The sequence below is a fragment of the Lysobacter arenosi genome (genome assembly GCF_016613475.2).
Classification (GTDB): Bacteria; Pseudomonadota; Gammaproteobacteria; order Xanthomonadales; family Xanthomonadaceae; genus Lysobacter_J; species Lysobacter_J arenosi.
Map to the genome: position 1 here is coordinate 2212155 of NZ_CP071517.1, position 110953 is coordinate 2323107.

A 110953-nucleotide genomic window follows, 5' to 3' on the forward strand; every position below is an offset into this window, starting at 1 on the left:
CTCGTTTTGCACTCAGGATGTCCGCGACGAATTCCTTGTAGCTGCCTACGGAAACGATGCCGCCGCTGCGAACCGAACCGGAGAGCATCAGAGTGATCAAGGTGAGCGCCCCCGTCTGCAGGAACACCAGCAACAGGATGCCGGTGACGAGCGAGAACCAGCCTGGCGTAGCGAATCCCAGAGCCTTCAGGACCAGGGCCAGGACACCGCCGAGCACCGAGAGCAGTGCGACCAGCGTGCAGACGATGCCTACGCGAACCAGCACGTCTTCGGCGAAGACCATGAGCGCGCGGAAACCATGCAGGGCCAGGCCTACGAAGTTCATCTTGCTGCGACCCGCGTAACGGGGGCCGCGATCCAGGGCACAGGTGGCCACCCGGAGCTTCGAGTTCAAGACGCAAGCAGCCACATGGGTCCACAACTCCTGCATAGCCGCCAAACGGCGCACAGCCGGCATCTTCAGGGCCATGAAGTTGCCGAAACTGATGCGCCTGCCGCTGAGGAATGAAAAGAGCCATTTGTAGACGACATAGAAGGCGCGAAACCGAAGCGTTTCCACGCGACTCTTCCGCGTAGCCACCACCACGTCCGTACCCTCCTGTTGGAGCCCGCCCAGCAACTCGCCGATCGACTCCGGAGTGTCCTCGCCATCAGAGTCCATGACGACAACTTGCTGCTGCCCATCGAATTTCTCGGCAACGTAACTCAGGCCGATTGCGATGGCCCGCTGGTGCCCGACGTTGCGACGCAGACGAATAACGACACCTTCCAGGCCTGCTTTCGAGATGGCAGCCGGGTCGACTGGCTGCTTGACCGAACCGTCGTCCACGGCCACGACGAACGTGTCCAGCCCGCGCCTCGATGCGAGCTCATGGAACAGTCGACTCGACGCCTCCACGTCCTCGAACACTGGCATTACGACTACCAGGGTGGCACTGGAATGACTCATTGCGCGAGCCGCCAGCGGAAGTAGTTGATGGTCTCCTTGAGTCCATCCTCAAGCGCGACCTTGGGCTGCCAATCCAGCTCCTTGCTGGCCAGCGAGATATCCGGCTGCCGCTGCTTCGGGTCATCCGACGGCAGCGGCTGGAACACCAGCTTGGAGCTCCCGCCCACCAGCCTGAGCACGGTCTCAGCCAACTGGAGCATGGTGAACTCCCCCGGATTACCGATATTGACGGGACCGGTCAGATCTTCGCGGCTCTCCATCAAGCGGATCATCCCTTCGATCAGATCATCGACATAACAGAAGCTCCGCGTCTGGCTGCCATCGCCATAGATCGTGATGGGTTCCCCACGCAACGCCTGCACGATGAAATTGCTGACCACGCGACCATCGTTGGGATGCATGCGCGGGCCGTACGTGTTGAAAATGCGCATCACCTTGATCTGGAGCTTGTGCTGGCGCCAGTAATCGAAGAACAGCGTTTCCGCGCAGCGCTTCCCTTCGTCGTAGCAGCTGCGGATTCCGATCGGATTGACGCGACCCCAGTAGCCTTCCACCTGCGGGTGAATCTCCGGGTCGCCGTAGACCTCGCTCGTGCTGGCCTGCAGGATGCGCGCGCGCACGCGCTTGGCCAGACCGAGCATGTTGATGGCGCCGTGGACGCTGGTCTTCGTGGTCTGCACCGGATCGAACTGGTAGTGCACGGGGGACGCCGGGCAGGCCAGGTTGTAGATCTTGTCGACTTCCACGTAGAGCGGGAACGTCACGTCGTGACGCATCAACTCGAAGCGCGGGTGGCCCAGCAGGCCCTGTACGTTCGCCCGGGTTCCGGTGAAAAAATTGTCGACGCACAGAACATCGTGCCCCGCGCCGACCAAACGGTCGCACAGATGGGACCCCAAGAAGCCCGCGCCTCCCGTTACCAGCACCCTACTGTCGATCACGGACATAACTTTCCCCAAAATTGATTTCCACGCCTCATGCGGCGGGATAGAAAATGCTTCGCAACCCTTTGCGCACTACTGCCGGAACACGGCGACCGCGAGGCCTCAGTTGGCCGAAAGCATCCACTCCAGCGTCTCGCGCAGGGGCGGACAGCTCCAATCGCCAACCAGGCGACGCAGAATGTCGTTCTCGCCACGCAGCATCCTGACTTCGCTCGCCCTTACGAACGCGGGGTTCACATCGACGCGGATCGAATGGCCGGTCAGCGTTTCGCACAGTGAGATCACTTCGCGCAGGGAGTGGGCCGTTCCGGAGCAGACGTTCACCACCTGCCCGATGGCGTCCGGCGCCTGGATGAGCCTGGCGTAAGCTCCTGCCACTGCCCTGACGTCGCTGAAGTCCCGCCATACGTCCAAGTTGCCCAACTCGACGCTCGGCGCGCGGCGACGGAAATGCGCCACGATCTTGGGGATCACGAACTGCTCTGACTGACCCACGCCGGTGTAGTTGAACGGGCGGGCCAGTACGATCGGCAGGCGGTCGCTCCACAGGCGCGCCGCGTACTCCATCGCCAGCTTGCTGACGGCGTAGTCGTTGGCAGGCGCAGCGGGCGTGGTCTCGGCGAGGGCGCCTTCCGACGCGTTGCCGTAGACGTTCGCGCTGCTGGCCAGCAGGACGCACTCGGGCACCTGGCCGGCCGAGGAAATCGCCTCGAGCAGGTTGCGCGTGCCGATCAGATTGACGTTGTAGAAGTCGTTGGCGCTGCCGTGGCCGACGAAGGCCACTGCCGCCAGGTGGATCACGACCTGAGGCCGGACCTCGGCGAGCACGCGCTTCAAGTCGTCGGCATCCAGGAGGTCCACATGCAGCATGTCGGACAGCGGCGCGTTCGCCGCATCCTGATGCTCCAGGCCCTCGGGCGCACGCCCTCCGAGTCCGACGACCTGATAGCCGCGGCTTGCGAGTTCGACTGCCATGTAGCGTCCGGTGAAGCCGCTGGCCCCCGTTAGCAGCACGCGCTTGCCGACACTGCTCATTAGAACGAGAAGCCCTGTTCGTTACGGCGCAGATCCGCTTCGACCATCATGCGGCTCAGTTCCTCGAGCGTGGTCTTGGGCTTCCACCCAAGCTTCTCGGTGGCCTTGGCCGGATTGCCGATGAGCAGCTCCACTTCGGCCGGGCGATAGAACTTCGGGTTCACCGCCACGATGACCTTGCCGGTCTTTGCATCGAGGCCGCGCTCGTGCTCCGCCTCGCCCTGCCAGGCCATTTCGATGCCTGCGGCCTTGGCGGCCAGGTTGACGAAGTCGCGAACAGTCTCGGTGCGGTTGGTGGCGAGCACGAACGTATCCGGCGTGTCGACCTGCAGCATGCGCCACATGCCTTCGACGTACTCCTTGGCAAAGCCCCAGTCGCGCTTTGCGTCCATGTTGCCCAGCTCGAGCACATCCAGCTTGCCAAGCTTGATCTTGGCGATCGAGTCAGTGATCTTCCGGGTCACGAACTCGCGCGCGCGCAGCGGGGACTCGTGATTGAAGAGGATGCCGCTGGCGGCAAAGATGTCGTAGGACTCGCGGTAGTTCACCGTCATCCAGTGCGCGTAGAGCTTCGCCACGCCATAGGGACTGCGCGGATAGAACGGCGTCTCCTCGACCTGGGGAATCGCCTGCACCTTGCCGAACATCTCCGAAGTAGATGCCTGGTAGAAGCGCGCCTTGGGGTTGACGATGCGAATTGCTTCCAGCAGGTTGACCGCACCGATGCCGGTGATGTCCGCAGTGGTCAACGGCTGATCAAAGGAAACGCCAACGAAGCTTTGCGCTGCGAGGTTGTACACCTCGTCCGCCTGCGTGCTCTGCAGCAGTCGAATGCTCGAGGAAAGATCAGTCAGATCGTATTCCACCAGGTGCAGGTTGGGGTGCTGCTCGATCCCCAGCTCGCTGATCCGCCAGAAGTTCACCGAACTGGAGCGACGATAGGTTCCGTAAACCACGTAACCCTTCTCAAGGAGCAATTGCGCAAGGTACGCGCCGTCCTGACCCGTGATTCCAGTAATGATTGCGCTCTTGTTGCTCATTGTTCTCTCTTCGAGCCGATACATAAAATGACTACCGAACCGGACTGGCCGGTCGGCGTCCGGCGCAGGCGCCAGTGCCGCGAACGGCTGCTTGGTATGCAAAAAACGGGATTATATTGCATCCGGCGCGCCGGTATGCCCCCCGTCCGCCGCCCCGCCGCGTGCCGGCACGCCTCCCAACAGGGCCTGCGCCAGCATACCCGCGCTCTGCTGCCAGGTCAGCCAATGCAACCCGTCGGTACTGGGGTGCGCCCCTTGCCGATACAGCTCCACCCAGGACCTGACCGCCTGCTTGACGTCCTCGGGCTCCGTCCCGCTGAAATAGTAGGCATGGTCACCGGCGACCTCCTTGAAGACGGGGAGGTCCCGCGCCAGGACCGGCATGTGCCGGTGCGCAGCCTCGATCAGGGGGAGACCGAACCCCTCTCCCTCGGAGGCCGCCAGCAGGCAACTGCAGGCGGCGTAGATCTCATCCAGATAGTCGTCGCTGATGCCGGAGAGCCAGAACAGGCGGGAGTCGAGTTCTGGATGCTCACGAAGAGCGTCGCAGAGCTCATCGACCAGCCAACCCTGCTTGCCGACGATGACCAGAATCTGGTCGCCACCCTCCGCCCAAAGCTGCTCGAACGCCGCGAGCACCTGAGCGTGCCCCTTGCGTGGCTCCAACGTGCCCACCATCAGGAAACTCTCGGCCGTGCGCAGACGCTCGAGCAACTGGGGTCCGTGGTCCGGAACGCCCTTGGTCGGCGCACTCTGGTGAATATCCGCCCCCAGATGGAACCAGGAGATCTCCGGGCGGCGCTCAACTCCCTGCTCGTCGAGCCACTGCACCACGTCGTCGGCAACCGCCTTGGAGATGCAAAGCAGCTTGTCCGAAGCGCCTGCCACCGTACGCAACCATCGCTCATGGTGCCGCCCACCTTGTCCCGGCCACCACTCGGGGTGGCGAACCGGCAGGATGTCGTAGACGACGAATGCCACGGTGACGCCTGCGTTGTGGAAGTACTGGAACCACTCCGGTGCGAACGGAACACAATCACCCACCAGATCCAGGCCCAGGAAAACGTCTCCTGCGTGGCATACGAGGGGCGTGTCGGTCAGCTCTCCAGCGGCACCATGGGCGGAAGCATACTCATTGGCGCAGACGTACCTGCGCGATGCGCGGTCGATCCGGACGAGCTGGACCTGATAATCGCCGGGGGGGTTCACCATCCACTCCGAGACGATCGCCCGGGTGACGCGCTGGATCCCCGTCTTGTAGTCATGGGCTGCCAGCTCAGTCACATCGACCATGATCTTGCGCTTGGCCGGCGCAACCGACCTGTCGATTGAATCGGCCAACGCGGCCACTTCTGCGACGTCTTCAAATTCGCTATGCGCCAGAGCGCACACCAGCGCATCCACTGCATCGGGGCGATCGGCCGGGCGCTCAGCCGCAGCGTGCGTACGCTCGCACGCATCCAGGAAGCGATCGGCGACTGAGTCCCATGAGTAGTCCCTGGCGCGATCGATCGAATACCTCCGAAGCTTGTCGAGGTCGTCGTCACTATCGAGGAAATGCGCCATCCGCTCCCGAATCGAAGCGACGTCGAAGGGGTCGAACAGCGCAGCCCGCTCGTGCACGATCTCCTTGACGCTTGAGGCGTCGGCCGCCAGCACGGCGGCACCGCAGGACATGGCCTCAAGGACCGGCAGGCCGAACCCTTCATGCCATGACGGGAAAATGAAGAAACGGCAGAGGTTGTAGAGCGCAACCAGATGATGGTCTGACACGTAACCAGTGAAAATAAGCTCTTCCGGCGCGAGGCCTGCCGCCGCCGCGCGCGACTGGAGTTCCAGGATGTGCGGGTGATGCATCCGGCCTGCCAGTACGAGCTGACACTTTCCGCGCTGCCGAGGCTCCAGCTGGCCGTACGCGTCGACAAGGCGCTGCAGGTTCTTGCGCTCATCGGAACCACCGGTGTAGAGGATGAAATCGGTCCCCAGACCGTACTTCTCCTTCACCAGGCGCAGGGACGGCGCATTCTTCGGTAACTGGACGAAGTTCGAATCGCACGCGGCCGAGATGTTGAACACGCGAGCAGGATCGAAACCCAGCGCATTGGTCGCCTCGCCGGCCGAACTATCGGAGATCGCCAGCAACGCGTCCGCTCGCTTGAGGTGCTCGAGCTTTCCTTCGTAGTACGCCTTGTACTGAGGATCCGGGTTGAGGTACACCTCTGGATTCAGCAACGGAATCATGTCGTACAGAGTGACAATCGTCGGCACGTGGACCAATCGATTGACGCTTGTCACCGAGCTGTCCACATACCCTTCGAACAGACTGGAGACATGGATCAGATCAGGAGCCAAGGCAAGCATGCCGGCTTCCTTGATCAGTTCGGCATGGTTGATCCTGCGTGCATTCTCGCGATCCATCCCACGCACCGGCAACGGCACCTGCCAGACATGGATGTTCCCGGAAGGAACAAGTCCGCCAAGGGCCTGACGGACCGAAGCCAGCGTATCCTCGAATGCGCCATTGAGAGAAACGTGAATGTCGTGACCTCGATTTCGCCGGGCCACCGCTTGCGCCAACGAAAGCGTATAGCGTCCGATTCCGCGATAACGGCTCTCAGACTGCGCCCCCTGCAGGTCCATGACGATACGCATTACTGTCCCCTAGATTCCTGTTCCGCGACCAGGCGCGCAAACAACAAACGCGCTCTCGTCGACAAGTGCTTTGATGCGTCGGCTTCATTCATCCCGCCGAAATGCCCCACCTGGCTCGATGACCGTGGAGCTTCGACAACTGCCAGCTCTTTGAGATTCACCATGCCCCGGTACTGCGCCATGCGCCTGAGGCGCGCGTGCAGTGGTGGCACTCGCTTGACGGCCGCATTGACGAGCGGCCCAAGGCGGGGGTGACGCAAGACCGGTCGCATACTCGCCGCGACTGAATCGCTCAGCAGCTGCCTTGGAGAATGCCGCAGGCGCCTGAGCAGCCCGGTCCCTTTCCGTAACGGCGCCGTGATTCGCCACGAACGACTGTTCTCCATGGCAAGAACGGTTGTGCGATGCACATGAGCCTCATGCCGGAAATGATTCAACTCGGCGCGGCAAGCCTCCGTGACGGACTGTGCCTGGGCGTACTCGACCTTCAGCAGCTCCACCATCTGGTGTTCGGCCTGCAGTACCGCAATGCGCTCCTCGAGCTCAGCCCTGAGTGCCGAGACCATCGCCTGTTGGGCGCTCAGCTCGCCGACCCGCTCGTTCAGCTCACGATTCAGCGCTTCCACATTGACCTTTTGGGTCTTCAGGTCCGCGAGCCGTTCATCCGATTCAAGCTGGAGCGCGTGGACTACCTGCTGATGTTCGCTCTGGAGGTTGTTGATCTGCGCCGTCGACTGAACCCGGGCTGCAAGACAGAACGACGACTCCGGGCCGAACACGAACCCATCAAAGACGTTGGGAGCACACTCGAAGGAGGACAGGAGTTCAGGGTGGGCGTCACTGACGTAGAAGCGGTTCAAACCATCGAAGTAGGCGAACGTATACCCCTTCGCAAGCACGTCGGCGTCCCATTGATCGTGGGTTGGCTCCGTGCTCAGGGGACGCGTGCTTTCAATCACCACCACCCACGGCCGAACCTGGCTGGTCCAGCTATGGATCACCTTCGCCTCGGCACCCTCGACGTCGATCTTCAACCAATGCACTTCGCGACCAGCGACGCGGTCGAATACTTCGTCCAGCGTGATCGACGACACCTGGACTTCATTCACCGAAAAACCGGCGGTCCGATGCTCCTCGGCGATGGCCGCATCCGTCGTGCTCAAGCCAGTCTCGGTAATGTCGAAGAACTGGAGGATTCCGGGGTTATCGCTGACCGCCACCTGGATAACGAGCTCGTCGGGTCGGCGAGCGCGCAGCTTGGCTGCGTAAGCATCGACCGGCTCGACGTTGACGCCACGCCACCCATGCTCATAAAACATCCGACTCACCGAATCGAAATCGGGGTCCTGTGCTCCCACGTCGATATAGCAGCCCTGGTCGACATGCCGCAAAGCACGCCAGAGCATGACATCCTCGAAATTCTGTGCGTAAGAGATCAACATCTGTGACTCATTCCGTCGGCTTTTCGCCGGATGTGGAAGTGAAGGGCGGAGCCTCGTCACGCACTACGGCGAACGACGCATCCAACCAGTTGGAGCCGATGAATACAGGCTGCCCGGCATTCATGACCTCGAATACGATCAGGTTGTCGACCCACTCGAAGTTGTCGTTCAGATGGGTATCGCTGCTCACCAGTGCGGGCGAAACCGAGTAGGAACCCGGCCCCAGACGGCAGGTGAAGTCCAGCGTGTAGGTGACAACCTCTCCGGCCCGTACATCCTCCTGGATCTGGTCCGTGTGCCAGGTGTTGCTGCCCCAGATGACGTGACCTTGTTTGTCACGAAGCATGAACCCGAGCACGAGTTGCGGCAGATCGACGCAGACTTCGGCTTCGAGCACGAGGCGGAGTTTCTGCCCGACCATGGCGAGGGAAACGTTCTGGCCACTCGCGGCATCGACGAGCTTGATGCTGCGCACCCTGGCCTTGCCATTGCCGCTGCGGGTCATGACCCAGCCATCCTTGTCACGCCGCTGCTCGACCGATAGTTTCTCGTTCTCTTTTCGCGCGATGAGCGCGTTGTAGTAGTCGATGACTTCGTCAGGAGTGCCGTCCTTGAGGACTTCACCCTTGTCCAGCAGGATCACCCGATCACACAGGGTTTTCACGTCACCCAGGCTGTGCGAAACGAGCATGATCGACACGCCCTGGTCGCGGAACTTCCGCATCCGGTCGAAGCTCTTGTGCTGGAAGTAGCTGTCGCCGACGGACAGCGCCTCGTCAACGATCAACAGATCCGGCGTGAAGGCGGTTGCCACGGCGAACGCGACGCGGACTTGCATGCCGCTCGAATAGGTTCTGACCGGCTCATCAAAGTACTCGCCCACCTCGGCGAAGTCCTCGATGGACTGCATTGCCGCCTCGATCTGACTCTGGGTGTAGCCCATGAGCCCGGCGGAATGGAATGCGTTCTGGCGACCAGTCAGTTCCGGATTGAAGCCCATTCCCAGCTCCAGGATCGCGGCCACGCGGCCTGTCCTGGTCACTCGCCCCTCCGTAGGCTGCGCTGTGCCTGTGATCAGCTTCAGCAACGTGCTCTTTCCGGCGCCATTCTGCCCGATGACGCCAATGGCTTCGCCCGGCGCAATCGAAAAGGAAACGTCGCGCAGCACCCAGTGCTCCTCGCGCGGTTGCGCCGGCAATCCAAACCAGTTGGCTGCCCGCAACCACTCGCTGCTCCAGACGCGATAGGCCTTGCCAACACCTTCGACTCTCAGCTCACCACTCACAGGGCATCCACCATTTCAGGGCTGGCGCGACGAAACACCACCAGCGAAGCCACAACCAGGACGCCCGTACCCAGGGCAAGCCAAAGCAACTCACCCCATACCGGCGGCTTGTTGTAAAGCAGCACGTTCTGGTAGCTGGTAATCAACGGATAGAGCGGGTTGTACTTGAACCACTGGGTTGCCCGCTCCGGAAGAATATTGATGTTGTAGACGATGGGAGTCAGCCAGAACCAAGCCTGCATGATCACGGGGACAACCTGGCCGATATCGCGCATGAACACATTGAAGACGCCAAGCAACATGCCGATCGACATTGCCAGGCCCAGGGTCAACAGCATCAGGGCCGGCAACCAGATTACCTGGCCCTCCGGAAAGTGACCCATCGCGGCGAACACGATGAATATGGCCAGGAGCAGCAGGACACTGTTGACGAGCACGACGCCGCCAGCAATCAGCGGAAGGCAGATGCGCGGAAAGGCCATCTTCTTCATGAGGCCGCCGTTGTCGATGAACAGCGTCAGCGATCGGGTGATGGCATCGGAGAACAATGCCCAACCCAGGGTTCCTGACATCAGATACAAAGCGTAGGCGTACTTGTTGTCGATACCAGGCAGCTTCGCGGACAGAACTTCCGAGAGGATGGTGGCGAAGATCAGAACCTGCGCAAGCGGATGAATGATCATCCACAGGCCACCCAGCTTGCTCCGGATGAATCGGAGCCGCAGTTCATTCTTGATCGAGGAAATGACGAAATAGCGATATCGCCAAACAGCCAACAATAGATCTTTCATTGATATGTCCTTGGCGCAACCAACGAATGCACCGGTGCGCGTCCATGATACGAAGCAGGCTGCAGCGGCCACGCGGATTGAGTACGCATCATCCGGCGTCCAGGTTGGATCCGACCGCGACCAACAACTGATCGGCACTCTGCTCCCAGGTGATTGCGATATCGTCGCGCGGCATGGGCGCCTGGCCGGCGCGCATCAGCTCACGCCAGTGGCCGATGGCGGCCTGGATACCCTCTTCTGCCTGGCTGCGGAAGAAGTAGGCGCCGTCCCCCGCGACTTCGCGGAACTCAGGGAGATCACGCAGGATCAACGGCAGGCCGTGTTGCGCCGCTTCGACAATGGGCAGGCCGAATCCTTCGCCGTAGGAACAGAACAACAGCGCATCAGCTGTGTCGTAGCAAGCCTGGACGTCTTCATCGGTTGCACGCCTCAGCCAGAACAGCCTGCGCCCCATCTGCGGGTGCGACTCCAGTCTGGCGAGGAATTCCGGCAACCCCCAACCGTAGCGACCGACGATGGTCAGCGTGACGTCGGCACCTTCGGCCGTACTCCATATCCGTTCGAACGCGTTGAGGGCATCTACATAGCCCTTGCGTGGCTCAACCGTTCCGACCATCAGAAACGACGCGCCATCGAGCCTGCGCGCCCGCCTGCCCGCATTGACTGATGCAGGAGCCGGAGCCCCGAGCCGGAAACTCGAGATCGAGATGCCGGCCTTTCTGCCGTCGCGGGCAGATAGCCATGCAGCGAAACGCTGTGCCACGGCTTGCGAGATGCATGCCACGCCGTCAGCCAGGTCACCCACCGCCGCCAACCACTCCAGAAACGATTCGCTGATGTACCCGGGGACGCAATGCGGCAGGTCCACCGGTAGCAGGTCGTACACGACGATCTCCACATGGACCTGTTTCGACCGGAGCTTCTCCAGCGCGACACGAAAAGTGCCGGCATGATCTCGCAGCAGATCCAGGCCGAGGAATACATCGCCGCGCCCGACATCGATTTGCCGACCCGCATGCGGGTCGGCGAATGATCCGAACAGGTGCCGCAGATCGCCGGACGCCGAAACGTACGTGCCTTCGCGCGTCAACTGGACCGGCACGACTTGCCAGCCTGCAGGTGGCGACAGCAGCCATTCGGAGAGGATGCCCTTTACCGTGTGCTGTATTCCGCCCTGAAGATTCTCGATTGCAAGCTCAGTTACATCCACCAGCAGCAACCGATGTTGCTCAGGCCTCGGGCGAGCTTCGGCGAACTCGGTCACCGAGCGCAGGCGCGGCGGTCCCGCCTGCTGCACCGTGACGCCGGAGCGCAACCTCCGCAAACCGTCCAGACCATTCCGAAGAAACCGGGTCAAGCGCCAGGATCGGCTTTCTATCGTCCGATCGAGCTCTGCGCGAACCTGATGCAGCGTGTGCTGGGTTTCCGCCAGCTGGCACTGCAACGTCCAGTTTGCCCGTCGCCAATCCTGGTTGGGAGGCGAGTAGCGCGCATCTTCGGAGTCAACGACGTCGACGATGCCTGGAAGCCCATTGCTCCCCTTCGACGAGATCATTTCGAGTTTCCACTGAACTGGCTGGTCACTTCGCGTCTAGCGCCCGCTCAAGCTCGATCCGCAGATCGTCCAGATCTTCAACGCCGACGCTCAGGCGCACCAGATTGTCGGTAATCCCCAGTGCAGCCCGCCGCTCCGCCGGCACCGACGCATGCGTCATGATCGCCGGATGGTTGATCAGGCTTTCCACGCCGCCCAGTGACTCGGCGATGGCGAACAGCTCGCAGCGCTCCATCATGCGCCGCGCGGCCGCTTCGCCGCCCTTGACGTAGATGCTCACCATCCCGCCAAACCCATCCATCTGCCGCTTCGCCAGCTCGTGCTGCGGATGCGACTTCAGGCCCGGGTAAAGCACCTTCTCGATCGCCGGGTGACCCTCGAGCCACTCCGCCAGCGCCTGCGCATTCTCGCAATGCGCCTTCATGCGCAGGTGCAGCGTCTTCAAGCCACGCAACGCCAGGAAGCTGTCGAACGGACCCTGCACGCCGCCGATGGCATTCTGCAGGAAACCCATCTGCTCGGCGATTTCAGCATCGTCGCCGACCACGGCCATGCCGCCGACGATGTCGGAGTGACCATTGAGGTACTTGGTCGCCGAATGCATGACGATGTGCGCGCCCAGCTCGAGCGGGCGCTGCAGGATCGGCGAACTGAAAGTGTTGTCGACCACGACGATCAAACCGCGCTTGCGCGCGATCGCCGCGATCTGGGCGATGTCGACCAGCTTCAGCAGCGGGTTGGTCGGCGTCTCGATCCAGACCATCTTGGTTTCGGGGCGGATCGCCGCCTCGAAGGCTGCCGTGTCGCTCAGGTCGACCCAGCTGAAATCCAGTCCTGCCGAGCGGCGACGGACGCGCTCGAACAGGCGATAGGTGCCGCCATAGACGTCGTCCATGGCGATGACATGGCTGCCCGTGTCGAGCAGCTCCAGGATGGTCGAGGTCGCCGCCAGGCCCGAAGCGAACGCGAAGCCGCGGCTGCCGCCTTCCAGACCGGCCACGCAACGCTCGTAGGCGAAGCGGGTCGGGTTGTGGCTGCGCGAGTACTCAAAGCCCTGGTGCACGCCCGGGCTGGCCTGCGCATAGGTCGAGGTGGCATAGATCGGCGTCATCACCGCACCCGTGGTCGGGTCCGGCGATTGTCCGGCGTGGATCGCAAGCGTCCCCAAGCCGGGCTTGTGGGCCCCGCCTCCGGCGTGTCTATCGGTCATCAAGTCCTTCCAGTTCCGCTAGCATGGGCGGCCGCCGATTCTAACATCGCCCATGACTGCTCCCAGCCGTCTGCCAGGCGACTTCAGTCGCAATGCAGCCTATCCGCTGTTCGCCTTCGATCCGGTTCAGGCTCAGGCCTGGGTGCTGCACTTCGAGCCCGGGGACTACCAGCGGGCCAGCTTCCTCGACCGCCGGGCGATGCAGCACCGCGAGGTCTCCGGGTGGGTGCTGTCGCGGGCCGAGGTGGACGCTGCCGTGGCCGACAGGCCGGACGGGCTGCCGCTGCACTGGCTGTTCCACATCGGCCATTGCGGCTCCTCGCTGGTAAGCCGGCTGCTGGACCTGATCCCCGGCGTCCTCGGCCTGCGCGAGCCCCTGCCCTTGCTGACCCTGGCCCATGGCCGGGGAGACCCGGCTACCGACTCGTGGCGGGTCCCGGTGGTTTCCCTGCTGGCCCGCGGCTTTGCCGACACCGCCGCGATCGTGGTCAAGCCGACCAGCGTGGTCACGACCCTCGCGCCGACGCTGCTGGCCGAGGGCGGCCGGGCCTGCCTGCTGTGGGTGGATCTGCAGACCTGGCTGGCGACCATGCTCCGCGACGAGCAGCTCAAGGCCGGGGTGTTCGACACCGAGCCGCTGCGGCTGCAGTCACTCGATCTCGCCAGCGCAACCACCGATGGCGAGCGCCTGGCCCGGGCCTGGCTGGCCGAGCAACTGCGCTGGCAGCGCCTGGCCGGCGACCCGGCCATCGCTCCACGGCTGCTGGACCTCGACTTCGCCAGGGTCATCGCCGATCCGGCCGGCGCGACCGCACGGTTGGCTGCGCACTATGGCCTGGCGGTGCCCGCGGACTGGGTCCAGCGGATCGCCGGGTCCAGGCTGCTCAGTCGCTACGCCAAGGACGATGCGGTGCATTTCGATGCCGACGCTCGCCGCCGTGAGCTGGCCGCGGCGGCGACCCGGCACGCCGACGCCATCGCCGAAGGCCTGCAATGGGCTGAGCGTGCGATCGCGCAGACGGGCACGGCGGATCTGCTGGAGCGGCTGCGACCGCGAGGTTGAGCGTTCGCCCCGCATGGGGCGCGACATCACGCCAGGAACGTCGTCATCGCATAACGCGTGCCGCGCTCGACCGGCAGCACCTCGTGCAGCATCGAGCACGAAAACACCAGCGCGGCGCCGGTGACCGGCGAGAACCGGCTCAGGCCGAACTCCGGATAGCGGAATTCGCCGCCCTCGTAGTCGCCCTGGTTGAGGTTTACCGACAGCGCGAAGCGGCGATGCGCGACGTCGGGGGTCTCGTTGTCGCGGTGGGCGCGGAAGTAACCCGCGCCTTGCGGATAGGCCAGCAGCTTGAACGGGTCACGCCGGCGCACTTCGAAATTGAATACCCGCGCGATCTCCGGCAGCGCGCGTCGCATCAGCCGCTCGTGCATGCGCGCTTCGAGCGCCGGATCGCGCGGGATGACCTCGCGGCGCTGCTTGATCGACGGATCGACCTGCAGGCGTTGCTGGCCGTCCTCCAGCACCAGGACGGCCGAGACATCGCCACCGCCGCAATCGATCTCGAGGTGGCGGATCAGCGCCGCACACAGCTCCGGCTCGAACACATCGGGCACCTGCAGGATCGGCGCGATCAGGCCCGTCTGCGTCGGCGACAGCGCAGGTGCTGCCGCCGGCGGCATCGGCGCCACGGTCAACGGCAACGCGTGGCAAGCCTGCAAGCGCAGGTTTGCATCGGCTTGCCACAACAGTCCGCAGCCCAGTGCCGCGCACCAGCGCGTGTCGGCGGTAAAGGCCTGCCACGGCGCCGGTGGCGGGAGTGCAGCATCGGCACCGACGCAGAGCGCGACCACGCCGGCAGGCGGCGTCGGCAGCGCGCGGGCGGCCGCTTCATCGACCGGCGTCGCCAGCCACAGGGGCGCGCCGGCGAATTCGGCGTGCAGTGTCTGGCTGCTGCCGTCGTGCGCGCGCAGGCGCACGTCGGGCAGGCGGTCGCCCGGCAGCCAGCGCTCGCTCGCCGCCGCGGCGTTCATCACTGCACGCGCCGGCGCAGGAAGTTGAGCAGGTCGATGCGCGTGATCAGGCCGAGGAACTTGTCGTTGTCGACGACGATCGCGACATGGCCGCGATCGAACACCGGCAGCAGCGTCTCGATCGGCGAGCCGACGTCGATCTTGTCGAGCTTGCTGACCATCGCGGTGGACACCGGGTCGCGGAAGCGCGACTCGTCGCCGTACACGTGCAGCAGCACGTCGCTTTCATCGACGATGCCGACGATGTTGTCGCCATCCATCACCGGCAGCTGCGAGACGTCGTAGAGCTTCATGCGCTGGTAGGCCGTGACCAGCAGGTCGTTGGGTCCGACCACGACGGTGTCGCGCTGCGAATACGGGCGCAGGATGAGGTCGCGCAGGTCGCCGCTGGATTTGCGCTCCAGGAAGCCGTTGTCGAGCATCCAGTAGTCGTTGTACATCTTCGACAGGTACTTGTTGCCGGTGTCGCAGACGAACACCAGCACCTTCTTCGGCGTGGTCTGCTCGCGGCAGTACTTCAGCGCCGCGGCCAGCAGCGTGCCGGTCGATGAACCGCCGAGGATGCCTTCCTTTTCCAGCAGCTCGCGCGCGGTCAGGAAGCTTTCCTTGTCGGTGATCGCGTACGCCTTCTTCACACGGGTGAAGTCGGAGATCGGCGGCAGGAAATCCTCGCCGATGCCCTCGACCATCCAGCTGGCCGACTTCTCCGAGATCGTGCCGCGATTGATGTATTCCTCGAGGATCGAGCCGACCGGGTCGGCCAGCACCAGCTCGGTACCGGGCGACTTCTCGGCGAAGCACCGCGACAGGCCGGTCATCGTCCCCGAGCTGCCGCAGCCGAACACGACCGCGTCGACGCCGCCGACATCGGCCATCTGCCCGAGGATCTCCGGGCCGGTGCCGAACTCGTGCGCGGCCGGGTTGTCCGGGTTGCCGAACTGGTTGATGAAGTAGGCGCCCGGGGTTTCGCGGGCCAGGCGCTCGGCCAGGTTCTGGTAGTAGTCGGGATGGCCCTTGGCAACGTCCGAGCGGGTCAGCACGACCTGCGCGCCCATCGCCTTGAGGTTGAAGATCTTCTCCCGGCTCATCTTGTCCGGGACGACCAGGATCAGCTTGTAGCCCTTCTGCTGCGCCACCAGCGCCAGGCCGATGCCGGTATTGCCGGCGGTGCCTTCAACCAGGGTGTCGCCGGGCTTGATGCGGCCGGCCTTCTCCGCCGCCTCGATCATCGACAGGCCGATGCGGTCCTTGATCGAGCCGCCGGGGTTCTGTGACTCAAGCTTGAGGAAGAGCTCGCAGACGCCGGTGTCCAGGCGCTGAGCCTTGATGATCGGCGTGGCGCCGACCAGTTCGAGTACGGATTGATGGATTGTCATGCGGGGAGTTTAAGACTCCCCGCTTTCCTTCGCACCGGGGCGGCTGCCGTTGCCAGCAGCCGCCCCGGTTCCGGGAGACGCGGATGGAGAGACCGACGAGGAAGTCGCCATCCGCGGCGAGGAAGTGGGTGGGCTGAGGAAGCTCAGTGATGTTGAGTGTCGTACAGGCGGACCAGGCGGTCCTTCGCAGCCAGCTTTTCGCGCTTCATCTGCGCAAGTGTCATGTCATCGATAGGCAGTACGCCGAGTTCGGCGTCCATCACCTTCTTGTCGAGATCCTTGTGGCGCTGATAGAGCTGCTTGAATTCCGGGTTGCTCTTCATCAGCGCGTCGATCTCTGGCTGCGGTCGTTCTTCGAACATGTAAAGCCTCCTTCAGCGGTTTCGTGATCCCGCGGCCGGACGGCCGCGGACCATGCGGAAGGCCCCGCAAACGAAAACGCCCCGGTCGTGAGACCAGGGCGTAGCGGGGTCGTGGGGTACAACGAAATCGGTCGGGACCAGATCGCTCGGGAAAGGGCCGGCTTCGCACAGGCCGACCACCATGGAGCGTGGGGCCGCTGGATCCTGCGCAAGGGCTGTTGGCGTCATCGACCTGGCTCATCGCCAAGCGGAAAACAGGCCGCTTGGATAACCGACCCTACTCCTCCCATTTGCGGTCGGCAAGGCCTCCACGTGCCTGAATCTGGCGACTTCGCGCACCCTGTCGCAGTCAGCTTGGCGAGGGTCGCCGGGCGCCTGTGAATGGGCGCCCGGTAGTTGAATTTCCGTTAGTCCGCGCGCCCGTTTGCGGGGTTACTTCGACTGAACCACCACGTCGACACGATCACCCTTGCCGCTGCGACCGGAGGCTTGGACCTTGCCTGCCGGGACGCCGCCAGCGACCAGTGCATCGCGCACCGCTTCTGCCCGGCGCTGGGCCAGCTTGGCGTCACTGCCGGTGGCCTCGACCTTCACCGCCGGCGACGAGGACGCCTGTGCGTAGGCGGCCACGGTCTTGACCGTGGTGTCGCCGCCGCCGCTCAGAGCCGCCTTGCCCGAGCCAAAGCTGTCCTTCGGCAAGGCGAACACTTCCCCGCGGCTGTCGCGCTTGGCACTGGGCAGCTTGCCGCCGGTGGTGAGCTCGGCCTCTTCGCGAGCCAGCTTGGCCTGACGATCGCGGGCGGCATTGAGGCGCGCGGTCTGGGCACCGGCCACGCCCTTCAGCGCGGTCTCGACGTCCTGCAGCGACGCCGCATCGGCTTCGCTTTGCACGCGCAGGCGTTCGGCTTCCTCGGCCTGCATCTGCGCCTGGAGGCGCAGGCGCTCGGTCTCGGCACGGGCGCGGGCGGCGTCCTGGCGGCTGGCTTCAACCAGCAGTTCGCTGCGCTCGCGGTCGAGACGGTCGATCTCGCGCTGCATCGCATCGCTGCGGGCAATGGCTTCGGCCACCTGGACCCGGCGTTCAGCCACGTACAGGGCGGCCGCGCGATCGCGCTTGGCGGCCTGGTTCAAGGTGTCGACCGCCTGCCGCGCCGCCAGCCGCTCGTAGGCGGCGAACGGGTTGAGCTGGGGGTCGGCATCGAGCGCGGTCAGGCGCTGCGACAAACGGGCGGCATCGGGATTGTCGGCGGCGGCGGCCGGCGCCGTGGCGAGGGCGACCAGCAGGGCCAGGCCCAGTACGGACAGACGGTTCAAGGCTGCTCTCCCTGCAGGCGCTGGCGCAATTGGCTCACTTCTCCGCGGCGCTGGTTGACCTCGGCGGTGGCCAGGGCTTCCCGGCTCTTGGCCCAGGCCAAGTCGGCATCGGCGGCCGCGGCCAGGGCGAACCTGCGCGCCGCGTCCTCGTCGCCGGAGCTCATCGCCGCCTGGGCCTGGCTCAGGCCATTGCGGGCGACCCCCAGGTCCTGCGGCGCGTACTGGTCGGCGTCGGCGCCCTCGGCCCGGGTCACCGCCTGGCGGGCGGCAGCCAGCTCGCTGGTCGGTGGCGGCAGCGAAGCGCAGGCTGAGAGTGCGGAAGCGAGAACTGCTGCCAGCAGATGGAAACGGATTTGTGCGAAGCTTGGGCGCATTGGGGAGGCCGTGCCTTGTGGTTTGATGCCCGGCCATTGTCGGAAGCCGCTGGCGAGGTTGCAACGGTACACGTCGTTGCGGTCTGGCTGTAGGTCACAAAAGGGGTTGCAGTATGGACATCGGCTATTTCCTGAAGCTGATGACGGAAAAGAATGCGTCGGACATGTTCCTGACGACTGGCGCGCCGGTGTACATCAAGGTCGAAGGCCGGCTGTACCCCTTGGGCAATACGGGCCTGCCTCCGGGCATGGTCAAGAAGATCGCCTACTCGCTGATGGACGAAGGGCAGGTGCCGCTGTTCGAGCGCGATCTCGAACTGAACATGGCCCTGGCCCTGCCCGAAGCCGGCCGTTTCCGCATCAACGTGTTCAAGCAGCGCGGCGAAGTCGGCATGGTGATCCGTGCCATCCGCAGCGTGATTCCGTCGATCGAGGAACTGCAGCTGCCGCAGGTGCTCAAGGACATCATCATGGCCCCGCGTGGCCTGGTGCTGATCGTCGGCTCCACCGGCTCGGGCAAGTCGACCACGCTGGCGTCGATGATCGACTACCGCAACAGCAATATCTCGGGACACATCCTCACCATCGAGGATCCGATCGAGTACCTGCACAAGCACAAGAAGTCGATCGTCAATCAGCGCGAAGTCGGCCTCGACACGCACGCCTTCCACAACGCGCTGAAGAACGCGATGCGTGAAGCGCCGGACGTGATCCTGATCGGCGAAATCCTCGACGCGACCACGATGGAAGCGGCGATCGCCTTCGCCGAAACCGGTCACCTGTGCCTGGCGACGCTGCACTCCAACAACGCCGACCAGACGCTCGAGCGCATCCTCAACTTCTTCCCCGAGGCCGCGCACAAGAACGTGCTGATGAACCTGGCGCTGAACCTGCGCGCGGTGGTCAGCCAGCGACTGGTCGTCGGCAGCGACGGCCGCCGCCTGCCGGCGGCGGAAGTGCTGATCAACACCCCGCACGTGCGCGACCTGATGCGCCGTGGCCAGGTTCACGAGATCAAGCCGGCGATGGAAGCCTCGCTGGAAGAAGGCATGGAATCGTTCGACCAGTGCCTGTTCCGCCTGCACAAGGAAGGCCGGATCGACATGGAAGAAGCGCTCAAGGCCGCCGACTCGCGCGAAGGCCTGTCGCTGAAGTTCCGTCTCTCGGAAGGCTCCACCGGCGAGCACGATCCCTACGCCGAGGTCTACGACGCGGTTACGCAGTAACCGCTTCGTCTGCAGGAGCGGGCTTGCTCGCTCCTGCGTCATGGCAGGCCGTCAGGCCGCCACTTCCTCCGGCGCATCGGGCTGCCGCTCCGGACGTGCCGCATCAAATGCCGGCAGCGCCAGGCAGGCCTGCTCGATCCGCACGATCGTCGGATACTTCGCCAGGTCCACGCCGAAACGGCGCGCGTTGTACACCTGCGGCACCAGGCAGCAGTCGGCCAGGGTCGGCAGGTCGCCTTCGCAGAAGCGCCCGGTCGAAGGATGGTCGGCCAGCATCGCCTCCAGGGCGGTGAAGCCCTCTTCGATCCAGTGCAGCACCCAGTTGTCGCGCTCGGGTTGCGGCACGTGCCAGCTGCGGTCGAAGAAGCGCAGGACACGCAGGTTGTTGAGCGGATGGATGTCGCATGCAACCAGCTGCGACAGCGCGCGCACGCGCTGGCGATCGCGCGCCGAGGACGGCAGCAGCGGCGGCTGCGGCCAGGTCTCGTCGAGGTATTCCAGGATCGCCACCGATTGCCGCATCAGGCGATCGCCGTGCTGCAGCACCGGCACCAGTCCCTGCGGATTGGCCTCGCGGAACGCCGGCGTGTGCTGCTCGCCGCCCTCGCGCAACAGGTGCACGGGCACGGTGTCGTAGGCAAGGCCCTTGAGGTTCAGGCCAATGCGGACGCGATAGGCCGCGCTGGAGCGCCAGTACGAATACAGCCGCAGTTGCTCTGCCACGTCCCCTCTCCTCGCCGCATGCGGCGCTGGTCGACTTCGACGCAGCGGGATCGCCCGCTGCGCTTGCTGCAATTAATCAGCCGGCGCGTTCGATGCGCTGCTCGATTGCGCCGAACACGCTTTCGCCATCGCGCGACAGCATCTCGATGCGGACCACGTCGCCGAAGCTCATGAACGGCGTCAGCGGCTTGCCGTGCTCGAGCGTCTCGACAGTGCGCTTCTCGGCGAAGCACGAGGCACCCAGCGAGGTGTCCTCGTTGGCGACCGTGCCGGAGCCGACGATGGTGCCGGCCGAGAGCGGACGGGTCTTGGCCGCATGCGCCACCAGCTGGGCAAAACTGAACTGCATGTCCACGCCCGCTTCCGGCGCGCCGAACCATTCGCCATTGATGTGCGTGGTCAATGCCAGGTGCACCTTGCTGTCCTGCCAGGCATCGCCGAGCTCGTCAGGGGTGACGAACACCGGGCTCAGCGCCGAGCGCGGCTTGGACTGCAGGAAGCCGAAGCCCTTGGCCAGCTCGTTCGGGATCAGGTTGCGCAACGACACGTCGTTGACCAGGCCGACCAGCTGGATGTGCGCGGCCGCCTGCGCCGGCGTCGCCGCCATCGGCACGTCGTCGGTGACGATCACCACTTCGGCTTCCAGGTCGATGCCATAGTCCTCGCTCGGCACGCGCACCGGATCGCGCGGGCCATAGAAGCCGGCGCTGACCGCCTGGTACATCAGCGGGTCGCTGTAGAAACTCTCCGGCACTTCGGCGCCACGGGCGCGGCGGACGCGCTCGACGTGCGGCAGGTAGGCCGAGCCATCGACGAATTCGTAGGCGCGCGGCAACGGTGCAGCCATGGCGGCCAGGTCCACGTCGAAGGCACCGTCTGCGCTGCCCGCATTGAGCGCGTCGTACAGGGCGTTCAGGCGCGGAGCGGTGTTGGACCAGTCCTCGAGTGCACGCTGCATCGTTTCAGCGATGCCGGTGGCGCGCACGGCGCGCGACAGATCACGCGAAACCACGACCAGCGTGCCGTCACGACCACCTTCCTTCAGGGAACCAAGCTTCATCGAAACTCCAGATTCGAGCGCGAGGGCGCATTAGTTTCAATTGTAACCGCCTCGCGGCACACGAGGCGATGGGCTTTGCATTGTAGGAGCGGGCGTGCTCGCGATAGCGGTCGCGCGCAGGTCGCACCGGTCGCGAGCAAGCTCGCTCCTACCCACATTCAAGGCGTCCCCATTACCAGCCACAGTACGTAGCGCGGCCACCAGACCAGACACGCAGACAACAAAAAACCCGCCTTGCGGCGGGCTTCTTGTTTGATATGGCAGCCCCGGATGGATTCGAACCACCGAATGCCTGAGTCAGAGTCAGGTGCCTTACCGCTTGGCGACGGGGCTATGCAATCAATTTTAGCGCAGAAATTAGCGCTTGGAGAACTGGGTAGCGCGACGTGCCTTGTGCAGGCCGACCTTCTTACGCTCGACTTCACGGGCGTCGCGGGTCATGAAGCCAGCCTTGCGCAGCTCGGACTTCAGGGTTTCGTCGTACTCGACCAGCGCGCGGGCGATGCCCAGGCGGATCGCACCGGCCTGGCCGGTGATGCCGCCGCCGGCGACAGTGACCACGACGTCGAACTTGTCGGTCGACTGGGTCAGCTCGAGCGGCTGGCGCACGATCATGCGCGCGGTCTCGCGACCGAAGAACTCATCCAGCGGACGCTGGTTGACGACGATGTTGCCAGCGCCCTTGCGCAGGAACACGCGGGCGGTGGAGGACTTGCGGCGGCCGGTGCCGTAGTTCTGCTGGATTGCCATGTGATGTCTCTTAGATATCCAGCTGCTGCGGCTGCTGGGCGGCGTGCGGATGCTCGGAGCCCTTGTAGACCTTGAGCTTGCGGTACATGGCACGGCCGAGCGGATTCTTCGGCAGCATGCCCTTGACGGCGGTCTCGATGACGCGCTCGGGATGGCGCTCAAGCGCCTGGGCGAGGGTCTCGGTCTTCAGGTTGCCGATGTAGCCGGTGAAGCGGTGGTACTGCTTGTCGGCGAGCTTGTTGCCGGTGACGGCAATCTTTTCGGCGTTGATCACAATGAGGTAGTCACCCGTATCGACGTGCGGGGTGAAAACCGGCTTGTGCTTGCCGCGCAGGCGGCGGGCGAGTTCGGAGGCCAGGCGACCCAGGGTCTTGCCCTCGGCGTTGACCACGTACCAGTCACGCTGGACGGTCTCGTTTTTGGCGGTAAAAGTCTTCATGACGTGTCTGGTAGGTGCGTTGTCGGGCTGATTCCGCAGGCAATCCGGCTGGGCCGAACCGCAGAATTTCGCCACGCGCTGTGAAAGAAGCGGAATCATAGCGGGCCAGGCGGGGCCGCGCAACCCATTGGACTGAACACAAATAGCCGGGTGCTAGCATTTCTGCGATGCCAACCCCCGCCCCAGCCCCTGCCCCGCGCCAGCCCGACCCCCTGGTGGCATTGGCTGACCGCTGCGTGCAATGCGGCCTGTGCCTGCCGGCCTGTCCTACTTACGGGGCGGCCCGCGTCGAGAGCGAATCCCCGCGTGGCCGCATCGCCCTCGCCAAGGCCTGGGCCGTGGGGACCATCGAGCCGACCGCGGCCGGCGAGGCCCACCTGGACCACTGCCTTGGCTGCCGCAGCTGCGAATCGGTATGTCCGGCGGGCGTGCAGTATGGCGAATTGCTCACGACCGCGCGCGCAAGGCAACGGCAGCGACGCCTGCCTGGCTGGCAACAGCGCGGCATCGAGCGCCTGGTCCGGCGGCCCCGGCTGCTGGCTGGCCTGCTGGGGCTGTACCGCCTGCTCCGTCCCTGGCTGCCGGCTCGCTGGCGGCGCTTGCCTGCCCCGCCAGCCCCGGTCGCTGGCGCAACCGGATCGCGGACGGATTCCCGCATCGCGCTGTTTACCGGTTGCGTGGCCCGACCCTATGAGGCCGGACTGCGCAGAGGCCTGATCGACTGTTTGGCCGCCATGGGGATCGCCATCGCCGAACCGGCCGCGCAGAACTGCTGCGGCAGCGTGCATGCGCATGCCGGCAACGAGGACGCCGCCTCGGCATTGGCGCGGCAGAATCGCGACGCCTTCGCCGGCGCGCAGACGGTGCTGACGCTCGCCAGCGGTTGCCACGAATCGGTGGCCCGATCGCTGGATGGCGCGGCGCGCGTGACCGATGCGATCGAATTCCTCGAGGAACAGATGCTCGCCCGCGGCACCGCGCTGCGTTGGCGCCGCTGCGACGAACGCATTGCACTGCACCTGCCCTGCACGCAGCGCAATGTTGTGCGCTCGGTCGCTTCGCTGCGGCGGCTGCTATCCGCCGTTCCGGGCCTGCAGGTGATCGAGCTCGACCGGGGCCTGGGCTGCTGCGGCGCCGCCGGCGTGCAGATGCTGGCCGAACCGCAGCGCGCCGACGAGTTCCGCGCGCCGCTGCTGGAGCAGCTGCACGAATCCGGCGCCACGCGCCTGCTCAGCGCCAACATCGGTTGCCGCCTGCATCTGGCGGCGGGTACCGGGGTACTGGTGCAGCATCCGCTCGAGTTCCTTGCAGGGCTGGTCGAGGCGACCCCTTCATCGGCCCCTTCGGCCGTGTCCGGGTAAACTTCCGCCATGGACACGACACGCGAACTCACGCAACTCGACCGCTTCCTCACCGACACGCAACGTGCGCTGGACACCGTGTTCGGCGCCCCTGCCGCGATGCGCGCCAACCCTTCGTCCGATGTCGCGCAGATCGAACTCGACGACGACGAGCGCCAGCACTCGGCGGGCCTGATGCGCATCAACCATGTCGGCGAGGTCTGCGCGCAGGCGCTGTACTGCGGCCAGGCCGCGGTCGCGCGCGATCCGGCGACGCGCGAACACCTGCTCGAGGCGGCGCAGGAGGAAACCGACCACCTGGCCTGGTGCGCCGACCGCCTGCGCGAACTCGACAGCCGCCCGAGCCTGCTCAATCCGATCTGGTATGCCGGCAGTTTCGCCATCGGCGCACTCGCCGGCCTGCGCGGGGACGGCTGGAACCTGGGCTTCGTGGTCGAGACCGAACGCCAGGTCGAGGCGCATATCGACGAACACCTCGACTCCCTGCCCGCCGCCGACGCGCGCAGCCGCGCGATCCTGGAAGTGATGAAGGCCGACGAGGCGCGCCATGCCGACAACGCAGAAGCCGCCGGCGCGCGCATCCTGCCGATGCCGGTGCCGACGCTGATGGCGGCGGCGTCGAAGCTGATGAAGGCCGTGGCATACAGGCTGTGACCTGAGAACAACGTCCATGGGTTCCCGCCTTCGCGGGAGTGACGGGTAATGGCCGAAGTCCATGCAATCAATTGCCGAAGCGTCGTCCGCCGGGTCGGGGATTGCGCAGCAGTGGGCCATGGATGGCCCACGCCCCGCATCAGACAGGATGTCTGACTAAGGGGCGGAGCAATCCCCGGCCCGGCGGACGACGCCGCTCCGACGCCCTGGCCTTTCGCCTGCAGAAAAGAAAAAGGCCGGCATTGCCGGCCTTTTTCATTGCGCAACCGCTGACCTCAGTCGGCCAGGTTGCGGCCGTGGTAGAGCTCTTCGATCTCGCGCTTGAGGCGCGCCTCGATCTTCATGCGCTCCTTGAACGACAGGTTCTTGGCCTTCTCCTCGAACAGATAGTTGTCGAGGTCGAATTCCTTCAGGTGCATCTTCGTGTGGAAGATGTTTTCCTGGTAGACATTCACGTCGAGCATCTCGTAGCGCGACTTGATGTTCTTGGCCAGGTAGTCCTGGATCGAATTGATCTTGTGGTCGATGTAGTGCTTGCGGCCCTTGATGTCGCGCGTGAAGCCGCGCACCCGGTAGTCCATGATGACGATGTCGGACTCGAGGCTCTCGATCAGGTAGTTCAAGGCCTTCAGCGGCGAAATCACGCCGCAGGTCGCCACGTCGATGTCGGCGCGGAAGGTCGCGATGCCGTTGTCCGGATGCGTCTCCGGATAGGTGTGCACCGTGATGTGCGACTTGTCCATGTGCGCGACGACGGCGTCGGAAATGATTTCCTTGCCCGCGTCCTTCTTGTCGATCACCGGCTCCTCGGAAATGAGGATGGTCACCGACGCGCCCTGCGGATCGTAATCCTGGCGGGCGATGTTGAGGATGTTGGCGCCGATGATCTCCGCCACATCCGTCAGGATCTGCGTCAACCGGTCGGCGTTGTAGGCCTCGTCGATATACTCGATGTAACGACGGCGCTCGTCCTCGGATGCCGCGAAGCAGACATCGTAGATATTGAACGAGAGAGCCTTGGTGAGGTTGTTGAAACCCTGCAACCTCAGGCGAGGCAACGGCTTGACCACGGTGGGGGGTCCCGGTACGGCGGTGAGGGGCGAGATTATGAGGCAATTGTCGTTACGGGGGAACGCGCGCGTAGCGACGGGTCCACTGGGCCCGCCGAACCTGAACCGGCACTGCCGTCACAGGTTCAGCTTCCGCCGGGGTGACGCTCTGCGGCGGATATTTGCCCAAAGCGTTAGTTCGGCCTAAGCTCGACGCATCACAAAACCTTCACGCCCATGTCCGCCAATCCGGTTGTTACCTCGCCTGCCCTGCGCCGAACCAACAGCCCACTGCTGCCGGACGGCGCGACCATTGAGCGATTCCTTGCTCATTGCCACCGTCGTCGCTACCCGTCGCGCACCGACGTGTTCCGGCCCGGTGACCCGGCCAGCACGCTCTATTACATCGTCTCCGGCTCGGTCAGCATCATCACCGAGGAAGAGGACGGTCGCGAACTGGTGCTGGGCTACTTCGGCCCCGGCGAGTTCGTCGGCGAGCTGGGCTTGTTCATCGCCAGCGACCAGCGCGAGGTGATTCTGCGCACGCGCAGCACCTGCGAGCTGGCCGAGATCGGCCACGAGCGCCTCTACGACCTGTTCCTGACGCGCCTGTCGCTGGACGCCCCGAAGCTGCTCTACGCCATCGGCGCGCAGATCTCGCGGCGCCTGCTCGACACCAGCCGCAAGGCCGGCCGCCTGGCCTTCCTCGACGTCACCGACCGCATCGTCCGTGCCCTGCACGACCTGGCCAAGGAACCCGAGGCGATGAGCCACCCGCAGGGCACCCAGATCCGCGTCTCGCGCCAGGAGCTGTCGCGCCTGGTGGGTTGCTCGCGCGAAATGGCTGGTCGCGTGCTCAAGAAGCTGCAGGCTGACGAGAAGCTCCACGCCCGCGGCAAGACCGTCGTCCTCTTCGGCACCCGCTAGTGGGACGCGTCGCCGGTTCCGCCGACACCTCGATCCGGGTGCGGGCCGCGGAACTCGGCGACGCCAGCGACGTCGCGCGGCTGCTGGGCGAACTGGGCTACCCGTGCAAGCGCGACGAGGCCGCCGAACGCATTGCGGTGGTCCGCCACGACCCGCGCCAGCACCTGCTGCTGGCCGAGATCGACGGCGATACCTGCGGCCTGGTGTCGCTGTACACCCTCTACTCGGTGGTCCACGGCGACGAACTGGCGCGCATCACCGGACTGGTGGTGCAGGCCGGCTGCCAGGGCCGGGGCATCGGCCGGCGCCTGCTGCGCGAAGTCGAACTGATCTCCCGCCGCCTCGGCGTGCGTCGCATCGAAGTCACCAGCAACGCCCGCCGCGCCGAAGCCCATGCCTTCTATCGCCATTGCGGCTACGCTGACGGCTCGCTGCGCTTCATCAAGGCGCTCGGCGACTAGGCAGCCGCCAATACGCCAATAAACTTTCACCAACCCCAGCAAGGACCGCCGATGCAGTGCCCGAAGTGCAGTTCGCCGATGGAAACCATCGACCTTCTTTCTTCGCGCTCGCAGCGCTGCACGAATTGCAGCGGGCTGTGGTTCCTCATGGGCGAGGAGCGCCTCCTCAAGGCCCAGGCCGAGGTCGTGGACACCGGCGATGCCGCGGTCGGCGCGCAATACAACCACGTCGACCGGATCAAGTGCCCGAGCTGCGTCGACAGCCAGCTGGTGCGCATGGTCGACCCGCAGCAGCCGCACATCTGGTTCGAAAGCTGCAGCTTCTGCTTCGGACGCTTCTACGACGCCGGCGAGTTCCGCGACTTCGCCGAGCGCACGCTGCTGGAGTTCTTCCAGGACATGGACGCGCCCGAGCGCGTCTAGTCCTGGTCGCGACCGGGCGCGTCCAGCCCGCGACCGGGCGCGATCGGGCGATCACGAAACCCGGTCGCCGCCGCGCTGCTTGCAGCCCCAGTTGAGGATCGGCGTTCCCGGCGGCAGCACGCGGCGGAACATAGCCACCCGGCTGTGCTTGGGATTGACCACCACCGGCTTGCGCGCCGCCTGCAGCAACGGCAGGTCGGCGCTGCTGTCGGAATAGGCCACCGCGATCTGGTCGTAACCGGCGTCCCAGATCATCCGCATCTTGTTGCGGTGGTGGCAGTGCTCGACCGTGATCATGCCGCCCAGGAACGGCCCGCTGATGCTGCCGATCACCGGCAGGTCCTCGTGGGCGACGAAGTCGAGGATCGCGCGCGCCAGTTCCGGCGAGGCGCCGGTGGCGATGATCACGCGGTCACCCGCGTCGCGGTGGCGCTGCAGCACCTTGAGCGCCACCGGCAGCAGCCGCCCGCGGATCTGCCGCATGTGCGTGCGCACGTACTCGTCGATCAGATGGTCCATGTCGCCACGGCGGTGCGTGCCGACGGTGCCGATCCACAGGTACGCCGAGATCGCCCGTCGCCGCGTCGGCAGCCACGCGATCATCGGCAGCAGCAACGGCGAGAGCAGTACCGCAGCGGTGATCCGCGCCCAATGGCGCTGGATCAGCCACAGCACCAGGTGGCTGCCGGAATCGCCGTTGTACAACGTGTGGTCGAAGTCGAACACGACCAGCGGCGAGTACGGACGCCCGGGATCCATCTCCGTGCTCATGCCGCGAACAGCCTTTGCAGCGCGGCGCCGGGGTCGGTTTCGCGCATGAACGACTCGCCGATCAGGAACGTCTGCACGCCTGCCTCGCGCAACATCGCCACGTCGGCGCGGGTCGCGATGCCGCTTTCGGTCACCAGCGTACGGTCAAGCGGGACGGCGGTGCGCAGCGCCAGCGTGGTGTCGAGCGAGACCTCGAACGTGCGCAGGTTGCGGTTGTTGACGCCGATCAGCTCGCAATCGGTCTGCAGCGCGCGCTCGAGTTCGTCGATGTCGTGCACTTCGACCAGCACGTCCATGCCCAGCTCCATCGCCAGGTTGGCCATCTCCACCAGCGGACCGTCCTCGAGGGCGGCGACGATCAGCAGGATGCAATCGGCACCGATCGCGCGCGCTTCGTAGACCTGGTATGGGTCGATCGTGAAGTCCTTGCGCAGCACCGGCAGCGAACAGGCGCCGCGTGCCTCGCCCAGGAACAGGTTGCTGCCCTGGAAGAAATCGACGTCGGTCAGCACCGACAGGCATGCGGCACCGCCCGCTTCGTAGCTGCGGGCGATGTCGGCCGGATGGAAGTCCTTGCGGATCAGCCCCTTCGACGGGCTGGCCTTCTTCACCTCGGCGATCACCGCCGCCTCGCCGGCGGCGTGGCGCTTGCGGATGGCTTCGACGAAACCGCGCGTAGGCGGCTGCTGCAGGGCGCGGTCGCGCATCTCCGCGAGCGTTCGCACCCGGCTGCGTTGCTGGATCTCCTCCGCCTTGCGGGCGAGGATGGTGTTGAGGATGTCGCTCATGGGCTGTGGACCAGTGAAGAATGCGGAAGGGGAAATCGGGATTGACGCGACCTGGACTGGTTACTCGCTGCTGTCCACTCGGCCGTCCACCCGTTTTTCTGCCGCCTTGCCGTAGGCGCGCTCGACTTTCGCCACGCGCAGTTCGTAATGCTCGTACCAGTGCTGGCGCCCATAGGCGCGGGTCGCCGCATGTTCGGCGTGCTGGCGCCAGGCCGCGATGGCGGCCTCGCTTTCCCAGTACGACACGGTGATGCCGAAGCCATCGCCACCACGAGTGGATTCCACACCGAGGTAACCCGGCTGCTGCGCGGCCAGCTCGACCATGCGCTGCGCCGCTTCGGCATAGCCGGCATCGTCGTCGCCATTGCGCCGGGACGAGAAGATCACGGCGTAGTACGGCGGTTGCGGCAGGCGGGCGAAAGCGTCGTCCATCTCACGCCCCCACTGCGGGCTGGGACTGTTCGGCCAGCTCGCGCGTGGCGGCGACGAATTCCTCCAGCTTGGCGTGCGCCGCACCGGAGGCCAGCGCAGCGCGTGCGCGATCGATGCCCTCGGCGATGCTGTCGGCGACGCCGGCGACATAGATTGCCGCGCCGGCGTTGAGCGCGACGATCTCGCGCGGCAGGCCGCTTTCGTTGCGCAGCGCCTGCAACAGCAGCGCGCGCGACTCGTTGGCGTCGTTCACGCGCAGGTTGCGGCTGGCGGCCATGGCAATGCCGAAGTCCTCCGGATGCACCTCGTATTCGCGCACCACGCCGTCGCGCAGCTCGCCGACCAGGCTGCCGGCGCCGAGCGAGAGCTCGTCCATGCCGTCGCGGCCCCAGACCACCAGGGCGCGGCGGGCACCCATCTCCTGCAGCACGCGCACCTGGATACCGACCAGGTCGGGATGGAACACGCCCATCAGGATGCTCGGCGCGCCGGCCGGATTGGTCAGCGGGCCGAGGATGTTGAAGATCGTGCGCACCGCCATTTCACGGCGCACCGGCGCCACCACTTTCATCGCCGGGTGGTGGACCGGGGCGAACATGAAGCCGATGCCGCAGCGGTCGATGCAGCGGGCGACCTGGTCAGGCTGCAGCTCGATCGCCGCGCCCAGCGCCTCGAGCACGTCGGCGCTGCCGGACTTGGACGAGACGCTGCGGTTGCCGTGCTTGGCCACCTTGGCCCCGGCCGCGGCGACGACGAACATGCTGGCGGTGGAGATGTTGAAGGTGTGCGCACCATCGCCGCCGGTGCCGACGATGTCGACCAGCCCGGTGCGGTCAGCGACCTCGACCGGCCGCGCGAACTCGCGCAGCACGGTGGCGGCACCGGCGATCTCGCCGACCGTTTCCTTCTTCACCCGCAGGCCGGTGAGGATCGCCGCGGTCATGGTCGGCGAAACTTCGCCGCGCATGATCATGCGCATCAGCTCGACCATCTCGTCGTGGAAGATCTCGCGATGCTCGATCGTGCGCTGCAGGGCTTCTTGCGGGGTGATGGGCATGGGGGGCTGCCAGGTGCTCGGATTCGAAGGGCAATGGGAACGAAAGGGACCGGTTTCCCGGCGGTCAGCGCTCCAGGAAATTCTTGAGCAGCGCGTGGCCGTGCTCGGTCAGGATCGACTCGGGGTGGAACTGCACGCCTTCGACCGGGAATTGGCGATGGCGCAGGCCCATGATCTCGTCGAACTCGACGGCGCCGGTCGCGTCATCGGCGGTCTCGCTCCAGGCGGTGATTTCCAGGCACTCGGGCAGCGTCTCGCGCGAGACCACCAGCGAGTGGTAGCGGGTGGCCTCGTAACCGTCGGGCAAACCGGCGAACACGCCCTTGCCCTCGTGGCGGATGCGCGAGGTCTTGCCGTGCATGATGCGCTTGGCGCGGATGACGTCGCCGCCGTAGGCCTGGCCGAGGCTCTGGTGGCCCAGGCAGACGCCGAAGACCGGGATGCGCTGGCCGAGCTGGCGAATCACCTCCACCGATACGCCGGCCTCGTTGGGCGTGCACGGCCCCGGCGAGACGACGATCCGCTCCGGCTGCAGCGCCTCGATCTGGGCGACGCTGAGCTCGTCGTTGCGGACGACCTTCACTTCAGCCCCGAGCGTCTGCAGGTACTGCACGAGGTTGTAGGTGAAGCTGTCGTAGTTGTCGATCATTAGCAGCATGACGCGCTTTCCGCCTTGGTTCCGAGCACCCAGCCCTGAATGATAGCGGCAGCGACGCCGCGAGGCTGGCGCCGGGCAGGATCCGGCGCGCGCAGGGATTCCGGCCCGGGCTGCTGGCCGGGCCACGGACGTCCTGTTTGCCCTACTGGGCGGCCGCCCAGACCAGGTGAGCGACTTCGGGCCGGGCGATGTCGCTGTGCGCGCCCGAGGGCGGACTGCCTTCGCGGATCACCGTGCTGCACTCGACGTTGTAGATGCGCCGGGGCTGGAAACCATAGGCAGCGTCCTTGCCCTCGACGGTGAGGTCGGCGATATCGAGGCCACCGCCGCGCAGGCCGAACGTGCCGACGCCGCCGTACTTGGGCAGTTCACCGGGCGCGAACGCGACCTGTCGGGCGACGCCGGCCGCGGCCGGGTACAGGCTGCCCACGGCCATGTCGCGACTGGACTGGGTGGTGACGATCGGTCCTGCCACTGCCTGCCCGGAGACCAGTTTGCGGAAATAACCCGGCTTTCCGGGTGCCGAGGGGATGGCATCGCAGTACGACCACAGCGACAGCGCCCCCTGCACCAGCACCAGCGAATGCACCGGCCGCGGCAAGCGGCTGCCGGCCGGGCCGGCGACGCTGGCCGAGGCGGCGATGCAGCCAAAGCTGTGCCCCATCAGGTGGACGCGAACGTCGCGCCCTTCGCTGGCACGCATCAGCGCGGTGAGGAAGGCGAAGCCTCCGCGCTCGCCGAACTCGCGGGCGCGGTCTTTCATCTTCCAGAACGACAGTTGCACCAGCGGCGAGAGCAAGGCGTTGCGCACGCCACCGCCGCCGAAGCTGGCGGCTTCGTCGAGGGCGTCGGCGTAAGCGGCTTCGGCGTCGAACCGTTCGCGGTCGCCGCCGGGATCGCCGGCAACACCTTCGGCGCCCATGCCCGACTCGCGGTCGAGCGCGGCGTAGGCCTCGCGCACGTCGTCGGGCAGCGTCGCCGGTGCGAACTGCATCTGCGCGGCTTCGAAGATCGTGCGCAGTGCCGCGCGCGCGGCCGCAGTGTCGGCAATCTGCTCGGCGCAGCGCTCGATCTCCGCTTCCAGTGCGTCGGCCGCCCCGGGTGCAAACGAGGTTCCCGGCTCGAACGACTCCTCGCCGAACGGCAGGCTCGGCCAGTGCAGCCCGACCAGCAGCGGCTTGAATCCCGGCCGCTGTTGCCTGGCGCGTTGCAGGTCGGCATCGAGCGCCATCATCGCGCCCATCCACGCGCCGTACTGCTTGCGCGCGGCCGGGATGTCGCCCTTCCAGCCGTGGATGAAGACGAAGACATCGCTGGGCTGTTCGTCACGCAGCGCCTGCAGCACGCGCTCGCTCATGCGTCCGTCGGAGTCGTCGTCACGCTCGCGACCCTTGGCGTCGAAGGTGACCAGGTAATAGGGAATGGTGGTCCCGGGGACGGTTTCGATGGTCATGGCGGCAACTCCGTGCAGTGCATCAGGTGGCATCAGGGAATCTGGACGGCCGGGTCGCCGATGACGACATAGCTGCGCGCGTCGTTGTTGGCGGTCCACAGCCCGGCCAGGCTGCGATCGTCGGGGCGGGCGCCGAACTTGAGGTCTTCCAGCTCGCCATTGAGGCTGACGGCCAGATCGGCATGCTTCATCGAGAACGCGTCCATCGCTGCGCCGACGCGCGCGCCTTTCATCAGCTCGCCCAGGCAGCTCTCGAAGGTGTGCGTCTGCGCGCCGAGACCGGGCCAGGTGAACGAGTAGGTCCAGGCGCGCTCGACATGGCCGACCACGGCCAGCGTGCCGCCCTGCGCGCGTCCGAGCAGGCGACGCGGCAGGCTGGCCAGGAACGGCGCGGAGGCAATCTCGGCGCGCACGCCATCGGCATGGGCGTAGTCGTCCAGCTGTGGCGTACCGGCGCCGTAGCAGGCGAAATGGAACGCGATCGCCGGCGACGTCGAAGCACCGTCGGCGACATCGTCCGCCGAGAAATAGTGCTCGCCCGGAATCGCGCCGCGGTGCGCGCGCGGCCCCGGCCAGTCCTGGCACAGCAGCGCGCCCTGGTGCCGCAACTGCAGCGGATCGTCCTTGGGGAATCCCATGCCATGGCTGGCGGTGACCAGCAGTGCCGGCGCATCGTCGCCGTTGAGCTGGCCGGCAAGCGCGGCCTTGGTCGCCTCGGCTGCCATCAGCGTCTGCACCTGCCACGAGCGCGTTGTCGCCGGACCGGCCTGCAGCGCTGCCGCCAGTGGCGCCATCAGCAGGTCGCAGCTCATCTGCGTGGCGCGGTCGTCGTCGTTGCGCACGGCGAAGAAGCAGGCGCGGCGCGTGCTCGGCCGGCGTTGCTCGGCCGCCATCACGCTTTGCGCGTAGTGCCCGTACTCCTGCGCGCTGTCGAATGCGATGCGACCCACCGCGTAGTTCACGCCAAGCTCGTACTGGAAGCGGAACGGAATCGATTCGGGTCCGCCGACGATCAACAGGTAGTACGGCACGCGCTTGACCTGCGCCTCGCCGAGTTCGGCACCATTGCGTCCGAGCCAGGCGCGGGCCTTCTCACCGGGGCGGTAGGCGTTGGCATCGGCGAACGTCTTGAACAGGTCGCCGCTTTGCGCGCGGCGCAGGTCCAGCAGCGGCTTGAGCGCCTGCACCACCTCCGCGGCGACATCGTGGGCGAACACCACGCCCCATCCAACCTGCGCCAGATCCTGCGGATCGATGCCGAGCGGCGCGCCGAAGGTGAGATCGGTCGCCTCGTGGCGGACGCGCAGTTCGCTGCTGACGATCGCCTCGACCGGCTCGCCCCTGGCGATCCGCGCGATCTGGTCCAGGCTCAACGCCGACAGGTAGGAACCGGTGGCGCCATTGATGCCGTTGAGTACGGGTACGTCGTCGCGGTCGATCACGGCGTTCATGCAGGTCCTCGCAGGCTCACTTGCCGCGCGCCGCAGCGGTGGCCACGGCCCTGGCCGGGCGGCCGGTCAACGCACGCGCGGTGGCTTCGACGTTCGCCGGCGAGTAGTCCCATGCGAGCAGTTCCTCGCCGGCCGTCACCAGGAACGTTCCGTCCGCGCCCAGGGCGATCGCATTGACCGGCTTGCCCGAGCGCGGCGCGATATCGATCGTGGAGCCGGTGATCGATCCTTTCGACCATTCCACGACGTTGCCGTCGCGGTCGGCCGATACCAGCACCGCATCGGCACCGCGCGCCGGTGCGGAGTACGCCAGCGCGGTGACGGCGCGCTCGTGGTGCGGCACGGGATTCTTGATGCGGGTCAGCCCCGGCACGTTCCATTGCGCCAGCCAGCCGTCTTCGCCGCCGGAGACCACGACCTTGCCATCGGGTCGGAACGCCAGCGCCAGCACGTTCTTGCCGGCGTCGACCCAGCGCCGGTCGGTGCCGAAGGTGGGGTTGTCGCGCGCCTTCAGCCACAGCCGGATCAGTCCGGCTTCCGAACCGACCGCGAGGCGGTCGGAGCCGGGCCCGAACGCGAGGCTGGCGATGGGGTCCTCGTTCTTTCCCAGCGACGGATCCACCACCGGGCGCGTGAGCAGCTGCGTGGATTGCATCCGCCAGCTGTCGTCGCTGCCACGACGCCACAGGCTCAGGCTGGCACCGACGCTGGTCGCCAGGAACTGGCCGTCGTTGCTGACGGCCGGTGTCGCCGGCACGCACTTGGCATCGCCATGTCCCTCACCATCGCCGCCGGACAGCACCGCGCGTTGCGCCGCCGCGCCTTCGCGCAATGTCCAGCGCAGCACCTTGCCGTCGCAGTCGGTGCTGATCAGGTGCGTGCCACCGGGTTCGAGCACGAAAGCCGCGCGGCGGCCGGTGGACAGACTCCACTGCGGTTGCTGCTGCAAGCCGTTGCCGATCTTCTTCCAGAAATGGATGCGATCGTCCGGACCGGCTGCGGCGATCACGGATGAGGTGCGATCGAGCGACAGCGCACGCCACGCCACAGGCTCAATGCCGGCGAACGGCAACGGCTTTGCCAGAACCGAACCGTTGCCGCGCTTGAGGTCGACCAGCCAGATCGAACGCGTGCCACCGACGGCGATCACGTCGTCGCTGCCGGGTTGGTAGGTGGTGCTGTACAGACGCTCGCCGATTTCGCCGTAGCGCTTGGCCACGGTGCGCCTGTCGATGTCGCCTGGCCCGGTGGCATCGGCTGGCAGGCGCCAGCGGATCACGTAGCCATCGAGGCCAACGCTGACGAACTCGAGCGAGTTCGGCGCGAACGCAATGCCACGAACCTGGGCGTCGAGCTGGCCGCGGCCGTGGAAGGCGACCGTCAGGCGCGTGCCGCTGGTCGCAGCGTTTGCCGCGGCAAGGTCCCAGACGTGCAGGAAACCTTCCGAGTCGCCAGCGACGAAGTAGCGCCCCGACGGATCGGCAGCGGCGCTGAAGATGCCGACTTCGCGGGCGAGGTGGTCGCGGATGCTGAACTTGCGCCACAGCGCCGGCCGCCCACTCTGCCCCGGCGCGATGGTCCAGATGCGCACGTTGCCTTCCAAGTCGGTCGACGCCAGGCGCTCGTCGCCGCCACCGGCCGGTGGTGGCAGGAACAGGATCTTCTGGATCGGCGCGGCCGATTCGCCGAAGGCCGTCAATGCGCGCGGCGCGGCGGGGTCGGAGACATCCCACAACTCCACCATCTTGTCCCAGCCCGCCACCGCCAGCATGCGTCCATCGGCGCTGAAGGCCGCCGTGGTCATCTGCCTTCGCTGGCGCCCGGGCGTCGGATCGAGCAGGCCGATACGTTGCAGCCCGCCACCCTGCAGGCGCCAGAGCACGACGCGACCGTCGATGTAGGTGGAGGCCACGAGTTTCGTTGGTTCGTACATGACGACCTGGTACGTCTCGGCGCCCTGGTCGGGCGTCATGTAGGCCGGGCCCGTCGTCTGCGGTTCCTGCACCGAAATGCGACCGTCCCAGGACCCCGCCAGCAGTTGCCGGCCGTCACCGGTGAACACCAGCGACCACACCACGTGTCCGTGCGGATTGAGCCCGCGCACCACCGCCGCCGGCATGCCGCCGAGGCGTTCGCGCATCGCGCGGCCGATCCGCTGCGACAACGACTGGCCCTCCGGCAAGGCGTCGGCGCGCTCGCGCAGGCCTACCAGCATGTCCAGCGCCTGCACCGGCGGGTAGTCACCGGTGCTGCGGACCTCGCGCGAGATCTCCGATCGCTTCTCGCTGATCGCAAGTTCCTGCTGTTCCTTCCTCAGGTTGAAGAACCAGTAGCCAAGCAGGGCCACCACCGCCAGCACCGCGGTGCCGCCGAGGGCGAGGTAGCGGCGCCGCTCGCGAGTGGCACGTTTGTGCTCCTGCTCCGAGGCCTGCAGGAACTGCTCTTCGTTGCTGTTGAGGTAATCCGGATGCTGGCGGGCGAACTCGCGCGCTTCCTCCAGCTCGCTTCCGGTGATCAACCAGTTGCGGTCGTTGTGCGCGTCGGCCATCTGCCAGCGCTTGGCGCGCATCTGGAACGGCGTGAGGTGCGCGCTCTCCCACGCTTCGTTCGCGGCGTGGATCGGCGCCAGCAGGCGATCGTGCGACAGCTCCACCCATTCGCGGTCGTTGCGCACGTCCGAGCGCAGCAGGTGGGCGTCGATCAGGTGACCGACGGCCGCATCGATATCGCCCAGCGCCGTCGCGTCGCGCAACGCCTGGGTGCGCACGCCGCCTGCGGTGACCAGCTGCGAGCTGATCCATTCGCGCAACCTGCGTTCGGAAACGCCGGCGCTGGCGGCCGCAGCGTCCACTTCGCGGTCGAAGTAGGAGCGCAATGCCAGATCGACCTCGCTGGCCTCGCAGGTGGCGACGTCGCCGGCCTGGATGCTGCGCTTCTCGCCGACCACGATGCGTTCCCACAGATCGCGGCACACGACCTGCAGCTGTACCGGTTCGACGAAACGGCCCTGGCGCGGCGTCTCGACGCCGTCGGCATCGCGAACCACCACCGTGCACAGGTCCCGCACCAGCTGCTGGGCGGCATCGGCCGACATGCGGTCACCGGCAGGTTCGGCGATCGCCTCGCGCGCTGCATCCAGAGCCAGCGCGTCCATGCGATAGCGGTACGCCAACGCGGTCGGAATGAGGTCCACAGGTAGGGCTCGAGCTCGGCCACGCGGTCCTCGCGCATCGCGAACAGCGCCCAGATCGGCACCTGCGTGCCATCGTCGGCATCCAGCCCGGCCAGCAGCGCGCCGAGTTCGTCGAGGAAGGCGCGCTTGTCCTCCTCGTCGAGCGGATTGACCGTGAGCAGTTCCTCGAACTGGTCGATGATCAGCAGCCAGTAGCGAGACACCTCGCCCGGCGGCGTCGGCCCGAGACGCTGCTGGAAATAGCGCGCCAGCGAATACTCGGCCAGGGCCTGATCGGTGAGCTGCTCGGCCGCGGGCAGGCGCCGTTCCAGCGCGCGCAGCATCGCCAGCCGGTAGCGGTTGGTGATGGCCGCGGTGCCCCAGTCGGGGCAGAAGTAGCCCAGGCGGATGATCGGCAGCGGTTGCAGTTCGTAGAGCTCGCGCAGCGCCGGCGCCAGCGCGGCCTGGATCAGCGAGGTCTTGCCCGCGCCCGACGGCGACAGCAGCAGGACTACGCGCTTGCTGACGATCAGGTCGACCAGTTCGTCGGTCTCGCGCTCGCGTCCGTACAGCTTCTGCCCGTCCGACAGCGGCACCGGTCCCACGTACGGGTTCTCGCCGCGCACGTTGGCGTCCGGTCCTGGAGGCAGGGGCGCATCGATGGTCATGGCCTAGTCGGTCTCGTCCTCGAAGCGTTCGATCAGCTTGACCATGAACTCCTCCGGCGAGCCCCAGAACAGGTTGATGCGCGCGTTCTCGCGGAAGTAGTTGCGCAGGTACTGGTAGGTCTTGGACGGATCGGCCGACTGCGCCTCATCCGGACTCATCTGAATTGCAACGCGCGTGCGCATGCGCGACAGGTCGATGCCGGGCTGGCGCACGATGCTGCTGAACAGCACGCGGAAGTCCCAGGCATCCATCTGGAAGCCGAGCAGCATCAGGCCGGAACTGGCCAAGGCGCGGCTCACTTCCAGCGGAATGCTGAGGTTGCGCGCTTCGTTGCGCGTAACCGCGGTGAGGAAGTCGAAGTAGTCGTCTTCGGTCATCACCAGGCTTTCGGGGTACTGGAAGTTGCCGAAGACGTGGAAGATCAGCGGTTCCGCGGCGCTGGGCTTGTACTTCGGCTCCGGCACCGGTCCCTGCGGCAGCGAGCGGTCGCCGAGGCTGCGCCAGGTGCACAGCTGCACGTGCGGCTTGCGTCCGGCCTCGACCAGCGCGTCGTGCAGCATGTTGTCGCGGTTGGCATTGACGTAAATGGCAACGGGCAGCTTCGCCAGCAGCTTGTGGACTTCGCTCGGATTGCCGACGCGCTCGGCGGCACCGATGTGCGAGATCAGTTCGTCGACCAGGCCCTCGCGCACAGGTCCCTGCTTGAGGTCCGGCGGAAGGCGGTCGGGGAACTCGCGACGCAGGTAGCGCGTGAGGTAGCCGCGCAACTGCCGCAGCACGTAGGCGCGGCTCTGCTGGTATGCCAGGTATTGCGCCACCTGCGCCAGGTCGTCGCGATTGCGCGGCGCCAGCGGGAACTCGTAGCGCTCGGCCCACTCGCGCGCCATCGCGCGCGTCGAACCGAACACGCTCTCGACCAGGCCGGGGCCAAGCACCGGCACGCAGCGACCGTCCTCGAGATCGCCGACCACCGCGTCCCAACGGTCGAAGGATTCGGCATCGACGTTGCGCGCCGGCCACAGCGCGCCGCTGCGCGAATGCGTGTAGAGCGCCGGCATCCACCAGTCGCGCTGGTCGCCGATGTCGGCGCGGGCGGCGGCGACGGCGCGGTCGATCTGGCCGTCATCGACCAGTTCGCGGAACAGTCGCGGCATGAAGCGGGCGACCGAGGCCAGGGTGACATCGCCGCGCATCGCCAGCACGTTCGGCACACCAGCCTGTGCCAGCCGCGGCGCCAACGCGCCCAGCCCCTCGCCGTTCTTGCTGCCCGCGCTCTGGCACGAGGCCAGGATCACCAGCCGCGGCCGCTCATTCGCGGCGGCAATGCGCTCGACCAGTTGCTCGCCCTTGACCATCTCGCCCAGGCCGTCCTCGTCTTCGAGCAGCAGGCGCGGCTCGCCGTCGGCCGTCAACGTGCCGTGGCAGGCCAGGTAGACGACATCGGAATAGCTCTCGCGCATATCGCTGATGAGGTTGTAGACGGTGGCGTGCTTCTCCAGCCGGCGGATGGCGATGCGACGGACACCGGGCACCAGCTGCGAACGGATGGCCTGCGAGGCCGCCTCGAATTCGTGGTCGGCGTCGAGCGCGGGCTGGTTCCACTTCGTCGACAGGTCGCTCGGGTTGGCGACCACCACCAGCACCTGCACGCTGTCGGGATCCTGCAACGGATGCAGGCGCAGGTCGCCGGTGCTGAGGAAGCGCGAGAACCAGATCGTCGGGCTCGCCAGCAGCGACTTGCCGGTGCCGGGCTCGTGGATCAGTTCCCAGTGCAGCGCATGCAGTTCCGGCGCGCTGGCCTGCACATGCAGGCGGATGCGCAGGCCGTCGCGCGCGGCCGAAGCCACGCGCGCACGCAGGAACGCCTCGTGGATGGGGTCGCCGGGGTTGCCGAACAGCATCTGCGACAGCGCTGCACCGTAGGCATCGGGATCGAGCGCGAGATCGCGCAGCCTGGGCAGGTCGATGGCCACGCGCACCGGCTCGAGGATGTCGTTCTCGCGGTCCTGTTCGGTGTCGATGTACTTGCCGCCGACGAAGTAGACACCCCGATCCAGCCACTGGATGCGCAGTTCGAGTTCGCTGTACTGGGCGGCCATGGCGTCTGATCGTCCGCGCTCAGGGGTGGATCCAGAACGCGTTCTCGGCGAACGTTTCGCGGTTCCACCATCCCGGTTGCGCGGTGCCGTAGCGGAAATTGACCACGCCGGCCTGGCTCTGCAGCGGCGAGGTCACCTCGCCGGCGGCGTCGCGCTTTGCAACGTGGTCGTCGCGTTCGGGCACGACCATGACGATGTGGCCGGAGCGGCCGTCGTCGCGGCGCCGGGCGACGATCAGCGCCACCGCGCCCTGGTTGGCGGCAAGCTGCAACTTGGTGAGCGTGCCGGTGCGACGCCAGCCGAACATCGGCCCGAAGTCGCGCAGCCAGCGGAACAGGTCGTTGGCGCGCATCTCGCGCAGGGTGTCGCCGATCAACGAAGCCACGTCCTCGCCGCGCTGCAGCGCAAGCAAGGCCGGCGTCGACCACCACACGCGCGGCAGGTAGACGCCGGCCAGGTGGCAGTAGTCGTGGCAATAGATATTGCAGAAGGTCAGGCCGTCGCGCGGCCGGTAGCGCCGGTGCGTGTCCTTGTCGACGCCGAGCCAGTCGATGATGGCCGCCAGTTCCAGCCGCAGCGTATCGACGTCGGTGCCATGTCGCCCGGGTTGACCGTCTTCGTTGAGCGAATGCGCGCCGGCGGGATCGGCACGTCGCGTGACCAGGCCACGACGGCGTGGCATGACCGCTTTTGGCAGCGCCGGAACCGCCTCGGCGGTGGCGACCGGCGCCTCGTCGATGCTGCCGTCGGGGCGCAGGAACTGTGTCGATGCGAACCCGCGCAGCAGCGCGCCCGACAGGCTGATCTCCACCGCCATGAAACCGTTGATCGGCCGGCCGGTGATGGCGCGCACGCGCTGGCCATCGGGCAGCTCGCCGATCACGTTGGCGCGCAACGGCCTGGACTTGCGCGGCTGGCTGCGCAGGAACAGCGTCGACACCCGCGTGTCGACGCGCATCGCCGGCCCCGTGGCCTCGACCGGGCTGGGCGGCGGCACGATCGCCTCGCCGCGTCGCGGCGGTTCGATCAATGGCTCCTCGCCGGCGACAGCTACCGTCTCGGACAGGCGCAGGAAGTCGAGCACCGCTTCGCCATAGAACTTTCCACCTTCGGGGCGAAATCCCTGGCGCAGACCGCGCCGCGGATCGAAGTTGCCGGTGTTGTAGGCGATCGCCACGGCGACCTGCTCGAGGATGCTCAGCGTGTCACGACCGCCGAAGCCGATCCTTTGTTGCTTCGAATGCAGCTCGCGCAATGCATGTGCAAGGGTCTGGTCGAACCTGGCGTAGCGCTGCTCGAGGAAGTACGGCGCATCGACGCGGAAGAACTGCAGGTCGCGCTGGAACAGGCCGAAGCCGCGGCAGAACTTTTGCGGTTGCCGTGCCGCGCCGCGATAGCCGGGAATATGCACGGCCATCTCGACCAGCGCCTGTCGGGCAATGGCGAACATCGCCGCGCCGCCTTCGACCGACAGCAGCTGCGCCTTGTCGCGCGGAAAGGCCCGGCGGCCGCGACCATCGGGACGCGCGTCGATGGTGTCGCCGACACACAGCCGCAGCACTTCGGCTTCGCCCAGGCCCTGGCGGCGCAGCAACGGCCAGATCTCGCCGGTCTCCTGGCAGGCCAGCGCCACCATGAAATCGAGGCTGAAAGGCGTGCCCGCGATCGCGCGCCCGATGCGCGTGGCGAAACGCGTCTTGAACCATCGAATGTCTGCACGATCGGGCACGACGGCAGTCCTTTGCTGGGGGATCGCAAAGCGGGCACGCGTCTTCGCCCACGCCGCAGGCGTGTTGGCGAAATTCCAGGCAGTTCAATGAATTCAACGCAGCCACTCTAGCGTGGCGGCCAGAGCGGTCTCGCGCGAAAGCCGACGTTACCAGGCCGAATCAGTGTGAATGGGCGGCAGCAGCACCTGCACGCGCAGTCCGGGTGCCTGATCGAGCAGTACGATCCGACCGCCGTGCCGATGCACGATCGCCCGCACGAGGCTCAGGCCCAGGCCGCTGCCTGGAGAACCGCGGTGGCTCTCCAGGCGCTGGAAGCGATCGAACACGCGTTCGCGTTCGGCCGCGGGAATGCCGGGACCCTGGTCGTCGATCTGCAGCAGCGCGCCCTGCGGCGTCGCCTGCAGGCGGACGTCGACCGCGCTGTCCCCGGGTGCGTACTTGAGCGCGTTGTCGAGCAGGTTGACCAGCAGCTGGAACAACTGGTCGCGATCGCCGCGCACCTGCGTGGGCTGCAGGTCCGCATGCAGGCGGATGCCGCGTTCGCCGGCGCTGGGCGTATACAGCTCGACCGCGTCGGCCACCAGCGCCGCCAGTTCCAGCTGCGGTTCATCCTGCGCCGGTGCCTGTGCTTCGATGCGGGCCAGCCACAGCAACGAGGCGAAGGTGCGCAGCAGCTGGTCGGTTTCGGCCACCGCCGCGTCCAGCGCCGCATCGCGCCCGGGGTCGCCCGGCTGCCGGCGCAACTCTTCCAGGCCGTTGCGCAACCGGGTCAGCGGCGTGCGCAGGTCGTGGGCGATGTGGTCGGTGGCATGGCGCACGCCGCCGAGCAGGTCCTCGATGCGGTCGAGCATGCCGTTGAAGCGTCGCGCCAGTCGATCGAACGCGTCGTCGCTGCCGTCGAGGGGGACGCGCAGCGCAAGTTCGCCGCCACCGACCCGCTCGGCGGTCGCATCGAGGCTGCGCAGGCGCCCGGACACCCAGCGCGAGGTCAGCCAGCCGACCAGCGCGCCCAGGGTTGCGGCGACCAGTAATGCCGCCAGCGCGGTGCGCAGCATCAGGGCGAGGAAGCGGTCCTGCGAATGCAGCCGCAGGCCGACCAGCAGCGTGCTGCCGTCGGCCAGCGGTTGCAGGTGGGCGATGACGCGGCGGTGGCCGTCGGAGTCGCCGGCATCGGCGGCGTCGAAGGTGATCCAGCGCGCGGCGGTCGTCGCATGCGCCTGCATGCCGGTAGTCGCCACTACCGCGCGTCCGTCGCGATTGAACAGCGCGTAGACCGCATCGGGATCCTCAGGGGCGGCGATGCGGCCCTGCAATTCCTCGACGAGGGCAGCGCTACCGCTGTCGCGTTGAACCTCGGCAAGACCGGATGCATCGGTGCGCACCAGTTCGCGCGCATCCTGCAGCAGCAAGGTCGACACGGCCAGGTACACACCCGCGCCGAGCAGCACGAAGGCGATCAGGAACGAGGCCATCACCGCCAGCGCCAACCGCGCGCTGGTGGATCGCAGCCACGGCATCGCCATCGGCGTCACTCGCCCAGCCGGTAGCCGGCGCCACGCACGGTATGCAGCAGCGGCGAGTCGAAGCCGTGGTCGATCTTCTGCCGCAGCCGGCTGATGTGCACGTCGATGACGTTGGTCTGCGGGTCGAAGTGGTAGTCCCATACCGCTTCGAGCAGCATGGTGCGGGTGACGACGCGCCCGGCCTGGCGCATCAGGTATTCGAGCAGGCGGAACTCGCGCGGCTGCAGTTCGATGTGCTTGTCGCCGCGCTGCGCGCCGCGTCCGAGCAGGTCCAGTTCCAGGTCGGCCACGCGCAGGCGGGTGGGTTCGCGCTCCTGTCCGTCGCGGCCACGACGGACGATGCTGTCCAGGCGCGCGCTCAGTTCGGAATAGGCGAACGGTTTGACCAGGTAGTCGTCGGCGCCGGCGCGCAGGCCTTCGACGCGATGCTCGACTTCACCCAGTGCGGTGAGCAGGAGCAGTGGGGTCGGATTGCCGGCACCGCGCAGTGTCTGCAGCAGCACCAGGCCGTCGACCAGCGGCAGCATGCGGTCGAGCACGATCGCGTCGTATTTTTCGGTGGTGGCCAGGAACAGTCCCTGGCGTCCGTCGTTGGCGTGGTCGATGGCGTGTCCGTCCTCGCGCAGCCCCTTGGCGATGAAGGCGGCGGTGTGGGGATCGTCTTCGACCAGCAGGACTCGCATTCGGCTCGGCTCCGGCAACGCGAAAAAGGATACCCCGCCGAAGCACCTCGACGGGGTATCCGCCCGCTTGCACACGGGCTCCGGGGGGATCGTTGTTCGGTGGAAGGGGACGTCGCTGCCGGTCAGCTCTTCTTGCCGTCGCTGGCCTTCTGGGCGTTCTTGTCGATCTTGCTGTCGGCCTTGGCGTGCTTGTGCTTGCTGACGCTGGTCTTGGCCGGAGCCGCCGGGGTGGTGGCCGGGGTGGCGGCGAGCGCGGAACCTGCGAGTGCGGTCAGGGCGAGGGCGATCAGGGGCTTGCGGATGTTCATGGTGTCGTGACTCCTGGACTGGGTACGTTGACGAGGTACGTGGTGGGAATCTCTCTTGTCGGTGGGGTCACTCCCCATCGCAGGTACAGATTGCGCGCGCCCGCTTCTCCACGATCTTTCCGGAGCATGAACAATTGGTAATGTTTGGCCCGCCGCCCCATCGCCGGCGAACGCCGGGATTCATTTTGACGTTGACGTTGGCCGGGGGCTTCTGACTTCGGAGCGGCGTCGTCCGCAGGGGCGGGGAGTGCTCCGTCCCTTAGTCAGACATCCTGTCTGATGCGGGACGCGGGACATCCATGTCCCGCTGCTCCGCACTCCCCGCCCCTGCGGACAACGCTCTGGCGAGTGGCTGCACGGTCTTCGGGAGGAAACAAGCAACGACGCTGGGTTCCCGCCTGCGCGGGAATGACGGGCAGCTCAAAACTCGCCGTCATCCCCGCGCAGGCGGGGATCCAAGGACGTTGCTTTGGTAGACCGAGGCAGAGTCAAACTGGATCCCGGCGTTCGCCGGGACGACGGCGCGTGCGAATCAACCCACCCCACTGCCCCTGCGAATCGGAACCGGCGCCGTCGCAATGCGTCCCTTCAGATCCGTCATCGTCCCCGGCAACACCACCAGGTACGAGATCAATTGCTCCGCCAACTCCAGCAGCAGATCCGCACTGACCTTGTCGATCGTCGCCTCATCCTCGAACTGACGACCAAAGGTTCCGCTGGGCGCCAGCAACTGCGCGATGTCCTGCAACGGCCGCGACAGATCCATCTCCTTCGGCAGCGCCTCAAGGTTCTGGGTCAAGGACTGATCGCGCTTGTCCTCGCTGACCAGGCGCGCCGCCAGCCCGCCCAGCAGATGCCGCACTGTCAGCGCGGTCGCACCCCACTCGGCGCGGTTGTAGAGCTTCAACGCGGATTCGTAACTGCGTGCCAACGGCGCCGACAGGTTCTGCAGATGCTCCACGCCCGACATCGGCTCGCGGCCGGCCGGCCCCGGATAGCAGAACAATCCGCCTTCCTTGCGTGTGCTGTCAGCCTCCAGCAACTGCACGAACAGCACTTCTTCCTCGCAGCGCGCACAGGTCAGTTCGCTGGCGGCCAGTTGCCGCCCGTGCTCCTGCCATGTCTTGGCCTCGAAAACCGCCTCTTTCAGGCAGTTCGGGCAGATCATTTCCACCGTACGCGGGAACGTATTCGAAAACCGGGATTGAACGAGGTTGTCCTGGACGAGTTGCATCGCCGCCTCCTGCCCGTTGGCCTGCTCCCGTTGATGTGAGTCCCCGGGGACGCATCCCCAAGGCCTTGAACCCCACCGCTCATCACACGACCACTGAATACCGGTTCGTTTGTGAATAAAACGTTGTGATCGCGCCATCGAGGACAGCGCGAAGCGGGATTTTTCGAAGATGAATCGACTCAGGCCGAGCAGGCAGCGACGCGCGTCACAATCCCTTGGCCGCTTCCGCCACGGCGCGGAACAACGCGCGCCCCTTGTTCATCGTCTCCTCCCACTCCTTGGCGGGGTCGGAGTCGTAGACGATGCCGGCACCGGCCTGCACGTGCAGGCGTCCGTCCTGGATGACGGCGGTGCGGATGGCGATCGCGGTGTCGGCGTCGCCATTCCAGCCCAGGTAGCCGATCGAACCGGCGTAGACGTTGCGCTTGATCGGTTCGAGCTCGCGGATCACTTCCAGCGCGCGGATCTTGGGCGCGCCGCTGACCGTGCCGGCCGGGAAGGTCGCGCGCAGCACGTCGGCATAACTCAGGCCAGGTTTCAGCGTGCCGGTGACTTCGCTGACGATGTGCATGACGTGGCTGTAGCGCTCGATCACGAACTGCTCGCCGACCTGCACCGTACCCGGCTCCGACACCCGTCCGGCGTCGTTGCGGCCGAGGTCGATCAGCATCAGGTGCTCGGCGCGCTCCTTCGGGTCTGCCAACAGCTCGGCCTCGAGCGCGGCATCCTCTTCCGGCGTGGCGCCGCGCGGGCGCGTGCCGGCAATCGGACGCACGGTGATCTGGCCGTCCTGCAGGCGCACCAGGATCTCCGGCGAACTGCCGACCACCTGGGTGCCGCCGACATCGAGGAAGTACATGTACGGCGAGGGATTGAGCGCGCGCAGCGCGCGGTACACGTCCACCGGTCGCGCCAGGAACGGCACCGACAGGCGCTGGCTCAGCACCACCTGGAAGATGTCGCCGGCGCGGATGTATTCCTTCGATTTCTCGACCGCGGCGATGAAGCCCTCGCGGGTGAAGCCGGAAACGAAATCGGCCTCGTCCAGCGCGCGCCCTTCCAGCGTCTCCGGGTAGCCCGGGCCGCCCTGGCGCAAACGATGCACCAGTTCGTCGAGGCGACGGTTGGCGCGGGCCAGGGCGCGCGGCTCCTGCGGGTCGGCGTGGACGATCAGGTACAACCGCCCCTTGAGGTTGTCGAACACCGCCAGCTCGTCGCTCTGCATCAGCAGGATGTCGGGTGTGCCCAGTTCGTCGGGCTTGTGCGCGCCGTCTTTTTCCGGACCGGCCAGGCGCGGCTCGATGTACTGGATGCACTCGAAACCGAACCAGCCGACCAGGCCACCGGTGAAGCCGGGCAATCCCGGAATCTTCGGCACGCTGTGCTCCGCGCGCAGCCGTTCGACTTCGGCGAAGGGGTCGTCGACGACGCGGCTTTCGACCAGCTCGCCGTCTTCGGTCACGAACAGCGTGTGCCCGGCGAAGGCGTACACGCGCTGCGCCGGCAGGCCGATGATCGAATAACGGCCGAAGCGTTCGCCACCCTCGACCGATTCGAACAGGTAGGTGTGCGGGCCGTCGGCAAGCTTGAGGTAGACCGACAGCGGCGTATCGAGATCGCTCAGGACCTCGCGTACGACCGGAATGCGGGTGTGGCCGTCAGCGGCCTGCTGCTGGAACTGTTCGGGAGAGGTCACGCAGAGATTCCTTGGAACCGGTCATCCGGATGTCATCGTTGGTCCGGAACATGGGAGGCCATATCAGGGACGACGGGCGGAGGCGGGATTGCCTCCAATCTTCCGCGGCAAGCCAGCAATGGCTTGCCGCTTTTCATTTGCGCGCTCAGCGCAGGTCGGTATCGGCCACGACCACGCCATCCTCGTCCGCGCACAGCCAGTCGCCCGGACGGATCCGGATGCCGCCGAATTCCACGTCGACATCGCGCTCGCCCTCGCCCAGCTTGTCGGTCTTGCGCGGGCACACGCCCAGCGCCTTGACGCCCAGGTTGAGCCCGCCGATCGCGCCGCTGTCGCGGATCACGCCGAACACCACCACGCCGGCCCAGCCGTTCTCGGCGGCCTTGGCGGCGAGCAGGTCGCCGAGCATCGCGCGCCGGGTCGACCCGCCGGCGTCGACCACCAGCACCCTGCCCTGCCCCGGCTCGGCCACCGCTTCGCGCACGCGCGAGTTGTCCTCGTCGGCCCGGATCGTGCTGACCAGGCCGTTGAAAGCCAGGCGCCCGCCGAAGTCGCGCAGCGGCAGGTCGAGCACGCGCACCTGCGCGTCATGGAGATCGCACAGGTCGCAGGTGTTCATCCGGTCCTCACTCCTTTGACGGCCGCTTTCATCTTGCCGATCACGTCGGCGTAGTCGGGTGCATTGAAGATCGCCGAACCGGCGACGAAGGTATCGGCGCCCGCGGCGGCGATCTCGGCGATGTTGTCCGCCTTGACGCCGCCGTCGATTTCCAGCCGGATCGGCTTGCCGGTGCGGTCGATCATCTGGCGCACGCGGCGCAGCTTTTCCAGCGCCGACGGAATGAAGCTCTGCCCGCCGAAGCCCGGATTGACCGACATCAGCAGCACCATGTCGAGGTCCTCAAGCACCCAGTCCAGCACGTCGATGGGCGTGGCCGGGTTGAGCACCAGGCCAGCCTGGCAGCCATGCGACTTGATCAGCTGCACGGTGCGGTGCACGTGCGCGCTGGCTTCGGGGTGGAAGCTGATCATGCTGGCGCCGGCCTTGGCGAAATCCGGAACGATGCGATCGACCGGCTCGACCATCAGGTGCACGTCGATGGGAGCCGTCACGCCATGCTTGCGCAGCGCCTCGCAGACCAGCGGGCCGATGGTGAGGTTGGGCACGTAATGGTTGTCCATCACGTCGAAGTGGACCCAGTCGGCGCCGGCGGCGAGCACGTTGTCGACCTCCTCGCCGAGTCGGGCGAAGTTGGCCGAAAGGATGGACGGGGCGATGACGGTCGATTGCATGGGAGGTCCTGTTGCCTTGAGTCTGCCTGCTCCCCGGCGGTCGGGGGAAGGCTTGGGGACAGCTCGGGAAGGGCCAGTCGTTCTGCCCGCTCCCGCGAGCGGGAGGCTTACCTGCGCTGGCGCAGGGTCTTGATGCGGTCGTAGGCCTGGTTGATCTCGCGGGCCCGGGCCTCGGCCTGCTGGCGCAGCTCGGCGGCGGCGCCGGCCATCCGGTCGGGGTGGTATTGGGAGATCAGCCGCCGGTAGGCCTGGTCGACCTCGGCGTCGGAGGCGTCGGAGGTCAGGCCCAGGGCGGCATACGGGTTGTCCCGGCGCAGCCTGAACCAGTCGATGTCAAAGGCATGCCCGATCAGCAGCCCCACCAGGGCGCCGAACAGCGGGTTGGTGCGGAACAGGGCGGCTCCGGCGAAGAAGCCCAACAACTTGCCGTACCAGCGTTTCATCGTCCTCCCCGCGACCCCGCAGGCCGCCTTCCCGGACACCCGTCCAGACCGGGCGCCAGTGTACCTGCACGTCGTGCCAAGCCGGCGTACACTGGCCGGCCCTGTCGCGCGCATGCGCGGGCTCCTGGCAGAGTTCCAGGCTGAGGTGTGCGGCGGGGCCTGCGTGCGTATCCAGAGGGTTTTGCGTTGTCCACGACACTGCTGCAATCCGACCTGCCGGGCCTGAGCCTGCGCCACCGCGGCAAGGTCCGCGACGTGTTCGACCTGCCTGCCGAGCGGCTTCCCGCCGGTGCCGGCGAATGCCTGCTGATGGTCGCCACCGATCGCCTGTCCGCCTTCGACGTGGTCCTGCCCGACCCGATCCCGGGCAAGGGCGAGATGCTCTGCCAGATCAGCAACTTCTGGTTCGGCAAGACCGAACACATCATCCGCAACCACCTCACCGGCATTGATGTCGCGTCGGTGCTGCCGGCCGGTGTCGACACCGCGCTGTACGCCAGGCGCGCAGTGGTGACCCGTCGCCTGAAACCGGTGCCGATCGAGTGCATCGCGCGCGGTTACCTCATCGGCAGCGGCTGGAAGGACTACCAGCGCACCGGTCGCGTCAGCGGCATCGCCCTGCCCGACGGCCTGCGCCAGGCGGAGATGCTGCCCGAGCCGATCTTCACTCCGTCGACCAAGGCCGCCGTCGGCGACCACGACGAGAACATCGATTTCGACACGGCCGTGCGCACCGTCGGTGCCGACCTGGCCGAACAGGTGCGCGACGCGACGCTGCGCCTGTACAAGTACGCCCGCGACCACGCCGCGCAGCGCGGCATCATCCTCGCCGACACCAAGTTCGAGTTCGGCCTCGACGCGGACGGTCGCCTGTACGTGATGGACGAGATGCTCACGCCGGACTCGTCGCGCTACTGGCCGGCCGACCAGTACGAAGTCGGCACCAGCCCGCCGAGCTACGACAAGCAGTTCGTGCGCGACTATCTGGAAACGCTCGGCTGGGACAAGACCCCGCCCGGCCCGGCGCTGCCGGCGTCGGTAATCGAGCGCACCCGCGCCAAGTACGCCGAGGCGCTGCAGAAGCTGGCCGGCATCAGCATCGACGCTGCCGAACCAGCCAGCACGGTCGGCTGAGCCATGGCCTCCAAGGGCCTGCTCTACCTCGCCGGCGCGATTGCTGCCGAAGTGGTCGCGACCAGCGCGTTGAAGGCCTCGGAGGGGTTCACCCGAACGGGGCCGTCGATCGTGGTGGCCGTCGGCTACGGCATCGCCTTCTACCTGCTGTCGCTGACGCTGAAGACCATCCCGGTCGGGCTGGCCTATGCGATCTGGTCCGGGGTCGGGGTGGTGCTGATCGCCCTGATCGGCTGGCTGGTGCTGAAACAGCCGCTGGATGCCGCCGGCATGGTCGGCATCGGCCTGATCGTGGCCGGCGTGCTCGTGATCCAGCTATTCTCCCATTCGGCCCCGCATTGAGCGCCGGCCGAGCGCGCCTGGGAGGGACGCCATGAACACCGCAGCCGACTCGACGACCGGGTCATCGCAACGACAGATTGATCAATGGTTCGCCAACTACTCCGGCGACCATCGCAATGCCACCAACCAGCTCATCCACGTGATCTGCGTACCGGCGATCCTGTGGAGCGTGATCGCGCTGCTGTGGTGCATCCCCGCGCCGGGCACGCTGTTCCGCGCCGGCTTCTGGGCCGGGCTGGCGATGCTGGCCAGCGTGCTCTTCTACTACAAGGCTTCGCGTGCCCTCGGCCTGGGCATGGCCGCGGTCTACGTGGTGATGGGCCTGGCGACGCGCTGGATCCACGACAGCTATGGCACCACCACGCTGCTGTGGCTGGGCGTGGGCGTGTTCGTGGTCGCCTGGGTCGGCCAGTTCATCGGCCACAGCAAGCTGTTCGAGGGCAAGCGCCCGAGCTTCTTCACCGACCTGCGCTATCTGCTGATCGGTCCGGCCTGGGTGCTGGCGAAGCTGTACCGGAAGCTGGGCTGGTCGTACTAGCCCACCCCTTCAACGTCATCCCCGCGAAAGCGGGGATCCATGGAAAGACCGACGTCACGCGCGCGGCAATGATGGAACACGCATGACCCCGCGCGATCTCGTCCTCGTCCTGATCGTCGTCGTCGCCTGGGCGGTCAACTTCCTGACCTCCGCGCTGGCGATGCGCGAGATCCCGCCGTTCCTGTTCACGGCACTGCGCTTCGCCCTGCTGGCGCTGCCGCTGGTGTGGCTGCTCAAGCGGCCGGCGCCGGGCCAGTGGCCGCGCCTGGTCGCGGTATGCCTGTGCATCGGCGTGCTGCACTTCGGCCTGAGCTTCACCGCGCTGAAGCTCGCTGGCGACCTGTCGTCACCGGCGATCGTGATGCAGAGCTACGTGCCGATGACGACGCTGCTGGCGTGGTGGTGGCTGGGCGAACGCTTCGCCTGGCGCACCGGCCTGGCCATCGCTGTCAGCTTTGCCGGCGTGCTGGTGCTGGGCTTCGACCCGATCGTGCTCGACCGGCCAATGGCATTGGTGCTGATGTTGATCTCGGCCGCCTTCCTGGCCGTGGGCACGGTGCTGATGAAGGGGCTGCGCGGACTCGACGTGGTCAGCCAGCAGGGTTGGACAGCGGTGTTCAGCGTGGTGCCGCTGGTGGCGATCAGCGCCTGGCTGGAGCCGGGTTCCATTGCGCAGTTGCCCAATGTCAGCTGGGTCGGCTGGGCTGGCGCGGTCTACGCCGCCTTCGTGTCATCGCTGCTCGGCCACGGCCTGTACTACGTGCTCGTGCAGCGCTACCCGGTCGCGCAGGTGACGCCATGGCTGCTGCTGGTGCCGGTGCTCGCGATCGGCCTGGGCGTCGCCTACTGGGGCGATCGTCCGGGGCCGCGCCTGCTGTTCGGCGGCGCGATGGTGCTGGGCGGCGTGTTGCTGATCGCGCTGCGTGCGCTTCGAAAGGCGCGACCGGTCGCGAGGGCCGAGGAACTGTAGCCGCGAGCTTCGCGGGTTCAAGCCTCGTCGTCGCGCGGCTCGAACATGTCGGCTCGCGGATGGAACAGCCGCGGCGAATAACCGAAGTCGCGCTGTGCCGGCGCCATGTCGAACACCAGGTCGCTGCGCATGCGGCGCACCGCCGCCTCGCCCAGTCCGGTCGCGCGACCGGTCATCTCCGCCAGCAGCAGCGCCAGGCTGAACATCGGCGATGGCAGTTCGACCAGCGTCGGCGGCGGCTGCAGGCAAGCCAGCACGCGCGCGACCATGTCGCGGTAGCTCAGCGTTTCGCCGCCCGGCAATGCATAGGCGCGACCATGTGCAGCCGCCACGCCGTGGCATGCGAACGCGGCCGCGGCCAGGTCATCGACATGCACCGGCTGGCGCAGGCCGGTGGCACCACGTGGCAGTGGAAACCGACCCCAGCGCCGCGCGAGATGGGCGATGCGCGTCAACGTGGCATCGCGACCGACGCCGTACACCAGCGTCGGCCGCAACACGGTCGCGGCCGCGTCTCGCGAACCGGCCGTCGCGAACACGCGATCCTCGCCCTCGCGCAGACGCTGGGCGACATCGCGTTCGGCGGCGTCGGCCGAACCGCGCTTGACCTCGACGCTGGTCGACCCAAAGGCTACAACCCGTGCAGCCTCGATCGACGATGCGCCGTACCACTGCGCGAAGGAATCAAGCGGACCGCAGCTGAAAATGGCGTCGACACGGCCGGGCAGGCCATCGACATGGCCAAGGTCTCCGCGCAGCCAGTGCAGGCCGGGCTGGTCCGACTGCGGCGTGCGAGAGACCGCGATCACGCGCCAGCCATCGCCGTGCAGCCGTCCAAGCAATGGAAAGCCGATCTGCCCGCTCGCGCCGAATACCAGTGCCTGGCGCATCGCTCAACCGCCCGCCTGCGTGCGCACCGGCAGCGTGAAGCGCAGCCAGAAGTATCCGAGCAGCGCCGACACCAGCGAGGCGAGCAGCACGCCCAGCACCGCCTCTTCGTAGAGCACCGGATCGCGATAGGCCAGCGAGCCGATGAAAAGGCTCATGGTGAAGCCGATGCCGCACATCACGCCCAGGCCGAGCATCGCGCGCAGATCCATGCCATCCGGGAAGCGAGCCCAACCCAGCGCGCGCATCAGCAACGCGGCAGCCACGATGCCTACCGGCTTGCCGACGAACAGGCCGATCACCACGCCCATCGGCAACGGCGAGAGCATGTCGTCCATGCTCAGTCCACTCAGGACCAGGCCGGCGTTGACGAAGGCGAACAGCGGCAGGATCGCGTAGGCCACCCACGGATGCAGCGCATGTTCGAGCGACTCGAGCGGCGAATGCTCGACCTCGTCGTCGATGCCGTTGTCGCGGCCGACGTGCGGGATCATCAGGCCGGTGACGACGCCGGCAAGCGTGGCATGCACGCCGGACTTGAGCACGCACACCCACAGCACCACGCCCAGCAGCAGGTACGGGGCCAGGCGGCGCACGCCGCGGCGATTGAGCAGGAACATGCCGGCGATGGCCGCACCGGCCCAGGCCAGCGCCACCATCGACAGGCCGTGCGAATAGAACAGCGCGATGATGATGATCGCGATCAGGTCGTCGACCACCGCGATGGTGGACAGCAGCAGCTTCATGCCGCTGGGTACGCGCGAACCGAGCAGGGCCAGCACACCGAGGGCGAAGGCGATGTCGGTTGCCGTCGGCACGGCCCAGCCGCGCATGGCTTGCGCGTTGTCGTGGTTGAAGGCGGTGAACAGCAGCGCCGGCACGGCCACGCCGGCGAAGGCGCAGACCATCGGCAGGATCAGCTGGTCGCGGCTGGCAAGCTGGCCGCTCAGCGACTCGCGCTTGATTTCCAGCGCGACCAGCAGGAAGAAGATCGCCATCAACCCGTCGTTGATCCAAAGCAGCAACGGCTTGGCGATGTCGAGCTCGCCCACGCGCACCTGCACCGGCATGTCGCGGAATGCGTCGTAGGCCGCGGACAGCGGCGAATTGGCCGCGATCATCGCCAGCACCGCGGCACCGATCAGCATGATGCCGCCGGCCGCTTCGAGACGGAAGAATTCGCTCAGGGCGCGCAGTCCGCGCGGCGAGCTCGCGGGCCTGGCGTGGGTGTGGGCGTTTTCGTTCATCGCGGCAGTATAGCGACCGCGCGTGCGTGGCCCGTCAGGGCTGTTCCCTCGGGATCAGCCGCGCAAGACCAGCATCTCGAAGGCCACCCAGGCCAGGAAGGCGATCATCAGCGCCGCGCCTTCGTTCTTGCTCACGCGCAGGTCGCCACGCAGCATCGGATAGAGCATCAGCGCGAACACGCCGGAGGCCGGCAGTTCGAAGCGAACGAACGACTCCGGCAATGCCAGTGAACCGTCGATGACAGCCATGCCGCCAATCACGACAAGCAGGTTGAAAAGGCTGGCGCCGATCACGTGGCCGGCAACGATGTCGCCCTGGCCGCGTCGTGCCGCCGCGATCGCCGCGGCGACTTCAGGCAGTGCCGTGCCGATGGCCACCGGCAACAGGCCGGTCAGCAGCGCTGCCATGCCCAGGCCTTCGCCGATCGTCGGCGCACTGCCCACCACCAGCTTGGAACCGAAATACAGCAGCACTGCCGCGATCGCGAAGCGCAGCAGGTTCAGCCAAAGGTCGCTGCTGGTGCGCGCGAATGCGGCGATGGCATCCTGCAGCTCGGGCGCTTCGCGGCGCGTGCGCGCTGCGGCGAACGCCATCACCGCGACGAAGGCAAGGATCAGGATCAGGCCATCGGTACGCGACAGCACGCCGTCCAGGCCCATCAGCACGACGGCCAGCGTACCGGCGAGCAACATCAACAGCAGCGGCGCCAGCGCGCGCCAGCGCAGCACCACCGGTGCGATCAGCGCAGCGGCGCCGAGGGTGAGACCGAAGTTGGCGACGTTGCTGCCGACGGCATTGCCAAGCGCCAGCGCCGGTTGCCCGCGCAGGATCGCCTGCAGGTTCACCGCCAGCTCCGGCAACGAGGTGCCGAATGCGACCAGGACCAGGCCGGCGACGAATGGCGATGCGCCAATGCGCTGCGCCAGGCCGGAAGCGCCCTTGACGATCGAGTCGCCTCCCAGCGCCAGCAGCACCAGACCCAGTACGAACCAGCCCATGGCTTCAAACATCGCGTCCATCCCCCCGGTGTCAACACGACTCGACCGGCGATTCTATGCCTATACGGCCTGCTCGCGTCCAGCAACGCGTCTCAGGAACAGCCTTCCACGTAATCCACCTGCGGCGGGACACCGATACGCCACGAGCTGACCACACCCTTTGCATCGGTCTCGAAGAGCAGTACGCCCGGCCCACCGCCAGCATCGGCAATGCGCAGGTACTGGCCGCCGTCGACGTACTTGTGCGGTTGTTTGTTGATGCGACCGGCGTAGAGGCGGTCGATGTCCTGGGCGCTCATGCCGACCTTGCCACCGCCCGGCGCCTCGATGTCGACAGCATCGACATCCATGCGCGCGAACTTGTCCTGCTCGATCATGAAGCCCAACCGGTAACCGTTTGCACTGCGTGCTTGCGGCAACAGGTAATAACAGCCGCCCGGTTGCTCGGGCCTGGCGTCGCCCAAGTCGGAGCCCCATGCCATTCGCACCTGCTCGTCAGTGGCGCCGAACGGTGCCGGGCCAAATCCGGCAAAGCCAATCGTGCCTGGCGCCGGCATCGCCGCCCTGACGGGCGAGATGACTTCAGGCGTTGCCGCTGCCGTTGCCGTGGGCGCGACCGTTGCCGTTGGTGCTGCTGTTGCTGACGATGCAGGAGCATCGACCGCGCGTTCGCCGCATGCCGACAGGCCGAACACCAGCAGGGACAACAGCCATTTCACCAGCACTACTCCACAAGCTCACGAGGCAAGTGGGGCAGACTACGCCGCGGCCGTGAACGCAGCGCATAGATGCGCCGCGCCGGCGGGCGCGATCAGTCCGCGCTGAAGTGCTTCTTCAGGCCTGCCCAGCAGGCCTGGTAATCGCGCTGGCGGTGCGTGGCCTGCAATGCCTGCTGCGTCGGCCGGATCACCGCGCGGGTCTCGAACATGAACGCCATGGTGTCGGCGATCACATCCGGCTTGGCCAGGTCGGCGGCGCTGGCCTTCTCGAACGTCGCCGCGTCCGGTCCGTGCCCGCTCATCGAGTTGTGCAGCGAGGCACCACCCGGCGAGAAGCCTTCGGCCTTGGCGTCATAGGCGCCGTGCACCAGGCCCATGAACTCGCTGGCGATGTTGCGGTGGAACCACGGCGGACGGAACGTGTCCTGCGCCACCAGCCAGCGCGGCGGGAAGATCACGAAGTCCAGGTTGCTCGTCCCCGGCGTGTCGCTGGGCGAATGCAGCACCAGGAAGATGCTCGGATCGGGGTGGTCGTAACTGATCGAACCGATGGCGTTGAAGCGGCGCAGGTCGTACTGGCACGGTGCGTAGTTGCCGTGCCATGCCACCACGTCCAGCGGCGAATGGCCGACGTCGGCGCGCCACAGGTGCCCCTGGAACTTGGCGATCAGCTCGAACTCGCCGTCGACGTCCTCGTAGGCGGCGTTGGGCGTGAGGAAGTCGCGCGAGTTGGCCAGTCCGTTGCTGCCGATCGGACCCAGGTCCGGCAACTGCAGCATCGCGCCGAAGTTCTCGCAGACGTAGCCGCGCGCTTCTCCGTCGGGCAGCGACACGGTGAAGCGCACGCCGCGCGGGATCACCGCGATCTGCTGCGGCTCGATCTCGAGCACGCCCATCTCGGTGGCGATCTGCAGGCGTCCCTGCTGCGGCACGATCAGCAGCTCGCCGTCGGCGTCGTAGAAGTAGCGTCCCTGCATGTCGCGGTTGGCGGCGTACAGGTGGATGCCGACGCCATGCTGCCCGGCCGGCGAGCCGTTGCCGGCCATGGTGAACAGACCGTCGACGAAATCGACCGGCTGCTGCGGCATCGGCAGCGGACTCCAGCGCAACTGGTCCGGCGGCACCGGGCCATCGCCGAAGTCGTTGTGGAAGCGTGGCTGCTCGTATGCCGCGAACGTGCCGTGCATGGCCGCCGGGCGGATCCGGTACAGCCAGCTGCGGCGGTTGGCATGGCGCGGCGCGGTGAACGCCGTGCCCGACAGCTGCTCGGCATAGAGACCGTGCGCAACGCGCTGCGGCGAATTGCGCCCCTGCGGCAGCGCGCCGTCGACGGCCTCGCTGGCGAACTCGTTGCCGAAACCGGATTGGTAGCCGTTGCTGCGGATGGTCATGCAGGCGTCGCTTGGTTGAAGCCCCTCTCCCGCCGGAGGGAGAAGGGTTGGGTTGAGGGCGTGAAAAACCGAACCTTACAGCACGCCGCGACGCATCTGGTCGCGTTCGATGCTCTCGAACAGCGCCTGGAAGTTGCCTTCGCCGAAGCCTTCGTTGCCCTTGCGCTGGATGATCTCGAAGAAGATCGGACCGATCGCGTTCTGGGTGAAGATCTGCAGCAGCTTGCGCTGGTGGGTTTCCGGGTCGGCGTCGATCAGGATCTTGTTGCGCGCCAGGCGCGGCACGTCCTCACCGTGGTTGGGCACGCGCTGGTCGATCACGTCGAAGTAGGTCTCGGGCGTGTCGAGGAACTCGACGCCCTGCGCGCGCATCGCCTCGACCGTGTCGTAGATGTTGTCGGTGAAGCAGGCGATGTGCTGGATGCCCTCGCCCTTGTAGGCGTCGAGGTATTCGTTGATCTGCGACTTCGGATCCGACGACTCGTTGAGCGGGATTCGGACGATGCCGTCCGGCGCGGTCATCGCCTTCGACACCAGGCCGGTCTTGGCGCCCTTGATGTCGAAGTAGCGGATCTCGCGGAAGTTGAACAAGCGCTCGTAGTAATCCGACCACTGCTGCATGTTGCCGAAGTACAGGTTGTGGGTCAGGTGGTCGATGAAGGTCAGGCCGAAGCCCTTCGGGTCCTGGTCGGCACCCTGCACCGGCAGGTAGTCGTCTTCGTACATCGAACCGTTGCTGCCGTAGCGGTCGACCAGGTACAGCATGCAGTCGCCGATGCCCTTGACCACCGGCGCATCGACGGCGCGGCTGTCGGCCTTGTCGGTGATCGCTTCGCCGCCGTTGCCGACGACCGCGTTGAACACCTCGGCGCTCGGCTTCTTGAAGCGGATCGCGAAACCGCAGGCGCTGGGACCGTGCTTGGCGGCGAAGTCGGCCGCGAAGCTGTCCGGGTCCTCGTTGACCAGGAAGTTCACCCCGCCCTGGCGGTAGACGGTGATCGGACGGGTCTTGTGGTGCAGCACGGCGGTGAAGCCGAGCTTGCGGAAATAGTCGTGCAGCAGCTCGCCCTGGCCGGCCGGAGCGGCGAACTCGACGAACTCGAAGCCGTCGATGCCGAGCGGATTTTCGAACGTGGTGACTTGCATGCCGAGGTTGGGCTGCACATTCATGGCATTGTTCTCAGGTAGCGGCGACGCCCGCTTGGGGACGGCCTGGATCAGAAGAGGCCGTTATAGTTTCAATTGAAACCATAATCAAGGCCCATCGCAACAAATGAACGACCCCACACCCGTTCAGCGCCCTACCCGCCCCCTGGCGGGCCCCGACCATGCCCAGCTCGACCTGGAGCATTTCCTGCCGTACCGCCTGTCGGTACTGAGCAACCGCGTCAGCGGCACGATCGCGCGCATCTACACCGAGCGCTTCGCCCTGAGCATTACCGAGTGGCGGGTGATGGCCGTGCTCGGGCGCTATCCGGACCTGTCGGCCAACGAGGTTGCCCAGCGCACGGCGATGGACAAGGTCGCCGTCAGCCGCGCGGTCGCCCGCCTGCTCGAAGCCGGGCGCCTGCAGCGCGAGATCCACGGCGACGACCGTCGCCGCTCGGTGCTGCGACTGTCGGAAGCCGGCTACGGGATCTACGACGAGGTCGCGCCGCTGGCGCTCGAGTTCGAGCGCCGTCTGCTGCAGGGCATCGACGATGCCGAGCGGGCGCTGCTGTTCCGCCTGCTCGACCGGCTCGACGAGCTGGAGCTGCGCGCGGACGCGGAGCAGCCGGCACCCTAGGCCTCAGCCGTGCTCGATCGAAACCACCCGCCACGCAGGGAACTCGCTGCCGACGTCGGGCGTATCGATCCAGCCGCACGCCAGCAGCCCGTCGTCGCTGCCGGCCTCGCACAGATACACCGCGACCGCGCCGCGCTGCTGCTCGGTGCGCACGATCGCCCAGCCGGCCGGCAAGGTCCGCTTCTCGCGCCGATACTCGACGGCGAGGAACGGCGTCGCATCGGCTTCGAGGATTTCGCGACCCGCCGATGACTCGTGCGCGGTCACCGTGGCGATCTCGGCGTCGAGCTGCGGCGGCACCGGTGGCCGCTCGATCACCAGGCCATGCCCCTCCAGTCGCGCGGCGACCTCGCCCGGCAGCGCATACGCCAGCGGTCGGCGCACCGACTGCTCGGCGACGAAGCGGCCGATGTAGGGCACCTTCACACTGATCGGCTCGCCTTCGAGCATGTACGGCGCGCGCGTGAGCACTTCGACTTCCAGGTCCTCGAACGCTTCCAGGCGGTAGCGCACCGCAATCTCGTCCGGCGGCATCTCGCAGTTGTCGAGCAGCGCGACGATCTGCGCGCCGTTCGCGGCGACATAGGCCAGTGTTTCGCGGACGAACGCGTAAGTGGTCAGCACCCGCTGTTCGAAGCTGATGTAGGCGTAGGTTTCCAGCAACAGGTCCAGGCGGTTGCACAGGCCGCGGTAGTTGCCACCGAAACGCGGATGGTGGGTGTAGGTGATCCAGCCGCTGCCCTCGCCGCCTTCGTCGCGCAGGAAGTTGCCGTAGTAGAACGTGTCGCGGCCGTCGTTCTCCTTCACCGCCGCGGTCACCGCCGGCAGCAGGTGGTCGCGCATGAACTCGACCGGCTCGCTGCGGCCGCTCAGCGCGGTGTGCGGGATGTCGTAGGTCAGGTCGAAACGGTGGATCGAACCGTTGGTGGCGTGGCAGTCGATGCTCAGGTGCGGATTCCAGGTGTGCATCACCCGCGTCTGCAGCAGCCGCATCTCCGGTGCCTGCTGGCGCATGTAGTCGCGGTTGAGGTTGATGCCGGCGGCGTTCACGCGGGTGCCGACGCCGCTGTCCGGGCCCAGCTGGCCGGTGAAATGGGCGATGTCGAGGCGCCGGTTTTCCGGATCGATGCGCTCGTTGCCGTCGGCATTGAACAGAGGCACCAGGAGCAACGTGATGTGCTCCAGCAGATCGCCGTGCGCGCCGTCGAGCAGGTCACGCACGAACATCAGGCCGGCTTCCTTGCCCTCGACTTCGCCGGCATGGATGCCGCACATCACCAGCACCACGGGCAATCCCAGCTTGCGCGCCTGCTCGGGCTTGGTCACGCCAGTGGCCGAGAGCACCAGCAGCGGCAGCGTGCGGCCTTCCGGGGTCTGGCCGAAATCGGTGACGTGCAGGCGCGGGTCGTTTCGTGCCGCCAGTTCGTCGATGAACGCCATCACGTCGGCATGGCGCGAGGTGAAGGTGTAGTCGCTGCTTTCGGCGCGGGTCAGCGGGGACGGCTGCGGCATGTCGGAGTCCGGCGGAGCGAAGGCAGCTACCTTACGCGGGTGGACCTCAATGGGCCGTCATGGGGGCAAACGAAAACGGCGGCCCGAAGGCCGCCGCTGTCGTTCAAGGCAAGGTGGATCCCGGCTTTCGCCGGGATGACGATTTGGCAAAGCCGTGGCCGCGAGGCGGCCACGGGCCAAATCGTCACTTCACGCCGTGCATCAGCTTCTGCACCAGCGGTGCGATCAGGAACAGCAGCACGCCGGCGCCGACCAGGGCCCAGAAGCCGAAGGTGTAGCCGCTCAGCGCCGAGGCCGTGGTCATGCCGCCTTCGCCGCTGACGTGGCCGGCGAAGATGCCCGACAGGTTGTTGCCGATGCCGGTCGAGAGGAACCAGCCGCCCATGCCGAAGCCGACCAGGCGCAGCGGGGCCAGCTTGGTCACCATCGACAGGCCGATCGGCGACAGGCACAGCTCGCCCACCGACTGGATCCAGTAGACCGCGAACAGGGTCCAGAACGGGATCAGGCCAGCGGCCGTGACCAGCTTCGACAGCGCGAACATCAGCAGCAGGAACGCCAGGCCGTTGAAGATCAGGCCCAGGCCGAACTTGCGCGGGATCGACGGATTGGCGCGACCCAGCTTGACCCAGCCCCAGGCGATCAGCGGCGCCATGGTGATGATCGCCACCGAGTTGACGCTCTGGAACCAGGCAGTCGGGAACACGCGTTCGCCGCTGAGCGAGTAGACCAGGTTGGCCAAGCCGGGACCGAAGATGTCGCGGTCGACGATCTTGTCGGCCAGGAAGGTGAAGGAACTGCCGGCCTGCTCGAAGAACATCCAGAACAGGATGTTGAAGGTGAAGATGATCAGCATCGCGATGCAGCGGTCGCGCTGGACGGCGCCTTCACGGAAGGCCTCGACCAGCAACATGCCGCACAGCGCCAGGAACATCACCGTCAGCACGCCCTGCAGCGCACCGGCGCCCATGGCCAGCAGGAAGTACACGACCGGAATCGCGAACAGCGCGCCGATCAGCACGTACAGCACCTTGCGCTTGTCCGCGCCGTCCACCGGCGGGCGGCCGATGCCTTCCAGGCCGCGGCGGCCGAACCAGAACCACACCAGGCTGATCAGCATGCCGACGCCGGCGGCCATGAACACGACCTTGTAGGCCGGCATGGTGTCGGTGCCGAAGATCTTGCGTGCCAGGTACTGGGTCAGCAGCGGTGCGAGCATCGCGCCGAGGTTGATGCCCATGTAGAAGATGGTGAAGCCCGAGTCGCGACGTTCGTCACCGACGTTGTAGAGCTTGCCCACCATCGTCGAGATGTTCGGCTTGAACAGGCCGTTGCCGACCACGATCGTGGCCAGGCCGAGCTTGAAGATGGCCTCGTTGGGCAGCGCGATCATGAAAAGGCCGGCGGCCATGATCACCGCGCCGAGCAGGATCGACCGCTGGTAGCCCAGCACCCGGTCGGCTATGTAGCCGCCGAAGATCGCCGCGGCGTACACCAGCGCCAGGTAGGCGCCGTAGACGCGGTTGGCCGGGGCTTCGCCGGCGGCATCGCCACCGTAGAACTGGGCGACGATGTACAGCACCAGCGCCCAGCGGATTCCGTAGAACGCGAAGCGCTCCCAGAACTCCGTCATGAAGAGCATCCACAGCGGCTTGGGATGCCCCAGGGTCTGCTTGAAGTCTGGAATCGGCGCGGCCTGGCCGGGCGTAGGTATAGCGGTTCCGCTCATGCGGTATCCCCTGGAAATCGATACAAGTACTGAAAGGAAAAAACCCACGCCGGCTGGCACGGGACCGGGGAGATTTACCGGCTGAGGCCGGTCTCGTCAAACCCGCGTGAAGACCGGCCAGAATGTGCTGCGCTGCAGCATCAAAGCTGAATAGCGGTCGCACTTATGCACGAAGGGACTCAGCCTGATGGGGCAATTGATTCCGCCAAGTCAGGTCTAGGTCGGGGACAGGCGATTTCGGCCGGTTCGGGCGGGTGCTGCGCCGGGGCTGTCGCTTCAGCCGCCGCCCAGTGCCTGGGCCAGCAGGCGCGGGAAGTCCGGATGCGCGGCGGCCAGGCGCTGCTGCGCCTGCTCAAGGGTGCTCCAGGACAGGGCGGCATGCTCTTGCCGGTTCTGCGGCGTGCCCGTCCAGGCCTCGACTACGTACAGCCGTAGCCGCCACGGCTCCGGCGCGTCGCCGGCGATGGCATCGAGGTAGCGCATGCGTGTGGGGGCGATCCCCAACTCCTCGTCAAGCTCGCGTCGCAGCGCCTCATCAGCACTTTCGCCCGGCTCGATATGGCCACCGAACACGTCCCAGGCGCCGGCCAGCCAGTCGCAATCGTCGCTGCGCAGGCCGAGCAGCACCTCGCCATCTTTCACGATGAACGCGCCGACACAGTCGTGCACGCGCGCCGCCACGTGCTTACCCCGGCGTTGCGCCGTAGCTGCCGCCGGCACCTATCACCGTGCGCACGTCGAACAGCTCGGGGAAGAAGGTCAGCTCCAGCGCCTGCTTGAGGAAGCCCACGCCGCTGGATCCGCCGGTGCCGCGCTTGAAGCCGATGATGCGCATGACCGTGCGCATGTGGCGGAAACGCCACAGCTGGAACTGGCTTTCCAGGTCGACCAGGTCCTCGCACAGGTGGTAGGCCTGCCAGTGCGCGTCGGTGTCCTCGTAGATGCGCTCGAACACCGGCAGCAGGTCCGGGTCGGCGACATGCGCGTGCGACCAGTCGCGCTCGACGTGCCGTGCCGGCACCGCGTGGCCATGGCGGGCCAGGTAGCGCAGGGCCTCGTCGTACAGGCTCGGCGACTCGAGCACTTCGCGCAGGCTCGCCTCGGCCTTGGCGTCGTGGCCGAACACCTTGAGCATCGCCGCATTCTTGTTGCCGAGCAGGAATTCGATGGTGCGGTACTGCAGCGACTGGAACCCCGACGACGGCCCGAGGATCTCGCGGAACTCCATGTACTCCGACGGCGTCAGCGTCTCCAGCACCGACCACATCTCGGTCAGCTGGCGCAGGATGTTCTTGCAGCGCGCGAAGATCTTCTGGCACTCGCCCAGGCGATCGGCGCGCAGGTGCGCGATCGCCGACTTGAGCTCGTGGATCATCAGCTTCATCCACAGCTCCGAAACCTGGTGCTGGACGATGAACAGCAACTCGTCGTGGTGCGGCGGATTGGACAGGCGCTGTTGCGCCGACAGCAGGGTGTCCAGCTGCAGGTATCCCGAATAGGTCATCCGCCCCGACAGGTCGGTGTGGATGCTCGCTTCCAGTTCGCGCTCGTTCTTCTCGACCGTCATTGCAGGCTCGTTGTGGCCGGCAAAGACGCCGGCTGGGGGGCCAAAAGGGTACCGCATCGGCCCGTCACCCCCCTGCAATACCTTGTCCGGCACAATCCGCCCGCCTGCACGGGGGGCCATGGCAGGCCTACAACGGGGATTCTCATGGACAAGAGCACGGGCCGCGGTGCGGCCAGGACGCTTGCGTTGGCAGCACTGCTGGCCGTGGCCGGCGGCACCAATGCACAAGTAGTGATCAGCCAGGTTTACGGCGGCGGTGGCGGTGCCAGCCCGCCCTTCAGCAACGACTTCGTCGAACTGCACAACCGCGGCGCGAGCGCGGTGGCCCTGTCAGGGCTGTCGGTGCAGTACGCCAGCGCCACCGGCACCGGCAACTTCGCCGGCGTCACGGTGCTGCCGACCTTCTCGCTGCAACCGGGCCAGTACTTCCTGGTGCAGATGACCGGCGGAACCACTGGCGCGCCGTTGCCCACGCCAGACGCCGTGGGCGGGGCCACCATGTCGGCCAACGCCGGCAAGGTCGCGCTGGTGCAAGCCACCACCGCCCTCGCCTGCAACGGTGGCAGCACGCCGTGCACGCCGCAGCAGCGGGCGCTGATCGTCGACCTGGTCGGCTATGGCACCGCCAACTTCTTCGAAGGCAGCGCGCCGGCACCGGGACTGAGCGCGGCCACGGCGGCCCTGCGCAAGGACAACGGCGGGACCGACAGCGACGACAACGCCGCCGACTTCATTGCCGCCGCGCCGACACCGCGCAACAGCGGATCTGCGCCGCCGCAACCGGATCCGGCCCTGCCCCTGACGATTGCGCAGATCCAGGGCGCCGCCCTGCGTTCGGCGCACGTCGGCAAGCGCGTGGTGACCGAAGGCATCGTGACCGCACTGCGCTTCAACAACGGATTCTTCCTGCAGAGCAGCAGTGAAGACGGCAACCCGGACACGTCCGATGCCGTGTTCGTCTACACCAGCTCGGCACCGCCGGCCAGCGCCGCCGTCGGCAATCGCGTGCGGGTGACCGGCCTGGTCGAAGAGTTCGTGCCGTCCACCAACGTCAACCAGCTCAGCGTCACCGAGATCACCGGACCGACCGTCGAACTGCTGCAAAGCGCGGTCGCGCTGCCGGCAGCGATTGAGCTGACGGCCGCCGACCTCGCCACGACCGCGACGCCGGGCACGCTCGAACGGCTCGAAGCGATGCGTGTCAGCGTTGGCAGCACGGTGGTCGTTGGCCCGTCGGAAGGCCGCATCGACGAGGACGACGCGACCTCCAGCGGCGACGGCGTCTTCTACGTCACCCTACCCGGCATCGCGACGCCGTTCCGCGAACCCGGCATCGGCGCGATGGATGCGGCATTGGCCAGCCTGCCTGCGGGCAAGAACCCGCCGTTGTTCGACACCAACCAGGAACGACTGATGGTGCGCAGCCGCGGCCAGGTCGGCGCTTTCGCCCTGGATGTCGACACCGGCGCGCAGGTCAGCGCGATGGTCGGCGTGCTCGACTACTTCGCCGGCACCTGGGCATTGCTGCCCGACACGGCCAGCGCGCCGGTCGCCAGCGGCGGTCGCGCACCGGAGGCGGTGGCCGATCCGGCCTACGACGCGGTCACCGTCGGCGGCTTCAACCTGCTGCGCTTCTTCGACGAGATCGCCGACAGCAATGGCGCGTCGACGATCAAGCCAGAAGCCGTGGCCAAACGCCTGGCAAAGACCGCGTCGGCAATCTGCGACTACCTCAAGACGCCCGACATCCTTGGCGTGGTCGAAGTCGAGAACCTGCGCGTGCTCGGCCTGCTCGCCGATCGCATCAACAGCAGCTGCGCCCGCGCGCCGGGCTATGCACCGTACCTGGTGCAGGGCAACGACATCGGCGGCATCAACGTCGGCTTCCTCGTCGCCAGACGCGATAATGGTGCCGGTGTCGCCCGCGTCGAAGTGAACGAAGTGGTGCAGTACGGCAAGGATGCGACGCTGGCCAACCCGGACGGCAGCACGAGCCTGCTCAACGATCGCCCGCCGCTGCTGCTGCGTGCCCGCGTGCACCAGGACAACGGCGCCAGCTATCCGGTCACGGTGATCGTCAACCACCTGCGTTCGCTCAGCGACATCGATTCGGTCGAACCGGGCAGCAATGGCTGGAGCAGCAACGGTGCGCGTGTGCGTGGCAAGCGCGCGGCACAGGCGGCGTATCTGGCCGGTCTGGTCAACTCGATCCAGCAGACGCATCCGGACGAGAAGATCGTGCTGGTCGGCGACTTCAATGCATTCGAGTTCAACGACGGCTACGTCGACGTGCTCGGCGTGATCAAGGGCGAGGAAGCGGCCAGCGACCAGGTGCTGACCTGGGTCGGCAGCCCGCTGGCGACGCCCCTGGTCGACGGTTCGCAACTGATCACCGACCCGGCCGAGCGCTATTCGTACCTGTACCAGGGCAATGCGCAGACGCTCGACCATGTGCTGGTCAACGAAGCGCTGGTGGTGGGCGCGGCACGGGTTCGCGTCGACCATGCGCGCATCAACGCCGACTTCGGCGTCGACCACTTTGGCGACAGCGGCGTGCCGATGCGCGTGTCCGATCACGATCCGGTGCGCGTGAGCATCGAAGTGGCGCAGTTCCGCAGTGCCGACCTCGCGGTCACCGCGACCGGCTCGCCGCAATCGCTGCACCCGGGCGAGACCGCGACGTGGACCGCCACGATCGGCAACGCCGGCCCCAATGCCGCTGAATCGGCTGCGGTCGCCTTCGTGTTCGATGCGCAGTTGACCCCGTCGATCACGGCGCCGGCCGGCTGGACCTGCGCCGCTCCCGTACAGGAGGCCGCAACGACTACCGTCACGTGCACCGCGCCGAACCTGGCAACACAGGCCAGCGCCTCCTTCACGCTGACCACGGCGGTCCCGGCACTGGCCCATGGCACCGCGCTGCACATGGCCGTGGCCGCGCGTTCGCAGACCCGCGACCGGGCCAATGGCGACAACCAGGCGACCGCCGAGGTCACCGTGGTCGCCGCCGCGGACCTGTCGGTGCAGATTGCCGGCGGCGCGCTGCCGGTGCGCAAGGGCGCGATCGCGACCTTCCTGGTGCCGGTACGCAATGCCGGGCCGGACGCCGCCCAACAGGCGCGCCTGGTACTGGAAGGCAACGTCGCCGTCGGCGCCGCGGCCGTCGCCGCACCCAGCGGCTGGAGCTGCACGCGCGAGGCCAGCGATGCCGGCTTCCGCGCGCAATGCCAGCGCAGCGGTGCGATGGTCGCCGGGACGCAGTGGTTCGCCTTTGCGATCGTGGTGCCGGATCGCCCGCGCCGCGGCACCGAACTGGAGTTCAGTGCCGAGATCGCGGCGGCCACGCCGGATCCCCAGGGTGGCAACAACCGCGATGTGGTGCGGGTGCGCATCGGCCGCTGAGACCACGCACGACACCTGCAACGGGCAACACCGGCAAGGGCGCGGCGTTCACCGCGCCCTTGTCGTTTGCGGGCATCGGACCTGCCGCTGCGACCACGCTCCATACCCCGCCGTGCGGCCGGGTGCCGGGCGGACCTACCTTTTTTGCGGCAAAGATGCATGCCGCAGCGCGCAACGGCCCTTAACAAGCCTTTGGTTATGATCTTCGCGAAAGCGCGTCGGCCAGGCCTGTGTTCGGGGCTACCAGACGCCGCGGAGCCAGGTCCGGTGCGTCTTCCGGGCCCAGCCATCCGATGCGGTGATGCGCCGGCACTGGATCCGGAACGCGGCCGATTCGGACTCCCAGCCACACATCATCCAGGACTTCCGCGATGACGGTCGCCGCGACCTTCGAAATCGAATACCTGCAATACCTCGGCCCGGACGGCAAGCCGGTGGCGGAGCTTCCTGCCGCTTTCCGCGATCCCAAGGCACTGCTGCCGCTGTTCAAGGAAATGCTGTTCGTGCGCACCTTCGACAGCAAGGCGATCGCCTTGCAGCGCACCGGCAAGCTCGGCACCTACGCCAGCTGCCTGGGCCACGAGGCCACGCACATCGGCATCGGCGCTTCGATGCAGCCCGCCGACGTGTTCGCACCGAGCTACCGCGAGTACGGTGCGCAGTTCATGCGCGGCGTGAAGCCGCGCGAAGTGCTGCTGTACTGGGGCGGCGACGAACGCGGCAACGACTTCTCCGGACCCAAGCACGATTACGCCTGGTGCGTGCCGATCTCCACGCAGTGCCTGCATGCCGCCGGCGCCGCGCTGGCGTTCAAGCTGCGCAAGCAGAAGCAGCTGGCGGTTGCCTGCTGCGGCGACGGCGGTTCGTCCAAGACCGACTTCTACGCCGCGCTCAATTCCGCCGGCGCCTACAAGCTGCCGCTGGTGCTGTGCGTCATCAACAACGGCTGGGCGATCTCCGTTCCGCGCTCGGCGCAGACCGGCGCCAAGACGCTGGCGCAGAAGGGCCTGGCCGGCGGCCTGCACTGCCTGCAGGTCGACGGCAACGACCTGATCGCCGTGCTCGAGGGCATGCGCCGCGCCAGCGAGCGCGCCCGCAGCGGTGAAGGCGGCAGCGTGATCGAGTTCATGACCTATCGCCTGCACGACCACACCACCGCCGACGATGCCCGCCGCTATCGCGAGGACGACGAGGTCAAGTCGGCCTGGACGCGCGAGCCGATCACCCGCCTGCGCACGTACCTGACCGAACAGGGCGTGTGGAGCGAGGCCGAGGAGAAGGCCTGGGCCGAGGAATGCGGCAAGCGCGTCGACGTCGAGATCAACGCCTACCTGGAAACACCGGTGCAGCCGGTCGAGGCCATGTTCGATTACCTCTATGCCGACATGCCGCCGGACGTCGCCGCCCAGCGTGCCTACGTGCTGGCGCAGGAGGGTCGCTGATGAGCGTCGAGGATCCGATCAAGACCGCAGCAACCAAGGGTGCGACTGCCATGGCCACCGCTCCGGCAACGCCGACCGCGATCACGTTGATCGAGGCGATCACCCAGGCGCTCGCCTACGAGATGCGCGCCGACGACACCGTGCTGGTGCTCGGCGAGGACGTCGGCGTCAACGGCGGCGTGTTCCGCGCTACCGCCGGCCTGCAGCAGCAGTTCGGCCCCGAGCGCGTGCTCGACACGCCGCTGGATGAAACCACCATTGCCGGCCTCACCGTCGGCCTGGCCGCGCAGGGCATGAAGCCGGTCGCCGAGTCGCAGTTCGACGGCTTCGTCTACCCGATGGTCGACCACATCATCTGCCACGCCGCGCGTTTCCGTTACCGCACCCGCGGCCGCCTGACCTGCCCGATGGTGCTGCGCGTGCCTTGGGGCGGTGGCATCCGCGCGCCGGAGCACCACAGCGAAGCCAACGAATCGATCTTCACCAACGTGCCCGGCCTGCGCGTGGTCATGCCGTCGTCGCCGGCGCGTGCCTACGGCCTGCTGCTGGCCGCGATCCGCGAACCGGATCCGGTCATCTTCATGGAGCCCAAGCGCATCTACCGCCAGTACAAGGAAGTGGTGCCCGACGACGGCGAAGCCCTGCCGCTGGACGTGTGCTACGTGCTGCGCGACGGCACCGACGTGACCCTGGTGACCTGGGGCGCGCAGGTGAAGGAAACGCTCGAGGCCGCCGAGAAGCTCGCCGCGCAGGGCATCAGTGCCGAAGTGATCGACGTGGCGACGCTGCGTCCGCTCGACTTCGCCACGATCGCTGAATCGGTCAGCCGTACCGGTCGCTGCGTGATCGTGCATGAAGCGCCCAAGACCGCCGGCTTCGGCGCCGAGATCGCCGCGCGCCTGGCTGAGGAGTCGATGTTCGACCTGGTCGCACCGGTCGAGCGCGTCACCGGCTACGACACGCACATCCCGCTGTTCCGCCTGGAGATGAAGTACCTGCCCAGCGTGGAACGCATCGTCACCGCGGCCAAGCGGACCCTGGCAGCGAGCTGAGGACACAACCACGCATGCGCCACGCCCGCGTCGTAGTCGCCCACCGCGCACCGGATCGCCCGGCGATCCGGATCGCACGCGGCGAAGACGTGACGCTGGGAGAGCGTGACCGCGACTGGCCGCAGTTCGTCTGGACAACCATCGCCGAGGGGCATGGCGGATGGGTTCCGGCGGCCCTGTTCGACAGCGAGCAGGGCTCGGCCAAGGCGCTGTCGGACTACGACACGCGCGAACTCGATGCCCGCGCCGACGAGATCGTCACCCTGCACTACGAGCTGGCGCAGTGGTGGTGGGCAGAGAATGCGCTGGGCATGCAGGGCTGGATCCCGGCGCGTGCGCTGGAGATCCTCGACGACGACGAGGGCGAGGACGCATGAACGACGCTTCGGCGCAGGCAAAGTCGAAGGCCATCAACCTGGCGGCCAAGCTGGCGCAGTTCGGGCAGCACTGGTCGCCGCGGGTGGTCGCGCAGATGAATGACGTGCAGTTCAAGCTGGTGAAGATGCAGGGCGAGTTCGTCTGGCATTCGCACGAGGACACCGACGAGGTGTTCATCGTCGTCAAGGGACGGATGGAGATCGGCTACCGCGACCACGACGTGGTGCTGGGCGAAGGCGAGATGTGTGTCATTCCGCGCGGCGTCGAGCACATCACCCGTGCCAGCGAGGAATGCCACGCACTGATCATCGAGCCGGCCGGCGTGGTCAACACCGGCGATGCCGGCGGCGAGCTGACCGCGCGCAACGATGTGTGGATTTGAGAATTTGACACCCAAGCGACGCAACCCTAGGGACGACACCGCATGAGCAACAAGACCTTCTTCCTCCCCGACCTCGGCGAGGGCCTGCCCGACGCAACCATCGTCGAGTGGTTCGTGAAGGAAGGCGACACCATCCGCCTCGACGACAACCTGGTGTCGATGGAAACCGCCAAGGCCGTGGTCGAGGTGCCTTCGCCGGTGTCCGGCAAGGTGATCCGCCTCGCCGGTGCGCCGGGCGACGTGATCATCACCGGCAAGATGCTGGCCGAGTTCGAGATCGATCCGTCGATGCCGCAGCGCGCCGAGGGCCAGGACACCGGTCACCACCATGGCGCCGGCAGCCACGCGCCCGAGGACGGCGACAAGGTCATCGCCTCCGACGACGGCGGCACGATCAGCGCCGGCGACCAGGCCGCCGCGCCGAAGGCAGAGGCCAAGCGCGACGACGCCGGCACGGTGGTCGGCGCGATGCAGAGTTCCGATGCGGTGCGCAGCGAGCAGGCGGTCGCGGTCGGCGGCGTCAAGGCGATGCCGGCCGTGCGCGCACTGGCGCGCAAGCTCGGTGTCGACCTGACGCGCGTGCGCGCTACCGGCGCCGACAGCGTGGTGACGATGGACGACGTCAAGCGCGCGGCCGCTGATGGGTCGGCCAAGGCTGGCGCGGCTCCAGTGGCGGCGGCGGCAGCCCCGGCGCCTGCCCGTGCCAGCGCCCCCGAAGCCCCCGCTGCCCGCAGCACGCTCTCGCAGGCCGGCAAGCCGGTCCGCACGCAGCCGCCGGGCGTCAGCGCCAGCGGCCAGCCGGAGCAGCTCAAGGGCGTGCGCCGCAACATGGCACGCGTGATGGCCGATGCTCACGCCAAGGTTGTCCCGACCACGCTGTGCGACGACGCCGACCTGCACGCCTGGGTCGGCAAGCAGGACATCACCGCGCGCCTGGTGCGCGCGATAGTCACTGCCTGCAAGGCGGTGCCGGCGCTCAATGCCTGGTTCGACGGCGACAACCTCAGCCGCACCCTGCACCCGCAGGTCGACATCGGCATCGCGGTCGACACCGACGACGGCCTGTTCGTGCCGGCGCTGCGCAATGCCGACATGCTCGATGGCGCCGGCGTGCGCACCGCGATCCAGCGCCTGCGCGCGCAGGTCGAGGATCGTTCGATCCCGGCAAGCGAGCTGAGCGGCTACACGATCTCGCTGTCCAACTTCGGCATGTTCGCCGGCCGCTATGCGACGCCGGTGGTGGTGCCGCCGTGCGTGGCGATCATCGGCGCGGGCAAGCTCAGCCACGACGTGGTTGCCGTGATCGGTGGCATCGAAGTGCATCGCCGCATGCCGATCTCGCTGACCTTCGACCATCGCGCCTGCACGGGCGGCGAAGCGGCGCGTTTCCTCAAGGCGCTGCTGGACGATATGTCTTTGCCGACGTAATCCATGCCTTGCATGGATTACCCCAAAGTTTGTACTTGCAAACTTCGGGCCCCGCCATGCGCTGCCATACCCCCGATTCGCGCACGCGCGAATCGCCCCCCTAACTAAGGGGGGCTGGTGCCCCCAGTAACGCCGAGGACGATCAATGAGCCATCGCAGTCGCCTTGCCGGTTTCATCATCGATTGCCAGACCGACGACCTCGCCCCCGCGGCGAGGTTCTGGAGCCAGGCGCTCGGAGCCAGCATTGCCGATCCCGATGCCGGCGATGTTCCCGGCACCTACGTGCAGTTCGGCGATACCCGCGACGGGCTGCACATCGAGGTGCAGAAGGTCGACCACGCATCGCGCGTGCACCTGGACATCGAGTCCGACGACATCGACGCCGAAGCGGCACGGCTGGAGAAGCTCGGCGCGAAGAAGATCGCGTTCGTCAAACGCTGGTGGGTGATGGAAGCGCCGACAGGTCAGCGCTTCTGCGTGGTGAAGATGCATCACCCGGAACTGGGCACGCCGCCGACCACGTGGGATTGAAGCAGGGATCAGCCGCCGTGCAGCGGCGTGTCGTCGGCTACCACGCAATTGCGGCCGCGCGCCTTGGCGCGGTAGAGCGCCTGGTCGGCGCGGTCGAATACCTGCTCGGACCAGTCGCGCGTCGGCTCGCCGGCGGCCAGGCCAATCGATACGGTCAGATCGAACGGTAGTGCCGACTGCGACAGGCGCTGGCGCACGCGCTCGGCGACCTGCGCGGCAACCGCCAGTCGCGTGTCCGGCAGCAGCACCAGGAATTCCTCGCCGCCGTAACGCACGGCGACGTCGTCGGTGCGGATCGAAGCGGCCACGGCATCGGCGACCGCCCGCAGCGCGCGATCGCCCAGCAGGTGGCCATGGCGATCGTTGACGTCCTTGAAGTGGTCCACGTCGAGCAGCATCAAGGTGTAAGGCGCCCGCTGCAGTTGCAGCATCGCCTCCGGGTTGTCGCGCAGCTGCACGAGCGCGGCGCGGTTGAGCAGGCCGGTCAGCGCGTCGTGGGTTGCGCTGTGCAGCAGCTGGTCATTGCGGCGCTGCAGGTCAGCGCGCGCGTCCTCGAGCCGTTGCGCGAACGCCTCGCGCTCCGACAACAGCCGGCGCTGCTCCATCGCATAGCGGCGCAGCTCGAGCAGGTGCTGGGTCTGTCGCGCGAGCACTTCCAGGCCTTCGCGTTGCGCACTGGTCAAGGTACGCGGGCGCGTGTCGAGTACGCACACGGTGCCGATCGCGTGACCGTCCGGACTCAGCAGCGGCGTGCCTGCGTAGAAGCGCAACGGCGCCTTGCCGATGCGGATATCCGGGCGCGGAAAGAATGAAGACTGGGCGGCGAGATCCTCGATCACCAGCGTCTCCCCGGGCGCCATGATCGCGCGATCGCAGATCGCCTGATCGCGCGGTGTCTGCCGGGTGTCGAAGCCGATCTGCGCCTTGAACCACTGCCGCTCGTGATCGATCAGCGAGATCGCCGCAGCGGGCACGTCGCACAGCGTTACTGCCAGGCGCACGATGTCGTCGTAGGCCTGTTCCGGCACCGTGTCCACGACTGCATAGGCATCCAGCGCCGCCTGGCGCGGAGCTTCATCTGGCAGTGGTGGAGGGAGGGGTCGGACGGCGGACATCGGGGGGGTGCTGAAAGGCGGCTCAGGCTACCCTCCCGCGCCCTGCGCACCTGTGACGCAGGCCACAGCTGCGTCGATCCGAGAGCGCCCCAAATCCATTCAGCCAGACCCCGTTAATTCTGAATAGGGATCAGACGGCCTCGCGGTCCAGCCACACTTCCAGGCCCTGCGCGTTGAGCTCGATGTCCATGGCCAGCAACCCGGCCACTTCGGCGTCGTCGAGCGGGGCGCCGTGGGCGCGTGCCCGCGTGACGAAGAGTTGCGTCAGCGATTCCACCAGGCGTGCATGGCGATCGTCCTTGCCATGGGCAGCGCGCGCGAGCGCGACAATCGCGTCGATCTGCACGATCAGGTCATCGCCCAGGCGCGCGACATCGCCGACTCGCGCGTAATGCGTGAGGTGCATCGCTTCGGGCGCGCGCGCCAGCAGCTTGCGGATCGAGGCCTTCAACGGTTCCGGTTCGAACTGCACCGGCGTGGTCGTCGGAATCACGAACGGCGCACCATCGGCATTGTCGAACTCGCGATACGACAGCCCGAACGTGTCGCCGGTGAACCAGCTGCGACTGCGCTCATCCCACACGCACAGGTGGTGGCGCGCATGGCCGGGCGTGTCGATGCACAGCAACGGGCGGCCGGCCAGCTCGATCACGTTGCCATCGGCCAGCACGCGCACCCGTTCGGCGGCAACCGGAACGATCTCGCCGTAACTGCGCGCCATTTCCTCTTCGCCGTAGACCGCGGTCGCACCGGCCACCAGTCGCGCCGGATCGATCATGTGCGGCGCGCCGCGCGGGTGCACGGCGAGCACGGCGTTGGGCAGCTCGCGCATCAACGCGCCGGCGCCGCCCGCATGGTCCAGGTGCACGTGGGTCAGGATCAGCCAGTCGACCTGCGCCGGCGACAGTCCCTGCCCGGCCAGTGCCGCCAGCATCGCCGGCACCGAATGCTGCGTGCCGCAATCGATGAAGGCGCCGCGACCGTTCTCCACCATCAGGTAGGCGGCATCGAACGAGGGTCGATGGAAGCCGGTGTCGATGGCGACGATGCCGTGAGTCGGTTTCATGCGTGCTCAGCCCCTGCGCCGCAGCCACAGCCGTCGCACGAAGAACGCCACGGTCAGCACCGCGAGGAACACGCCGTAACCGAGCGCGGTGGCGAGGATCTGCTGCCACATCCGGCCGAAGGCCGGGTCGGCATGGTCATGCGACCAGTAGATGCTGAGCAGGAAAGCCGTCACCGCCAGCAGCAGCGCCAGCGTGTCGTAAAGCTTGCGCGCCGCATTCCGCGGTTGCCGCGGGAACAGCCAGAACAGCGCGCCGAGGATCGCAAACCACGGCAGGAACAGGATCAGCGCCAGGTTGAGTTCGATCGCCGGGCTCATGCGTCCTCGGCCACCAGTTGCGCCAGCGCTTCGACCACTTCGGCCAGCTCGACGCCTTCGTGCAGGTGCCCTACCAGCTCATCGCCCAGGTGCACGGCCGCGTTGCCCGCGCCGTGCAGGGCGGCGCCGCCCTGCTGCTTCAGGCGTCCGATCAGCTGGCCGGCGGTGCGGGCCGACTCGTGGCCGACGCTCTGCAACAGCAGGCGGTCGCCATCGACGAACTTGAAGTAGAAGCGGCCATCGCTCTCGCGGTACTGCTTGAACAACGGCAGCGATGTTTTCGAAGCCTTCTTCGCGGTGCCGGTGCTGGCGCGCGACAGGTCGCGCAGGCCGACGGCCTCACGCAGGCGTGCCAGCGTCGGCTGTGCGTAGCGCGTGCGAAGGCGGCTGGCGCCGTCGCGCAGCACCGCTTCGATGTCGGCCGGGCGCGCGATCAGTTCCTCGTAGCGGGCACGCAGCGGCGCGACCTCGCTGTCGATGCGCTCGAACAGCGCCTGCTTGGCTTCGCCCCAGGCGATGCCGTCGGCGAAGGCCTTGGCGCATGGCCGCCGTCTCCTGCTCCGAGGCGAAGGCCTGGTAGAGCTGGAACACATTGGAATTGTCGGCGTCCTTGGCTTCGCCCGGTGCGCGCGAGTCGGTGACGATCGAATAGATCAGCTTCTTCAGCGCATCGCGCGGCACGAACAACGGGATTGTGTTGTCGTAGCTCTTGCTCATCTTGCGGCCGTCCAGGCCGGGCAGCGTCGCCACGTTCTCGTCGATCACCGCTTCGGGCAGGTCGAAGAACTCTTCGCCATAGACATGGTTGAAACGCTGGCCGAAGTCGCGCGCCATCTCGATGTGCTGGATCTGGTCGCGGCCGACGGGCACCTTGTTGGCGTTGAACAGCAGGATGTCGGCCGCCATCAGCACCGGATACATGAACAGTCCGGCGTTGATGCCGGCGTCGTCGTCCTCGCCGACCTCGCGGTTCTTGTCGACCGAGGCCTTGTAGGCGTGGGCGCGGTTGAGGATGCCCTTGCCGGCGACGCAGGTCAGGAACCAGGTCAGCTCCTGCGTTTCCGGCACGTCGCTCTGGCGGTAGAACCAGACCTTGTCCGGCTCCAGCCCGCAGGCCAGCCAGGTGGCGGCGATCTCCAGCGTCGAGCGCTGCACGCGCGCCGGGTCCTGCACCTTGATCAGGGCGTGGTAGTCGGCCAGGAAGTAGAAGCTCTCCACGCCGGCCGTGCGGCTGGCCGCCACGGCGGGGCGGATCGCGCCGACGTAGTTGCCCAAGTGCGGGGTGCCGGAGGTGGTGATGCCGGTGAGGACGCGGGTGGGGCTCATCGAACGCTGACGCCGGGGAAAACGGCCCAACAGTGTACCCAACCCCGCCGCCGCGACTGATCCGTTCTCCCCGGCGTCCCATCCGGAGAACCGACCATGCGCACCCTGCCCTGCCTGCTTGCCACTCTTGCCGCTTCGGCGGTCCTCGCCTTCGCCGCGCCGCTGCCGGCCAAGGAACTGGCCCGGTACCAGCCGGGCGGACCGGTCGATCTGGCCGTGGTCGACCGCGACAGCGGCCAATGGCTGTCGCCGACGGTCCACCGCGGCCAGCGCTGGATTGCCGGAACTCCCGGCCATCGCTATTCGGTGCGCCTGGCCAACACCAGCGGCCGACGGGTCCTCGTGGTGCTGTCGGTCGACGGCGTCAACGCCATCAGCGGCCAGACCGCCCACCCGTCGCAGACCGGTTACGTGCTCTCGCCCTGGCAGACGATGGAAGTCGAAGGCTGGCGCAAATCGCTCGACCAGGTCGCCCAGTTCGTCTTCACCGACCTGCCCGACAGCTATGCGGCACGCACCGGCCGACCCGACAACGTCGGCGTCATCGGCGTGGCCGTGTTCGAGGAGGCGGGGATGGCGCTGGAAGACAGGCGTCGCGGCGAGGTGCTCGACAGGGTCGAGCGCGGCGACGCCGCGAAGAATTCGGCACCGGCGGCGGCCCGTGAATCGGATGCGGCCGCGCAATCGATCGGCACCGGACACGGCCAACGCGAGTGGTCACCTGCAAGCCACACGCAATTCATCCGCGCCACGCGCGCGCCGACGCAGGTCAGCGAGTTGCGTTACGACGATTACGACACGCTGGTCGCGCGTGGCGTGCTGCGTCCGTATCCGCGCTACATGCGTGACTCGCGACCGCGTGCGTTCCCGGAAGGCTTCGTCGCCGATCCTCCGTATTGATTGATGATTACAGCGGGCGGCCAATGAAAGAACCGGCCTTGCGGCCGGTTCGGATTGATGGAGCAAATTGCATGGCGCACGCCGGTTGCGGCTTCAGCCGCACCGCCCGGCGTGCGCACCGCGTGCGCGGATCGACGGACTGCTTAGTTCAGCGTCTTCTCGAAGTCACGCACTTCCTGCTGGGCGCGGTCGCGTTCCCAGCCATAACGTTCCTGCAACTTGCCGGCGAGATATTCGGCGTTGCCTTCGGCCACGGCGAAATCGTCGTCGGTCAGGTCGCCCCAACGGGCCTGTGCCTGGCCTTTGATCTGCGTCCACTTGCCAGCAATGATGTCTTTGTTCATCACTCATCCTCGGTTCGGGTGATGCGATGCATCTGTCAGATGCCGCACGCACAGCATCGCAGCGCCTGCATTCGAACGAAGTCGCGATTGCGTTAGTCGAGGATTGATGTCGGTGAACACGATATTCAGCGTGCATGCGCTGCGTGCTCTCGCAAAAAAGAAGAGGCCGGATTGCTCCGGCCTCTCCTGTTCACAGCTTCGCGCGATCGTCAGTCGATCAGCACTTGCCGTCCTTGCAATCCGTGGCGGCCTCTTCGACCTTCTCACCGGCTCCCTTCACGTCCTTACCGGCGCCCGCCACGGTGTTGCAGGCGGTCAGGGTACCCATCGAGAACAGGGCGAGCAGCATCAGTGCCATCAAACGCTTCATGGAAATCTCCTCAGCTAATGGGAAGCAAGGCGCACGCAAACCGGCTGCGTGCGGCGGGACCATCTGACGTGAGGAGGTGTGAAGCCGAGGTGGATTTGGGCGAAAAATCCGCCTTCCGATTCAGGCGACAGCCATCGGGGCGGCAGACAGCACGAAGGCCGGTCAAGCCGGCCTTCGGGGCATTGCAACCGGGATGCAGTGGCGCCAGCGCTTAGTCGCTGGCCTTGTCCTCGACCTTCTGGCCGAGCTTCTTCACGTCTTTGCCGAGACCTTCCATGGTGTTGCAGGCGCTGAGCAGGGCCAGCGACAGGGTGGCGAGCAGGAGCATTGCGGCAAAGCGTTTCATCGGGTCCCCGGGGACGTTGGCAGTGGTGGCATAAGGATGGCATGGCGGCGCGGGCGCCGCACCACGCCCCCGTGGGGCCGGGGCGCGGTGATGTCAGCCGCAATTCAGCTGCCAGTGCCCGTGGGGCCCGCCGGCTCAGTCGCGCATCAGGGTCGACTTGCCGAACAGGCTCTCGACCAGGTCCACCGCCAGGCGGGCGGTGCGGTTGCGCTTGTCGATGATCGGGTTGAGCTCGACGATGTCCAGCGAGGCCATGCGGCCGCTGTCGGCGATCATCTCCATCACCAGCTGCGCCTCGCGGTAGTTCGGACCGCCCGGCACGGTGGTGCCCACGCCCGGGGCGATGCTCGGGTCGAGGAAGTCGACGTCGAAGCTGACGTGCAGGTGGGTGTTCTCGTCGACGCCTTCCAGCGCTTCCTCCATCACCCGCTTCATGCCGATCTCGTCGATGTAGCGCATGTCGTACACGTCCAGGCCGTATTGCTGGACCAGGCGCTTCTCGCCTTCGTCGACCGAGCGGATGCCGATCTGGCGGATTTCGTCCGGGCGCAGCGCCGGCGACGTTCCGCCCAACTGGGTCAGTGCATCCGGACCGAGACCGCACAGACACGCCACCGGCATGCCATGGACATTGCCCGACGGCGTGACCTGGCTGGTGTTGAAGTCGGCATGCGCATCGAGCCAGAGAACGCGCAACTGCTTGCCAGTCTGGCGGCAGTGTTGCGCCACCGCAGTGATCGAACCCAGGCCGAGGCAATGATCGCCGCCGAGCAGGATCGGCAGGCGGCCGTCTGCGAGTTCGGCAGCCACCGCATCCATCACGGCGCGATTCCAGGCGACGACTTCGGCCAGGTGGCGATAACCCTCGACCGGCTTCTGCCATGGATTGCGCGGACCATCGAGATTGCCGCGATCGATCACGTCGACGCCACGCTTGACCAGCGCCTCGCCGATGCCGGCAATGCGCAGGGCCTCCGGCCCCAGCCGCGCACCGCGGTGCCCTGCACCCACGTCGGTCGGTGCACCGATCAGCGAAACTCCGGGATAGCTGCGACTCATGCTGTGACGTTCCTGTCTGGTGCCGCTGCCGACACGGGTGCCGGTACGAGCGGTTGATTGGGTGATTGCCAGCCGGACTCACGCCAGACGCTGGAACCTGGTCCAGCCGAGTTTAGACCCTTGTGATTGCGGTATCCCGCGCGACCGCGTTGGCGCGTGGCTTCCTTCATATTGACGTGCGCCTGCCACCACCAGACCATCCGGATGCATGCCCCACTTCGGGGTCGCAGGGGTCAGGGCCGTGGGAACGATTTCGAGTCTGATGGACCGCCTCGCCCGCAAGACCGCGCCCAACGCACAGCCCATCGTGGTCACGGCGTTTGGCTTCGCCATGGGCGAAGACTTCGTCGCCTGGCAGGCGGTCGCCGAGATCTGGGGCCACGACGTGCAGTCCGACCACGGCGACGTGTGCCTGGAATTCTCATGTCATGGCAAGTCCGTCTGGGTCGCCCAGCGTCAGGCAGGTTTTGTCGGCCTTGAGCAGGTGATGGTCGCTGTCTTTCCGTCGACTGCAGGCTGGCGCGAGTCGGTGATGAATCCCACCATCGAGGGCTGCCGGACGCTACTGTTCCGTCGCGCCTGACGGGTCACGCCGCACGTCAGCACCGCTGAAAAGCCCGCAACGAAAAAGCCCCGCATTGCGGGGCTTTCGATGGTGCCGGCAGTCAGAATCGAACTGACGACCTACCGCTTACAAGGCGGTTGCTCTACCAACTGAGCTATGCCGGCAAGGCTCGCATTCTAGCCTGCCGCGACGCCTGGCGCGCCTGCGACTTCATCATCGCAGGCGGGCGCAGTCGAGCGGGCGCGGTGCGATCTGCACGGCGGCCTGTGCGCGGGCGGTGTCGAACGACGGACCCGGCACCAGGTCCAGCCAGTAACTCGCGCGGCCTTCGCCCAAGGGTTCGGCGCGCGCGGGGAAGCCTGCCGCCACCAGCGATTGGGCGCGGCGATTGGCCGAGTCCTCGTTGCGGTAGCGGCCGAGCGCGATCGAGTTGGCTTCGCTGCCTTCGCGAACGATGAAGTAGTCGTTGAAACCGGCTGCGGCAATGCGCTGCGCGGTCGCCTGCGCCTCGGCCAGGCTGGCCGCGGCTGGCAGCAGCACGCGATAGCCCCGCGTCGTCCCGGCACGCGTCTCGCGCGGGACCACCTTGGTCGCCACTGCCATCAGCACTTCGTGCGCGTTCTTCGCCGCGGCGGCGTCGGCGAACGGGCCGAAGCTGTAGCACTGCGCGGGCATGGCGGCGGCCACTTTCGCCGGGGCGGCTTCCTTTGGCGGCGCTGCGGCCGGCTCCGGGACTACCGGTGCCGTAGCCGGCGGTTTCGCGACAGTCGATGGCGTCGCGGAAGCAGGCCTGGATGCAGCAGGCTGCACTTCACTGGCCAGCTGCAGGCGTGCCACGCCCAGCGGTTGCTCGATCGCAGCCGGTGGCGACGGCGGTGCGCGCAGCGTCCACCACGCGGCGACACCAAGATTGAGCACGATCAGCAGGACGACCAGGGCGCGTATCAGCATGTTTCGGATTCTAGTCGGCTCAAGCCACGCTTTCGGCAATGGCCCACTGCGCCAGGCCTTCGAGCACGAGGGTTGCGACCTGTGTCGCGTTCGGCAGGTGGGCGGCCAGCGCTTCGGCGCCGCCGCCGTGGAGGATCAGTTGCGGGGTGCGACCCAGGCGCTGCCGCGCCGCATCGAGGCTGCGCTCGATCAGCGCCAGCGCGGCGCCGTCGCAACCGGAGGCCAGCGCGTCCTCGGTGTCGCTGGCGAAGTCGATGTAGTCGCCGCCGCTTTCCGGCAGCTGCGGTGCGCGCTCGTGCAGCGCTTCGCGCATCAGCGTCGGCGAGGGCGCGATGCGTCCGCCCAGATGTCGGCCATCGGCGTCGATCAGGTCGATGGTGAGCGCGGTGCCGACTCCGCAGATGAGCGCGGCGTCGCCGATGCGCGCGTGTGCGGCCAGCAGCGCCAGGAACCGGTCGACGCCGAGCTTGCGCGGGTCGGCGTAGGCAATTCGCACCGCGCCCAGTCGCACCTGCGTGCGGGCGAGTGAGATGCGCTGGCAGCGCGCGGTCAGTGCATCGAGCACCGCCACGCGCAGCGCCGGATTGGCAACGCTGGCGAGGTAAGCGACGTCGATTCGCCCGGGCAGCAGTTGCGCCAGAGCCGCGGCGACGTCGTCCTCGCGGTGCGGCAAGGCGACTGCGTCACCGACGCTGCCATCGGCCCGCAGCGGCGCGCACTTCAGCCGCGTATTGCCCAGATCAAACAACCACGCCGTCATGCCCCGTCCCCCTGCCCTGCGCCACGGCGCACGCTGACTTCACCGGCATGGAAATGCCGTTCCTCGCCATTGTCCATGCGCACGCGCAGCGCGCCATCATCGGCCAGGCCCAGCGCCGTGCCGTGCACTGTCGCCGTGGCGCCGTGCACGCTCACGCCCTGCCCGGCCAGTGCGTCGAGCGCGGCGTAGCGTGCACTGAAAGCGGCCAGCCCGACCGCATCGAATTCTTCCAGCGCCGGCAGCAATCGCGCCAGCACGGCGGTGGCCAACTCGTTTCGATCCGGTGGCGCCGTTGCAAGCGAGGCCAAATCGCACCAGGGCTGATCGATCTGCGCGGCCACCGCCGCCGGCATGCGCACGTTGATGCCCAGCCCGATCACCGCGCGCACCGGTCCTGCATGCTCGCCACCGCCCTCCACCAGGATCCCGCCGAGCTTGCGCAGCCCGCCGTCGGAATCGACCACCACCAGGTCGTTGGGCCATTTCAGGCGTACGCCGGCAAAGCCCGCGTCGCACATGGCTTCGGCCGCGGCGATGCCGGCGACCAGGCTGAGACCGCCGAGACGGGCCAGGCCGCCGCCAAACTGGCGCGCGAGCGAGAGATACAGATGAGCTGCCAGCGGCGACGCCCATTCGCGGCCACGACGCCCGCGCCCACCGCTCTGGCGCTCGGCCAGCAGCACCAGGGCGCCGCGCTCCGGCGTGGGCCGGCGCAGCAGTTCGGAGTTGGTCGAGTCGATCGTCCAGACAGTGTCCAGCCCGGCCAGCGCCGAAGCGGCCGCGGCAGGCAGCTGCGAGCGGATCGCGGCCGCATCGAGCAGGTCGATCGGTTGCGCCAGCCGGTAGCCGCGCCCGGCCTGGGCCTCGATCGCGATCCCGGCCTCGCGCAGCGCCTCTATCCGCTTCCAGACCGCCGCCCGGGTCTGGCCGCTGGCCTGGGCCAGGGCGTCACCCGACGCCGGCCCGGCCATCAGCCGCTGCAGCAGGGCGCGGTCGTCCATCAGCCGCGCCCCTGGCGGGCGCAGCGTCGGCAGTCGGGCGGCGACAACAGGAGGGGCAACCGCAGGCACGGTTGCGGGCGAAGGGCACGCGTCATGGCGCGAATTATGCGCGAGGGCGCAAGCCCGGCGTCAGGCGCTCGCCGACTGAACCGATGCCATCGGCTCATGGCCGGCGCCGGCATATGGGGCCGTATCCGGGGATGCCGGTGTCGAAGGGGCCTGGCCTGGGCAGCCGCATGGGGGGGAAGCAGGCCGCTCCCGCCCCTTCGGCACTGGTGGTAGCGGTCGCAACGGGGACCGAATCGGCAGGACGACGCCCCGGCGCGCCGAGCGGTTGCAACCATCCGCCCCGGAGCCGCATCGATAGGAGAAGATAGCCATGCAGCATCGCCCGGGGCCTGCCCCGATGAAGGACCAGAGGCTGCATCCGTTTTCAGGGTAAGGACAGGGAGAGTTGCTGCAATGCACCACGGCATCGGCCGCCCAACGGCCAGGAAGACCCACCGTTTTCGCGCTATATTCCAGCATTGCCTGAAGCCCTTGGCTTCAAGCCCGTCCGAGGAATCCGTCATGTTCCGGATCTGCCTGTGCCTGCTGATCGTGGTCGCCAGCTCGACCTCGGCTGCGCGCGAGATCAAGCTCAGCTCCGCCAACAGCGGCAGCTGCCCGGAATCGATCGCGCTCGAGCGCGAAGCCGCACGCCCCGAAGCACGCGCCACCGCTGCACCTGCGCGCGAGACCAAGGCCAAGCCGGCCCTGCACAGCGACGCTGCCGGCAGCAGCAATTCCCGCATCCAGTCGCCGCGCTGGCACAGCTTCCTGCCGGGCATGTTCCGCTAAGCACAGCGCCCGCTCCACCCGCCCTTGCTGAGCCTGTTCCGACGCCTCTGGCGCGCCCCTGACACAGTCCCCGACGCGCTCTGGCTGGAAGTGCGCGCACGCGTTCCGTGGCTGTCCCGCCTCGATCCCGATCGCGAAGCGCGTCTGCGTGAACTCACCGCGCGCTTCCTCCATGAGAAGACCATCAGCCCGATCGGCGAGCTGGTGCTGGACGAGGTCCAGTGCTGCATGCTCGCCGCGCTGTGCTGCCTGCCGCTGATCGAGTTCGGCGCCGAAGGGCTGCGCGGCTGGTCGCAATTGATCGTCTACCCCGATGCCTTCCGCGTAAATCGCAGCCACATGGATGCCGCGGGCGTGCTGCACGAGTGGCAGGACGATCTGATCGGCGAAGCCTGGGAAGCCGGCCCGGTGATCCTGTCGTGGGCCGATGTCGCCGGCGATTGCGAAGACCCGCGCGCGGGATTCTGCGTGGCGGCGCACGAGATCGCGCACAAGATCGACGTGCTCGACGGCCTGCTCGATGGCACGCCGCCATTGCCGCGCCACTGGCAGCGCGAATGGGCGCGCGATTTCCAGGCTGCGTACGACGCTCTCGTCGCGCGCGTGGATGCCGGTGAGGAAACCGCCATCGACGGCTATGCGGCCGAAGCGCCGGAAGAGTTCTTCGCCGTCGCCACCGAGTACCACTTCAGCGATCCGCGATTGCTCGAAACGGAGATGCCGGAAGTGGCCGCGCACATGCGCAGGTTCTACGGGCCCTCGCCTTTCGCCTAGTGCCTACAGGCCCGGCGGCAGGACCACTTCGAAACGGGCGCCGCCCAGTTCCTGCGAACGGCTGACGTCGAGCGTGCCGCGGTAGCTGCGCACCACGTCCTGCACGGTCGCCAGGCCGATGCCGTGTCCTTGCACGCGCTCGTCGCCGCGCACGCCACGCTGCAGCACCAGGTCGATCTTGTCCTCGGGCACGCCCGGGCCGTCGTCGTCAACGGCGAGCAGCAGGCCGGGGCGACGGTTCGGCGCGATCTCGCCGCGCTTTGCGGTGAGCAGCACGCGCGTGTGCGCCCACTTGAAGGCGTTCTCGATCAGGTTGCCGAGCACTTCCTGCAGGTCGCCCGGTTCGCCGTAGAACTTCACGCCTTCCTCGATATCGAACTCGCACAGCACGCCCTTGGCCGCGTAGATCTTTTCCAGGCTGCGCACGATCTGGTCGGCATACGGCTCGATCTCGAGCGGCGCGGCGAACAGCATGTGGCCCGATCGCGCGGCGCGTGCCAGCTGGTACGACACCAGGTCGCTCATGCGTCGCACCTGGCTGTCGACTTCCTCGCGCAGTTCCTCGGCGGAGATCTCCTCCCCGGCGCGTGCACGCAACACCGCCAGCGGTGTCTTCAGGCTGTGGGCGAGGTCGGCCAGCGTGTTGCGCTGGCGGTCGAGGTTTTCGCGCTCGCTCTCGATGAAGGCATTGATGCTTTCGGTCAGCGGCTCGAGCTCGCGCGGGTGGCGTCCGCTCATGCGCGATGCGACGCCGCGCTGCACCTTCTTGAGTTCGTCGATCACGCGCCGCAGCGGGCGCAGGCTCCAGCGCAGCACCACGGCCTGCAGCAGCATCAGGATGAAACCGGCGCCGCCGAGATATCTCCATAGCGCCTGGCGGAACACGCTGACCTGGCGGCTCAGCGCGGTCGTGTCCTCGAGGATGTAGATGGTGTACGGGAACTCCGACTTGGCATCGCCGCCGGCGCTCCAGATCAGGCCGCGACCATAGCGGTAGGCCTCGCCGGGCTGGCCGTTGATCTCGGTGATCGGCAGCGGCCCTTCGAAGTCTTCCTGGTTGGCCTCCAGCATCTGCCCGGCCGGCAGGGACGGGCCCTGCGCCGAGGCCGAGTCCCAGTGCCCATTGGGCAGGATCACCTCGGCGTACAGGCCGCTGCCGGGCCGGTCCAGGCGCGGGTCGACTGTTTCGTAGGGCGGGATGAACTCGCCGTTGCGGGCGAACTCGCCGCCGGCGACGTAGGCCAGCGCCAGGCTGCGCAGGCGCTGGCGCATGTTGCTTTCGGCGGTTTCCAGGAAGGCGCGGTCGAGGGCGTAACCGGCCAGCGCCAGGAAGGCGATCAGGCCCAGGCTGGCGCCCAGCAGCTGCCGGGCCTGCAGCGAACGCGGTTGTCCCCAGCTCATGGCTGCGGACCCGGCGTCGGCGCGGGCGGGAAGGTGGCGATGGCGATCGTCGGCATGCGCCACAAGCGTACTAACGCTACCGCGCCTTGGCGATCACTCGCCGCGGCGCGGCGCGCCCCTGTCATCAGACGCCTGTCAGCGGTTGCGTGCGCGGGGCCGATCAGTCCCCGCTGCGCGCGATGGCGAAGCGGTAGCCGCGGCCGCGCACGGTCTCGATCGGCTTGAGCGCGCCGTCGGGATCGAGCTTCTTGCGCAGGCGACCGATGAAGACCTCCAGCACGTTGGAGTCGCGGTCGAAGTCCTGCTGGTAGATGTGCTCGGTGAGGTCGGCCTTCGAGACCAGCTCGCCGGCGTGCATCATCAGGTATTCGAGCACCTTGTATTCGTAGCTGGTGAGGTCGACGTTGCTGCCGGCGACGCTGACGGTCTGCGCGGCAAGGTCGAGCACGACCGGGCCGCACTCCAGGGTCGGCTTGCTCCAGCCAGCGGCGCGACGCACCAGGGCGTTGAGGCGCGCCAGCAGTTCCTCGATATGGAAGGGCTTGACCAGGTAGTCGTCGGCGCCCTGCTTGAGGCCTTCGACCTTGTCCTGCCAGCTCGAACGCGCCGTCAGGATCAGCACCGGGAATTTCTTGCCCTCGTCACGCAGCGCCTTGATCAGCTCCATGCCCGACATCTTGGGCAGGCCCAGATCGATGATGCCCAGGTCGAACGGTACTTCGCGACCCATGTAGAGGCCTTCCTCGCCATCCTGGGCGGCATCGACCGCGAAGCCTTCCCGCTTCAGGCGGGCTGCCAGGGTCTCGCGCAGCGGAGCTTCGTCTTCGACCAGCAGAATTCGCATGTGGACTCCAATGTCTGTCGTGTCTCGGCCGCATCCCCGGACGGGCTGGCCAGAGCGTGGCGGTTCAGTCGTCGTCGCGGCGTGTAGGTTCGTCACGGTCGCGGCCGCGGTCACGCTGCTGCGGGTCATCCATGTAGATCTTTACCCGACCGCTGGAATCGACCACCTTGACGCGATTCACATCGCGACCATCGTACGGCACTCGCTCCGCGCTCAGCACCTGCCCGCCGGTGCTGCGCTCGACCCGGCGTACCGAATCGGACAGTTCCCGGCGATCTGCGCTGCGATCGTGGCCCCGGTCCTGGCCACCACGGTCCTGGCCCTGACCACCACGGTCCTGGCCGCGACCGCCACCTTGACCGCGGTCCTGCGCCAACGCGTCGCCACCTCCAACCACGAGGGTGGCAAGCAGCAGCAAGGCGAAGGGTCGGCGGATCAACGTCATCATGCTCGGAGCGGAGACTTCACTAGGCAATATCGCACGATCGTGCGACCAGGGTGCATTCTCGGAACGATGCGGTGAATCCGGTCTGAACTTTTCCACCAGGCCATGGCCGGGATTCAGCCCCACCACCGTTGCCATTGGCTCTCAGAAGATTTCGCCGACGCAGCAGCGCAGCGATCCGCCGCCGGCTTCGATGGCATCCAGGCCGACACTGCGCAGACCGAAGCCCGCCGCGGCCCAGGGCTTCCCGATGGGGTCCGGTAAGAGCTGCGGCCGCCTGGGCGCTCATCCACACCGCGTCATCGGACAGGGCGATGGCATTGCCGGCGAAGGCGGCATGCTCTGCGGCGGACAGTTGCAGCGCGTGCGGCGCGTACAGATCGACGATGGCCTCGACCACCGCCGGATCGGCGAATCCGCCGGCGCATACCAGCGCCGCGCGCCCGGCCAGGATCGCGAGTACGACATTGGTGTGGTACTCGCCCGGGGCCAGGTCGAACATCAGGGTCGCGCGCAGACCGAGGGCTTCGTGCATCAATCGGGCGCCGGCTTCGTCGCAGCGCTCTGACAGCCCGCAGAAGCCGAGGCCGCGGGCGCGGTCGATGACCAGCGCACCGGTCAGTTCGCACGGGTGCGGCTGGGTCGACAGGTCGATCTCGGCGTAGTCGAGCACGCCACCGAAGAAGGCGCGGATGTCACCACGGTCGGCCTCGCGCTGGCGCACCGGGTGGCGCATGCGGCCGACGACGTAGCGGCCAGCGGCGGTGGCGAAGACGTTGTTGGGGAACAGTGCGTCGGGCGTGTCCGGGTCGCCGGCGAAGCACACCGTCGGCAGCACCTGCGACAGCGCTCGATGCAGCTCGCGGTGCTCGGCGCTGGCACCGGCCGCATCGAAGCCGGCGGCCTGTGCCATGTAGCGGTTGTCGGCGGCGGACTGCTCGGCGAGGCGGAAACCATCCGGAGCGACCAGGAAGGCGGCACGCGCGGTCGCCGGGCCGAAATCGGCGGGCGTGGCGCGGGCGGTCGCGAGGAACGCGCCGATGTCGCGGGTGATCATGCGGCTCCTGCCTGTTCGGCGGCGAATGATTCGGTCAACGCCAGCGCCTGCTCGATCAACGACCAGTCGGCGCCCGGCTTGTGCGCGCCCTCGCTGAGCACCTGGCGGAACGCACGGCCACCGCGCTCGCCGGCGAACAGCCCGAGAAGATGACGGGTGATGTGCTTGAGGTAGACCCCGCGCGCCAGCTGGTCCTCGATGTACGGCCGCATCGACCGCAACAGCTCGGCACGGCTGCGCACCTCGCCGCCGAACCAGGCGACGTCGAGCTGATGCAGCAGGTACGGATCGTGGTACGCGGCACGACCGAGCATCGCGCCATCGGTGTGTTCCAGATGCGCGGTGGCTTCGGCCTGGCTGGCGATACCGCCGTTGACGACGATCTGCAACTGCGGCCGCTCGCGCTTGAGCTGGTAGGCCCAGTCGTAGCGCAGCGGCGGCACTTCGCGGTTCTCCTTCGGCGACAGTCCTTTCAGCCAGGCATTGCGCGCATGGATGACGAACATGCGGCAACCGGCATCGGCGACCGTGTCGATGAAGGAAAGGAAGTGGTCCCAGTCGTGGTCGTCATCGACGCCGAGACGGCACTTCACCGTCACCGGCACGTCGCAACTTTCGACCATCGCCGCAACGCTGTCGGCGACCAGCCGCGGCTCGCGCATCAGGCAGGCGCCGAAGCGCCCGGCCTGGACGCGGTCGGACGGGCAACCGCAATTGAGGTTGACCTCGTCGAACCCCCACTCCGCCCCGATCTTCGCCGCCTGCGCCAGCAGCTCCGGCTCACTGCCGCCGAGCTGCAGCGCCACCGGGTGCTCGATCGGATCCATCGCCAGCAGCCGCGGCCGGTCGCCGTGGATCACGGCGTTGGCGTGCACCATCTCGGTGTAGAGCCGCGCATGCGGGGCCAGCAGGCGGTGGAACACGCGGCAATGGCTGTCGGTCCAGTCCATCATCGGGGCGACGGAAAGGCGCAGTTGCAGCGGCGGGATGGCGGGCGTGAGGGTCATTTGCCGGGCATTGTACGGCGGGGCGGCTGAGCGCCGGCTCAGCCTCCCGGCTCATCGTGCCGCGTCAGCTGGTTCAAGCGCTGTTGGTCGTCGGCCTGCCGTGTTGTGAGCGCTGAATGAGCAGCGCCGTCGCCATCGCCAGCGCACCGCCCACCCACATCGTCGCAACCACGCCAAGGTGGTCGACCGTGAGGCCACCGAGCAGAGCGCCGGCGCCGATCGCGGCCTGGGCGATGGAAACGAACAGGGCCGCCATGCTCTCGAGCCGGTCGGGCGCGGCACTGAACAACCAGGTCTGCATGGCGATCGGCAACATGCCAAAGCCCAGGCCCCATAACAGCACCCACGTCACTGCAGCGAACGCGTTGGCGCCTGTCAGTGCCAGCAACAGCACTGGCAGTCCGATCAACAGTGCGGTGGAAACCAGCGTCAATCGCACGTTGCGGCCCGCCGCCCAGCCACCGAGCAGATTTCCGCCGAAGCCGGCAAGGCCGTAACCGAGCAGGATCACGCTGAGTGACCGGGCATCGATGTGGGTGATCTGGTTGAGGAAAGGCGTGATGTAGGTGTAGGTCGCGAACTGTGCGATGAAGATGAGCACCGCCGCCAGCAGGCCCACCTGCGCGTTGCGTTGCCTGAGCACGGCGGGGATCTGCTTCAGCCCGTTGGTCGACTCCGCGCGAATCGACGGCAACCACATCGCCACGGCGGCAAGGACGATGAGCGCCATCGCGGAGGAGGCGGCAAAGGACCAGCGCCAGCCGATCAGTTCGCCTACCAGCGCTCCCGTCGGCACGCCCGCCACCGTGCCCAGCGATACACCCGAGAAGATGATCGACGTCGCGCGGATGCCTTCCGCACCGGGACGCAGGCGTGGACCCAGCGAGCCGCCGATGGTCCAGAAGCCACCCACTGCGACGCCCAGCAATACCCGACCGGCAAGCAGCACCGCGATGTGATTGGCCACTGCCACCAGCGCATTGGAGATCACCAGCAATCCGAGCAGGAAGACCAGCACGCGACTGCGATCGAACCGCCCGGTGAAGCCGATGGTCAATGGCGCGGCCAACGCCGCGAGGAAGCCGGGCAACGTGACCATCAGGCCAGCCTGGCCCTCGGTTATGCGGAGGTCGCGGGCGATCTGCGGCAACAGGCCGACCGGCAGGAATTCGGATGTGACCAGCGCGAACGCGCCGAAGGCCACGGCCAGCACGGCCGACCACGGAGCGGATGACGCAGCAACACTCGCCCCGACAGGGGAGACGGAAGCAGACATGGTGGTTCCAACAGGAATGCCGCGTGCAATCGCGACCGGGATGACCCGGTCGCGATGCAGGCGGACGTGGGAGAAGATCAGTCGAACTTGACGAGATTCAGCGCCGGCAGCGGGCCGCCAGGGAACTGGACGAGCGCGCCACCAACAGCCAGCGAACCCAGGTCGATGCCGAAGAAACCCAGTTGCTCGATCAGGCTTCCGACTTCGGACTTCGCACGCGCGTCGTCGCCGGAGTAGAACAGCACGCGTCGACCGCCTTCAGCCTGTGGGCTGCCTTCAACCAGCTGCGGTTGCAGGTGGTTGAAGGCCTTCACCACGCACGCACCCGGTACCAGCTGTGCGAACACGTCGCTCGAGGTGCGCCCGCCCAGGTCGACGGGCTTGAACAGCGGCGCCTCGATCGGGTTGTTGGCGTCGATGACGATGCGTCCGTTCCAGTCTGGCAGTCCGGCCAGCGCGGCGGGCAGCTTCGACCAGCTCACCGCGACCAGCACGATGTCCTGTGCGGCGGCCTCCTCGCGCGTGCCTGCGCGGATGGTTCCGCCCAGCGTCGGCAGCAGCGCTGCCAGCGACGCGGGACCGCGACTGTTGGCGATGACCGCCTTGATGTCGTGCTGGGCAAGGGCGCGGGCGAACGCCGCGCCGATGTTGCCCGCACCGATGATGCCTATGCTTTTCATGGTGATGTCCTCGTGCCGGCGATCAGGAAGTGAAACCGCCATCGGCAACCACGTCGGCGCCGGTGACGAAAGACGCACCCGGGCTGGCGAGGAACGCGACGACGTTGGCGACTTCATCCGGCTGGCCATAACGGCCGATCGCCATGCCCGGGCCAACCAGCTTGGCGACTTCGCCATTGGCCGGATTCATGTCGGTGTCGGTCGGGCCGGGATGCACGGTGTTCACGGTGATGCCGCGCGGACCGAGGTCACGGGCCAGGCTGCGGTTGAAGCCCGCGACTGCGCCCTTGGTCAGGGTGTACAGCGAAGCGCCGGCGAACGAGGCGTAACGCGTCATCGAGCTGCCGATGTGGATGACGCGTCCGCCCTCGCGCATGTGCTGCACGGCTTCCTGCGTGGCGACGAAGACGCCGGTGACGTTGACGGCGACCATGCGCTGGTAGTCCTCGAATGCGATCTGGTCGACCGGCCCGCCACCGATGGCGATGCCTGCGTTGTTGACGAGGATGTCGAGGCCGCCGTAGCTGCCGACCACCTTTGCGATGGCGGTGCGCACGGCATCCGGGTCGCCGGCATCGGCCAGCAGCGGAAGCGCCGCGCCGCCGGCGGCTTCGATGGCGCGCGCCGTCTGCTCGGCCGCCTGCGGCGAGCCGGCATAGGTGAAGGCGACCTTGGCGCCGTCAGCGGCCAGGCGCTTGGCGATGGCTGCGCCGATCGAGCGCGAACCACCGGTGACGAGGGCGACCTTGCCGAGAAGGGGGAGATGGGTCTGGCTGGGGGTATTCATGTGAAGTGCTCCAAAGAGGGGAAGGGCATTGCGTGGGGCGAACAATGCGCGCCCGACTACCCATCAGGTAGACGGCAATGGTTAGAATCACTTTCAAGTCCCACTTGAAGCGAACTCCGTGGAAACCCTTGCCAACCTGGAGTCCTTCGTCCGCAGCGCCGAGCTGGGCAGCTTCTCGGCGGCGGCCCGTCAGCTGGGCCTGACTCCGGCCGCGGTCAGCCGCAACGTGGCCTTGCTGGAGAAGAATCTCGGCACGCGCCTGTTCCACCGCAGTACGCGCAAGCTGACCCTCACCGAGTCCGGCGAGCGGTTCGCGCTGGGGGTTCGTGAGCATCTGGACGGACTGCAATCAGCGATATCCGACGCGGCCAGTGAGCGCGGCGAACCGGTCGGCGTGCTCAAGGTGAGCGTCGCACTGGCCTTCGGCATGGAGTACCTGCTGCCACTGCTGCCGGACTTCATGCAGCGCTACCCGCAGGTGCGCATCGACTGGCAATTCGACAATCGCCAGGTGGACCTGATTGCCGAAGGTTTCGATGCCGCCATCGGCGGTGGTTTCGAACTGTCGCAGGGTGTGGTCGCACGCACGCTCGCGCCTGCGCACATCATCGCGGTGGCATCGCCGGCGTACATGAAAGGACGGCGCAAGCCGGCAACACCGGAAGACCTTGCCGACCTGGACGGCATCGTGATGCGCTCGGCGAGCAGCGGCCGCATCCGCCAATGGTCGCTGCGCAACGCCGCGGGCGCCGTGCAGCAGGCACCGTTGCGCCATCACCTGGTGCTCAATGACCCTGCGGCAATGACGCGCGCAGCCGTGCTCGGCCTGGGCGTGGCGATGATCGCCGTGCCCGATGCGCTGCCCTACCTCGACAGCGGCGCACTCGTCCGCCTGGTGCCGAAGTGGTACGCCGATGCGGGCCCGATCTCGCTGTACTACGCCAGCCGAACCCTGATGCCGGCGAAGACGCGAGCCTTCGTCGATTACTTGGTGGATGCATTCCAGCAACGCCGGCTGGCCGAGCGCTTCGCCGGTAGCCTGGGATAGCCGCACGCGCGAACCGCCTACACCTGCGAAGTTCCGCCGGGCTCCCACACCATGTACACATCCGCCCGCACGTAGTGCGAGCCCGGTCGCGGTGCCGGGTAATGGCGGAAGCCGACGCTTTCGTACAGCGCCAGCGCCGGAGCGAGCTTGCTGCTCGACTCGAGGAACAGCTCTTGGCCGCCGCGTGCCTGGAAGGCCTTGATCGCGCCCTGCATCAGCAGGCGGCCGACGCCGGCGCCGCGCATCTCCGGCGTGACGACCATCTTCGTCAGCTCGTACACGCCTTCGGATTCGCGCTTGAGCGCGACGGTGCCGACGGCGCGGTCGTCCGCATCGACTGCGAACAGGACGTGGCCGCCGCCAGCGAGGATGTGGGTCTCGGGGTCGCCCAGCACTTCACGGTCGATGGGTTCGACCGTGAACCAGCGCTCCAGCCATTCAATGTTTAGTCGGGCGAAGTCTTCGCGCCAGCGCGCTGCGTAATCGACGATGCGGATCGGGGATGGCTCGCTCATGCACCAATGATAGTGCGGTGCGTGGCGACGAATCAGTGCTTGTCGTTACCCTTGTCGTTGCTCTTGCCCTTGCCGTTGTCCTTGGCGCCCTGGCTCTTGCCTTGGCTCTGTCCCTGGCTTTGACCCTGACTCTTGCCCTGGCTCTGGCTCTTGCCCTGCCCCTGGCTCGCACCCTTGGACTTGCCATTGCCCACCGACGCCTGCGCCGGCTGAGCCTTGCCCGACTTGCCCTGCGCACCCTTGCCGCGGCCCGGGAAGTCACGCTCGAGATCGGAATCGATGGTGATCGTGCGACCCCAGCGATCGTAGCTGGGCACGAAGCCCTTCTTCAGGCGATGGAACTCCGCCGAACCGGGCTTGATGCCAAGGCCCTGCGCCACGTTGCCCCAACCCTGGCCATGGTCGCGTTCCCAGATGTCGACGACATAGCGACAGGGGCGGCCGATGATCGATGCCAGCGAACAGGCGAGATAGACATCGCCCGGCGCCCAGCGTCGATCGACCAGCAGGTTGGTCACCAGATCACGCGGAGCGCCGTAGTAGCGCACCATCTCGTCGACGAACGGGTCGCGGTAGCGGCTGCCGTAACGGTTCACGTCTCCCGCCCAGGTGTCGATCCAGACGTCGCCGCTGCGCGGGTTCCAACCATAGGTGTAGTCCTGGGCCGAAGCGGCCCCGGCCCCGGACATGCCAACCAGGGCGACGAACAAGCCTGCGAATCGGGACTTCCAGGGGGAAGACATGGCGGTGTGCTCTCATCTGCGGATGGCGGCAATGCTGGGGGCGCGGCGGTGAATCGGTTCTGAAACCGCGCCGCCGGCCCGAAAGCTGTTGGCCCGGCATTTATACGAGTTTCCGGCGCGTGACGTCAGGGGTGGCCCCGGGGGCCACATACGGCAACGGCACCGATTCGGTGCCGTTGGCGGGTGTAGCGCGACGATCAATCGTCGTCGTGATGACGGTAACGGCGGTCGTCGCGGTAGCGGTCGTCCTCGTAGCGGACGTAACGGTTGCCGTCGTAGCGGCGGTCGTAACGGTCGCGGTCGGAGTAGTACCGGACTTGGTCATGGCGATGGTCGTAGCGGCCATCGTAGTAGTGCGTCGTGCATTTGCCGTGCTTGTTGCACTTGCCGTTGTTGTAGTAGCCGTAGGCGTTGCCGTAAGGCGGACCGGAGCGATAGACGCGACGGTAGTACCTCGGGCGACCGTAGTCGTGGACCACGATCAGGCGGTCGCGGTAACCGCGGTCGTAGCGGGAATAGGGATAACCGCCGTGGTAGATCACGTCGGCGACATCCACCACCACGCGAACCCAGTCGTCGCCATCGCCGGCACGTGCCGGCGTGGGCGCCATCGCGACCGTACCCAGTCCGGCGGCCAGCACCACGGTAGCCATCCAGCGGGATAGGACGGTAGCCATCTTGATTCTCCTTGTTGCCCACCCCCCGGCGGGCACGACATCAAGATGAGGCGGCGCGGGTGAACCGGTTTTTAATGAAACCGGTCCGGTCAGGGAACACTTAACTGGCGTTGGGGTTGGCGCGCGCCCGGCGGTCAGCCCGTCGCCGCCAGCTGCCTGACCATCGCCGGCAGCTGCGCGGCATGCTCGACGCGGCGCAGGCGCGGGGCGTCATCGGCCACGTCGGCTTCGTTCTCGTGGACCCAGTTCGTGTGATACGGCACGTGGATGCCCCAGCCGCCCAGTTCCAGCACCGGGGCGATGTCCGAGCGCAGGGAGTTGCCGACCATGACGAAGCGCTCGGCAGGCAGGCCGAATTCCTCGAGCAGGCGCGCGTAGGTGGCGGTGTCCTTCTCGCTGACGATCTCGATGCGACGGAACAGATCGGCGAATCCGCACTGCTTCACTTTGGCTTCCTGGTGGAACAGGTCGCCCTTGGTGATCAGCACGACGTCGAACTCGGCGGCGATGGCCTCGACCGCTTCGCGGATACCGGGCAGCAATTCCACCGGATGGCGCAGCAGGTCCTTGCCGAGGGTGACGACGCGATGCAGGTCGTGGGCACTGATGCGCGAGCCGGTGATGTCGACGGCGGCCTCGATCATCGACAGCACCATGCCTTTGACGCCGTAGCCGAACAGGGCGATGTTGCCCTTCTCCACTTCGTAGAGGCGTTCGTGCACGCGGGCGTCGTGCAGATCGACATAGGCGCCGACGATGCGCTCGAAATCGAGCTGGGCCTGGTCGAAGTAGTCCTGGCTGCGCCAGAGGGTGTCGTCGGCGTCGAAGCCGATCAGCTGGATGTCACTCATGTGCGCATTATCCGTCATGCCGGCGCACATAAAGAACAAGGGCGGCCGAAGCCGCCCTTGCTGGGGGAGAGAGCAACGCTGGCGCTTAGCCGCCGCTGGCGCTCTTGCCCGGGGCCGACTGCACCTTGGCGACGTACGCCTTGTACTCGTCGGTGGTCAGCGCGCCGTCGGCGTTGGCGTCGGCCTTGTCGAACACCTGGCCCAGCGCCGGCACGGTGGCCGCTTCGGTCTTGCTCAGGGCGCCGTCCTTGTTCGAATCGACATCGGCCCAGCTCTTCTTCTGCGGCGCTGCGGTCGGTGCAGCGGCAGCCGGGGCAGCCGAGCCAGCCGGTTCGGCCTGTGCAGCCGCGGCATCCTGGGTCGGCGCCGGAGACGCCGACTGTGCGAAGGCGAGCGGTGCGGACAGGGCAGCGACGAGGGCGGCGGCGGCGAGCAGCGGCTTGCGGGAATGGATGGTCATGCGTGTCTCCTGAAGTGGGCGGCCGTGAAGACCTGATCTCTGCGCGGAGGGGCAACGTTGCCCCCGACGTGCCGCACGACCCCACCTTGCCGGCGCACGCATGAACGCTTCTGCGGCGGCGATCGTTAAACCAGCGTTTTTTTAACCACGTTGCGGGCGAATGCCGTTAACGCGACCCCGCTTAAGTGACCGGTTTTGCGAATGAATGTGACGGGGCCCGAAGTTTCTGCGCCCCAGAGCCTGTCCAGGTGGCTGAACACAACACAACCTTCACCAACGGTGGCGTCAACCGGCGGGATTGGATCAAGTTCGACGGCAAGCAACGCAACGTCGAGACGAGAAACTGAAAACGGTACAGCCGTGCTCAGCTGTTCACGGCTGACGTCAGGCTTCGTCCTCACCGCGGACATCGGCGTAGGGCACGCCCTCTTCGTCGAACTCGACGATCACGGTGATCGGGCGGCAGCAGACCTGGCAGTCCTCGATGTAGTTCTGCGACCCGGCCGAGTCATCGATCACCAGGGTGATGATTTCGCCGCAGTACGGGCATTGCACGTCGACGGTGGGAAGCATGGCTTGGGCTCCCGCGTGACAGGGGCCGCAGCCCCTTCCACGTTTCAGGGTTTGGGCAGCGGCTGATCCGGCGCCGGCACCAGCTCGATGTCGACCGGCTCGCCGGGGTTGTGGCTGCGGATATGGAACTGCGAAGCATCGATCGCGATGATCTCGGTCGGATAGCTGATGCCTTCCTCCACCATCACCAGCGCGCCCTTCTCGTACGTCCAGCGGCCGTGCATCGGCGTGCCGTTGGGTGAATCGATGACCAGCGTGCCGTCGGACAGGAACGTGTAGGTCGTGCCGGCTTCCACCTTGCCCGATGGCTTGACCTTCCAGACCTTGTCGACGAACGCCGAGGGCAATGCCGCCGTCGCTGCCGGCGACAGAGACGCATCTTCCGAAGGCAGTGGTGCGTCGGTCGAACTTGCCGGCTGTGCCGAGGTGTCGGCGGTGACTTGCGGTGCTGGCGCCGGCGTCGGCGTCGGTTCGGGCGTCGGCGCCTGCGCCTTGCACGCGGCAAGCGCGAGCGTGGTTGCGACAAGCAGTGCCGTCGTGCGCATGGAAGCCATCTGTCTGTCTCTCGTGGTTGCAGATGCGTGGCACCTTAGCACCGTCGTCGGCGCCGTCGTCAGCATTGCAGTCGCTTCCGCCACGCTCATCACGCGCCACTAACCTTGGCACGGCAAAGCTGGCGACCACAGCTGCGAGATGGGCGTCGGTCCGGCCACGCAAGCCTGGCGCGCGCTCCCGTGACCTTCCGGGAGGGAGGGAGACAATGAAGATCCGCCATGTATTCAGCACGCCCGATCTGGACACCGCACAGGCGGTGATGGACACCGCGCGCAGCGCCGGCGTCGGCAACGACGACATCCTGCTGGTGGCGCGCTCGGACATCGAACTGGAAGACGTGCCGAACGAACTCAAGGAAGCCGATACCGACCTGATTCCAGCCGCGCTACGCGGTGCCGGTTATGGCGGTGCCGCAGGACTGCTCGCCGGTCTTGCCGCCGTGGTGCTGACGCCGATCGGACTCACCCTGGCCGGCGCCGCCGCGGCGACCGTGGCAGGCGCAGCGGTGGGTTGCTGGGCGTCGGCGCTGGTGGGTTCGTCGATACCCGACCCGATACGGCGCAAGTTCGACGCCGAGATCCAGGCCGGACGCATCCTGGTCGTGCTCGATGGCAAGAAGGAATTCCTCGACCCGCTCGAACCGACACTGATTGCCGCCGGCGCAACGCCATTGCCCTACGAGTCGACCAAGGCAATGGCCTGAGCCTTTACGGCACGGCTGCGGAAGCAGGCCGTGCCGCAATCGGCTTCTTCGGGCCCAACGCAGTGCGATAACGCTCGTGCAGCACCTGCACCTTGGCGACGTACGCCTGCGTTTCGGCATAAGGAGGCACGCCGCCGTAGCGGGTCACCGCGCCGATGCCCGCGTTGTAGGCCGCGGCAACCAGGGTGAGGTCGTCGTGGTAGCGGCGCGTGAGCACGCGCAGATGGCGTGCACCGGCATCGATCGACTGCGCTGACGAAAACGGATCGACCACGCCGTACTCGCGACTGGTCGCCGGCATCAGCTGCATCACACCCTGCGCGCCCTTGGACGAAACGGCATTGGCATCGAAGCCGCTTTCGGCGTGGGCGATCGCGCGCAGCCAGGCCTCGTCGACACCGGTCGCGCGCGCGGCCGCGCGAAACTGCTTCGGATAACGGTCGATCTGCGCAGGCCCCACTTCGCCCAGGCCCACGTGCGCGGGCTCACCCGGCGGCGCCGGCACCGTGAACGCCAGCACCTTCACCGAGCCGGGCAGCTTGCGCGTGCCGTAGACGATCTTGCCGTCCTGCTCGCGCTGGTAAAGCGTGCCACTGACGGCGCCGCTGCGGCCCCACAGGTTGGGCAGCGTGGCGGCGTTGTCGTCGATCTCGCGCGCCTTGCAACGTGAACCGGGCTCCGGCGCGGTCGAGAGGCTGACCGTGCCATCGCGCACGCAGCGGTAGACCTTGCGCGCCTGCGCTGGCGTTGCCACCGACAGCACCAGCGCTGCCAGCACGGCGATCACCATGGGTTGGAACCGGCTCATCCGGCGGATTCTAGGCAGGCCACCTATAGGGGAGATGAAGCCCGGGCGGCTTTGGCTATCCCTGCGAGGCCTGAACGGCCATGGCACCCAACTGCTGCATTGCCGCTTCTGCGCGCGCATCGAGCGGGTGGCCGAAGTTGAGCCGCAGGCAATGGCCGAAACCGCGACGCGCGGAAAAGATCGGTCCCGGCGCGATGCTGATGCCATTGCGAACCGCCTGCCGCTGCAACGCCAGCGCATCGCTGCCGTCGGGAAGCTCGATCCAGGCGAAGTAACCACCCAGCGGTCGCGTGACGCGCGTGCCCGCCGGGAAGTGGCGGGCGACGGCGGCGATGTACTGCTCCTGTTGCTCGGCGAGTGTGGAACGCAGGCGGCGCAGGTGGCGGTCGTAGCTGCCGCGCTGCAGGTATCGCGCGATCGCCAGCTGCGCCGGCACGTTGGTGTTGAGCGTGGTGGTGAGCTTGTTGCGCGCGATCGCCTGGCGGAAGCGTCCGGCCGCGACCCAGCCGATTCGATAACCGGGTGCGAGGCACTTGGAAAACGACGAGCAGTGCATCACCAGTCCGTCGCGGTCGAAGGCCTTGGCCGGCAGCAGTCGCTTCGGACCGAAGTGCAACTCGGCGTAGACATCGTCCTCGATCAGCGGGATGGCGTGTTCGGCGAGCAGTGCGACCAGTTCGCGCTTGCCTGCTTCCGGCACGGTCGCGCCGAGCGGGTTGTGGAAGGTGGGCATGAGCCAGCACGCACGCGGTGAATGCCGGCGGATCGCCACTTCCAGCGCGGCCAGGTCGATGCCGTCGCGCGGATGGGTCGGTACTTCTATCGCGCGCAGGCCGTTGCGCTCGAGCGTCTGCAGGACGGCGTAGAAGCAGGGCGATTCCACCAGCACCGCGTCACCGGGCGTCGTCACCGCGGCAATGCTCAGCGTCAAGGCTTCCATCGCGCCGTTGGTGATGACGATCTCGTCGGCGGCGACGTCGATGCCGTCGATCAGGTAACGCTGGCTGATCTGGCGGCGCAGTTCGCCCAGGCCGGGGGTGAGGTCGTCGACCGTGCTCCACGGGTCGAGCTCGACCGCGGTCGCGGCGACGGCGCGCCCGAGTTTCGGCAACGGGAACAGCAGCGGACTGGGAAATGCCGAACCGAACGGCACCACCTCGCGGTCCATCGCCGACTGCAGGACTTCGAAGACCAGTTCGCTGACGTCCACGCTGCTGGAGTCACCGTCCGGGCGGGAGGCGATTTCCGGTTCCGGCGGCAACAGCCGCGGCCGTGACGCGACGTAGTAGCCCGAGCGGGCGCGCGACTCGACCAGGCCCCGGGCCTCGAGCAGGTAGTAGGCCTGGAACACCGTGGCCGGGCTGAGCTTGCGCGCGGCGCAGGTCTGCCGCACCGACGGCAGGCGCTCGCCGGGGCGGAAGACCCCGGCCTGGATGGAGTGGGCGAGTTCGTCGGCGAGGGCCTGATAGCGCTTCATGGGCGGGCGAGCCGACCGCAGTCATCTGGATTCATCTGATATGGTTTTTTTCACCATTTCTGATTCTATGCCGACTGATACCGTCCGCCTAGACTGCGCGCATTCCCCACCATGAGCCCGACCCGCCATGTCCGCGGACGTGCAGCTGCACCTTGCCCTGATCCTGTTCGCCCCCTGGTTCGCCATCCTGTCGGTCCTGTACTGGCTGTACCCACGCCAGCCGCGTGGGCCGATGCGAACCCTGACCGATTCGGTCGCACTGCTGGTGGCCACCGCCGCGGCGATGGCCGGCATGTACTGGGGCATGTGGCATGCCGACCCGGGCTTCGGCCCGATGTGGAAGCAGGTCCTGGCGACCTCGCTCGCCTACGGCCTCTACCTGGGCGTCATGACCGCGGCCCTGCTCCTGCGCCGCGCCTGGTTCTCGCGCCTGCGTGCCCGCCAACTCCCGGCATCCCCATAAGGCCCGCCCCATGAAAACCCTGCTGGTCGTCGCCTTCCTCGGCCTGATCGTCTACAACCTCGGCGCCGCCCTCTATTACATGCTGGTCGATCGCGGGCAGAGCAAGCGCGCGGTCAATGCCCTGACCTGGCGGATCGGTTTGTCGATCGCGCTCATCGGCATGGTTGCCGCAGGAATCGCCAGCGGCGTCATCCAGCCGCACGGCGTGGGCACATGACCGTCACGAAATGAAACAGTCTTCACGCGCCCAGCACTAGGCTCGACAGCGCTGCGCGCAATGGGGAAACACGCCCACCCGCACTGCCTGGACGCGACTTGATCCAGGTCAAACGCGCCAGGAACGCGCATTCATAGAATGCGCCCGATCCGCCCGAGCGGAGGGGAATTCACTCATGCAAGCATCAGCAGAAACCTATAACGACAAGATCGTGCGCCAGTTCGCCGCGGTGACGGTGCTCTGGGGCATCGTCGGCATGGCGGTCGGCGTACTCATTGCCGCCCAGCTGTACTGGCCGGCGCTGAACTTCGACACCGCCTGGCTGAGCTACGGTCGCCTGCGCCCGTTGCACACCAACGCGGTGATCTTCGCCTTCGGTGGCTCGGCGCTGTTCGCCACCAGCTACTACATCGTGCAGCGCACCTGTCACGTGCGCCTGTTCTCCGACAAGCTTGCCGCCTTCACCTTCTGGGGCTGGCAGGCGGTGATCGTCGCGGCGGCCATCACCCTGCCCATGGGCCTGACCCAGGGCAAGGAGTACGCCGAACTGGAATGGCCGATCGACCTGCTGATCACCGCGGTCTGGGTCGCCTACGGGGTCGTGTTCTTCGGCACGATCGTCAAGCGAAGGGTCCGCCACATCTACGTGGCCAACTGGTTCTTCGGCGCCTACATCATCACGATCGCCCTGCTCCACATCGTCAACAACATGGCGATCCCGGTCAGCATGGGCAAGTCGTATTCGATGTACTCCGGCGCGGTCGATGCGATGGCGCAATGGTGGTACGGGCACAACGCCGTCGGCTTCTTCCTGACCGCCGCGTTCCTGGGAATGATGTATTACTTCGTGCCCAAGCAGGCCGGGCGGCCGGTGTACTCCTACCGGCTGTCGATCGTGCACTTCTGGGCGCTGATCGCCATCTACATGTGGGCCGGCCCGCACCATCTGCAGTACACCGCGCTGCCGGACTGGGCGCAGTCGCTGGGCATGGTGTTCTCGATCGTGCTGCTGGCACCGAGCTGGGGCGGCGCGATCAACGGCATCATGACGCTGTCGGGTGCATGGGACAAACTGCGGACCGATCCGATCCTCAAGTTCCTGATCGTCGCGATCTCGTTCTACATGATCGCAACGTTCGAGGGGCCGATGATGTCGATCAAGACGGTCAACTCGCTCTCGCACTACACCGACTGGACCGTCGGCCATGTCCACGCCGGCGCACTTGGCTGGGTGGCGATGATCTCGATCGGCTCGCTCTATTCGCTGCTGCCGCGCCTGCTGGGACAGAAGGAAATGTTCTCGGTCAAGGCCATCGACCTGCACTTCTGGCTGCACACCGTCGGCGTGCTGCTCTATATCGCCTCGATGTGGATCGCCGGCGTGATGCAGGGCCTGATGTGGCGTGCCACCAACCCCGACGGCACGCTGACCTACAGCTTCGTGGAGGCACTCAACGCGACCTACCCCTACTACCTGGGCCGACTGGCCGGTGGCCTGGTGGTACTGGCCGGCATGTTCCTCATGGCCTGGAACGTGATCCGCACCTGGCAACAGGCCGGCGATCTCGTCCCGACTCCGGTATTGCCGCCGGACACTGCCAGCGCCCACGCCTGAGGTCGACATGAGTCATTCACACGAGAAAGTCGAAACCAATGTCGGCCTGATGGCGGTGCTGATCGCCGTGGCCGTTTCCTTCGGCGGCCTGGCCGAGATCGTGCCGCTGATGTTCCAGGCCGAAGCGATCAAGCCGCTGCCGGGCGTCAAGCCCTACCCCGCCCTGCAACTGGCTGGCCGCGACGTCTACGTCCGCGAGGGTTGCTACAACTGCCATTCGCAGATGGTGCGCACGCTGCGCTTCGAGACCGAGCGTTACGGCCACTACTCGCTGGCCGGCGAGTCGGTCTACGACCACCCGTTCCAGTGGGGCAGCAAGCGCACCGGTCCCGACCTGGCCCGCGTCGGCGGCCGCTACTCCGACGACTGGCACCGCGTGCATCTGTTGAATCCGCGTGACGTGGTGCCGGAGTCGAACATGCCCAGCTTCCCGTGGCTTGCCGAGAACCGCATCGACGGCGCGGACGTCGAGCGCCGCATGCGCGCGCTCAAGCGCATCGGCGACCCGTACACCAACGAGGACATTGCCGGCGCCCAGGCGGCGGTCAACGGCAAGACCGAACTCGAAGCCGTGGTTGCCTACCTGCAGGGCCTGGGCAAGCACGCACCGAGGGGAGGCTGACATGGTGTCCGGAATCGTGACCGCGGTGCTGCTGGTGCTGTTCGTCGCCGGCTGGATCTGGGCCTGGAGCCCCCGGCGCAGGCAGGAATTCGACGCGGCAGCACGCCTGCCGCTGGATGAGAAAGGCAAGGAGACACGGCAATGAGCGCGGCTTGGTCGTGGTACGTGATTGCAATCGTCGTGCTCAACATCCTGGGCTGCGTGTGGCTGCTGTGGTGGACGGGCAAGCGCAAGCCCGGCGACCCGGGACCGACCGAGACCAGCCACTACTGGGACGGCGACATCACCGAGTACAACAAGCCGATGCCGCGGTGGTGGATCAACATGTTCTACCTCACCATCGTCTTCGCCATCGGTTATCTCATCTACTACCCGGGCCTGGGCGCGTTCGCCGGCGTCAGCAAGTGGACCTCGGCCGGTGAACAGGCCGCCGACAAGGCCCGCGATGACGCCAAGCTCGAGCAGACCTTCGCGCCGTATGCGGGCAAGTCGATCGACGTGATCGCACGCGACCCCAGGGCGGTGGCGCTGGGCCGTTCGATCTTCAGCAACACCTGCGCGACCTGCCATGGCTCGTCGGCACGCGGCGCGATCGGCTACCCGAACCTCAGTGACGACATCTGGCACTGGGGCGGCTCGCCCGATCGCATCCTGCAGACCGTCCTGGACGGGCGCGAAGGCGTGATGCCCGAATGGGGCAAGGTGCTGACCGGCATGGGTGGCGACAACGCCGTCGACTACGTCATAGCCTACGTGCGCACCCTGTCGGACCCGGACAGCATGCAGAACAACTACATGGCCGCACAGGGCAAGGGCCTCTACAACGGCGTGTGCGTGGCCTGCCACGGCGTCGACGGCAAGGGCAACCAGGAACTGGGCGCGCCCGACCTGACCGACGACTACTGGATGTACGGCAACAGCACCGAAAGCATGCGCCAGACCATCAGCAGCGGCCGCCACGGCACCATGCCGGCGCACCGGCCGATCATCGGCGAGACTCGCGCACGCCTGGTCGCCGCCTATGTCTGGTCGCTTTCGCACTCCGGCAAACCGGCCACGACCGCGACGCGGTGACGCGATGCCCGACTACACCGCCCCGCGTTTCGATCATCCGCCCCGACCGCTGGCACAGCGGCTCGGGGCGATCCTGTGGCCGAGTTTCTTCTCGGCCGCGGTGATGACGATGGTGTTCTTCGCCTTCGTCGACCCGCTGGCGCTGCGCGACATGACCTTCCCCGATCTGCCCCTGACACGCACGCTCGGCTACAGCATCGCCTTCTTCATGTTCTGGCTGGCCACTGCTGCCTCCAGTGCGTTCACCTGGATCCTGCTTCGCCCTGCCAGTCGCTACAACCGGCCATTGCCGCCGGAGTGATCGAGTAATTCGCAATGACCAAGAAGATCCCACTCGACCTGCTGGATGACGGCAGCGCGCTGTACGTGAGCGAGCGCAAGATCTATCCGCGCGACGTCGACGGCCGCTTCCAGACCTGGCGCAAGATCGCGGTGGTGGCGCTGCTGGGCATGTTCTACGTCTTCCCGTGGCTGCGCTGGGACGGCCGCCAGGCAGTGCTCTTCGACCTGCCCGCGCGCAAGTTCTACGTGTTCGGGCTGAACTTCTGGCCGCAGGATTTCGTGTTCCTGGCGATGCTGCTGGTGATCGCCGGCCTCGCCCTGTTCTTCTTCACCGCCCTCGCCGGCCGCCTGTGGTGCGGCTATGCCTGCCCGCAGACGGTGTGGACCGAGGTCTTCCTGTGGATGGAACAGTGGACCGAGGGCGACCGCAACGCGCGGATGAAGCTCGATGCCGGTCCGTGGAACCGCAACAAGGTCCTGCGCAAGGGCAGCAAGCACGCGCTGTGGCTGGTGTTCGCGCTGTGGACCGGTTTCACCTTCGTCGGCTTCTTCACCCCGATCACCGACCTGGCCGCGCGCACGCCACTGGTCGGCAGCGCGCCGGGCTGGGGCAACTGGGAGCTGTTCTGGGTGCTGTTCTACGCATTGGCCACCTGGGGCAATGCCGGTTTCCTGCGCGAGCAGGTGTGCAAGTACATGTGCCCGTACGCGCGCTTCCAGAGCGCGATGTTCGACCGCAACACGCTGATCATCGCCTACGACCCGATGCGCGGCGAACCGCGCGGCCCGCGCAAGCGCGGCATGAAGGGCGCGGCCGAGCGCCGTGGCCTGCTCGATCCGGCCACCGCCTATGACTACGTGTTGCGGGCCGCGCATTACGTCGTCGGTTCGGTGGTCGCGCCCGGCACGACCGCCGTCACCGACTCCGGCATCAAGGTCGCACCGCTGCCGAAGTTCGCGCCGGAGGAACTGGGCGACTGCATCGACTGCACGATCTGCGTGCAGGTCTGCCCGACCGGCATCGACATCCGCAACGGCCTGCAATACGAGTGCATCGCCTGCGGCGCCTGCATCGACGCCTGCGACGATGTCATGGACAAGATGGGCTACCCGAAGGGGCTGATCCGCTATTCCACGCAGAACGCGATCGACGGCAAGCCCACGCGCGTGCTGCGTCCGCGCGTGTTCGTCTACGGCCTGCTGCTGCTCGCGCTGTGCGCGGCGTGGGCATGGGGCGTTGGCCACCGCAGCCCGCTGATCGCCGAAGTGCTGCGTGACCGCAATGCGCTTTACCGCGAGACCGGCGACGGCCGGATCGAGAATGGCTACACGCTCAAGCTGGTCAACAAGGACGTCAAGGCGCACCAGTTCCGCCTGACGCTGCAGGCGCCGTCCGGGATCACCCTGATCGGCAGCGGCACGACCGCGGGCACGCAGCTCATCGACGCTCCCGCCGAGCAGGTGCTCAACCTGCCGCTGACCCTGTCTTCGCCAAACGATGTACGCGGCAAGCAGGAGATCGTCTTCAAGGTGCAGCGCATCGATGGCGCCGCCCAGGCCGACGTTCCCTCCACCTTCTTCGGGCCGATGTGATGGAACGCACCCGTCCGTTGCGCATGCCGGTCATGTGGCTGGTCGTCGGCCTGCCGATCCTGTCGATCGTTGCCGGCGTCGGGCTGCTCGTGGTGGCCTTGCGCAGTGGCAGCACCGATGCGGTGATCGACACGGTCCAGCGCACGGCGCAGATCCAGACCACCGAACTGGGTCCGGATGCGCGCGCGAAGGCGTTGCAGCTGTCGGCCGTCCTGCGCGTGGGCAAGGACATGATCGAGCTGTTGCCGGTCGGCGGCGGTTTCGGCGACGGCAACGTTCGCCGCGACGAACCGCTGACGCTCATCCTTTCCCACCCCAGCGAAGCGGCGCAGGATCGCACCGTCACCCTGGCGCCGAGCGAACTGGGCTGGCGCGCCAACATCGAAGCCTCGCCCGACCACGACTGGCTGCTGCAGCTCACACCGGCCGATCGCAGCTGGCGCCTTCGTGGCCGGCTGCCCGCAGGACAGCGTGCCGCGCATCTGGCGCCGGCGCTGGCGGACGATTGACCACGGCGACGCGCCATGATCGATGCAGTGGCGATGATTGGGGGATGATGTCGGCATGAGCGTCTCGCAGACCGCGCTGGCTCCCGACGATCGCCGTGGCGTAGTCCGCACCGGCGCGCTTGCGTCCGTCTGCCACCACTGTGGCGAGGCGCTGACCGCAGCGGGCACGGTTGCCTCCGGCGACCACCTGTTCTGCTGCAACGGCTGCGCCGCGGCGGCAAGCTGGATCCAGCAGGCCGCGCTGGAGGACTACTACCGCCTGCGCAGCGTGCCGGCCGGCCGCGTCGATGCAGACGCCGCCGACTTCGCTGGGTGGGATCGCGAAGTTGTCCTCGCCGAGCACAGCCGCATCGTCCCCGGCGGACGCGAAATCACCGTGCTCACCGACGCGATGCGCTGCGCCGCCTGCGCGTGGCTGGTCGATCGCGCGTTGCACCGCATCCCCGGCGTGCTCGATGCCGGTGCCAACGCGGTCACCGGTCGGATAGTCGTGGCCTGGGACCCTGAGAAGGTTGCGCTGTCGGCGCTGATGTCGCGACTCAACGCCTTGGGCTACCGCCCATGGCTGGCTACCGGCGACGCTCGCGAACAGGCGCAGAAACAGGAGCGCCGGCGCTGGCTGATCCGCCTGGGCGTGGCTGGCCTGGGTGCGATCCAGGCGATGATGTTCGCCGAGGCGCTGTATCTGGACACGGCCGGACAAATGCCGCTGGCCACGCGCGACTTCTTCCGCTGGATCACCTTCCTCGTTTCGACGCCGGTGGTGTTCTACTCCGGCTGGCCGTTCCTGGAAGGCATGTGGCGCGAGCTGCGCGGCCGGCGCCTGGGCATGGACACGCTGATCGCGTCCTCGACGCTGCTGGCCTATTTCGCCAGCCTGGTAGAAACCGTCCGCGGCGGGCCCCACGTCTGGTACGACGCGGCGGTGATGTTCGTGCTGCTGTTGCTGGTCGCTCGCATGTTCGAGCAGCGCGCGCGGCGCGTCGCCAGTGCGCAGGTGGATGCACTGGCGCGGGCGCGGCCGGCGCTGGCCACGCGCGAGCGCGACGACGGCAGGCGCGAACAGGTGGCGCTGGCCGAGCTTGCCGTCGGCGACGTCGTCCGTGTCGCCTCGGGCGAATCGGTCCCGGCCGATGGCGTGGTACTCGACCACGCCTGCGGCTTCGACGAAGCGCTGATCACCGGAGAATCGGTGCCCGTGCAGCGTGCACCCGGCGCGACCGCGCTGGCCGGCAGCCTCTGCCGCGAGCAGGCCGCGCGCATCCGCGTGACCCGGGTCGGCAACGACACGCGCCTGTCGCAGCTGACGCGGCTGGTCGAACAGGCGCAAGGCGGACGTCCGGCGCTGGCACGCGTGGCCGAACGCGTGGCCAGTGGCTTCGTGCTGGTGCTGGTGCCATGCGCACTGGCCGTGTACGCGTGGTGGCAGCAGCACGATCCGGCACGCGCGCTCGAGGTGACGCTGGCCTTGCTGGTGGTCAGCTGCCCCTGCGCGCTGTCGCTGGCGATCCCGACCGCGCTGACAGCCGCGCACGGCGCGCTGGCGCGCATGGGCGTCCTGGGACTACGCGGGGATGCGCTGTCGGCGCTGGCCCGCGTCGATCGCGTCGTGTTCGACAAGACCGGCACGCTCAGCAACGGTCGCCCCCAGCTCGATACCGTCGGTATCTTCAACGGCACCGACCCCGACGATGCGCTGGCGATTGCCGCCGCGCTGGAACGCGACAGCGGCCATCCGCTGGCGCATGCCTTCTCCGACATCCACAGCGATCATCGCGCCGAGCAGCTGCACAGCATCCCCGGCCATGGCATCGAAGCGCGCATCGGCGATGCGGGCTGGCGCCTGGGTCGCGCCGAGTTCGCCGCCGGCGGCGAGGACGACGGCGCACTCTGGCTTGGCCGCGACGGCATCGCGGTCGCCCGCTTCACCATCAGCGAGGCCATGCGCGAGGATGCGCGCGCGGCAGTGGAAGCCTTGCAGGCGCAGGGATTGCAAGTCGAACTGTGCAGCGGCGATGCGCATGCGCCGGTGCGGCGCTTCGCCGCCGCGATCGGCATCGACACGGTGCGCTCACGGCAGACTCCGGAGCAGAAACTGACCCACGTTCGCGACCTGCAATCGCGCGGCGATGTCGTGGCGATGGTCGGCGACGGCCTCAACGATGCGCCGGTCCTGGCCGGGGCTGACGTCTCGATCGCGATGGCCGAAGGCGCGGCACTGGCGCAACGCGCGGCCGACTTCGTCGTCACCAGCCCGTCGCTGTTGCGCATTCCCGAGGCGATCGCACTTGCCCGCCGCACGCAGGTCATCGTCCGGCAGAACCTGGTGTGGGCGCTGGGCTACAACCTGCTGGCGCTGCCGCTGGCCGCGACCGGCCATGTCACGCCGTGGATCGCGGCGGTCGGCATGGCCTTGTCGTCGTTGCTGGTGACGCTCAACGCGTTGCGACTGGGCCGACGTCCGGTTGGCGGGGCACGGCCATGACCATCCTGCTGCTGCTCGTCCCGCTCAGCCTGGTCCTGCTCGGCGTGGCGATCTGGGCGTTCGTGTGGGCCGTGCGGCGCGGTCAGTTCGACGACCTCGACACACCTGCCATCGACATCCTGCGCGAGGATGCGCCGCCTGCCGCAGCGAAACCACCGCAGGAAAGCGCGGATGCCGATTGACTGGCTGACCCTCGGCGCGGCCCTGCTCAGCGGCCTGCTGGGCGGCGTGCATTGCGCCGCAATGTGCGGCGGCATCGCCACCGGGTTCTCGGCGACGTCGAGCGGCCACCCCGCACGCGTCGCACTGGAAGCCAACCTCGGCCGAGTCGGCGGCTACGTCATCGCCGGGGCGATCGCAGGCGGCCTGGGCCACGGCATCGTCGAGGTGGCAAGGATCGAAGGCTTGGCCATGGCCTTGCGCATGCTGGTCGGCGTGGTGCTGGTGATCGTGGCGCTGCGTCTGTTCGATCGACAGGGACGGCTGGCCTTCCTGTCGCGACCGGGCAACCGGCTATGGCAGCTGCTGCGGCCCCTGCAGCAGCGCCTGTTGCCGGCCGATACACGCGCACGCCGGCTCGGCCTGGCGTTGCTGTGGGGCTGGCTGCCGTGCGGCCTGAGCACGACGTTGCTGGTGGCGGCATGGCTGCAGGCGAGCGCGATCAACGGCGCATTGACGATGGCGGCGTTCGGCCTGGGCACGTTGCCGGTGATGCTGCCGCTGACCATGAGCGGTGCGCGCCTGGGTCGCTGGCTGCAGACACGCTGGCGCAATGCCGCCGCCGCACTGGTGCTGGCTGCGGGCGTGCTGACACTGGCGGCGCCCTGGCTGATGCGTGTGCCTGCGTTGCATACGCTGCTGGCAGCGCTGGGCTGCGGCAGTTTGCCGGCCTGACCCGACAACCGGATTGGCCTACGAGGCGCTGCGCTGCCGCTTCGGATCGCCGCTCTCGGCGCCGTGCGCGAGTCGTTCGAGCAGGTCCAGGTCGAGGATCTCGACGCGTCGTCCGTGCACCGCGATCACGCCATCTTCCTGCAAACGGGTGAAGCCGCGACTGACCGTTTCCAGTGCCAGTCCGAGGAAGCGCGCGACGTCCTCGCGGCTCATCGGCAGTCGCAGTGCCGACGGTGACTGCCCGATCTGGCGGTAACGCTCGCCCAGGCCATGCAGGAACAGCGCGATGCGCTCGTTGGCCTGGCGCCGGACCAGCATCTCCATGTGGTCATGGTCGCGATTGAGGCTGTGCCCGATCACGCGCAGGAGCTGCTGCTGCAACGATGGCAGCTGCGCGGCCACGGCACTGAGCTCGTCCAGCGGGACGTCGCAGACGTTGGCGGTTTCCAGTGCCACTGCCTCGCAGCGGTGCGCGCCTTCGCCGAGGGCATCGAGACCGATCAGTTCACCGGCGAGATGGAATCCGATGACCTGCTCTTCGCCGTCTTCGCTGATGCTGACGGTCTTGAAGGCGCCATCGCGGGCGACGAAGACCGAGGCCAGCGGATCGCCAATGCGGAACAGACGCTCGCCGCGGGCGAGCGTGCGGCGACGGCGGACGATCTCGTCGAGGCGGACCAGCTCGTCTGCGTCGATGCCGGCAGGAAGGCACAGCTGCTGCAGCGAGCATTGCGCACAGCTGCGGCGCAGCCGGGCCAAGTCGATGTCAACAGCGTCGTTCATGGGTGGCCATTGTCGCATGGCCCGGCATGGCGTCGCGAATGCGTCCCGATTTCCCCGCGCGGCGCCGCAAAAGCGAAAGGCGGCCGAAGCCGCCTCTCGCACCACACTCGACGATTGCGCCGCCCTCTTGCGGGGCGTGCCGCGGAGGCCTCTACGGCATCCGCCCGATGACTATGCCAGCGCCAGCATGAACGCTTGCGACATCACAGCCACCGAACTCGCCCCGTCAGAGGCCGCGGGTGGACGTGTTGTCGTACTGCGGCGTAATGCGACGGCCTTCCATCGCCTTCTCCGCCTTCTCCCGCGCCTCACGCTTCTGCTGGGCCGTCATGCAGACCCGCTCGACGCGGTTGGTACCCGACTTGCGGGTGCGCTCGCAGATCAGGCGCTCGTCGGCGACCTGGCGGGTCACCGAATCGATCCAGGCGATCTCGCTC

The 110953-nt window shown here is 67.1% G+C and carries 115 protein-coding genes, 2 tRNA genes and 1 pseudogene (2 of these 118 only partly in view); 37 read left to right on the top strand and 81 right to left on the bottom strand.

The genetic code is table 11. From position 1 onward, the window contains the following. The 10 genes from HIV01_RS10345 to HIV01_RS10390 form a co-directional block, all read right to left on the bottom strand. Nucleotides 1–949, bottom strand: the 5' portion of a protein-coding gene (locus HIV01_RS10345) for a glycosyltransferase (RefSeq protein WP_200606906.1). It extends 5 nt beyond the left edge of the window; only the first 949 of its 954 coding nucleotides appear in the window; the start codon lies at nt 947–949; its stop codon lies beyond the left edge, outside the window. Beyond that, entirely contained in the window at nt 946–1896 is a 951-nt protein-coding gene (locus HIV01_RS10350; protein ID WP_200606908.1) for a UDP-glucuronic acid decarboxylase family protein, read from the bottom strand. The genes HIV01_RS10345 and HIV01_RS10350 overlap by 4 nt, the downstream gene beginning before the upstream one ends. A 99-nt stretch (nt 1897–1995) precedes the next feature. Beyond that, the gene (locus HIV01_RS10355; protein ID WP_200606910.1) at nt 1996–2928 is read right to left on the bottom strand and encodes a GDP-mannose 4,6-dehydratase; all 933 of its coding nucleotides are present in this window, start codon (nt 2926–2928) and stop codon (nt 1996–1998) included. Next, complete coding sequence (gene gmd / locus HIV01_RS10360) at nt 2928–3968, bottom strand: GDP-mannose 4,6-dehydratase (RefSeq protein ID WP_200606912.1); 1041 nt, start codon at nt 3966–3968, stop codon at nt 2928–2930. Before gmd ends, HIV01_RS10355 begins: the two co-directional genes overlap by 1 nt. A 111-nt stretch (nt 3969–4079) precedes the next feature. Next, nucleotides 4080–6620: a glycosyltransferase family 4 protein gene (locus HIV01_RS10365; RefSeq protein WP_200606913.1), complete on the bottom strand. Its 2541-nt coding sequence runs from the start codon at nt 6618–6620 to the stop codon at nt 4080–4082. Next, the gene (locus tag HIV01_RS10370) at nt 6620–8062 is read right to left on the bottom strand and encodes an FkbM family methyltransferase (protein ID WP_200606914.1); all 1443 of its coding nucleotides are present in this window, start codon (nt 8060–8062) and stop codon (nt 6620–6622) included. The genes HIV01_RS10365 and HIV01_RS10370 overlap by 1 nt, the downstream gene beginning before the upstream one ends. A gap of 7 nt (nt 8063–8069) precedes the next feature. Continuing rightward, entirely contained in the window at nt 8070–9347 is a 1278-nt protein-coding gene (locus HIV01_RS10375) for an ABC transporter ATP-binding protein (protein WP_200606915.1), read from the bottom strand. Beyond that, nucleotides 9344–10138, bottom strand: coding sequence for an ABC transporter permease (locus tag HIV01_RS10380; RefSeq protein WP_200606916.1), 795 nt, complete (start codon nt 10136–10138; stop codon nt 9344–9346). Before HIV01_RS10380 ends, HIV01_RS10375 begins: the two co-directional genes overlap by 4 nt. 88 nt (nt 10139–10226) lie before the next feature. After that, nucleotides 10227–11693: a glycosyltransferase family 4 protein gene (locus tag HIV01_RS10385; protein ID WP_200606917.1), complete on the bottom strand. Its 1467-nt coding sequence runs from the start codon at nt 11691–11693 to the stop codon at nt 10227–10229. A gap of 25 nt (nt 11694–11718) precedes the next feature. Next, nucleotides 11719–12903: a cystathionine gamma-synthase gene (locus HIV01_RS10390; RefSeq protein ID WP_200606918.1), complete on the bottom strand. Its 1185-nt coding sequence runs from the start codon at nt 12901–12903 to the stop codon at nt 11719–11721. A 52-nt stretch (nt 12904–12955) separates the two neighbouring features. Between HIV01_RS10390 and HIV01_RS10395 the strand changes: the two genes are divergently transcribed. Further along, nucleotides 12956–13966 carry a hypothetical protein gene (locus tag HIV01_RS10395; protein ID WP_200606919.1) on the top strand — a complete coding sequence of 337 codons (1011 nt, stop codon included), beginning with the start codon at nt 12956–12958 and terminating at the stop codon, nt 13964–13966. Between the two features lie 26 nt (nt 13967–13992). Here HIV01_RS10395 and HIV01_RS10400 read toward each other — a convergent pair whose 3' ends face one another. From HIV01_RS10400 to HIV01_RS10420, 5 genes are all read right to left on the bottom strand, one after another. Continuing rightward, nucleotides 13993–14940: a 2OG-Fe(II) oxygenase family protein gene (locus HIV01_RS10400; RefSeq protein ID WP_200606920.1), complete on the bottom strand. Its 948-nt coding sequence runs from the start codon at nt 14938–14940 to the stop codon at nt 13993–13995. Continuing rightward, entirely contained in the window at nt 14940–16316 is a 1377-nt protein-coding gene (locus HIV01_RS10405; protein WP_207526921.1) for a pyridoxal-phosphate dependent enzyme, read from the bottom strand. Before HIV01_RS10405 ends, HIV01_RS10400 begins: the two co-directional genes overlap by 1 nt. 143 nt (nt 16317–16459) lie before the next feature. Further along, nucleotides 16460–16678: an HP1242/YdcH family protein gene (locus tag HIV01_RS10410; protein WP_158733494.1), complete on the bottom strand. Its 219-nt coding sequence runs from the start codon at nt 16676–16678 to the stop codon at nt 16460–16462. A gap of 432 nt (nt 16679–17110) precedes the next feature. Beyond that, nucleotides 17111–17992 carry an OmpA family protein gene (locus HIV01_RS10415; RefSeq protein ID WP_245156777.1) on the bottom strand — a complete coding sequence of 294 codons (882 nt, stop codon included), beginning with the start codon at nt 17990–17992 and terminating at the stop codon, nt 17111–17113. After that, nucleotides 17989–18366: a DUF4398 domain-containing protein gene (locus HIV01_RS10420; protein ID WP_200606924.1), complete on the bottom strand. Its 378-nt coding sequence runs from the start codon at nt 18364–18366 to the stop codon at nt 17989–17991. Before HIV01_RS10420 ends, HIV01_RS10415 begins: the two co-directional genes overlap by 4 nt. Nucleotides 18367–18479: 113 nt before the next feature. Between HIV01_RS10420 and HIV01_RS10425 the strand changes: the two genes are divergently transcribed. Continuing rightward, complete coding sequence (locus HIV01_RS10425) at nt 18480–19592, top strand: PilT/PilU family type 4a pilus ATPase (protein ID WP_158733496.1); 1113 nt, start codon at nt 18480–18482, stop codon at nt 19590–19592. Between the two features lie 51 nt (nt 19593–19643). Here HIV01_RS10425 and maiA read toward each other — a convergent pair whose 3' ends face one another. The 5 genes from maiA to rplM form a co-directional block, all read right to left on the bottom strand. Next, nucleotides 19644–20315 carry a maleylacetoacetate isomerase gene (gene maiA, locus HIV01_RS10430; protein WP_200606926.1) on the bottom strand — a complete coding sequence of 224 codons (672 nt, stop codon included), beginning with the start codon at nt 20313–20315 and terminating at the stop codon, nt 19644–19646. A 76-nt stretch (nt 20316–20391) separates the two neighbouring features. Then, entirely contained in the window at nt 20392–21375 is a 984-nt protein-coding gene (locus tag HIV01_RS10435; RefSeq protein WP_200606927.1) for a fumarylacetoacetate hydrolase family protein, read from the bottom strand. Nucleotides 21376–21633: 258 nt separating this feature from the next. Next, nucleotides 21634–21708 (bottom strand) — tRNA-Gln (locus tag HIV01_RS10440). A gap of 24 nt (nt 21709–21732) precedes the next feature. Next, nucleotides 21733–22125 carry a 30S ribosomal protein S9 gene (gene rpsI / locus HIV01_RS10445; protein WP_200606928.1) on the bottom strand — a complete coding sequence of 131 codons (393 nt, stop codon included), beginning with the start codon at nt 22123–22125 and terminating at the stop codon, nt 21733–21735. A gap of 10 nt (nt 22126–22135) precedes the next feature. Continuing rightward, nucleotides 22136–22564, bottom strand: a complete 429-nt coding sequence (gene rplM, locus HIV01_RS10450; RefSeq protein WP_158733500.1) for a 50S ribosomal protein L13 — start codon at nt 22562–22564, stop codon at nt 22136–22138. Nucleotides 22565–22731: 167 nt separating this feature from the next. On the opposite strand from rplM, the gene HIV01_RS10455 reads away from it, so the two are divergent. Both HIV01_RS10455 and coq7 read left to right on the top strand, forming a co-directional pair. After that, nucleotides 22732–23925, top strand: coding sequence for a (Fe-S)-binding protein (locus HIV01_RS10455; RefSeq protein WP_200606929.1), 1194 nt, complete (start codon nt 22732–22734; stop codon nt 23923–23925). Between the two features lie 9 nt (nt 23926–23934). Further along, entirely contained in the window at nt 23935–24579 is a 645-nt protein-coding gene (gene coq7, locus HIV01_RS10460; protein WP_200606930.1) for a 2-polyprenyl-3-methyl-6-methoxy-1,4-benzoquinone monooxygenase, read from the top strand. A gap of 275 nt (nt 24580–24854) precedes the next feature. Here the strand turns inward: coq7 and speD are convergent, their stop codons facing one another. Further along, the gene (gene speD / locus HIV01_RS10465; RefSeq protein ID WP_200606931.1) at nt 24855–25649 is read right to left on the bottom strand and encodes an adenosylmethionine decarboxylase; all 795 of its coding nucleotides are present in this window, start codon (nt 25647–25649) and stop codon (nt 24855–24857) included. A gap of 216 nt (nt 25650–25865) precedes the next feature. Between speD and crp the strand changes: the two genes are divergently transcribed. From crp to HIV01_RS10480, 3 genes are read left to right on the top strand one after another with little or no spacing between them, the layout of a single operon-like run. Further along, nucleotides 25866–26555 (top strand): cAMP-activated global transcriptional regulator CRP, encoded by a 690-nt coding sequence (crp, locus tag HIV01_RS10470; protein ID WP_200606932.1) that lies wholly within the window; start codon nt 25866–25868, stop codon nt 26553–26555. Beyond that, a complete protein-coding gene (locus HIV01_RS10475; RefSeq protein ID WP_207526922.1) occupies nt 26555–27016 on the top strand; it encodes a GNAT family N-acetyltransferase in 462 nt (153 codons plus the stop codon). Before crp ends, HIV01_RS10475 begins: the two co-directional genes overlap by 1 nt. Before the next feature lie 51 nt (nt 27017–27067). Continuing rightward, nucleotides 27068–27439 carry a TFIIB-type zinc ribbon-containing protein gene (locus tag HIV01_RS10480; protein WP_280633561.1) on the top strand — a complete coding sequence of 124 codons (372 nt, stop codon included), beginning with the start codon at nt 27068–27070 and terminating at the stop codon, nt 27437–27439. Between the two features lie 51 nt (nt 27440–27490). Here the strand turns inward: HIV01_RS10480 and HIV01_RS10485 are convergent, their stop codons facing one another. The 19 genes from HIV01_RS10485 to HIV01_RS10570 form a co-directional block, all read right to left on the bottom strand. Continuing rightward, nucleotides 27491–28210, bottom strand: coding sequence for a haloacid dehalogenase-like hydrolase (locus tag HIV01_RS10485; RefSeq protein ID WP_200606937.1), 720 nt, complete (start codon nt 28208–28210; stop codon nt 27491–27493). Next, the gene (gene trpC / locus HIV01_RS10490) at nt 28207–28998 is read right to left on the bottom strand and encodes an indole-3-glycerol phosphate synthase TrpC (RefSeq protein ID WP_200606939.1); all 792 of its coding nucleotides are present in this window, start codon (nt 28996–28998) and stop codon (nt 28207–28209) included. Before trpC ends, HIV01_RS10485 begins: the two co-directional genes overlap by 4 nt. Before the next feature lie 60 nt (nt 28999–29058). Continuing rightward, nucleotides 29059–29430, bottom strand: coding sequence for an antibiotic biosynthesis monooxygenase family protein (locus HIV01_RS10495; RefSeq protein WP_200606941.1), 372 nt, complete (start codon nt 29428–29430; stop codon nt 29059–29061). 1 nt (nt 29431) lies between these two features. Next, nucleotides 29432–30487 (bottom strand): anthranilate phosphoribosyltransferase, encoded by a 1056-nt coding sequence (trpD, locus tag HIV01_RS10500; RefSeq protein ID WP_200606943.1) that lies wholly within the window; start codon nt 30485–30487, stop codon nt 29432–29434. A 64-nt stretch (nt 30488–30551) separates the two neighbouring features. Beyond that, entirely contained in the window at nt 30552–31145 is a 594-nt protein-coding gene (locus HIV01_RS10505; RefSeq protein WP_200606944.1) for an anthranilate synthase component II, read from the bottom strand. 142 nt (nt 31146–31287) lie between these two features. Beyond that, nucleotides 31288–32598 carry a hypothetical protein gene (locus HIV01_RS10510; protein WP_207526923.1) on the bottom strand — a complete coding sequence of 437 codons (1311 nt, stop codon included), beginning with the start codon at nt 32596–32598 and terminating at the stop codon, nt 31288–31290. Between the two features lie 32 nt (nt 32599–32630). Beyond that, nucleotides 32631–34049 carry a C25 family cysteine peptidase gene (locus tag HIV01_RS10515; protein ID WP_207526924.1) on the bottom strand — a complete coding sequence of 473 codons (1419 nt, stop codon included), beginning with the start codon at nt 34047–34049 and terminating at the stop codon, nt 32631–32633. 16 nt (nt 34050–34065) lie between these two features. Next, a complete protein-coding gene (locus HIV01_RS18250; protein ID WP_342367070.1) occupies nt 34066–36618 on the bottom strand; it encodes a WD40 repeat domain-containing protein in 2553 nt (850 codons plus the stop codon). Between the two features lie 131 nt (nt 36619–36749). Further along, nucleotides 36750–37889: an ATP-binding protein gene (locus HIV01_RS10520; protein ID WP_207526925.1), complete on the bottom strand. Its 1140-nt coding sequence runs from the start codon at nt 37887–37889 to the stop codon at nt 36750–36752. 3 nt (nt 37890–37892) lie between these two features. Further along, entirely contained in the window at nt 37893–39989 is a 2097-nt protein-coding gene (locus tag HIV01_RS10525; RefSeq protein WP_207526926.1) for a CHAT domain-containing protein, read from the bottom strand. A 19-nt stretch (nt 39990–40008) separates the two neighbouring features. Continuing rightward, a complete protein-coding gene (locus HIV01_RS10530; RefSeq protein ID WP_200606949.1) occupies nt 40009–41718 on the bottom strand; it encodes a hypothetical protein in 1710 nt (569 codons plus the stop codon). A gap of 147 nt (nt 41719–41865) precedes the next feature. Next, nucleotides 41866–43242: a sensor histidine kinase gene (locus tag HIV01_RS10535; RefSeq protein ID WP_200606950.1), complete on the bottom strand. Its 1377-nt coding sequence runs from the start codon at nt 43240–43242 to the stop codon at nt 41866–41868. 5 nt (nt 43243–43247) lie between these two features. After that, on the bottom strand, nt 43248–43925 hold the full coding sequence (locus HIV01_RS10540) for a winged helix-turn-helix domain-containing protein (RefSeq protein ID WP_200606951.1): 678 nt from the start codon (nt 43923–43925) through the stop codon (nt 43248–43250). Between the two features lie 122 nt (nt 43926–44047). Then, nucleotides 44048–44233: a hypothetical protein gene (locus HIV01_RS10545; RefSeq protein ID WP_200606953.1), complete on the bottom strand. Its 186-nt coding sequence runs from the start codon at nt 44231–44233 to the stop codon at nt 44048–44050. A 532-nt stretch (nt 44234–44765) separates the two neighbouring features. Beyond that, on the bottom strand, nt 44766–45467 hold the full coding sequence (locus HIV01_RS10550; protein WP_200606954.1) for a zinc ribbon domain-containing protein: 702 nt from the start codon (nt 45465–45467) through the stop codon (nt 44766–44768). A 205-nt stretch (nt 45468–45672) separates the two neighbouring features. Continuing rightward, nucleotides 45673–47163: an anthranilate synthase component I gene (trpE, locus tag HIV01_RS10555; RefSeq protein ID WP_200606955.1), complete on the bottom strand. Its 1491-nt coding sequence runs from the start codon at nt 47161–47163 to the stop codon at nt 45673–45675. 145 nt (nt 47164–47308) lie between these two features. Next, entirely contained in the window at nt 47309–47782 is a 474-nt protein-coding gene (gene rraA, locus HIV01_RS10560) for a ribonuclease E activity regulator RraA (RefSeq protein ID WP_158733909.1), read from the bottom strand. Next, on the bottom strand, nt 47779–48456 hold the full coding sequence (gene rpe / locus HIV01_RS10565) for a ribulose-phosphate 3-epimerase (RefSeq protein ID WP_200606956.1): 678 nt from the start codon (nt 48454–48456) through the stop codon (nt 47779–47781). Before rpe ends, rraA begins: the two co-directional genes overlap by 4 nt. A gap of 107 nt (nt 48457–48563) precedes the next feature. Continuing rightward, nucleotides 48564–48899 carry a J domain-containing protein gene (locus HIV01_RS10570; protein WP_200606957.1) on the bottom strand — a complete coding sequence of 112 codons (336 nt, stop codon included), beginning with the start codon at nt 48897–48899 and terminating at the stop codon, nt 48564–48566. Between the two features lie 186 nt (nt 48900–49085). On the opposite strand from HIV01_RS10570, the gene HIV01_RS10575 reads away from it, so the two are divergent. The 4 genes from HIV01_RS10575 to HIV01_RS10590 all read left to right on the top strand — a co-directional run bounded on the left by HIV01_RS10575 (nt 49086) and on the right by HIV01_RS10590 (nt 51883). Then, a complete protein-coding gene (locus HIV01_RS10575; protein ID WP_200606958.1) occupies nt 49086–50033 on the top strand; it encodes a phosphoribosylaminoimidazolesuccinocarboxamide synthase in 948 nt (315 codons plus the stop codon). Nucleotides 50034–50036: 3 nt separating this feature from the next. Next, nucleotides 50037–50375, top strand: a complete 339-nt coding sequence (locus HIV01_RS10580) for a DMT family transporter (protein WP_200606959.1) — start codon at nt 50037–50039, stop codon at nt 50373–50375. Between the two features lie 31 nt (nt 50376–50406). After that, nucleotides 50407–50913, top strand: a complete 507-nt coding sequence (locus tag HIV01_RS10585; RefSeq protein ID WP_200606960.1) for an Mpo1 family 2-hydroxy fatty acid dioxygenase — start codon at nt 50407–50409, stop codon at nt 50911–50913. Between the two features lie 82 nt (nt 50914–50995). After that, nucleotides 50996–51883: a DMT family transporter gene (locus HIV01_RS10590; RefSeq protein WP_200606961.1), complete on the top strand. Its 888-nt coding sequence runs from the start codon at nt 50996–50998 to the stop codon at nt 51881–51883. A 17-nt stretch (nt 51884–51900) separates the two neighbouring features. On the opposite strand, the gene HIV01_RS10595 is transcribed toward HIV01_RS10590, so the two are convergent. The 6 genes from HIV01_RS10595 to hppD all read right to left on the bottom strand — a co-directional run bounded on the left by HIV01_RS10595 (nt 51901) and on the right by hppD (nt 58297). Beyond that, a complete protein-coding gene (locus HIV01_RS10595) occupies nt 51901–52773 on the bottom strand; it encodes an NAD-dependent epimerase/dehydratase family protein (RefSeq protein ID WP_200606962.1) in 873 nt (290 codons plus the stop codon). Nucleotides 52774–52776: 3 nt separating this feature from the next. Next, complete coding sequence (gene nhaA / locus HIV01_RS10600) at nt 52777–54018, bottom strand: Na+/H+ antiporter NhaA (protein WP_200606963.1); 1242 nt, start codon at nt 54016–54018, stop codon at nt 52777–52779. Nucleotides 54019–54072: 54 nt separating this feature from the next. Further along, the gene (locus HIV01_RS10605) at nt 54073–55029 is read right to left on the bottom strand and encodes a sodium:calcium antiporter (protein ID WP_200608465.1); all 957 of its coding nucleotides are present in this window, start codon (nt 55027–55029) and stop codon (nt 54073–54075) included. Between the two features lie 80 nt (nt 55030–55109). Then, nucleotides 55110–55736 (bottom strand): hypothetical protein, encoded by a 627-nt coding sequence (locus HIV01_RS10610; RefSeq protein WP_200606965.1) that lies wholly within the window; start codon nt 55734–55736, stop codon nt 55110–55112. Nucleotides 55737–55828: 92 nt separating this feature from the next. Beyond that, nucleotides 55829–57127 carry a homogentisate 1,2-dioxygenase gene (gene hmgA, locus HIV01_RS10615; RefSeq protein ID WP_200606967.1) on the bottom strand — a complete coding sequence of 433 codons (1299 nt, stop codon included), beginning with the start codon at nt 57125–57127 and terminating at the stop codon, nt 55829–55831. Between the two features lie 75 nt (nt 57128–57202). After that, nucleotides 57203–58297, bottom strand: coding sequence for a 4-hydroxyphenylpyruvate dioxygenase (gene hppD, locus HIV01_RS10620; RefSeq protein WP_245156778.1), 1095 nt, complete (start codon nt 58295–58297; stop codon nt 57203–57205). Between the two features lie 103 nt (nt 58298–58400). On the opposite strand from hppD, the gene HIV01_RS10625 reads away from it, so the two are divergent. Then, nucleotides 58401–58913 (top strand): MarR family winged helix-turn-helix transcriptional regulator, encoded by a 513-nt coding sequence (locus HIV01_RS10625; protein WP_200606969.1) that lies wholly within the window; start codon nt 58401–58403, stop codon nt 58911–58913. Nucleotides 58914–58916: 3 nt separating this feature from the next. On the opposite strand, the gene HIV01_RS10630 is transcribed toward HIV01_RS10625, so the two are convergent. From HIV01_RS10630 to HIV01_RS10645, 4 genes are all read right to left on the bottom strand, one after another. Further along, nucleotides 58917–60425, bottom strand: a complete 1509-nt coding sequence (locus tag HIV01_RS10630) for a M14 family metallopeptidase (protein ID WP_200606971.1) — start codon at nt 60423–60425, stop codon at nt 58917–58919. A gap of 184 nt (nt 60426–60609) precedes the next feature. Beyond that, entirely contained in the window at nt 60610–62154 is a 1545-nt protein-coding gene (locus tag HIV01_RS10635; RefSeq protein ID WP_200606972.1) for a peptide MFS transporter, read from the bottom strand. Nucleotides 62155–62430: 276 nt separating this feature from the next. Next, nucleotides 62431–62823 (bottom strand): NUDIX domain-containing protein, encoded by a 393-nt coding sequence (locus HIV01_RS10640; protein WP_200606974.1) that lies wholly within the window; start codon nt 62821–62823, stop codon nt 62431–62433. A gap of 16 nt (nt 62824–62839) precedes the next feature. Beyond that, nucleotides 62840–63721, bottom strand: a complete 882-nt coding sequence (locus HIV01_RS10645; protein WP_200606975.1) for a tryptophan 2,3-dioxygenase — start codon at nt 63719–63721, stop codon at nt 62840–62842. 144 nt (nt 63722–63865) lie between these two features. Here HIV01_RS10645 and HIV01_RS10650 point away from each other — a divergent pair, with 144 nt between their 5' ends. From HIV01_RS10650 to HIV01_RS10680, 7 genes are all read left to right on the top strand, one after another. Continuing rightward, entirely contained in the window at nt 63866–67123 is a 3258-nt protein-coding gene (locus HIV01_RS10650) for a lamin tail domain-containing protein (RefSeq protein ID WP_200606977.1), read from the top strand. A 371-nt stretch (nt 67124–67494) separates the two neighbouring features. After that, on the top strand, nt 67495–68565 hold the full coding sequence (gene pdhA, locus HIV01_RS10655) for a pyruvate dehydrogenase (acetyl-transferring) E1 component subunit alpha (protein WP_200606979.1): 1071 nt from the start codon (nt 67495–67497) through the stop codon (nt 68563–68565). A 50-nt stretch (nt 68566–68615) separates the two neighbouring features. Next, nucleotides 68616–69617: an alpha-ketoacid dehydrogenase subunit beta gene (locus tag HIV01_RS10660; RefSeq protein WP_245156995.1), complete on the top strand. Its 1002-nt coding sequence runs from the start codon at nt 68616–68618 to the stop codon at nt 69615–69617. A gap of 14 nt (nt 69618–69631) precedes the next feature. After that, nucleotides 69632–69994, top strand: coding sequence for an SH3 domain-containing protein (locus HIV01_RS10665; protein WP_200606982.1), 363 nt, complete (start codon nt 69632–69634; stop codon nt 69992–69994). Then, nucleotides 69991–70377 (top strand): cupin domain-containing protein, encoded by a 387-nt coding sequence (locus HIV01_RS10670; RefSeq protein WP_200606983.1) that lies wholly within the window; start codon nt 69991–69993, stop codon nt 70375–70377. The genes HIV01_RS10665 and HIV01_RS10670 overlap by 4 nt, the downstream gene beginning before the upstream one ends. Before the next feature lie 42 nt (nt 70378–70419). After that, nucleotides 70420–71805 carry a dihydrolipoamide acetyltransferase family protein gene (locus HIV01_RS10675; protein WP_200606984.1) on the top strand — a complete coding sequence of 462 codons (1386 nt, stop codon included), beginning with the start codon at nt 70420–70422 and terminating at the stop codon, nt 71803–71805. A gap of 145 nt (nt 71806–71950) precedes the next feature. Beyond that, nucleotides 71951–72337, top strand: coding sequence for a VOC family protein (locus HIV01_RS10680; RefSeq protein ID WP_200606985.1), 387 nt, complete (start codon nt 71951–71953; stop codon nt 72335–72337). Between the two features lie 8 nt (nt 72338–72345). On the opposite strand, the gene HIV01_RS10685 is transcribed toward HIV01_RS10680, so the two are convergent. From HIV01_RS10685 to HIV01_RS10700, 4 genes and pseudogenes are all read right to left on the bottom strand, one after another. Continuing rightward, nucleotides 72346–73452, bottom strand: a complete 1107-nt coding sequence (locus HIV01_RS10685; RefSeq protein WP_200606986.1) for a sensor domain-containing diguanylate cyclase — start codon at nt 73450–73452, stop codon at nt 72346–72348. A 130-nt stretch (nt 73453–73582) separates the two neighbouring features. Then, nucleotides 73583–74518, bottom strand: coding sequence for an MBL fold metallo-hydrolase (locus HIV01_RS10690; RefSeq protein ID WP_200606987.1), 936 nt, complete (start codon nt 74516–74518; stop codon nt 73583–73585). A gap of 6 nt (nt 74519–74524) precedes the next feature. Next, nucleotides 74525–74836, bottom strand: coding sequence for a hypothetical protein (locus tag HIV01_RS10695; protein WP_200606988.1), 312 nt, complete (start codon nt 74834–74836; stop codon nt 74525–74527). Nucleotides 74837–74955: 119 nt separating this feature from the next. Further along, nucleotides 74956–76162: pseudogene (locus HIV01_RS10700) on the bottom strand (tryptophan--tRNA ligase); the annotation flags it as partial. A gap of 96 nt (nt 76163–76258) precedes the next feature. Between HIV01_RS10700 and HIV01_RS10705 the strand changes: the two are divergent. Next, complete coding sequence (locus HIV01_RS10705) at nt 76259–77062, top strand: hypothetical protein (RefSeq protein WP_200606992.1); 804 nt, start codon at nt 76259–76261, stop codon at nt 77060–77062. A gap of 143 nt (nt 77063–77205) precedes the next feature. Here HIV01_RS10705 and HIV01_RS10710 read toward each other — a convergent pair whose 3' ends face one another. From HIV01_RS10710 to rocF, 4 genes are all read right to left on the bottom strand, one after another. Beyond that, entirely contained in the window at nt 77206–77406 is a 201-nt protein-coding gene (locus HIV01_RS10710; protein ID WP_200606993.1) for a CsbD family protein, read from the bottom strand. Between the two features lie 217 nt (nt 77407–77623). Next, a complete protein-coding gene (locus HIV01_RS10715; protein WP_200606995.1) occupies nt 77624–77776 on the bottom strand; it encodes an entericidin A/B family lipoprotein in 153 nt (50 codons plus the stop codon). Between the two features lie 211 nt (nt 77777–77987). Next, nucleotides 77988–78122 (bottom strand): entericidin A/B family lipoprotein, encoded by a 135-nt coding sequence (locus HIV01_RS10720; protein WP_200606996.1) that lies wholly within the window; start codon nt 78120–78122, stop codon nt 77988–77990. A gap of 135 nt (nt 78123–78257) precedes the next feature. Next, the gene (gene rocF / locus HIV01_RS10725; protein WP_200606997.1) at nt 78258–79181 is read right to left on the bottom strand and encodes an arginase; all 924 of its coding nucleotides are present in this window, start codon (nt 79179–79181) and stop codon (nt 78258–78260) included. 262 nt (nt 79182–79443) lie between these two features. On the opposite strand from rocF, the gene HIV01_RS10730 reads away from it, so the two are divergent. Beyond that, nucleotides 79444–79764, top strand: a complete 321-nt coding sequence (locus HIV01_RS10730; protein ID WP_200606998.1) for a hypothetical protein — start codon at nt 79444–79446, stop codon at nt 79762–79764. A gap of 70 nt (nt 79765–79834) precedes the next feature. On the opposite strand, the gene HIV01_RS10735 is transcribed toward HIV01_RS10730, so the two are convergent. The 4 genes from HIV01_RS10735 to birA form a co-directional block, all read right to left on the bottom strand. After that, nucleotides 79835–79910: transfer RNA gene (locus HIV01_RS10735), tRNA-Thr, on the bottom strand. 49 nt (nt 79911–79959) lie between these two features. Then, nucleotides 79960–80697: an SPOR domain-containing protein gene (locus HIV01_RS10740; protein WP_200606999.1), complete on the bottom strand. Its 738-nt coding sequence runs from the start codon at nt 80695–80697 to the stop codon at nt 79960–79962. Nucleotides 80698–80716: 19 nt separating this feature from the next. Continuing rightward, nucleotides 80717–81457 (bottom strand): type III pantothenate kinase, encoded by a 741-nt coding sequence (locus HIV01_RS10745; protein WP_200607000.1) that lies wholly within the window; start codon nt 81455–81457, stop codon nt 80717–80719. Beyond that, on the bottom strand, nt 81454–82458 hold the full coding sequence (gene birA, locus HIV01_RS10750) for a bifunctional biotin--[acetyl-CoA-carboxylase] ligase/biotin operon repressor BirA (RefSeq protein WP_200607001.1): 1005 nt from the start codon (nt 82456–82458) through the stop codon (nt 81454–81456). The genes HIV01_RS10745 and birA overlap by 4 nt, the downstream gene beginning before the upstream one ends. Before the next feature lie 570 nt (nt 82459–83028). Here birA and HIV01_RS10755 point away from each other — a divergent pair. Then, entirely contained in the window at nt 83029–83298 is a 270-nt protein-coding gene (locus HIV01_RS10755; protein ID WP_200607002.1) for a hypothetical protein, read from the top strand. 90 nt (nt 83299–83388) lie between these two features. Then, entirely contained in the window at nt 83389–84072 is a 684-nt protein-coding gene (locus tag HIV01_RS10760; protein WP_342367046.1) for a M90 family metallopeptidase, read from the top strand. 3 nt (nt 84073–84075) lie between these two features. Here HIV01_RS10760 and HIV01_RS10765 read toward each other — a convergent pair whose 3' ends face one another. From HIV01_RS10765 to HIV01_RS10800, 8 genes are all read right to left on the bottom strand, one after another. Then, the gene (locus HIV01_RS10765) at nt 84076–85473 is read right to left on the bottom strand and encodes an ATP-binding protein (protein ID WP_200607005.1); all 1398 of its coding nucleotides are present in this window, start codon (nt 85471–85473) and stop codon (nt 84076–84078) included. 160 nt (nt 85474–85633) lie between these two features. Then, on the bottom strand, nt 85634–86317 hold the full coding sequence (locus tag HIV01_RS10770; protein WP_158733946.1) for a response regulator transcription factor: 684 nt from the start codon (nt 86315–86317) through the stop codon (nt 85634–85636). Between the two features lie 64 nt (nt 86318–86381). After that, nucleotides 86382–86765, bottom strand: a complete 384-nt coding sequence (locus tag HIV01_RS18255; RefSeq protein ID WP_342367047.1) for a hypothetical protein — start codon at nt 86763–86765, stop codon at nt 86382–86384. A 19-nt stretch (nt 86766–86784) separates the two neighbouring features. Then, a complete protein-coding gene (locus HIV01_RS10780) occupies nt 86785–87819 on the bottom strand; it encodes an arginine deiminase-related protein (RefSeq protein ID WP_245156779.1) in 1035 nt (344 codons plus the stop codon). Then, nucleotides 87816–88826: a tRNA dihydrouridine(20/20a) synthase DusA gene (dusA, locus tag HIV01_RS10785; RefSeq protein ID WP_200607007.1), complete on the bottom strand. Its 1011-nt coding sequence runs from the start codon at nt 88824–88826 to the stop codon at nt 87816–87818. Before dusA ends, HIV01_RS10780 begins: the two co-directional genes overlap by 4 nt. Nucleotides 88827–88899: 73 nt before the next feature. Next, the gene (locus HIV01_RS10790; protein ID WP_200607008.1) at nt 88900–90102 is read right to left on the bottom strand and encodes an MFS transporter; all 1203 of its coding nucleotides are present in this window, start codon (nt 90100–90102) and stop codon (nt 88900–88902) included. Nucleotides 90103–90179: 77 nt separating this feature from the next. Then, nucleotides 90180–90782 carry an NADPH-dependent F420 reductase gene (locus HIV01_RS10795; RefSeq protein ID WP_200607009.1) on the bottom strand — a complete coding sequence of 201 codons (603 nt, stop codon included), beginning with the start codon at nt 90780–90782 and terminating at the stop codon, nt 90180–90182. Nucleotides 90783–90804: 22 nt separating this feature from the next. Continuing rightward, the gene (locus HIV01_RS10800) at nt 90805–91569 is read right to left on the bottom strand and encodes a 3-oxoacyl-ACP reductase family protein (RefSeq protein ID WP_200607010.1); all 765 of its coding nucleotides are present in this window, start codon (nt 91567–91569) and stop codon (nt 90805–90807) included. Between the two features lie 118 nt (nt 91570–91687). Here HIV01_RS10800 and HIV01_RS10805 point away from each other — a divergent pair, with 118 nt between their 5' ends. Further along, nucleotides 91688–92617: a LysR family transcriptional regulator gene (locus HIV01_RS10805; protein ID WP_200607011.1), complete on the top strand. Its 930-nt coding sequence runs from the start codon at nt 91688–91690 to the stop codon at nt 92615–92617. 17 nt (nt 92618–92634) lie between these two features. On the opposite strand, the gene HIV01_RS10810 is transcribed toward HIV01_RS10805, so the two are convergent. From HIV01_RS10810 to HIV01_RS10840, 7 genes are all read right to left on the bottom strand, one after another. Further along, nucleotides 92635–93132: a GNAT family N-acetyltransferase gene (locus tag HIV01_RS10810; RefSeq protein WP_200607012.1), complete on the bottom strand. Its 498-nt coding sequence runs from the start codon at nt 93130–93132 to the stop codon at nt 92635–92637. Between the two features lie 32 nt (nt 93133–93164). Next, nucleotides 93165–93875: a hypothetical protein gene (locus HIV01_RS10815; protein ID WP_200607013.1), complete on the bottom strand. Its 711-nt coding sequence runs from the start codon at nt 93873–93875 to the stop codon at nt 93165–93167. A 197-nt stretch (nt 93876–94072) separates the two neighbouring features. Then, nucleotides 94073–94552, bottom strand: a complete 480-nt coding sequence (locus tag HIV01_RS10820) for a hypothetical protein (protein WP_200607014.1) — start codon at nt 94550–94552, stop codon at nt 94073–94075. Between the two features lie 134 nt (nt 94553–94686). Then, nucleotides 94687–95403: an HAD family hydrolase gene (locus tag HIV01_RS10825; RefSeq protein ID WP_200607015.1), complete on the bottom strand. Its 717-nt coding sequence runs from the start codon at nt 95401–95403 to the stop codon at nt 94687–94689. 85 nt (nt 95404–95488) lie between these two features. Then, on the bottom strand, nt 95489–95863 hold the full coding sequence (locus tag HIV01_RS10830) for an EF-hand domain-containing protein (protein ID WP_200607016.1): 375 nt from the start codon (nt 95861–95863) through the stop codon (nt 95489–95491). A 384-nt stretch (nt 95864–96247) separates the two neighbouring features. Then, entirely contained in the window at nt 96248–96436 is a 189-nt protein-coding gene (locus tag HIV01_RS10835) for a CPXCG motif-containing cysteine-rich protein (RefSeq protein ID WP_200607017.1), read from the bottom strand. Between the two features lie 44 nt (nt 96437–96480). Further along, complete coding sequence (locus HIV01_RS10840) at nt 96481–96981, bottom strand: hypothetical protein (protein ID WP_200607019.1); 501 nt, start codon at nt 96979–96981, stop codon at nt 96481–96483. 215 nt (nt 96982–97196) lie between these two features. On the opposite strand from HIV01_RS10840, the gene HIV01_RS10845 reads away from it, so the two are divergent. Next, the gene (locus tag HIV01_RS10845) at nt 97197–97694 is read left to right on the top strand and encodes a hypothetical protein (protein WP_200607021.1); all 498 of its coding nucleotides are present in this window, start codon (nt 97197–97199) and stop codon (nt 97692–97694) included. Nucleotides 97695–97698: 4 nt separating this feature from the next. Here HIV01_RS10845 and HIV01_RS10850 read toward each other — a convergent pair whose 3' ends face one another. Together HIV01_RS10850 and HIV01_RS10855 are read right to left on the bottom strand one after the other, a co-directional pair. Beyond that, on the bottom strand, nt 97699–98484 hold the full coding sequence (locus HIV01_RS10850; RefSeq protein ID WP_425600277.1) for a lytic transglycosylase domain-containing protein: 786 nt from the start codon (nt 98482–98484) through the stop codon (nt 97699–97701). Between the two features lie 73 nt (nt 98485–98557). Next, entirely contained in the window at nt 98558–99979 is a 1422-nt protein-coding gene (locus HIV01_RS10855; protein ID WP_200607025.1) for an aminotransferase-like domain-containing protein, read from the bottom strand. Nucleotides 99980–100106: 127 nt separating this feature from the next. Between HIV01_RS10855 and HIV01_RS10860 the strand changes: the two genes are divergently transcribed. From HIV01_RS10860 to HIV01_RS10915, 12 genes are all read left to right on the top strand, one after another. Next, on the top strand, nt 100107–100442 hold the full coding sequence (locus tag HIV01_RS10860; RefSeq protein WP_200607026.1) for a hypothetical protein: 336 nt from the start codon (nt 100107–100109) through the stop codon (nt 100440–100442). Between the two features lie 10 nt (nt 100443–100452). Continuing rightward, entirely contained in the window at nt 100453–100659 is a 207-nt protein-coding gene (locus tag HIV01_RS10865; protein WP_158733960.1) for a twin transmembrane helix small protein, read from the top strand. 175 nt (nt 100660–100834) lie between these two features. Next, nucleotides 100835–102274 carry a cytochrome-c oxidase, cbb3-type subunit I gene (gene ccoN, locus HIV01_RS10870; RefSeq protein WP_200607027.1) on the top strand — a complete coding sequence of 480 codons (1440 nt, stop codon included), beginning with the start codon at nt 100835–100837 and terminating at the stop codon, nt 102272–102274. A 7-nt stretch (nt 102275–102281) separates the two neighbouring features. After that, entirely contained in the window at nt 102282–102896 is a 615-nt protein-coding gene (ccoO, locus tag HIV01_RS10875; RefSeq protein ID WP_200607028.1) for a cytochrome-c oxidase, cbb3-type subunit II, read from the top strand. Between the two features lies 1 nt (nt 102897). Continuing rightward, nucleotides 102898–103041, top strand: coding sequence for a cbb3-type cytochrome oxidase subunit 3 (locus tag HIV01_RS10880; protein WP_200607029.1), 144 nt, complete (start codon nt 102898–102900; stop codon nt 103039–103041). Next, nucleotides 103038–103970 (top strand): cytochrome-c oxidase, cbb3-type subunit III, encoded by a 933-nt coding sequence (ccoP, locus tag HIV01_RS10885; RefSeq protein ID WP_200607030.1) that lies wholly within the window; start codon nt 103038–103040, stop codon nt 103968–103970. Before HIV01_RS10880 ends, ccoP begins: the two co-directional genes overlap by 4 nt. Before the next feature lie 4 nt (nt 103971–103974). Further along, a complete protein-coding gene (locus HIV01_RS10890; protein WP_158733965.1) occupies nt 103975–104271 on the top strand; it encodes a hypothetical protein in 297 nt (98 codons plus the stop codon). Nucleotides 104272–104285: 14 nt separating this feature from the next. Further along, on the top strand, nt 104286–105845 hold the full coding sequence (locus tag HIV01_RS10895; RefSeq protein ID WP_200607031.1) for a 4Fe-4S dicluster domain-containing protein: 1560 nt from the start codon (nt 104286–104288) through the stop codon (nt 105843–105845). Continuing rightward, nucleotides 105845–106354: a FixH family protein gene (locus HIV01_RS10900; protein ID WP_200607032.1), complete on the top strand. Its 510-nt coding sequence runs from the start codon at nt 105845–105847 to the stop codon at nt 106352–106354. Before HIV01_RS10895 ends, HIV01_RS10900 begins: the two co-directional genes overlap by 1 nt. 55 nt (nt 106355–106409) lie before the next feature. Continuing rightward, complete coding sequence (locus HIV01_RS10905) at nt 106410–108839, top strand: heavy metal translocating P-type ATPase (RefSeq protein WP_200607034.1); 2430 nt, start codon at nt 106410–106412, stop codon at nt 108837–108839. Further along, entirely contained in the window at nt 108836–109021 is a 186-nt protein-coding gene (gene ccoS / locus HIV01_RS10910) for a cbb3-type cytochrome oxidase assembly protein CcoS (RefSeq protein WP_200607036.1), read from the top strand. The genes HIV01_RS10905 and ccoS overlap by 4 nt, the downstream gene beginning before the upstream one ends. Then, nucleotides 109011–109733 carry a sulfite exporter TauE/SafE family protein gene (locus HIV01_RS10915; protein ID WP_200607038.1) on the top strand — a complete coding sequence of 241 codons (723 nt, stop codon included), beginning with the start codon at nt 109011–109013 and terminating at the stop codon, nt 109731–109733. The genes ccoS and HIV01_RS10915 overlap by 11 nt, the downstream gene beginning before the upstream one ends. A gap of 18 nt (nt 109734–109751) precedes the next feature. Here HIV01_RS10915 and fnr read toward each other — a convergent pair whose 3' ends face one another. Together fnr and HIV01_RS10925 are read right to left on the bottom strand one after the other, a co-directional pair. After that, complete coding sequence (gene fnr / locus HIV01_RS10920; protein WP_200607040.1) at nt 109752–110516, bottom strand: fumarate/nitrate reduction transcriptional regulator Fnr; 765 nt, start codon at nt 110514–110516, stop codon at nt 109752–109754. Between the two features lie 226 nt (nt 110517–110742). Further along, nucleotides 110743–110953, bottom strand: the final stretch of a protein-coding gene (locus HIV01_RS10925) for a hypothetical protein (protein ID WP_207526927.1). Its footprint extends 254 nt past the window's final position; only the last 211 of its 465 coding nucleotides appear in the window; the start codon falls outside the window, past its right edge — the gene reads right to left on this strand; the stop codon is at nt 110743–110745.

Coding starts and splice junctions, on each gene's coding strand:
- HIV01_RS10810 (WP_200607012.1), bottom strand. CDS start 93,132: ATGAGCGAGCCATCCCCGATCCGCATCGTCGATTACGCAGCGCGCTGG.
- HIV01_RS10595 (WP_200606962.1), bottom strand. CDS start 52,773: ATGCGCCAGGCACTGGTATTCGGCGCGAGCGGGCAGATCGGCTTTCCA.
- HIV01_RS10410 (WP_158733494.1), bottom strand. CDS start 16,678: ATGTTCGAAGAACGACCGCAGCCAGAGATCGACGCGCTGATGAAGAGC.
- fnr (WP_200607040.1), bottom strand. CDS start 110,516: ATGAACGACGCTGTTGACATCGACTTGGCCCGGCTGCGCCGCAGCTGT.
- HIV01_RS10800 (WP_200607010.1), bottom strand. CDS start 91,569: ATGAATACCCCCAGCCAGACCCATCTCCCCCTTCTCGGCAAGGTCGCC.
- HIV01_RS10540 (WP_200606951.1), bottom strand. CDS start 43,925: ATGCGAGTCCTGCTGGTCGAAGACGATCCCCACACCGCCGCCTTCATC.
- HIV01_RS10580 (WP_200606959.1), top strand. CDS start 50,037: ATGGCCTCCAAGGGCCTGCTCTACCTCGCCGGCGCGATTGCTGCCGAA.
- HIV01_RS10645 (WP_200606975.1), bottom strand. CDS start 63,721: ATGACGGTCGAGAAGAACGAGCGCGAACTGGAAGCGAGCATCCACACC.
- HIV01_RS10790 (WP_200607008.1), bottom strand. CDS start 90,102: ATGTCTGCTTCCGTCTCCCCTGTCGGGGCGAGTGTTGCTGCGTCATCC.
- HIV01_RS10355 (WP_200606910.1), bottom strand. CDS start 2,928: ATGAGCAGTGTCGGCAAGCGCGTGCTGCTAACGGGGGCCAGCGGCTTC.
- HIV01_RS10660 (WP_245156995.1), top strand. CDS start 68,616: ATGGCCACCGCTCCGGCAACGCCGACCGCGATCACGTTGATCGAGGCG.
- HIV01_RS10685 (WP_200606986.1), bottom strand. CDS start 73,452: ATGTCCGCCGTCCGACCCCTCCCTCCACCACTGCCAGATGAAGCTCCG.
- gmd (WP_200606912.1), bottom strand. CDS start 3,968: ATGAGCAACAAGAGCGCAATCATTACTGGAATCACGGGTCAGGACGGC.
- HIV01_RS10690 (WP_200606987.1), bottom strand. CDS start 74,518: ATGAAACCGACTCACGGCATCGTCGCCATCGACACCGGCTTCCATCGA.
- HIV01_RS10420 (WP_200606924.1), bottom strand. CDS start 18,366: ATGCGCCCAAGCTTCGCACAAATCCGTTTCCATCTGCTGGCAGCAGTT.
- HIV01_RS10365 (WP_200606913.1), bottom strand. CDS start 6,620: ATGCGTATCGTCATGGACCTGCAGGGGGCGCAGTCTGAGAGCCGTTAT.
- ccoO (WP_200607028.1), top strand. CDS start 102,282: ATGAGTCATTCACACGAGAAAGTCGAAACCAATGTCGGCCTGATGGCG.
- HIV01_RS10635 (WP_200606972.1), bottom strand. CDS start 62,154: ATGAGCGGAACCGCTATACCTACGCCCGGCCAGGCCGCGCCGATTCCA.
- hmgA (WP_200606967.1), bottom strand. CDS start 57,127: ATGACCATCCGCAGCAACGGCTACCAATCCGGTTTCGGCAACGAGTTC.
- HIV01_RS10570 (WP_200606957.1), bottom strand. CDS start 48,899: ATGAAACGCTGGTACGGCAAGTTGTTGGGCTTCTTCGCCGGAGCCGCC.
- HIV01_RS10730 (WP_200606998.1), top strand. CDS start 79,444: ATGGACCGCCTCGCCCGCAAGACCGCGCCCAACGCACAGCCCATCGTG.
- HIV01_RS10505 (WP_200606944.1), bottom strand. CDS start 31,145: ATGCTGCTAATGATCGACAACTACGACAGCTTCACCTACAACCTCGTG.
- HIV01_RS10380 (WP_200606916.1), bottom strand. CDS start 10,138: ATGAAAGATCTATTGTTGGCTGTTTGGCGATATCGCTATTTCGTCATT.
- HIV01_RS10515 (WP_207526924.1), bottom strand. CDS start 34,049: ATGAACGCCGTGATCGACCGCGACGACGTACCCGTACTCAACGGCATC.
- HIV01_RS10880 (WP_200607029.1), top strand. CDS start 102,898: ATGGTGTCCGGAATCGTGACCGCGGTGCTGCTGGTGCTGTTCGTCGCC.
- HIV01_RS10905 (WP_200607034.1), top strand. CDS start 106,410: ATGAGCGTCTCGCAGACCGCGCTGGCTCCCGACGATCGCCGTGGCGTA.
- HIV01_RS10670 (WP_200606983.1), top strand. CDS start 69,991: ATGAACGACGCTTCGGCGCAGGCAAAGTCGAAGGCCATCAACCTGGCG.
- HIV01_RS10535 (WP_200606950.1), bottom strand. CDS start 43,242: ATGGCGATGCCGTGGCTGCGATCCACCAGCGCGCGGTTGGCGCTGGCG.
- HIV01_RS10840 (WP_200607019.1), bottom strand. CDS start 96,981: ATGCGCACGACGGCACTGCTTGTCGCAACCACGCTCGCGCTTGCCGCG.
- HIV01_RS10890 (WP_158733965.1), top strand. CDS start 103,975: ATGCCCGACTACACCGCCCCGCGTTTCGATCATCCGCCCCGACCGCTG.
- HIV01_RS10525 (WP_207526926.1), bottom strand. CDS start 39,989: ATGGCCGCCCAGTACAGCGAACTCGAACTGCGCATCCAGTGGCTGGAT.
- HIV01_RS10745 (WP_200607000.1), bottom strand. CDS start 81,457: ATGACGGCGTGGTTGTTTGATCTGGGCAATACGCGGCTGAAGTGCGCG.
- HIV01_RS10860 (WP_200607026.1), top strand. CDS start 100,107: ATGTCCGCGGACGTGCAGCTGCACCTTGCCCTGATCCTGTTCGCCCCC.
- birA (WP_200607001.1), bottom strand. CDS start 82,458: ATGGACGACCGCGCCCTGCTGCAGCGGCTGATGGCCGGGCCGGCGTCG.
- HIV01_RS10895 (WP_200607031.1), top strand. CDS start 104,286: ATGACCAAGAAGATCCCACTCGACCTGCTGGATGACGGCAGCGCGCTG.
- HIV01_RS10665 (WP_200606982.1), top strand. CDS start 69,632: ATGCGCCACGCCCGCGTCGTAGTCGCCCACCGCGCACCGGATCGCCCG.
- HIV01_RS10780 (WP_245156779.1), bottom strand. CDS start 87,819: ATGATCACCCGCGACATCGGCGCGTTCCTCGCGACCGCCCGCGCCACG.
- HIV01_RS10845 (WP_200607021.1), top strand. CDS start 97,197: ATGAAGATCCGCCATGTATTCAGCACGCCCGATCTGGACACCGCACAG.
- coq7 (WP_200606930.1), top strand. CDS start 23,935: ATGGACACGACACGCGAACTCACGCAACTCGACCGCTTCCTCACCGAC.
- hppD (WP_245156778.1), bottom strand. CDS start 58,297: ATGAATGTGCAGCCCAACCTCGGCATGCAAGTCACCACGTTCGAAAAT.
- ccoP (WP_200607030.1), top strand. CDS start 103,038: ATGAGCGCGGCTTGGTCGTGGTACGTGATTGCAATCGTCGTGCTCAAC.
- crp (WP_200606932.1), top strand. CDS start 25,866: ATGTCCGCCAATCCGGTTGTTACCTCGCCTGCCCTGCGCCGAACCAAC.
- HIV01_RS10850 (WP_425600277.1), bottom strand. CDS start 98,484: ATGGTGATCGCCGTGCTGGCAGCGCTGGTGCTGTCGGTGGCAACGCCA.
- HIV01_RS18255 (WP_342367047.1), bottom strand. CDS start 86,765: ATGATGACGTTGATCCGCCGACCCTTCGCCTTGCTGCTGCTTGCCACC.
- HIV01_RS10425 (WP_158733496.1), top strand. CDS start 18,480: ATGGACATCGGCTATTTCCTGAAGCTGATGACGGAAAAGAATGCGTCG.
- rpe (WP_200606956.1), bottom strand. CDS start 48,456: ATGCAATCGACCGTCATCGCCCCGTCCATCCTTTCGGCCAACTTCGCC.
- HIV01_RS10585 (WP_200606960.1), top strand. CDS start 50,407: ATGAACACCGCAGCCGACTCGACGACCGGGTCATCGCAACGACAGATT.
- rraA (WP_158733909.1), bottom strand. CDS start 47,782: ATGAACACCTGCGACCTGTGCGATCTCCATGACGCGCAGGTGCGCGTG.
- HIV01_RS10650 (WP_200606977.1), top strand. CDS start 63,866: ATGGACAAGAGCACGGGCCGCGGTGCGGCCAGGACGCTTGCGTTGGCA.
- HIV01_RS10520 (WP_207526925.1), bottom strand. CDS start 37,889: ATGACCATCGATGCGCCCCTGCCTCCAGGACCGGACGCCAACGTGCGC.
- HIV01_RS10495 (WP_200606941.1), bottom strand. CDS start 29,430: ATGGACGACGCTTTCGCCCGCCTGCCGCAACCGCCGTACTACGCCGTG.
- HIV01_RS10695 (WP_200606988.1), bottom strand. CDS start 74,836: ATGAGCCCGGCGATCGAACTCAACCTGGCGCTGATCCTGTTCCTGCCG.
- HIV01_RS10590 (WP_200606961.1), top strand. CDS start 50,996: ATGACCCCGCGCGATCTCGTCCTCGTCCTGATCGTCGTCGTCGCCTGG.
- HIV01_RS10830 (WP_200607016.1), bottom strand. CDS start 95,863: ATGACCATCCATTCCCGCAAGCCGCTGCTCGCCGCCGCCGCCCTCGTC.
- HIV01_RS10370 (WP_200606914.1), bottom strand. CDS start 8,062: ATGTTGATCTCTTACGCACAGAATTTCGAGGATGTCATGCTCTGGCGT.
- HIV01_RS10795 (WP_200607009.1), bottom strand. CDS start 90,782: ATGAAAAGCATAGGCATCATCGGTGCGGGCAACATCGGCGCGGCGTTC.
- HIV01_RS10755 (WP_200607002.1), top strand. CDS start 83,029: ATGTTCCGGATCTGCCTGTGCCTGCTGATCGTGGTCGCCAGCTCGACC.
- HIV01_RS10705 (WP_200606992.1), top strand. CDS start 76,259: ATGCGCACCCTGCCCTGCCTGCTTGCCACTCTTGCCGCTTCGGCGGTC.
- HIV01_RS10385 (WP_200606917.1), bottom strand. CDS start 11,693: ATGATCTCGTCGAAGGGGAGCAATGGGCTTCCAGGCATCGTCGACGTC.
- HIV01_RS10740 (WP_200606999.1), bottom strand. CDS start 80,697: ATGCTGATACGCGCCCTGGTCGTCCTGCTGATCGTGCTCAATCTTGGT.
- HIV01_RS10390 (WP_200606918.1), bottom strand. CDS start 12,903: ATGACCGATAGACACGCCGGAGGCGGGGCCCACAAGCCCGGCTTGGGG.
- HIV01_RS10680 (WP_200606985.1), top strand. CDS start 71,951: ATGAGCCATCGCAGTCGCCTTGCCGGTTTCATCATCGATTGCCAGACC.
- HIV01_RS10815 (WP_200607013.1), bottom strand. CDS start 93,875: ATGTCTTCCCCCTGGAAGTCCCGATTCGCAGGCTTGTTCGTCGCCCTG.
- HIV01_RS18250 (WP_342367070.1), bottom strand. CDS start 36,618: ATGCGCGCCAAGCGCTGGCAGATGGCCGACGCGCACAACGACCGCAAC.
- trpD (WP_200606943.1), bottom strand. CDS start 30,487: ATGCCCATCACCCCGCAAGAAGCCCTGCAGCGCACGATCGAGCATCGC.
- HIV01_RS10395 (WP_200606919.1), top strand. CDS start 12,956: ATGACTGCTCCCAGCCGTCTGCCAGGCGACTTCAGTCGCAATGCAGCC.
- HIV01_RS10720 (WP_200606996.1), bottom strand. CDS start 78,122: ATGAAACGCTTTGCCGCAATGCTCCTGCTCGCCACCCTGTCGCTGGCC.
- HIV01_RS10675 (WP_200606984.1), top strand. CDS start 70,420: ATGAGCAACAAGACCTTCTTCCTCCCCGACCTCGGCGAGGGCCTGCCC.
- HIV01_RS10715 (WP_200606995.1), bottom strand. CDS start 77,776: ATGAAGCGTTTGATGGCACTGATGCTGCTCGCCCTGTTCTCGATGGGT.
- HIV01_RS10900 (WP_200607032.1), top strand. CDS start 105,845: ATGGAACGCACCCGTCCGTTGCGCATGCCGGTCATGTGGCTGGTCGTC.
- HIV01_RS10510 (WP_207526923.1), bottom strand. CDS start 32,598: ATGACCATCGAAACCGTCCCCGGGACCACCATTCCCTATTACCTGGTC.
- HIV01_RS10915 (WP_200607038.1), top strand. CDS start 109,011: ATGCCGATTGACTGGCTGACCCTCGGCGCGGCCCTGCTCAGCGGCCTG.
- HIV01_RS10825 (WP_200607015.1), bottom strand. CDS start 95,403: ATGAGTGACATCCAGCTGATCGGCTTCGACGCCGACGACACCCTCTGG.
- HIV01_RS10630 (WP_200606971.1), bottom strand. CDS start 60,425: ATGCCGCAGCCGTCCCCGCTGACCCGCGCCGAAAGCAGCGACTACACC.
- rpsI (WP_200606928.1), bottom strand. CDS start 22,125: ATGGCAATCCAGCAGAACTACGGCACCGGCCGCCGCAAGTCCTCCACC.
- ccoS (WP_200607036.1), top strand. CDS start 108,836: ATGACCATCCTGCTGCTGCTCGTCCCGCTCAGCCTGGTCCTGCTCGGC.
- HIV01_RS10350 (WP_200606908.1), bottom strand. CDS start 1,896: ATGTCCGTGATCGACAGTAGGGTGCTGGTAACGGGAGGCGCGGGCTTC.
- nhaA (WP_200606963.1), bottom strand. CDS start 54,018: ATGAACGAAAACGCCCACACCCACGCCAGGCCCGCGAGCTCGCCGCGC.
- HIV01_RS10855 (WP_200607025.1), bottom strand. CDS start 99,979: ATGAAGCGCTATCAGGCCCTCGCCGACGAACTCGCCCACTCCATCCAG.
- HIV01_RS10485 (WP_200606937.1), bottom strand. CDS start 28,210: ATGAGCACGGAGATGGATCCCGGGCGTCCGTACTCGCCGCTGGTCGTG.
- HIV01_RS10435 (WP_200606927.1), bottom strand. CDS start 21,375: ATGAAGCTTGGTTCCCTGAAGGAAGGTGGTCGTGACGGCACGCTGGTC.
- pdhA (WP_200606979.1), top strand. CDS start 67,495: ATGACGGTCGCCGCGACCTTCGAAATCGAATACCTGCAATACCTCGGC.
- ccoN (WP_200607027.1), top strand. CDS start 100,835: ATGCAAGCATCAGCAGAAACCTATAACGACAAGATCGTGCGCCAGTTC.
- HIV01_RS10605 (WP_200608465.1), bottom strand. CDS start 55,029: ATGTTTGAAGCCATGGGCTGGTTCGTACTGGGTCTGGTGCTGCTGGCG.
- rocF (WP_200606997.1), bottom strand. CDS start 79,181: ATGAGTCGCAGCTATCCCGGAGTTTCGCTGATCGGTGCACCGACCGAC.
- HIV01_RS10865 (WP_158733960.1), top strand. CDS start 100,453: ATGAAAACCCTGCTGGTCGTCGCCTTCCTCGGCCTGATCGTCTACAAC.
- rplM (WP_158733500.1), bottom strand. CDS start 22,564: ATGAAGACTTTTACCGCCAAAAACGAGACCGTCCAGCGTGACTGGTAC.
- HIV01_RS10545 (WP_200606953.1), bottom strand. CDS start 44,233: ATGAACATCCGCAAGCCCCTGATCGCCCTCGCCCTGACCGCACTCGCA.
- HIV01_RS10765 (WP_200607005.1), bottom strand. CDS start 85,473: ATGAGCTGGGGACAACCGCGTTCGCTGCAGGCCCGGCAGCTGCTGGGC.
- HIV01_RS10400 (WP_200606920.1), bottom strand. CDS start 14,940: ATGAACGCCGCGGCGGCGAGCGAGCGCTGGCTGCCGGGCGACCGCCTG.
- HIV01_RS10480 (WP_280633561.1), top strand. CDS start 27,068: ATGCAGTGCCCGAAGTGCAGTTCGCCGATGGAAACCATCGACCTTCTT.
- HIV01_RS10710 (WP_200606993.1), bottom strand. CDS start 77,406: ATGAACAAAGACATCATTGCTGGCAAGTGGACGCAGATCAAAGGCCAG.
- HIV01_RS10820 (WP_200607014.1), bottom strand. CDS start 94,552: ATGGCTACCGTCCTATCCCGCTGGATGGCTACCGTGGTGCTGGCCGCC.
- HIV01_RS10405 (WP_207526921.1), bottom strand. CDS start 16,316: ATGACAATCCATCAATCCGTACTCGAACTGGTCGGCGCCACGCCGATC.
- dusA (WP_200607007.1), bottom strand. CDS start 88,826: ATGACCCTCACGCCCGCCATCCCGCCGCTGCAACTGCGCCTTTCCGTC.
- trpC (WP_200606939.1), bottom strand. CDS start 28,998: ATGAGCGACATCCTCAACACCATCCTCGCCCGCAAGGCGGAGGAGATC.
- HIV01_RS10835 (WP_200607017.1), bottom strand. CDS start 96,436: ATGCTTCCCACCGTCGACGTGCAATGCCCGTACTGCGGCGAAATCATC.
- HIV01_RS10625 (WP_200606969.1), top strand. CDS start 58,401: ATGAACGACCCCACACCCGTTCAGCGCCCTACCCGCCCCCTGGCGGGC.
- HIV01_RS10770 (WP_158733946.1), bottom strand. CDS start 86,317: ATGCGAATTCTGCTGGTCGAAGACGAAGCTCCGCTGCGCGAGACCCTG.
- HIV01_RS10550 (WP_200606954.1), bottom strand. CDS start 45,467: ATGCAACTCGTCCAGGACAACCTCGTTCAATCCCGGTTTTCGAATACG.
- HIV01_RS10455 (WP_200606929.1), top strand. CDS start 22,732: ATGCCAACCCCCGCCCCAGCCCCTGCCCCGCGCCAGCCCGACCCCCTG.